Genomic DNA, 94,952 nt, shown 5'->3' with positions numbered 1-94,952 from the left:
GAGAATCTAGTAAACCTAGATCTAAAAATGTGCTATAATGAAAGGAGAAAGAATATGACATTACGTCATCCGGGCATTAGCCCAACTAATGACTTGGTTGCTAAGAAAATTTTCAGCAATCCAGAAATCACTTGTCAATTTATTCGCGATATGCTGGATTTACCAGCAAAAAATGTGACGATTTTGGAGGGAAGTAATATTCATGTCTTGCCTTCTCTACCCTACTCGGCGCAGGATTTCTACACTAGCATAGATGTCTTGGCGGAGTTGGACAACGGCACTCAGGTTATTATCGAAATCCAAGTTCATCATCAGAATTTTTTCATCAATCGCCTGTGGGCTTATCTGTGTAGTCAGGTCAATCAAAATCTTGAAAAAATTCGCCAACGAGAAGGAGATACTCACCAGAGTTACAAACACATTGCACCAGTATACGCAATAGCTATTGTGGATAGTAATTATTTCCAAGATGACTTAGCTTTTCATAGCTTTAGCATGCGCGAGGACACGACAGGTGAGATCTTAACCATCACAAATAACGGTCAGGAAAATCATCTGGTCAAGATGGCATTCTTGGAATTAAAGAAATACAGAGAAACCAGCAAAGACGAGGTTCGCAAGCCGTGGTTGGAGTTTTTCGGGAACAAGCCCTTTACCCAACACCCCGAGCGAGCCATCAGCCAAGCAGACCAACTGCTGGACTACAAGAGCTGGTCCGAGGAGGACAGGAAGATGTTTAGTCAACTACGTATGCGCGAAGAACAAGCCTTGTTAGCACAGGACTATGCCTTGGAAACAGCTAGGGCTGAGGGGGTTGAACAAGGACTTGAACGCGGTCGTGCAGAGGGTATTGAACAAGGTTTAGAGCGTGGGCGAGCAGAAGGCATTGAAGAGGGATTAAAAGTAGGTTTAGTAAATCTAGTACGTCAAGGTATTCTGACTTCCGAGGTTGCCAGCCAGCAATTGGGAATGACTGTGGCTGAGTTTGAAGTGCTGTTGAAATAACATAAGTGAGAAATCTGTAAGCGTTATGCAATCTTAAAACAACCTAAAAAAGATAGCTAAATTTCTTGATGTAAAGAGTTTGGCTATCTTTTTTGTTAGGAAAGTTTGAACTTTTCACTTTCTTTTCCGAATAAATAGATAGAAGCATCGAATCTAGTAAATTAGATTAAAAAATGTGCTATAATGAAAGGAGAAGAAATATGACTGTACGTCATCCGGGCATCAGCCCAACCAATGACTTGGTTGCTAAGAAAATCTTTAGTAATCCAGAAATCACTTGTCAATTTATTCGCGATATGCTGGATTTACCAGCCAAAAGTGTGACCATTTTGGAGGGAAGCAATATTCATGTCTTGCCTTCTTTGCCCTATTCAGCACAAGATTTCTATACCAGTATAGACGTTTTAGCTGAACTAGACAATGGCACTCAAGTTATCATTGAGATTCAAGTACATCATCAGAATTTTTTCATCAATCGCCTGTGGGCGTATCTGTGTAGTCAGGTCAATCAAAATCTAGAAAAAATTCGTCAACGTGAAGGTGATACCCACCAGAGTTACAAACACATCGCCCCAGTTTATGCTATCGCTATCGTGGACAGTAATTATTTTCAAGATGACTTAGCTTTTCATAGCTTTAGCATGCGAGAGGATACGACAGGTGAGGTTTTAACCATCACCAATAATGGACAGGAACATCATCTAGTCAAGATGGCGTTCTTGGAATTAAGAAAATACAGAGAAACCAGCAAAGACGAGGTTCGTAAGCCATGGTTGGAGTTTTTCGGGAATAAACCCTTTACCCAGCACCCCGAGCGAGCCATCAGCCAAGCAGACCAACTGCTGGACTACAAGAGCTGGTCCGAGGAGGACAGGAAAATGTTTAGTCAACTACGTATGCGCGAAGAACAAGCCTTGTTAGCACAGGACTATGCCTTGGAACAAGCTGAGGAAAAGGGCTTGGAGCGGGGACTAGAGCGTGGGCGAGCTGAAGGCGGTTTCGCAATGTTAGCAAATCTAGTTCGCCAACATGTATTAAGCACTGAATTTGCCAGCCAACAGCTGGGCATGACCGTGTCTGAGTTTGAGGCACTGTTGAAAGAACATAAGTGAGAAATCTGTAAATATTACACGATACAAAAACAACTAAAAAGGATAGCTAAATTTCTTGATGTAAAGAGTTTGGCTATCTTTTTTTACTTAATGTATTGCTATTTTCAGGAAAGTTTGAACTTTTCCCTTTCTTTTCCGAATAAATAGATAGAAGCATAGAATCTAGCAAATTAGATTAAAAAATGTGCTATAATGAAAGGAGAGCAAACATGACTGTACGTCATCCGGGCATCAGCCCAACCAATGATTTGGTTGCTAAAAAAATCTTTAGCAATCCAGAAATCACTTGTCAATTTATTCGCGATATGCTGGACTTGCCAGCCAAAAATGTAACTATTTTGGAGGGGAGCAATATTCACGTCTTGCCTTCCCTACCTTATTCGGCGCAAGATTTCTATACCAGTATAGACGTTTTAGCTGAACTAGATAATGGCACTCAAGTAATCATTGAGATTCAGGTTCATCATCAGAATTTTTTCATCAATCGCCTGTGGGCTTATCTATGTAGTCAGGTCAATCAAAATCTTGAAAAAATCCGGCAACGTGAAGGAGATACTCACCAGAGTTATAAACACATCGCACCTGTTTACGCAATCGCTATTGTGGATAGTAATTATTTCCAAGATGACTTGGCTTTCCACAGTTTTAGCATGCGCGAGGACACGACAGGTGAGGTTTTAACCATTATCAACAATGGTCAGGAAAATCATCTGGTCAAGATGGCATTCTTGGAATTAAAAAAATATAGGGAAACCAGCAAAGATAGTATTCGCAAACCATGGTTAGAGTTTTTCGGGAACAAACCCTTTACCCAGCAACCTGAGCGAGCCATCAGCCAAGCAGACCAACTGCTAGACTACAAGAGCTGGTCCGAGGAGGACAGGAAAATGTTTAGTGAACAACGCAGGCGTGAAGAACAAGCCTTGTTAGCACAGGACTATGCCTTGGAACAAGCTGAGGAAAAAGGATTAGAACGTGGTCGTGCAGAGGGGATTGAAAAAGGGCGAGAAGAAGGTCTTGAACAGGGACTGGAGCGAGGGAAAGTTGAAGGAAGTTTGTCCATGCTACTAAATTTAGTCCGCCAAGGTCTACTGACTTCTGAGATTGCCAGCCAACAGCTGGGTATGACCGTGTCTGAGTTTGAAGCCTTGCTGAAAGATTATCACCAATAACGGTCAAGAAAACCATCTGTTCAAGATGGCATTCTTAGAACTAAACGTCTAGTCACAGATTACTCAAAACACTGTTTTGAGGTTGTGTATAAAGAGGCTGGGTAACAGTCTTCTCATAATAAAACGTTTGGTATCAATGTTTTATTATGAGAAGACTTACTTTTTTTACTGAAATTCAATTTTTTCTAGCCTCAACATCGTATAAACCCCAAATTCAATCTGACCTGGTTTGAAGAGATTTTCGAAGCAGATAAGGTTTTACTAAAACTAAAAAAAATGATATAATCAAACTGATTAAATGTTTTAAAAATAAAGGAGAATTTGAATGTCTTACCAAGAAAATTACCAGAAATGGGTTGATTTTGCAGAGCTTCCTGACTACCTTCGTCAAGATTTGGAAAATATGGATGAAAAAACAAAGGAAGATGCCTTCTATACAAATCTTGAATTTGGTACTGCAGGGATGCGTGGCTTGATTGGCGCTGGTACAAACCGCATCAACATCTATGTTGTTCGTCAAGCTACTGAGGGATTGGCTCGTTTGATTGAGTCAAAAGGCGGAAACGAGAAAGAACGCGGTGTAGCAATCGCCTACGATAGCCGTCACTTCTCACCTGAGTTTGCCTTTGAATCTGCGGCAGTTCTTGCTAAACACGGCATCAAATCTTACGTATTTGAAAGCCTTCGTCCAACTCCAGAACTATCATTTGCGGTTCGTCACCTCAACTGTTTCGCAGGTATCATGGTCACAGCCAGCCATAACCCTGCTCCATTTAACGGTTACAAGGTTTACGGTGAAGATGGTGGACAAATGCCTCCACACGACGCAGACGCTTTGACTACTTATATCCGCGCAATCGAAAACCCATTTGCGGTAGAAGTTGCTGATGTGGAAGCTGAAAAAGCCTCTGGCTTGATTGAAGTTATCGGCGAGGCTGTTGATGTTGAATACCTCAAAGAAGTTAAGGACGTTAACATCAACCCAGCCTTGATTGAAGAATTTGGTAAAGACATGAAGATTGTCTACACACCACTTCATGGTACTGGTGAGATGTTGGCTCGTCGTGCTCTTGCCCAAGCAGGATTTGACTCAGTTCAAGTCGTTGAAGCGCAAGCAACTGCTGATCCTGACTTCTCAACTGTAAAATCTCCAAACCCAGAAAGCCAAGCAGCCTTTGCCCTTGCTGAAGAACTTGGTCGTCAAGTTGGTGCAGATGTTCTTGTGGCAACTGACCCAGACGCTGACCGTGTTGGTGTTGAAGTTCTTCAAAAAGATGGTAGCTACCTTAACCTATCAGGTAACCAAATCGGCGCTATCATGGCTAAATACATCTTGGAAGCCCACAAAAACGCTGGAACTCTTCCTGAAAATGCAGCGCTCTGCAAATCTATCGTATCAACTGACTTGGTAACGAAGATTGCTGAAAGCTACGGCGCAAGCATGTTCAACGTTTTGACAGGTTTCAAATTTATCGCTGAAAAAATTCAAGAATTCGAAGAAAAACACAATCACACTTACATGATGGGATTTGAAGAAAGCTTCGGTTACTTGATTAAACCATTCGTACGTGATAAAGATGCTATCCAAGCTGTTCTTGTCGTTGCTGAACTTGCTGCCTACTACCGTTCACGTGGTTTGACCCTTGCTGACGGTATCGAAGAAATCTACAAAGAATACGGCTACTACGCAGAAAAAACAATCTCTGTTACCCTTTCGGGTGTCGATGGTGCTGAACAAATCAAAGCGATTATGGCTAAATTCCGTAATAATGCTCCAAAAGAATGGAACGCAACAGCTATCACTGTCGTAGAAGACTTCAAGGCACAAACTGCTACTGCTGCTGACGGAACTGTTACAAACTTGACAACTCCTCCAAGTGATGTGTTGAAATACACACTTGCTGACGGTTCATGGATTGCCGTTCGCCCTTCAGGGACAGAACCAAAAATCAAGTTCTACATTGCAGTTGTAGGGGAAACCAACGAAGAATCACAAGCTAAGATTGCTAATATCGAAGCAGAAATCAATGCTTTTGTAAAATAAAGACCTAAAAAGATGAGACCAACCAATCTCATCTTTTTTTCGTATCAAATCTAAGCAATTTTAGAAACTTTATGGCATACTAGACTTATAAATGAAAGCGAGGTAATCTCATGGAACAATTTTTAGATAACATCAAAGACCTTGAAGTCACTACAGTTGCGCGTGCGCAAGAAGCTCTTGATAAAAAAGAAACTGCAACTTTCTTTATCGGTCGCAAAACTTGCCCTTACTGCCGTAAATTTGCAGGTACATTGGCTGGTGTCGTAGCTGAAACCAAAGCTCACATTTACTTCATCAATAGTGAAGAACCAAGCCAACTCAATGAATTGCAAGCATTCCGCTCACGCTACGGAATCCCAACTGTACCAGGATTTGTTCACGTTGCAGATGGACAAATCAATGTCCGTTGCGACTCTTCAATGTCAGCACAAGAAATCAAAGATTTCGCAGGATTGTAAAAAATCAGCTAACAAGTCTTAAAATCACAAAAACGCATAATGTAAGGTGCAAAAACCTTGATATTATGCGTTTTATTGTTCCTAAAACAGTTGCATCAGCATTTCATTACAGAACATTTTAATTTTATAAGTCAAATCAATTTTTAACAATGGTTTAGAAATCACAGTGGGCTATTCCATATTCAATTATCCAGATTCAATCGCTATTATCGTTTTCCTAGATTACAAAAAAACTACGTTTTGCTAATCAAAACGCAGTCTCAGCCACTATTTTATCTTACTGTCCTTCTTTTACTTCTTTGGTTGCTACATCTTCTCCAAACCATTTTTGGCTGATTTCTTGGAATTTACCGTCCTTGTAAAGACTAGAAAAAGCTTCATTTATCTTCTTAACCAGAGTTGTATCTTCCTTACGGGCTCCAACCGCAAAAGCTTCTGTTTCTAGTCCAACTGTAAAGACATTATAATCGTTTAAAACACCTTCTGCTTCTAAATAATAGTTTGCATAGACACGGTCAATCAATAGACCGTCAATTCGATCATTTTTCAAATCAATCAAGGCTTCATTAAAGGTTTGGTATTGATTCGCTTCCTTATTAGCGACAATATCCTTTAAAATCGCTGGATTTGCTTCAAAGTCCGCATAACCAGATGAACCAGCTTGAGTTCCTAATGTCTTTCCAGCCATATCCTTTGCAGTCGTGATACCAGATGATTTCTTGGTAACCAATACCTGCTCATTCTTCATATATGAGTTACTGAATGCTACCTTTTCACGACGTTCATCTGTAGCGGAATAACCATTCCAAATCAGATCAATCGTTCCTTTTGTCAATTCAGCTTCTTTCAAATCCCAATCAATCGGTTGCCAGTTTACCGTAATTCCGTATTTTTCAAAAACAGCTGTAGCTAAATCAATATCAAATCCTGCATAAGAACCATCTTTCTGAGCAAATCCCATTGGAACAAAAGTACTATCAAATCCAATAGTAATAGACTTGTTAGACTGGTACTTTGACCAATTATCTCCACTAGTTTCGCTAGTATTTTTCCCACAAGCTACTAAGAACAAAGCAGTCATCAGACTGACTAATACAAGCATCCATTTTTTCATCCATTTTTCCTCCTATTTAGGTTCTACTTTCAATAATACATCTGCGATATTTTCAGCAAACTGCAAATCGTGGGTTACCACAATCTGGGTCATCCCAAGTTCCCTATTTTGCAAGATTAGTTTTTCCACTTCCAAGCGTAATTCTGGATCCAGGGCAGAAGTTGGTTCATCGTATCCTATGATTTCTGGGTCAATCATCATAGCACGCGCCAAAGCCACCCGCTGCTTTTGCCCACCAGATAATGAAAATGGATAGGCATCTGCGTGTCCTCCTAGTCCTAATTGTTCCAAGAGACCACGCGCCTTCTTCTCAGCCTCCTCCTGCTTCATTCCCATGGTCTTCACAGGCGATAAGGTCAAATTGTTCAGAACTGATAAATGAGGGAACAGTTGAAAATCTTGGAATACAAATCCCAGTAGGTTTCGCTTCTGCAATTCATCCAGCTCTAAGGACTCTCCATTATAAAAGATTTGCCCTGAATCAATAGTTTCAAGACCCGCAAGCATACGTAAAAGAGTTGTCTTACCTCCACCAGAAGGTCCAACGATAGCCAGGATTTGCTTTTCAGGAATATTTAGACTGAAATCAGACAGGATTTGTTTGTCTCCAAATTTCTTATTGATATTTCGTAATTCTAACATGGCAGCCTCCTATCTATAATAACTGTACTTCTTCTCAACTTTTTTGGAAATAATTGTCACAATCCCAATTAAAATCAAGTAAATGGCACCTGCCAAGAACATAGGAACTAGACTGGCGTCACGGTTGGCAGCTGTTCGACTAGCCAAGATGAGGTCTGAAATTCCGAGAGCATAGACCAGAGAAGTATCCTTGACCAAACTCATAACTTCATTAAAGACACTAGGAAGAACGATTTTGGTCACTTGGGGCAAGATAATATATCGCACTGTGTCAAAAGGGCTAAACTTCAAGACCTTGGCAGCCTCATACTGGCCTCTTGGAATAGTATCAATTCCCCCACGGAAAATTTCTGCAAAGTAAGCCGCATAGTTGAGAACAAAGGCAATAATAGCTGCAGGAAGGCGATCCAAACGAATCCCAATACTTGGGAGCACATAATAAATAAAAATCAGTTGCAAGAGTAAGGGGGTTCCCCGCATAACCCAGATGTAAATGTTAATCAGATGATGGAGGGGCTTCCAATGGACTTGCAAGGCAAAGGCAATCAAAACGCCCAAGGGAATAGAAAAAATCAAGACCAGCACAAAGACTTGTAAAGTCATGCTTGTACCGCTCAATAAACTCGGTAATATCTCAAATAAATAAGACATACTGCACCTCCTAAAAGTAATTGTTCCTATTATAGCATGAATAAACAAAATAACCAACCATTTTTGCAAAAAAATTCTATCATATACAAATAAAAACCGTAGCTATCAAAAGAGATAAACTACAGTTCTATATGTTTAAACATTCTTACAATCTCTCAAACAGTTCTTGCATTTGCACATCATCTGGAACCAGTTTTAAGTAAGCGTGAGCATGGACTTTGGCTTCTTCAAAATGTCCCAATTCACGCAAGAGATAGATATAGTGTTCCAGAAACTCTGGATTATCCTTCAAATCTCCTGCCAACTCTTGGTAATGCTCATAGGCAGTATCCAAATCGTCCATTTCTTGATAGGAACGAGCAATCATCCACTTGGTCAAGAGATTTTCTGGCTCCTCACTCTGCAAGTCTATAATATCCTCATAACGTTCCTGTTCTAGATAAATAGTAGCTAGACGGAGTAAGATTTCTTCCGTATCCTCAGCATCTTCTTTAGCAGTAAGGAGATAATTTTCTGCACCACTAGCATCATGCAATTCATAAGAAAATTGTGAAGCAGCCAGTAAGAGACGAGTTTCAAAGGGATTTTTCTCCAAGCCTTGCTTAGCGATACGCAGGGCTTCTTGAACTTGATGTTCCTTATGCAAGGCCTGACTATAACCATACTCATAGCCTTCAAAGTCAGGAGAAATGGTATCAAGTTGCTTAAAGTAGAGGACAGCTTTTTGGTATTCTTCTTGATCAAAGTAAAGGCTGGCTAACTCAAAAGCTGTTAGGTCATCGTATTCTAACTCCAGAGCTTTTTCTAAAAACTCTGTGGCCGTTTCAAATTTCCCTAACTGGGCATAGGCAAAGCCAATTCGTTGATAGGTGGAAATGCCCGTTTGCTCATAAATCGAGCGATTATCTAACTGGGCATAGCCTTGAATGGCCTCTTGGTAATTTTCCAACTCACTATCCAACTCTGCCAAGCCCAATATCAAGAGAGGATCTTCTGAGTAAGTCAAGGCCTCCAATAATTTCTCACGCGCCACATCTGTCAAACCTTCCATCTGGTAAAGATCTGCCTTAAGAAGCAAAGACGAGACATACCAGTCACTGTCAGCTTGGATTTCCTCTAGGTAAGCAAAAGCTTCTTCTATTTGACCATCCTCGCTAGCGATTGCTGCTAGATTAAGATGAAGCTCTGGGAAATCCTCTACGATTTTCAGGTAAATTTCCTTGGCCTGAGGATAGAAACCAATTCCTTCAAGATAAGTAGCTAACTCATACAAAAGCTCACTTGTATCATTTTCTAAAGCTTTGGCGAAATAGTGCTCTGCCTTGGTTAAATCTTGCTCCTCCAAAGCCTGTAACATCTGTTGACTATTGTTCACTTTTGACTTCCTCGCCCTCTAATTCATATAGACCACTGACTACCTTATACCATTCGAAAATGGCTGAAATGACAACCTTAGCAGAGGCATAAACCGGAATACCAAGTAAAACTCCCCAGATACCAAACATAGATCCTGAAGTTAACAAGACAAAGAGAACATTAATGGGATGGATGTTTAATTGACTTCCCAAAATCAATGGAGAGACAAAACGGCCTTCAATAGTTTGTTCTACGATAAAGACGATCACTACTTTCAAAAGCATGACTGGACCAGCAATCAAGCCCAATACTAGGGCAGGAAGCATGGCTAGAAAGCTACCAAGATAAGGAACCAGATTTAAAATACCAGCAGTAACACCCAGCGTAACCGCATAGCGTAGACCAATAATCTTGAAGAAGATGATAAACATTACTGCTACAATAATAGCCACTGTCACTTGCCCTCGAACATAGTTGGACAACTGTTGATTCACATCTGACAAAACTTGTCCAACAGGTTCTTTCAATTTTCTTGGCATGAATTGGGTCAAATAGTTACGCAAGCCTTTCCCATCACGTAAGAGATAAAAGAGCATGAAAGGAACGATAATCAAGGCAACAATCACTTGAGATGCCCCGCTAATAAAGGCACTCACCCAGTTGACTGCCTGAGATGAAACCTTACTTGCCCAAACTGTAGCCTGGCTAGAGAAGTTTGTCAAAACCTGCTCTAACTGAGGTCTGAAATCATCTGGCAGGTGCTGGGCTACCAATCCATTAACAATCCTATCTATATCTTCTAAGTAAACAGGAACGTTTCTTGCAAAGGTCAAAACCTGACGTTGCAGATTTGGAATGGCAACTGCCAAGCCCCAAATGATAAAGAGAGCGATGATGACAAAGACAATCGTGATAGCTATAACACGATTAACCTTATGCTTCTCCATCCAATCAACAATAGGATTCAACAAATAATATAACAAACCAGACAGAATGACTGGCAACATCACAACCGCTAAAAAGTCCAAAACAGGTGAAAATAGAAAACTAATCTTACTTAAAATAAAAAGATTCAGTCCCAATAATAAGGTTACTAAAAATACCGTAATGGCCTTGTTATCTAAAAACCACTTAAAAAACCAAGATAGGCTAAAATGTTTCTCTTTTTGCTCCATAAATACTTCCTTTCTATCGTTCTCTCATTATACCATTTTTGAAGTAAAATAACTCTTTTTTTAAGTGCTTATACTCTTCGAAAATCAAATTCAAACCACGTCAGCTTCGCCTTGCCGTACTCAAGTACAGCCTGCGGCTAGCTTCCTAGTTTGCTCTTTGATTTTCATTGAGTATTACATGGAGACAGCGACATAAAAAATCTCCTCAAAAGAGGAGATTCAATTATTCTTGAATATGACGGTCTAAGTTCTTCTGATAATCAGCATTTGATTTGGCTTTTTCATCAGCAAATTTCTTACGGAACTCATCCATTTCTTTAGACGTTACAATCTTGTCTTGTAATTTTTGGTACTTGTAGCTGTGTTCACTTGTCTTATCACCTACCCAACCATCTGCACCGCTACCTGGAACTTTCTTCGTTATTAGCATTTGGGCACCATCTGAGTATACAGGAATAACCAAGGCACTATCTGTTAACCAAGCTTGAGCTTTAGCATATTTAGAATAACGTTTTTGCAGATCTATTTTCTCACCACTAGCATCCGTAATTAACTCTTTAAACTTATCTAAACCAACAGATTTGATTGCCGGATTATCTGTACCTGGTGCTACACCAAGTGCTCCTAGAAGAGTTGGGCCAGATGTTGGATCAAATACATCTAAATAGGTTGATGGGTCTGCATAATCCGGACTCCAACCACTATTTACATTGATATCCCAATCAGTATTGTTAGTCGATGTTGCAAATACTGTCATATTTCCCAATTCATCATCAGAAACTTGTTGAATGTCAATCACTATATTTTCAGAGCCTAAGGCTTCCTCAATGGATTGTTTATAAGATTGGGCTTGACGAATAAAATCTGTCTGAGTAGAGGAAACTGGAAGGTCTAAATGAACGGGGAACTGTACTCCATCGGCTTGAAGTGTTTTCTTAGCAACTTCAAATTTAGCTTTAGCCTTGTCTACATTATGAAGTGAATCCTGGGCATCATCAAGACTGACATCTTTCCAAGCGCTATCCAACTTATCCAGTTCTTCCTTAGCTACTTGCCCAAACGACTGCTCTCCAACTTGGACAAATGTTGGAGGGGTAAAACTTGTACGTAATTTACGAGGTGCCACTTCGTCCCCAAATACTTGAGATACTGCAGCGGTACGATCTGCAGCGAAAGCCAAGGATTGACGGAAATCTTTATTCAACAAAGCCTTTTTAGTGGATGATTTTTCCGCATCACTTGTTTTAGCAGTATGGTTATAAGCTACACGATCGATATTAGTTGAGATATAGAAAGTTCCGCCTCTTTGTGGCCCATACACAATATTATCCTTGTACTTTTCTTTTAGACGCTCATAGTTGGCAGAATTTTTAAAGAGAGGCGCCGCTGGATAATGTCCTTCATCAAAGCCACGTCCAAGAGAATCGGCATCCTGACCATCAAAGAAAGACAATTTAATATCATCAATAAAGACATTTTGCTTATCCCAATAGTTTTGATTTTTGGTCATCTCAATGGAAGATTTAGATGTCAATCCCTTGAGGAGGTAAGCACCATTATAAAGAATGCTTGTTACATCAGTCGCCTTCCCAAAGTCTTCTCCTTTAGAAGCCAAAAAGTCCTCGCTAATTGGGGCAAGAACGCCCATTGTTGTCTTGGAATTCCAGAAAGATTCTGGATGGTTCAAAGTGTAAACAACCGTATAATCATCTGTTGCTTTTACACCAACAGTAGAGAAATCTGTTGTTTTCCCATTGACATAATCGTCCAAACCTTGAACTGAGTCTTGAACCAGATAAAGAGCCTGTGATTTCTTATCAGCTGCGTGCTTCAGACCAGTTACAAAGTCCTGAGCTTTGACTTCACCATATTCTTCGCCTTCATTGGTATACCATTTGACACCCTGACGGATTTTATAGGTATAGGTCAAACCATCCTTTGAAACAGTCCAATCTTCTGCAACTGATGGAATCAGATTCCCATATTGGTCATTTTCAAGTAGACCATCAATAACATTACCTGTAATTTGTTTGGTGCTAGCAGTTCCAGAAACTGTATAATCCAGAGTCGTAGGGTCTGTAGAGAAGACATAGGTATAGGTAACAGGTTTAGTAGCATCTTTACCACCTGTTGAACACGCTGCTAGCATAGCCGCCGAGAGTATAGCTACACCAGCTGCTAGAAAAACTCGTTTTTTCATAGTAAGGACTCCTTTAAACATTTTATGAGTTCATTATAGCACTTTTAAGAAGAAAAGTAAGGAAAACAATCTCAATATTATTATATTTTTCAAAAAACCAATCAATTATTTTTTTAAAGTGCTTACATCTAATTGGATGTCTTTAATTGGCTTGTTTTTGTGATATAATAGTCTTATCTTTATATAGAGGTAACGTTATGAAAGAAACTGTTTATTTTGGAACTTATACACGTCGGACTTCCCAAGGGATTTACAAGGCTGACTTTGATACAGAAACTGGTCTGCTTTCAAACCTAGAACTTTTTGCAGCTGAGCCAAGTCCAACCTACCTTGCCTTTGACCAGCACCAACACCTATACACCGTTGGTAGTCAAGATGACAAGGGGGGCATTGCAGCCTATCAAACTGACGGGACTTTATTAAATCACGTCGTTGAGGAGGGAGCCCCCCACTGTTATGTTGCCGTTGATGAAAAGCGTAATTTGGTCTATGCAGCCAACTACCACAAAGGACAAGTTCTTGTTTATAAACGTCAGGAGGATGGGAGTCTTTTACTTAGTGATGTAGATCAACACAGTGGCCAAGGTCCACATGAGAATCAAGCATCTCCCCACGTTCACTTTACAGACTTAACACCTGACCACTATCTAGTGACCTGCGACTTAGGAACTGACCAAGTTATCACCTATGGCCTTGATCAAGAAGGGAAATTATCTAAACTCTATACCTACAATAGTATTCCTGGAGCTGGTTCTCGTCATATCGTTTTCCATAACCACTATAAAATCGCTTATCTCATTTGTGAACTCAATAGCACTATTGAAGTTCTAATCTACGATGGCGTTGGTGAATTTGAACGCATGCAAGTGATTTCAACTTTACCAGAAGCTTACAAAGGCTTTAATGGAACCGCTGCTATTCGTCTCTCTAAAGACGGTAAATACCTCTACGCTTCTAACCGTGGTCATGATTCTATCGCAGTATATACCATCCTTGCGGACGGTAGCTTAGAATTGCTAGAAATCGTTCCAACACATGGTCAGACCCCACGTGATTTTGATTTGACACCAGACCAAAAATTTCTCATTGCTGTCCACCAAGACTCTGACAATGCAACTGTCTTTAAACGTAATTGTGACAATGGTCGTCTAGCAGAACTCTCCAACGACTTCCATGTTCCCGAAGCAGTCTGCATCCGTTTTGCTCCTTAAGAAAACATATAAAAAATGAACTTGGAATTTTCAAGTTCATTTTTTCTTATAGTTAATGAAAATCAAAGAGCAAACTAGGAAACTAGCCGCAGGCTGTACTTGAGTACGGCAAGGCGACGTTGACGTGGTTTGAATTTGATTTTCGAAGAGTATTATAGTCTATTTCCGACATTAATACGGTTAATGGCACGTTGCAGTGCAATCTTCGCACGACGTTCTTGGTCAATCAAGTGTTTGTCTTGTGCTTCTTCAATTGCACGTTCTGCACGAAGTTTGGCACGTTCTGCACGACTGATATCGATATCACGAGCACGTTCTGCAGAGTCAGCGACGATTGTAATCATATCATTGGCAATTTCAATAACACCGCCGTTTACTGCAATCCAGTTCACGTGATCTTCGTCATCAATACGTTTCACCTTTACTTCATCAACTGCTAAAACCGCAATCATATTTTCATGTCGTGGCAAGATCCCCATCTCACCATCCAGAGTTCGAACCGATACATAGCTGGCATGGTGATCATAGACGAGACCATCTGGTGTCACGATCTGGACAGTTAACTGAGCCATAGATCACCTCTTAAAATCCCATTTTTTCAGCTTTTGCAATCACATCTTCGATAGAACCTACACCACGGAAGGCATCTTCTGGCAAGTGGTCATATTTACCATCAAGGATTTCCTTAAAGCCACGTACAGTTTCAGCAACTGGAACATATGAACCTGGCTGGCCAGTAAATTGTTCCGCAACGTTGAAGTTTTGTGACAAGAAGAACTGGATACGACGGGCACGTGCAACCAAGGTCTTTTCTTCATCAGAAAGCTCATCCATACCTAGAATAGCAATGATATCTTGCAATTCATGGTAACGTTGAAGGACACGTTTTACTTCAGCAGCAACTGCATAGTGCTCTTCTCCAACGATTTCAGGTGCCAAGGCACGTGAACTTGAAGCAAGTGGGTCAACGGCTGGGTAGATACCCAATTGTACCAACTTACGTTCCAAGTTTGTTGTTGAATCCAAGTGAGCGAAGGCTGTTGCTGGCGCTGGGTCAGTATAGTCATCCGCTGGCACATAGATAGCCTGGATAGAGGTTACAGACCCCTTCTTAGTTGATGTGATACGTTCTTGCAATTGACCCATTTCTGTAGCAAGTGTTGGTTGGTAACCAACGGCTGATGGCATACGACCCAAAAGGGCAGATACTTCTGAACCAGCCTGAGTGAAACGGAAGATATTATCGATAAAAAGAAGCACATCTTGGCCTTCCACATCACGGAAGTATTCAGCGATTGTCAAACCAGTAAGGGCAACACGCATACGTGCTCCTGGTGGCTCATTCATCTGACCAAATACCATAGCTGTTTTCTCGATAACGCCTGATTCTTTCATTTCCCAGTAAAGGTCGTTCCCCTCACGAGTACGTTCCCCAACACCGGTAAATACTGAAATACCACCGTGTTCTTGGGCAATGTTGTGAATCAATTCTTGGATTAAGACGGTTTTACCAACTCCGGCACCACCGAAGAGTCCAACTTTACCACCTTTAAGGTAAGGGGCAAGAAGGTCGATAACCTTGATCCCTGTTTCAAGGATTTCAGAAGAGGTAGACAACTCATCAAAAGTTGGAGCTTTTTTATGAATTGGCTGGCGCTCTGCATCTTCTGTAAAAGGAGCTTCCAAGTCAATGGTATCTCCCAAAACGTTGAAGACACGTCCCAAAGTTTCTTTACCTACTGGTACAGAGATTGGACGACCTGTGTCCAATACTTCCATTCCACGAGTCAAACCATCTGTTGATTCCATGGCGATAGTACGGACCATACCATCTCCCAACTCTAAGGCTACTTCAAGGACGATTTTTGTTTTTCTTTCGTCATTTTTGTAGACGACAAGTGCATTGTTAATCTCAGGAAGTTTTTCCCCTGCTGCAAACAAGACGTCTACAACGGGACCGATAACCTGAGCAATTTTACCTGAACTCATCTCCTTCTCCTATTCTATATAAGATACTGTCGGTTCCTAGCTCAACTAGGTCCTAAGTTCATTTTCATACGAGCTGGACTAAAGCCTATTCTAAGGCACTAGCTCCTGCTACGATTTCTGTAATTTCTTGTGTAATCGCCGCCTGTCTGGCACGGTTATACTGAATTGTCAAATCATTGATGACTTTCTTAGCATTATCTGTCGCTGTTTGCATGGCTGTCATACCAGCAGCATTTTCAGCTGTCTTGGCATCGATAATAGCCCCGTAAATCATACTTTCTGCAAACTGAGGCAACAACTGCTCCAAAATTTCTTCTCGGCTGGTTTCCAATTCAAAAGTCAAGCTATACTCTTCATCCGCTTCATTTGGATCCAAGTCAACAATCGGAAGCATTTGTTCCACACGCATTTGACTGGTTAGCGTATTGACATGGTGGTTGTAGCAAACATAAAGCTCATCAAAGAGTTCATTTTGGTACATTTCAACAGTTTTTGAAATAATCTTACGAACTTGATCAAAGCTAGGTTGGTCTGCCAAGCCACGTAGTTCATAAAGTGGTTGAATACCACGAGCCTTAAAGAAATCAGCTCCCATTCCACCAATACAGATCATTTCAAAACCTTTACCGTCTGGATGGTATTCTTCCTTCAACTCCATAACGGCTTTTAGAATAGAGGAATTATACCCTCCAACCAAACCGCGATCTGAAGTGATGACGATATAGGCTGTCTTCTTCACAGGACGGCTAATCAACATGGGATTAGTTGAACCACCAGCTCCATTCCCATGAAGAATATCTGTCAAAAGTTTGCGAACCTTCTGAGCGTAAACTTGAAAGTTGCGAGCAGCTTCTTCAGAGCGACCTAGCTTAGCAGCTGATACCATTTGCATGGCATTAGTGATTTGACTCGTATTTTTTGTTGAGGCGATTTTTGTTTTAATATCATTTAGAGATACTGCCATCTGACACCTCTATTCTTATTGGAAGCTAGATTGATTGAGAAACTCTGTAATCGCAGCATCCAAGACTGCTTCTTCTGGCAAGTCTTTTGTATCACGAATGGTTTCCAAAATCTCTGGATGTTGAGCGTCAAAGAAGGCATGGAACTCTTCCTCGAAACGAACAATATCATCTACTGGAACAGTATCCAAGAAACCATGTGTCAAAGCATAAAGAATGGTTACTTGTTTCTCAACAGGCAATGGTTTGTGAACAGGTTGTTTCAAGACTTCAACTGTACGACGTCCACGGTTCAACTTAGCCTGTGTTGCTGCGTCCAAGTCAGAACCAAACTTAGTGAAGGCTTCCAACTCACGGTATGAAGCAAGGTCGATACGAAGTGTACCAGCAACCTTCTTCATGGCTTTGATTTGCGCAGAACCACCTACACGAGATACAGATGAACCCGCATCAATGGCTGGACGAATACCCGCATTGAAAAGACCATCACCAAGGAAGATTTGTCCATCAGTGATTGAAATCACGTTGGTTGCGATATAGGCAGAGATATCTCCCGCTTGTGTCTCGATAAATGGTAGGGCTGTAATTGATCCACCACCAAGTTCATCAGAAACTTTAGCTGAGCGCTCAAGCAAACGGCTGTGAAGGTAGAAAACATCCCCTGGGAAGGCTTCACGACCTGGAGGACGACGAAGCAAGAGTGACAGTTCACGATAAGCTACCGCTTGTTTTGATAAATCATCATAAACAATCAAAACATGCTTGCCTTGGTACATAAATTCTTCCGCCATGGCAACCCCAGCATAAGGAGCTAGGAAGAGCAATGGAGATGGTTGTGAAGCAGAGGCTGTCACAACGATTGTGTAGTCCAAGGCACCGTACTGACGAAGTGTTTCTACTTGCGTACGAACTGTTGATTCTTTTTGTCCAATCGCTACGTAGATACAGATCATATCTTGACCTTTTTGGTTCAAGATTGTATCAATCGCAATGGTTGTTTTCCCTGTCTGACGGTCACCGATAATCAACTCACGTTGACCACGACCAATCGGTACAAGGGCGTCAATAGCTTTCAAACCAGTTTGCAATGGTTCTGATACAGACTTACGTTGCATAACACCAGGAGCTGGTGCTTCTACTGGACGAGTTTTATCAGTGTGGATTTCTCCAAGACCGTCAACTGGACGACCAAGTGGATCCACAACACGACCAATCAGACTTTCACCTACTGGAACTTCCATGATTTTCCCTGTACGGCGGATTGTATCGCCTTCACGGATATCTGTAAAGTCACCTAGGATGATAATACCAACGTCTGTTGACTCCAAGTTTTGAGCCATACCATAAGAGCCGTTTTCAAAGATCAACAACTCTCCACTCATGGCATTTTCAAGGCCGTGAGCACGCGCGATACCGTCCCCGATATAGGTTACAACACCTGTTTCAGTCACATCAAAATTGGGTTTGAAATTTTCAATTTGTTGCTTAATTAAAGCGCTGATTTCTTGTGCGTTAATTGCCAAAAGAACACCACTTTCTATTTCAAATTTTCTTTAACAACTTTAAGTTGTTGTTTAATACTCACATCAATTGTCTTGTGATTGGCAAAAATGACAAAACCACCAATGAGACTTTCATCGATTTGTTCGTTTACACTCCTTACTTTCAGAGACATTTTCTTCTCAATCAAAGGGAGCAAACGACTCTTTTGTTCATCAGTTAGAGGATGAGCAGCAGTAATCGTCACTTCAAATCGATTTGTTTCTTTTTCAAGTCGGTCCAAGCAATCTACAAGCACATCATAAAAAAGATTTACTCTGTGATTGTAGGCCAGAACCTGGATAAAGTTTTGTAATAAAGGTGACACAGAGTCTTGGAAAAAAGCAATTATTTTTTCCTTATCCGACTCGTCTACTGCCACTTGTTTTAAAAAAGAAGGCAGACCTGTTTCTTCAGCAACTTGCTTGATTTGAGTCAAGTCTGAAAAGATACGGTCTTCTTCTCCTTTTTCAAGTACCAATTGGACAAAAGGCATGCTGTATTTTTCAATTACCTTTACTGTTTTCTTGTCCATTAAGCTTCTCCTAGCTGATCGATATACTGATCAATGAGTTCTTTATGGGCATGACCGTCAAGGTTTTGTGAGATGATTTTACCAGCTAGGCTGATGGTCAAATCTGCTACCTCACCCTTAACGCTTTGTAAAGCTTCAGCTTTGTTTTGAGCAATTTCTTGGTTTGCTTTTTCTTTTAAGCGTCCTGCTTCTAGTTTAGCATCTACTAAAATACTAGCCTTACTTTTCTCAGCTGTTGCTTTCGCATTCTCAATGATTGCCTTGGCTTCTTTACGGCTACCAGCCAATTCATCTTCGCGTTTTTGAGCCAATACTTCTGCTTTTTGACGGGCTTCTTCAGCACTGTCAATATCAGTAGCAATTTTTTCAGCTCTTTCTTCGAAAATGCCTGTAATATTAGACCATGCAAATTTTTTAATCAAGACTAGCAAAAGAATAAAAGAGCCAGTGATTAAAATAAAATTACCAATCAATTCACCTACTGTTACGTGCATCAGTTACTCCTTTCTATTCCTCTTCAATATTAATCTTATTCCCTAAATACACAGATGTCAAAAGAGTAAAGACATAAGCTTGGATGCAGGAAATAAAGACAGAAAATGCAGTCCAAGCCAAATTAGCTCCAAAGGCTACTGGATACCAATAAATAGCTTGGTGGGAAAGAAGAAGTAACAAACTCGTCATGACCTCTCCTGCAAAGATATTCCCAAAAATCCGCAAAGCCAAAGATAAGAAGTTTGTAAATTCTTCCAAGATATTCATCGGTATGACAAAAACAGGACTCATAAAAGATTTTATACTTTTTTTAAATCCACGACGACGAACGCTTTCTATATGTGTCAACAAAATGACAAGAAAAGATAAGGTTAAGTCATACTGTAAATTAGCGGTTGGCGAACTCCACCAGTTAGTCCCATCGATCGTTTGAAGCTTTGTCATTAAGCCAAGGTTATTGGCAATCACCATGAAAAGAAATAAACAAAGGAAAAAGAGTGAGTAATCTTTCATGTAGCGCGAACCAATGTTAGGTTCTGTAAATCCAATAACAAAGTCATAGACATACTCAAGTACATTTTGCTTTCCTTTGGGTTTCAAGGTCATATTGCGGCTTGCCCAATAAATAAAGACAAAAATAACTCCCACAATCAACAAGGTCATGGCTAACATAGTCAGATTGAAGATAACAGGACCAATAGAGATGATTGGATTAATACTTTCTTCCATCTAAAATCCTCCCTTTTCTTCTCGTTCCATGTATTTATTTGATAATAAATGAGAAGACAAGAGTTACAAAGAAAGTTCCTTCAATAAAGGCAACACCTAAAAACATCAAACTACGAAACTCAGAAAGCATATCTGGTTGGCGTGCTACTGATTTAAACAGTCCATTCATCAATAAACCTTCACCGACAGATACGCCCATACAGGCAATACATAAGCCTAAAAATGTTAAATTCATAACGAATTCTCCTTTAAAATAAAATTTACTTACTTAGTGTAGTCCTAAAATTTAAATTTGTCAACTTTTTTTGCACATTGGAAGCGTTTAATGAAAATTACTTCTATTTTCTTTCGGATTTCACTCTATTCTGAAAAACTTGTGTATATTTACTGAAGCTAGCAAGTCTTACCTGTAAATTTAATGAAAGCAACACAAAATCCGAGAGGGGAATCTCGGATTAAGGTCAATTTAAAAAGATAGAGAGTGTTAAGTTTAAATATAGGATTTCAAAATATCGACGGCATCGCTTCTTTTCTTAACCTGATAGGACTTGATTCCCAATTTCTCAGCTGCGATTGTATTGTCCTCAATATCACCTAGAAAGACACAATGTGTAGGATTTAACTGGTATTTATCGAGAATCCCCTTCATACTTATGTCAAGAACCCCTCTTTGCCTTATCCTTTCATATTCTCCTTACAAATCTTTTTGATAATAAAATCTTTTTCCTGTGTAGGGATAGTCTTGCAAAGCAAAGACTTCCTTGTAGCCATGTTTCTGATAAAAATCTGGCGCCTGAAACTGGTAAGTATTAACAAAAGCAAAACGACAGTTTCGATTCTTAGCTTCAGTTTCTGCCTGCTGCAATAGTTTTGAACCGATTCCTTGCCCTCGCAGTTCCTCTTTTACAAATAAATACTCGATTTCTAGCCAATTTCCAAAAGTCTCTGCTATCAAACCTGCCAGGAGATTGCCCTTTTCATCTTCAACATAAAGATTAAGTAGCTCACTTTCAGCTTCTTCTCTTTTTGAACGATTATAAGTACGAATCAAATTCCCAATTTCTTGTGCTTTCTGAGACTCCTTGTTTTCCAATCTAAAGTACATCTAAACCTCCTCAAACACTGTTACAGCTTGATTATAGCCTTATTTCAATAGACTGTCAAACTAGAAAAACTCACCAACCTGAGTTGATGAGTTTCAAATCTATTTTCTAAATTTCCACTGGCTGTAAATCCCGAAACCGATAATCCAGATAGCTGAACCGATTGCTCCTACAAATGTAGATTCTTGTAAAAAGAGTGTTACAAAAACAAAGGCAAAGAAGAGCATGGTTAAAGGATTTAGGAAACGATAATGTGGCATGAGGTAGCCATCCGCCATAAAGTCCTGTGACTTGCGGTATTTAAGGTGGGCCACCATAATCAAGATATAGATAGCGATATAGACACCTGACGACGATGCCGTAATCAAGGCAAAGGCATCGGAAACACCTGGCAAGACATTGATAAAGGCTGCTAGGGCAATCAAAACCGCTGAAGCGATGATGGCATTTTGTGGCACATTGTGGCGAGAGAGAGTATCTGCCTTAATTGCTTTTAGGAAACGATTTGGTGAATCATGGGCAATCTGATACAAATGACGACCTGTTGAATAAAGGGTTGAGTTAAGAGCAGATGCTGCTGAGGTCAAAACGACGAAGTTAATCAAGGCTGCCGCCCACTTGATACCGGCCAATTCAAATACTGTTACAAAAGGAGAATCCGCAGAAGCAAGCTCACGCCACGGAATGATAGCCATGATGGCTAAGAGGGCACCACCGTAGAAAAAGGCGATACGCAAAGGAATTTCCTTAACGGCTTTTGGCAAGACCTGACGTGGATTTTTTGTTTCTGAAGTCGTTACCCCGATAAACTCAATCATGAGGTAGGCAAAGAAAACCATCTGGAAGGCCATGACAAAGTTCACTCCACCATTTGGGAAGAGGGAGAAATTGTCAGCAATATTGGCCAAACTTGCTACTCCATGGGGTGTCTTAAAGCCTGTCAAGACCATAAAGACTCCTGTTGCAATCATGGCTAAAATAGCCACAATCTTAACCATAGCAAACCAAAACTCAACTTCTCCAAAGAACTTCACCGCGATTAGGTTGACCAAGGCTAGAATGGTCAAAAATCCAATCTCAATCATCCAACTCGGCCAAGTTGGGAACCAAAATTGCACATAATGTGCGATAGCAGTGATTTCCGCCATACCGATAAAGACAACAGATAGCCAGTAAGACCAAACCGAGAAATAGCCCCAGCCCTTACCCAAATGGCGTGTGATAAAGTTGATAAAGGTATGTTGCTCAGGGTCTTGGTAAAGCATTTCACCAACAGCACGCATCATGAGGAACATGAAAGCCCCAGTAATCATATAAATCAGTACAATGGAAGGACCTGTTAGGCTGATAGAGCGACCCGCTCCCAGAAAGAGTCCTGTTCCGATTGTTCCCGCAATGGCCATAACCTGCACGTGACGATTGGTTAGACCACGCTCCATCTTATTTTTTTTCTTCTTTGAACTCATATCGTCTCCAATTCAATTTAAAATGGAAAAAGGAGTGAGTGAAGCGCACAGCCTCCCCACTCCTTTTTTCTGTTTTTAGGCTGTTTTTTCAACCTTCAAGATTTTTACATCATAGCTACCAACAGGTGTTTCAATGGTTGCTGTATCACCTGTTTTCTTGCCAATCAAGGCTTGTCCAATTGGGCTTTCATTTGAAACCTTACCTGCAAAGGCATCCGCACCAGCTGAACCTACGATAATATAAACTTCTTCTTCATCCTCACCAATTTCTTGTATGGTGACTGTTTTACCAATCGCTACTTCGTCTTGGGCAACTGCGTCGCTATTGACGATTTCAGCATAGCGGATTTTTGTTTCCAAGCTAGAGATTTGTCCTTCAACAAAGGCTTGTTCATCCTTAGCTGCTTCGTACTCACTGTTTTCTGAAAGGTCACCGTATGAACGGGCAATCTTAATGCGTTCTACCACTTCTGGACGGCGGACCAATTTCAATTCTTCTAATTCTTTTTCAAGTTTTTCCTTTTCCTCAAGGGTCATAGGATATGTTTTTTCTGCCATTTTTCTCAACTTTCTTCTGATGATATTTTCGAAAGAAAATTATGTGAAGTATCACATAATTTTAGTTTGTTTGGTTTAATTTGCTGTTGACATGTTCAGCGACATTGCGGTCGTGGTCTTCTTGGTTATTAGCATAGTAGACCTTACCTTCTGTGACATCCGCTACAAAGTAGAGGTTATCGCTCTTAGTTTGATTGATGCTTGACTCAATCGCATCCAGACTTGGACTGTCGACTGGACCAGGCATGAGACCTACATTTTTATAAACATTATAAGGTGAATCAATGTTGGTATCAATCGCAACATCCTCAGCTAGACTGATATTTTGCCCCAGTTTTCCTTGGGCATACAAGATTGCAATATTACTTTGAAGTGGCATATCACGATTCAAACGATTGTAGAATACACCGGCAATGAGCTTACGATCTTCTGTCTTGGCACCTTCTTTTTCGACCAAGGAAGCAATGGTCAACAACTCATTGACAGTCAAGTTTTTAGATTTGATAGTACTATAGTAAGGAGATAGGTTCTTGTCCATAGCTGCTAACATCTCATCAATCAAGCTCTCAACAGTTGTGCTTTCCTTGATAGAATAAGTAGCTGGGAAAAGGTATCCTTCCAAACGATAACGCGCACCGCTGTCTTTTGTAGGCAAGCTTTCAAGTAGACTCGGATATTTGGCAACTTCTTGACTGATAAACGTCTCATCTTGAACTTTTGCCAAGAAAGCCTCCGCTGTCAAAGGCTCTTTGAAGTCACCTTGCAATTGACCCACAGCTTGAGCAATTTGATCAATCGTATAACCTTCTGGAATTGTCAAAGTCGCAAGGACAGGTTCCTGTGGTTCAGCTGTTCCACCTTTTTGCAACTCTTTGAGTAAGTCTTCTGTACTCATACTCTTTTGCAAATTGTAGTAACCTGCTTTCAAATCGGTATAATGTTTATACTTGGCATAAAAGCTAAAAATCAGACCATGCTTTACCAAACCAGCTTTTTCAAGCGTCGTACCGATTTCTTGAACGTTTGAACCTTCTGGAATTCCAACCGTCACATATTGTTTCGATGAAGCATCCACAGGCTGTAAAGATGACTGAACATACTGGTAACCAAAGTAACCACCTGCTGAGAGCAAGGCAAGGAATACAAGGAATGAAATCACAAAGGCTTTCACATGTGACTTCTTCTCTTTCTTAGGCTTAACGGGTTTTGCTCCTTCTCTACGGCTACGACGTGGTGTATCGCTGATGATATCCACTGTTTCTGTAGCAGGCATAGGTGTTTCTGGACCTGCTTGTTCTGCTTTTTTCTCTGCCGTCTTATAGGAAACAGCTACCCTTGTTGGGGTTTCATTGTATTCTCTTTCAAGTTTCTTAGGTCTAACAGGACCTGGTCCTGGTCTTGAACCACTTTCTTCCGCTGGAGAAGAAGGTGCATCTTGACTTGGAACACCAGGAGTTTCTCTTTGAATCTCAGCTGCTGGAGAAGCTGGTACATCTTGACTTGGGTGAGTCGGCACGGTAGGAGCTTTTCTCATAATCTCCTCTACCGTTGACAAGGAATCAGCCATGAGTTCTTCAGCTGAAGGTTCATTTGCAGGAGTGCGAACTACTGCCTCATCTTCTTTCAGAACTTCATCATAGCCTTTTACTTTTTCTAAATCTCTCAGAATCTGCTCTTTAAAGCTTAATTTCTCTTCTTCTCTTGACTTTTCACTCAAAAGTTTTTCCTCCTTGTTGACAATCCATAATATTATATCTTAAAAGTCCAAGAAAAGCAACCTATGATACTTTTCCTGGCTTATTTTTTCGTTTCCCAGACCATATCATACCAGGTTTCCCCTGCAAAGGTTGACTGGGACAGACCTTCATTGACAAATCCATGCTTTTCATAGTAGGCGATGAGATAGTCATGACAGGTTAGGTTAATGCCTTCTCTCTCATCTTCAAGAGCCAGGTCTTTCAAGGCTGTTAGCAATTGCTGACCCAGTCCTATCCCCTGGGCCTCTTTGGCAATAGAAAGACAGGTCACAGAGATATAACCACCAGGCTCATGACTATAATCTTCTATCTCTTCTGTAAAAGACTGGTCTTGCAGATAGCGGTGAGGGGCAACTGGCCCTTCGATATAACCCATGATTCTACCTTCTTTTTCCGCAACCAGAAACGAGGTCTGAATTTCTCGCAAATGTGCTTCAAAAACAGAGCGAGGAATGGCTTCTTCAATCGAGAAATTTTCTAGTTCAATATCAACAATCCGATCCAAATCTTCTAATCTTGCTTGTCTGATTTTCATTGTGCCTCCAGATAAAAGGGATTAAACCAAATCATACTAAAACCCTGGCTAGTTGCATAAAGGGAAGTTTCTTCATCAATAAAACCGTTCATTTCAAAGTATGAAAGCAACTCATCAGGACTCTTCAAACGAATCCCTTTGTAATCCAGCTCAACTGCTACCTCTTTCAAGGCTGCAAGAAGAAGTGTTCCCAAGCCCTGTCTCCGATGGTCAGCCTCGATAATTAAAGAATGTATTTTTAGACATTGCGGATTGTCTGACTGGGGACTTGATAAAATATAGCCTAAAAGTTGATTTTCATCCCTAGCTAGAAGAAAGGTATCCGCACACTTACGGATACTTTCTTCTAAGATATGGGAAGGTTGCTGCTTTTCAGCTGGAAAAGATGTGGCCTGAAGTGCCACTACCTCAGCTAAATCAGACTGACTTGCCTGAATGATCTTAATTGGAATTTCCATAAGAATATCCTACTGAACATTGCTTGTCAAGTTAGACAAGAGACGCTCGAACGAATACTCATAGGTTTGGATATCTCCTGCTCCCATAAAGACATAGACAGCATTATCGTGGTCTAGGAGGGGAGAAACATTTTCAACAGTAATCACTTGGTGTTTCTTGTTGATTTTATTAGCTAGGTCTTCTACCTTAACATCACCATGGTCTACTTCACGAGCAGATCCATAGATTTGCGCTAAATAAACAGCATCCGCTTGGTTTAAAGCATGAGCAAAGTCATCTAACAAGGCAATAGTTCTGGTAAAGGTATGCGGTTGGAAGACTGCTACAATTTCCTTGCTTGGGTATTTCTGACGAGCCGCATCCAAGGTCGCAATAATTTCTGTTGGATGGTGGGCAAAGTCATCGATAATCACTGTGTCATTGACAATTTTCTCAGTGAAACGACGCTTAACACCGGCAAATGTTTTCAAGTGCTCACGCACCAAGTTCAAATCAAATCCTGCTGTGTAAAGAAGACCAATAACGGCTGTCGCATTCATGATATTGTGACGACCAAAGGTTGGAATGTGGAATTGCCCCAAGTCTTGTCCACGGAAATGAACGGTGAAGATTGAACCAGTTGTTGAACGAAGAAGCTCACTAGCTACAAAGTCATTACCTTCTGCTTCAAAACCATAGTAATAAATTGGTGCATCAGACGTAATCTTACGCAATTCTGCATCTTCACCATAGACAAAAAGCCCCTTGGTAATTTGTTTGGCATAGTCGTTAAAGGCATTGAAAACATCCTCGAGGCTTGTGAAATAGTCTGGATGGTCAAAGTCAATGTTGGTGATAATAGAGTATTCTGGGTGGTAAGGCATGAAGTGACGCTCATATTCGTCAGACTCAAAGACAAAATATTTGGCATTGGCCGAACCACGACCTGTTCCATCTCCAATCAAAAAGCTGGTGTCTGTGATGTGAGACAAGACGTGAGACAACATACCTGTCGTTGAAGTTTTTCCATGCGCTCCAGCTACTCCCATGCTGACAAAGTCACGCATAAAGCTACCTAGAAATTCATGATAACGTTTGTAGCTGATACCATTTTGGTCTGCATAGGCAATTTCGACGTTGTTATCTGGACGAAAGGCATTTCCAGCGATAATTTCCATATCACCGTCTAGGTTCTTTTCATCAAAAGGAAGAATGGTAATGCCTGCCTGCTCAAGACCACGTTGAGTAAAGTAGTACTTTTCAACATCTGATCCCTGTACCTTATGCCCCATTTGGTGCAACATCAAGGCTAAGGCACTCATCCCTGATCCCTTAATTCCGATAAAATGATATGTCTTTGGCATGTTTTCTCCCCTATTCTGTAATTCTGGTCAGATTCAACTCTTGGGCAACCCGACGTTCTTGTTCTGTTTGTTTACTTTTTTTATTGTAGATTTGGCTCTTCTTTAGAAAATCATAGTTGTTTTTCTTTGGAGCAGGTGCTGACACTTCTTCATTCTTGGTAGGGATAGAATGAACTTCTTCCGCCAAGATGTACTGAGACTGGGTCAATTTTTGGCTATATTTGACAAATTCACCAGGATTTTCCTTTTGGAAAGGCGCGGTCGGTTGATTGCCCTGTCTAAGAAGGCCTGATTTAGAATGACGTCTCGCACGGCTGAAATCCTGAGTTAGATAGTTAGCAGAGCGTTTCTTTTTCAAGTCTGCACGCGCTTCTTCACGCGCCACCTCAGCATAACTCTTTCCTTCTTTTTTAACCCCTAAAGGAGCCTTTTTAGGTTTCTCGACTTGCTTTTCAATCGGTTTAACTGGCGCCTCTTCAGTAATAGGAGCCCATTCTAAATAATTTTTATCTCGATACTCACCCTTGATATTACTGATCAGATCAGACTCATCGTACAAGTTCATGACTGGCATTTCAGTCAACATGACCTCGTCATCTGACACCAATGGAAATCGTTCTTGTTTCATTTTCTATTTCCTTTCAACACTTCATTATAGCGTATTGTCTTGATTTTTCAAGTGCTGGCTTCAGAAATTCCCAAAATTTCTCTAATTTCTGCTAGGGTCAGACTGCCACGTGACTCTGTGCCATCCAATACTTGTGACACCAGATGTTTCTTCTGTTCTTGGAGTTCCTGAATTTTTTCTTCAATAGTTCCCTTGGTCACCAAGCGATAAACCTCAACCGTTTCTTCCTGACCCATCCGATGGGCACGGCCAATGGCTTGCGCCTCCACCGCAGGATTCCACCAAAGGTCAACCAAGATAACCGTATCAGCACCTGTCAGGTTCAGTCCGACACCACCAGCCTTGAGGGAAATCAGAAAGGCATCTCTTTCCCCTTGGTTAAAGGCCTTGGTCATGTCTTGTCTTTCCTTGGCTGGGGTTGAACCCGTAATTTTAAAGGAAGTCATGCCCAAGTCTGGCAGTTCTTGTTCAATTTTTTCCAACATTCCCTTGAACTGCGAGAAAATCAAGACACGGTGTCCGCCGTCTGCCACCTGTAGCAGCAGGTCTCGGAGACTATCCAGTTTGCCGCTGGCTCCCTGATAATCTTCCATAAAGAGGGCAGGGGTATCACAGATTTGGCGCAAGCGCATCAGACCAGACAAGATTTCCACACGACTTCGCTGAAATTCCTGATCTGATACTTGAGCCAGACGGTCCCGCATCTGTTGCAACTGGGCTAGGTAAATAGCCTTTTGCTGGTCTTCCAGTTCATTCTTATAAACCACTTCGATTAAGTCTGGTAATTCAGTCAGAACTTCTTCTTTCTTGCGCCTCATCACGAAAGGCTTGATAAACTGAGCAACGCGCTCAGCTGGTAATTTCATAAATTCTTTCTTGCTTGGCAAAAGTCCTGGCATGACGATTTGGAAAATAGACCACAACTCACCCAGATGGTTTTCAATCGGAGTTCCTGACAAGGCAAAGACAGACGGCACCACAAATTGTCTCAAGGTCTGGGCAATCTTGGTCTGGGCATTTTTCATAACCTGAGCTTCATCTAAGAAAAGAAAGTCAAAGGCCACCCCCTGATAAAGCTCACTGTCCTGACGGAAAGTGGCATAGCTGGTCACATAGATTTGATGGCTCTCAGCAAGAATCTCTTCACGACTAGCTTTCAAGCCATGAACAACAGCTACATCCAACTGGGGGGCAAACTTCTGAAATTCATCTGCCCAGTTGTAAATCAAACCTGACGGAGCTAAAATCAAGACCCGACTTTCTTTTGTCACTTGACTGGTCAAAAAAGCAATGGTCTGAAGGGTTTTCCCCAATCCCATATCATCAGCCAAAATCCCACCAAAACCATAATGATGGAGCATTTGCAGCCAGCCGATTCCCTTTTCCTGATAATCTCGCAAATCAGCCTGAACCTGAGTTGCTTGTCGAGGGAAGTCCTCTGGATGCGTCAAATCATGAGCCAGATTCTGGAATTCTTGTGAAAAAGAAACACGGTCACGCCCTTCAAAGAGATGGGCTAAACTGTAGGCCAAGGATTTTCGAGCCTGTAAGGAGCCATCTTTTAACTCAAATTGCCCCAATTCCTGTAAATTTTGGCGAATTTTCTTGGTTTCTTCATCAAAAAAGTAGACTTGATTGGACGAATCGATATAAAAATCTTGATTGGCAACCAAGGCCTGCATGGCTTGGTCAATTTCCTCTTGGGCAATATCTTGAAAATCAAATTGGATTTCCAAGAGACCTCCCTTGGAAGCAATCTGCACTTGAGGACTCGCTAAGCTATAAAGCTCTTCTAGCTTGTCTGATAGGTCAACATGACCGAGTTTTTCAAAGACTGGAATGATTTCGTGGAAGAAATGATAGACAGACTCTGCTTTTAGGGCCTGACGCCAAGATTGAAAGTCTGCTTCAAAACCTGCAACCAAACAGAATTGGAAAATTCTTTCTTCTAAGTCAGCATCACTTGAAAACGGCAACTCTTCTAGCTCTTGTCGGCTTGATACCTGCCTATCCCCATAATCAAACTGAATTTCTAAACGAATCCGATTATCTTCTTCTCTGTCAAAGTAAAAAGAGGGCGCAAAAGTTTTGATTTGTAGCCGTTCTGGAGCTGAAACAGTCCCCATCTGGCCAAAGAGCGTTAGACAAGAAGCCAACTTATCGCGGTCACTGCTATCAAATTGCAGGTATCTCTTTCCTTGTTGATCCACAGGTAGCGCTTTAATTTCCTTGAGAAGACGCATCTGCTGGTCTGTTTGAAAATAAACCTGACCTTTATGGAAAAGCACAGCTCCCTGATAAAAAACATTGACCCTAGGACTCTCACTGATTTCCATTTCAAAATAGTCCGAGTATACTGTTACTGTAAAGGCAAAGAGATTGGCATCAGCATGCATATCCTGAAAAAGCAGAGTCTGATAGCTATCCACTTGATGGTCAAATTGAAAATGGGGCAAGGTCATCAGTAAATTCACACCCTGCTCAAAAAAAGTCAGAGGGAAAAAGAGGTGCCGACCTTGGTTTTGGAAAAAGAGGTCTGGAGCCTGTCCTTCCTCCATCAGTCCTCGCAAGAAAGTCAGAAGTTCTTGACTGGCCTCATCAAAGGCTTCCCAAGAAAGAGACTCCTCATAAATCTTGCCAATCATATAAGACTTTCTCTGCTCGACAATCCTTAAAAAGAGTAGAATATCTCGAATGACATAGTATTTTTGGCTATTGATTTGCCCAATTCTCAGCGTCCACAAGATATGATTGGTTCCTGCTTCCACCTGACCGACAGCCGATAATTCATAGGCACGTTCTGATTTTGGAGATAAGATTCGGTCCAAAAATTTGCCACCCAAGGTCACCTTAGTTTCAACGGCCTCTTTTTCTTCATGACCTTCTTCCAGACTCTGCAAGATTTCCTGACCACGCTCATCATTTTTCAGAAAATGCTCCAGCGCTGCCAAATGCACACAGTAGCCCCTCTTTTGGAAAAAATCGCAGGCACAAAAAACCAAATCATCCTCTAAACTATAGCGCAGTTCTTCTTCTGCAACACGAGCGTAGAGCCGATTATTCTTTTCCTTGATGATGTCAACCTTACCAGTTTCATAAAGGGCAACGCCTTCGATACGGACTTTCCCCGGAATCAATTTAGCCATATTTTTACCTTTACCTTATCTTTTTATTATACCATATTTTCCCCTATGAAAATAGCCTTCTAGGGATACTTTTCTCCTAGAAGGCTGGATTTTTAAAGTTTGGCAAAAGTCGTCACAACCCGCTGACAGACTTCTTGCAGCAGAGATTTAGGCATAGCTACATTGAGGCGGGCATGGAGACTTCCTTCCTCCCCAAAATCCAAACCAGGGTTGAGGATAACCTTAGCTTCATTTCTCAACAGCTCTTGCAATCTTTCATCAGTCAGGTCATAGGCTGAAAAATCAAGCCAAATCAAGTAGGTTCCTTGCGGTTTCATGACCTTGATTTTAGTCTCTTTTCCAAATAAATCTACCACGTAATTGATGTGGTCTTCAAAGACTTGCTTGAGTTCCTCTAACCAATCCTTCCCATAGCGATAGGCAGCTTCTGTCGCCAAATAACCCAAGCCTGAAATTTCATGCTGATTATTGGTCAACTGGCGTTTCTGGAAAGCCAGTCTCAACTTAGGATTTTCAATGACTGCATAGGAATTTTTTGTTCCAGCAATATTAAAGGTTTTAGTGGCACTGGTCAAGACGATAGCAAATTCTTTAAAGTCAGGGTTGACAGTATTGAAAGACTGGTGTTTGTGACCAAAGAGGGCCAAATCTTGGTGAATCTCATCCGAAACCAAGAAAACACCGTGTTTTTGGCAGAGTTGGCCAATCTTCTCCAACACTTCTTTTTCCCAAACACGTCCACCAGGATTGTGAGGGTTGCAAAGAATATAGAGTTTGACGTCCTCTTCCACCAAATCCTTCTCCAGTTGATCAAAGTCAATCTCAAACAGACCATCCTTTTCCACCAAAGAATTGGTAATCAATCTACGGTTGTTCAACTTGACACTGCGTGCAAAGGGGGGATAGACAGGTGTGTTAATCAAAACCGCTTCGCCTTCTTTTGTAAAGGATTGAATAGCTGTTGAGATGGCTGGTACCACACCCTCGATAAAGACAAGAGCCTCTTTGTCAAAGTGGTAACCGTGTTGTGTGGCTTCCCACTTTTGAACTTCCTTAATTAACTCTTCACTGGCATAGGTATAGCCATAAACCAGTTGATCAGCGTAAGTTTGCACAGCTTGGCGGATTTCAGGCAAGACTACAAAGTCCATATCCGCTATCCAAGCTGGTAGAACTTCACTATCCGTTTCTGCTTCTTTCCATTTATAGGTATGGTGCCCTAAACGATTGGGCAGGCTTGTAAAATCATATTTTCCCATCTTTGTCTTATCCTTCCAAGGCTTGGCGCAAATCTGCAATCAAATCTCTAGCATCCTCAATCCCAATTGACAAGCGCAAGAGGTCATCTGTCAAACCATAAGAATGGCGCACTTCTGCTGGAATATCAGCGTGAGTTTGCGTCGTTGGATAAGTAATGAGACTTTCTACCCCACCCAAACTTTCGGCAAAAGAGAAGACCTTAAGACTGTTCAAAATGTGAGGAATGCGTGTTTCATCGGCTACTTTAAAGGAAATCATGCCCCCACGACCCGTATAGAGAACTTCCTTAACTGCTGGAGAATCTTTCAAAAAGGCAACCACTTCTTGAGCATTAGCCGTTGAGCGCTCCATACGAAGAGACAAGGTCTTGAGACCACGAATCAATTGATAACTGTCAAATGGTGACAAAACTGCTCCTGTCGTATTGAGATTGTAGAAAAGCTTTTCGTATAATTCTACACTATTGGTCACAACAACTCCAGCCAAGACATCATTGTGGCCTGCTAGATACTTGGTTGCTGAATGAAGAACCATATCTGCTCCATCTTCAATCGGACGTTGGTAGATAGGGCTGTAGAAGGTATTGTCCACCACCACTTTGGCACCCTTAGCATGAGCCAATTTTGCCAGTTTTTCGATGTCAAATTCCAACATCAAGGGATTGGTTGGTGTTTCGATATAGAGAACATCCACGTCCTTTTCTAACTCGGCAATCAACTCTTCTTCTGTATTGGCATAGGTAAAATGGAAACGACCTTCCTGCTCCACTTGATTGAACCAGCGGAAAGAACCACCGTAAAGGTCACGCACTGCCAAGACCTTACTTCCTACTGGAAAAACGCTAAAGGCCAGTACAATAGCTGACATCCCTGAGCTAGTAGCTAGGGCATAGTCTGCAGACTCAATGGCCGCCAAGACTTCTTCCGCCTTACTACGAGTTGGGTTTTTGGTGCGCGTATAGTCAAAGCCAGTAGATCGACCAAACTCTGGATGCTGATAGGTCGTTGAAAAATGAAGCGGTGTCACCAAAGCTCCTGTCGCTTCATCTGACTTGATACCCGCCTGGGCCAAAATTGTGTTAATGTGTAATTCCTTGCTCATACAATTCCTCCAAATCTATAGTAACTATTGTACCACTTATTTTCATCAACTCATTTTCTTCTTTTCAAGAGCTAGTTATAGTTTAAAACTATAGATTCATCGAGTAAAGCTAAAAAGAATCCAGAAAAGCTTCCAGATTCTTTTGTGAAAATGATTGCTAGGGCTTACTTAGACTGAAAGAAATCCTGTTGGGATAAATAATCATAATGCTCTTTGTTAAATTGATATTGGCCCACATGCTGACTAATCCGACCGACATCCACGGAAAAAATATAGGCTTCATTTTGATAGTTCCAGTTCAGCCTAACTGTATTCAAGACTGTCTTATAAGTAAAATCTTTAACTTGATTCCAAGGCATCTCTACGACTTGATTAAAGCGATTTTCAGTTATATCACTGATGTCCATCAAGTAAATTCCCTTAGGTGTGAATGCCAGAATCTTAGGCTTCACACTCGACTGAACATAGTAACTTCCTCCTATAACGAAAAAATCAATAAAGGATTTCAACCATGTCTTTTTCTTGAAAGCCATCAGAAAATTCTTTTGCCCTTCAATGCGACAAGTTGAAAGAAATGATTCAATTTGTTTTTCTGTCGCAAACTCCAAAATAGCGCCCATGATGATACCTCCATAACGATTAGTAAATAGCCAGTTAAGAATTCTTCACATAAAAGAAGAACTTATCATTTGTTGCGTTTTATCTTACTTTTTCAGTAGACGGCATCCCTCCTATAACATTACCCTAGCATGTGCATACTTCAATCAACATTGGGTAGATTTTCGAAAATAGCGTCTCACATTTATGTTATATTCATTATAACATAAATTCAAAAAACAAATTAAAAAATGTATGCACTTTTCTTCCAATTTTACTATCATTCTATTAAAAAACGACAGCTTCTTTCGAAACCATCGTTTTTCTTGAAAAATCCTTATTTGACATGTTTTGCCAATTCTTCTTGAGCTTTTTTATTAGATTCTTCTTTTTCTTTCAACCATTTTTCTTTGGCTTTTTCATATTCGTCTTTTGTGACTGTCTTATCTTGTACTTTAAGGTATTTATAGGATTCGACCCCTTTATTACCAGCCAATGAATATGGCGCTGAGAATGGAACTGTTTTTCTCAATGTTGGTGTTCCACCCCGTGAAACATTTGGAATTGCTAGAGAGCTATCTACCAACCAAGCTTGGGCATCAGCATACTTTTCATAGCGTTTTGCAAGATCTTGTTCCTTATTGGCTTCTTCCAACATTTGGGTATAGACATCCAGCCCAACAGCCTTGGCCTTGTCATTGGCTTCACCTGGCTCTAAACCTAGATTTTGCATCAAACCACCAGAATTAACGTTAAATACATCAAGATAAGTTGAAGGATCTTGATAGTCTGGACTCCAACCACCATTGTATAGATCGTAATCTTTCTGAGCTGCAGTCTGAGCCAAATAGCTGGTATTATCAAAGTCTTCAGTAGAAAGTTGTTGAATATCAATTACAACATTTTCTGCACCTAAGGCTGCTTCAATAGATTGCTTCATAGAATTTGCCTCTTGAACACCCTTTTTAACAGCTTGATCAACTGTCATGTCCAAGTGGATAGGGAAGGTTACTCCCTTGGCTTCTAGCTCTTGCTTTGCTTCCGCAAATTTAGCTTTAGCTTTTTCTGGATTGTAATATGGATCTTGGGCATCCGCAAAGTTGATTCCTTGCCATTCCTTACCATAATTCACCATCTTAGAGGCTACTACTTCACCAAAGTCTTTTCCCTTGATACTTACGAAGTTTGGAGGAACAACCAAGTTACGCAAAATCTTAGTTGCACCATCTTCTCCTTGAGATTGGGCTCCATAGGCCGTACGGTCATAGGCAAAGTTAATGGCTTGACGGAAGTTTTTATTTAGAACTGCTTCCTGAGTCGATTTCTTTTCAGCATCACTTGTCTTGGAAGTAAATTTATAAGATTTTCTATCCAGGTTAAAGTTTAAGAAATAAGAAGTGGTATCTTGCATACTATAGATAATATTGTCCTTATTCTTTTCTTTAATTCCTTCAAAACTTGAACTGTTTGGATAGAGACGGGCATAGCTATAGGCTCCCTCTACATAGTTACGAGCCAGTGCATCTTGGTCACTACCATCATAATAGGCCAATTTCACATCATCTACAAAAACATTCTTAGCATCCCAGTAGTTAGGGTTTTTCTTGTATTCGATGACAGATTTTGAAACAAAGGATTTCATCAAGAAAGGTCCATTATACAAAATGCTAGATGGGTCTACCTTGCCAAAATCATCCCCTTTTGATTTCAAGAAATCTGCATTGACTGGGAAGAGAATGGTTGAAGTTGTTTTTGAGTTCCAGTAAGATTCTGGTCGTGTCAAAGTATATTGAACGGTTTGGTCATCTAGAGCCTTAACTCCGACAGTTGAAAAGTCTGTTGTTTTACCAGTGATATAGTCATCTAAACCTGCAACGGATTCTTGCACTAAGTACAAGGCTTCTGATTTTTTATCAGCCGCATATTTCAAACCAGTTACAAAATCTTGGGCAGTTACAGGAGCATATTCCTCTCCATCTGCAGTATACCATTTAGCATCTTTCCGCAGTTTATAGGTATAGGTCAAACCGTCCTTAGAAACACTCCAATCCTCTGCCAAGGATGGCACATAGTTCCCGTATTGGTCATTTTCCATGAGACCATCTACCAGATTGGTCACAATATCATTGGTTGTTGCACGGTTTTCTGCTAGATAGTTCAAACTAGATGGATCACTTGAATAAACATAGTTATAGGTTTTTGATCCTGTGCTAGAATTTCCACACGCGCTCAATAAAATTCCTGTACCCAGGACAAGACCTGCCAAGGTTAGATATTTGCTCTTAGACTTTTTCATTTCCAGAACCTCCTGCTTTAAATATTTGTTTTATTATACAACGTTTAGTTTGTTTAGTCAATTATTTTTCCCAAAAAAATCGAAAAAGACCTCATCTTCTACTTTCAAAAGATAATTTTAGCTATTTTGACGCTAAAAAAGGAATAAGTTTCAAGTTCTCCTAAAAGATTGTTCAACTTATTCCTTTTATTTATAAATGCTATCTTACGAAAGCTTAAATTTTACTCGCAGGCGATCTGCTTGAGATTTTCCAATCACCTTATCCAATAAACGAGTACGGAGACTCATGACTCCGTATACTCCTCCACCCATGGTACCGACAAGGGCTACATAAAGGAAACTCCACAAACGTCCACTCGGTTGGAAGAAAAATCCTAACAGCCACTGGATGGTTCCTATTAACAGAAACATGACTAGGGTCAGCAAACTGATTAAAATGGTTCGCTTCAAAATCACCTTGCGCTTGACACCCGTTACCTTACAAATATCCCGATACATCAAGACATTAGGAATGATGAGAGCAATGGTTGTGGAAATCAAAGGTCCGTAACTGTGGAAGAGAGCGATGGTAGGTAGTTGCAAGACTAGCTTGGCAATAGAACCATAGATAAAATAGAGAACGGCCTTGCGGTTGCGGAACATGGCCTGAAGCATTGGAGACAAGACCATGTACAAGCCTAAAATAATAGACTGCAAAACTGCAAAGACAAATAAGCCCAGAGCCAAACTATCTGGCTTACCATAGAAGACCGTATAAAGAGGGCCCCCTACCATGACCACTCCAACCGTTGCTGGTAGCAGGAACATAAAGAGTAAGGTGAGACTATCCTGAACGAGACGAGAAGCTGCTTTCAAGTCCCCCTTGACATAGTTTTCAGTCAAAAGTGGCAAACCGACACCCCCAATTGAAACTCCAACAGAAATCAAAATCATCGTGATTTTATTAGGATTGGCTGAGAAATAAGAAAACATGACAACCAAGTCCTCGTTGCTGTAGTTGGTAAACCAGCTCATACTATTGATAAAGGTCAGCTGATCCAAAATCTGGAAGAGCTGGATGGCAGACCCTGTTAAGATAAAAGGAATGGCTTCCTTAATAGTATCGACCAAAAGACGCTTGCTGTTAATCTTATCTCCTGTTTCAAGGACTCTTTTGAGTAATCCCTCTTTGGCAAGGAAATAAATCAAGACTGCAAAACTGGCGACCATGCCGACAAAGGCAGCAAAGGTGGATTGGGTAACCGCTGCTAGGTAATCTCCCGAACCGAGCTTCATAATGATAAAGGTTGCTAGAAGCATCCAGATAACACGAATGACCTGCTCAGCAATTTGACTCATGGCATAAGGTTTGAGATTATTCATTCCTTGGAAAAATCCTCGGATAACACTCATAGACGGGAAAATCAAGACTCCCCAAGCCAAGCTTTGCATGATCGGTATCAAGTCTTTGCCCACGCCCGACAAGTCTGCTAGCCAAGGAGCAAAGGCATACAAGACTAAAGCAAAAACGAGGCCTAGTCCTGTCATAAAGCCTAAAAAGCTCCGAATCAGGGCAAAGCTATGTTCTTCTTCTCGCATAGTATTGTACTTGGCAACTTGCTTGGCCACTGCAACCGGAATACCTGCTGTTGAAACCAGCAAGAACCAGGCATAGATATTGTAGCCCATGGTAAAGAGACCATTGGCCGTAGCTGCATAAGACCCCATCCAGATGTACCAAGGGATAATGTAAATAGCCCCGAGTAGGCGACTGATAAAGTTACTAGCCGTTAACCAAGCAGTCCCCCGTAACATCTGGGCCTGCTGGTGATTGTTTTCGTGCGACATAGATTCCTCATTCAATTTTGATAACTAGGAAAAACTCCTTATCTTCCATTATAAACTTTTCCTTGTTACTTGTAAATTTACGACTTTCGGTTTACAATAGAAAGTATGATAAAGATTGAAACCGTATTAGATATTTTAAAGAAAGATGGTCTCTTCCGCGAGATTATCGACCAAGGACATTATCACTACAACTACAGCCATGTCGTATTTGACACCATCTGCTATGACAGTCGCAAAGCTAAAGAAAAGAGCCTCTTTTTCGTCAAGGGGGCTGCCTTTAAGAAGGAATTTCTGCTTTCAGCAATCTCTCAAGGACTCGGTTGGTATGTGGCTGAAAAGGACTATGAGGTTGGCATCCCTGTCATCATTGTGAACGATATAAAGAAAGCCATGAGTTTGATTGCCATGGAGTTCTATGGTAATCCACAGAAAAAACTCAAAATTCTCGCCTTTACTGGAACCAAGGGTAAGACAACAGCAGCCTATTTCGCTTATAACATCTTATCTCAAGGGCATCGACCTGCTATGTTGTCGACCATGAATACAACTCTTGATGGCAAGACTTTCTTTAAGTCTGCATTGACAACTCCTGAGAGTATTGACCTCTTTGACATGATGCATCAAGCTGTGCAAAATGACCGTACCCACCTCATCATGGAAGTCTCCAGTCAAGCCTATCTGGTCAAACGTGTCTATGGTCTAACCTTTGATGTGGGAGTTTTCCTCAATATCAGCCCAGACCATGTCGGCCCGATTGAACACCCTAGCTTTGAAGACTACTTCTACCACAAGCGTCTCTTGATGGAAAATAGCCGAGCAGTCATCATTAACAGTGACATGGACCACTTTTCTGTCTTGAAAGAACAAGTGGCAGATCAAGACTATGATTTCTATGGTAGCCAGTCTGATAACCAAATCGAGAATTCCAAAGCCTTTAGCTTTTCAGCTACAGGTAAACTTGCTGGAGACTATGATATCCAACTGATTGGTCACTTCAACCAAGAAAATGCCGTTGCTGCTGGACTTGCTTGTCTCCGTCTCGGAGCTAGTCTTGAGGACATCAAAAAAGGAATTGCTGCAACCCGCGTTCCTGGTCGTATGGAAGTCCTCACTCAGAAAAATGGAGCCAAGGTCTTCATCGACTATGCCCACAATGGGGATAGTCTAAAAAAACTAATCAAGGTTGTAGAGACTCATCAAACAGGAAAGATTGCTCTGGTTCTGGGTTCGACAGGAAATAAGGGAGAAAGTCGTCGCAAAGACTTTGGCCTCCTCCTCAATCAGCACCCTGAAATTCAAGTCTTTCTGACTGCTGATGACCCCAACTATGAGGACCCAATGGCCATTGCAGATGAAATCAGTAGCTACATTAGTCATTCTGTTGAAAAGATTGCGGATCGCCAAGAAGCCATCAAGGCAGCTATGGCTATCACAAATCACGAATTAGATGCTGTCATTATTGCTGGTAAGGGAGCCGATTGCTACCAAATCGTCCAAGGCAAAAAAGAATCCTACTCAGGAGATGCAGCCGTCGCAGAAAATTATTTATAAGAATAGAAAAAATCAAGGGAAAATGAAACCCTTGATTTTTTACTATTATTTAGTAAAAACGTTTTTCAAACCTTCAACGGCACCTTCTACAGCACCTTTAGCGTCTTCTACAACGTCTTTTGCCTTAGCAACTGTTTTTTCAACAGCTCCTTCAAGTTCTGTCTTGCTGTCTCCAGTAACTTTACCAAAACCTTCTTTGACAGCACCTGTTGCTTGTTCCAATTTGTTTTCAAGTGACATATGATTGTCTCCTTTAGTTCTATTCCGATATGTGTTATCGGTTACATTAGTATAAACTTATCGATAGATAAAGTCAAACAATGTGCTCAGAAAAAGCAATCACACTAAATAGAAAGTTAATCTCTCCTTGTCAAAATCAACGGCCAACTCATACTTTCCATCTTCATTTTGGACAATATAACCTAGGACAACTAAACTATCCACAAAGATGTCTCGGCGTTTCTGCATAAGCTGGTCTTTTTTGAGAAATTTCAACAAAAAAGTCGTCATATACTTGAGGGCATACTCAGGATTAACATCTCCCAAAATGTCATAAAGTTCCTGCTGTTTTTCTGTCAAAGGATACTGATGCTTGACCTTGTAGAAATAATTAGACAGGGTCATTTTAGTCCGCGCAAAATCTGTTTTTTCAACTAAAATAGCTGCATTGGTTTGATTGCGCAATTCTGTCTCAAAACTCTGCTCCAACAAAGCTTGATAGGCCGGGCTATCTTCGCTGACAAAAATCTCTTGATCCAGTTCGAGACTATCGAGTGATTCAAGCATAGGAAGATTGAGGTAATAACGCTTATTTTCCCGACGAACCAAGCCCACTTTTATATACTCTTCCATGAGTTTGTCAACTGCTACATCTGGAAATTGAGTCTTAATTTCCCGTAGAATCACATCCTCATGCTGGTCCAGATAGCGGATCAATTCTCCAAAAAATGGCTGTCTCGTCAAACGAGATGGATTAAAAATCTGAATCATGAAGATTCCTTTCTTTACATTCTAACAGAGGTGATGTTGCCAACTGACTAGGATTGGTCCCAGCTTGGTTCAGAGGAACAGGCAGACCTAGTTCTCTATAATACTCTCTCCAAAAATCACTAATGTCCTGCTCCCCATCACCAAATTTCATGGGAATAGTTTCAAAAATGGGGAGGATTTCTACCATATACTGAGAACAGTAAAAACCTTCTCCATCTGGATAGAAAGAAGCATTGTAGGGTGCCCCTAGATGTTTACAAGCTCTTTCCTTCACCGACTGGATATCCATTTCTGGGTAGACATAGAGGTCGTACAAGTGATTAGACTCAAAGAAGTCTGCTGATTCCTGACAAACAACACCCGCCTGTCCACTAGCATGATAAATCATCCCATCCAAATAAATGGCAACATGGTTATAGTTGCCTGTGGAAGTCTGGATGGCTTGCCCCATGTCCGACTCATCTCTCACAAAAATCAAATCACCAGTTTCTAACATGCTTCACTCCTAGAAAAAAAGGAGCCGAAACTCCTTTCGATATAAGGCAAACTAGCCTTTCCTAATTTGAATTAACACTCAAAATCTTAAGCATTAAAGCTTTCAGTCAATTGAGGTACCACTTGTTTCTTACGTGAAACGGCACCAGCAAGGAAGGCATGATTGTTTTCAAGTTTGAAGTTGAAAGCCGCTTCGACCTTGTCCATATTGGCACCAAGAGCCAAGATTTCTGAGTTTGAGTTGACGATATCTGTAATCATCAAGACAAAGTCAGAGTAGCCGTTTGCTGCGTTAGCAGCTTGCATTGCAGCTTCGATTTCTGCTTGGCGTTCCAAAACTTCAGCGATGTCAACTGTGTTTACTTGAGCAACACGGACATTATTTCCTTTCAATTCAAAAGTCTTAGCATCAATGTCAATCAATTCGTCAGCAGATTTGCTAGCCAAGTTGGTACCAGCTTTCAACATTGCCAAACCATATTCTTCCAAGTTTACACCAGCCAATTCAGCCAATTCAGGAGCAATGACTTTATCTGTTGGGTGTGTTGTTGGTGATTTCAAAAGAAGAGTATCTGAAATCAAACCTGAAAGCATCAAACCAGCAATCTCTTTAGGTACAGCTACACCATGTTCTTTGAACATACGGTAAACGATTGAAGACGCAGATCCAACTGGCTCCAAACGCATGTAAAGTGGGCTTGCGGTTTCAAAGTTAGCCACACGGTGGTGGTCTACAACACCATAAACTTCTACTTCAGCAATATCTGATACAGATTGTTGGAATTCATTGTGGTCAGTCAGGATAACTTGCTCTGCACCTTCTGCTTTAGCAGAAGTGATAACACGCGGTGCTTCCACACCAAAATAGTTCAAGACAAAGGCTGTTTCTTCATTTGGAGTTCCAAGGGCAACAGCTTCCGTATCCAAACCGTAAGCTTCTTTTGCAAGGTAAGCAAAAGCTACAGATGACCCGATGGCATCTGAGTCTGGATTTTGGTGACCAAATACTAGAATCTTAGACATGATAATACCTCATTTTGTTTATTCTCTTTATTGTAGCATTTTTTTCACTTTTTGACAAAAGTAAGAGGAGTCAAAGGGCTCCTCACGATTCTTCAAAATAACTGATACTCTTCGAAAATCTCTTCAAACCACGTCAGCTTCGCCTTGCCGTAGGTATGGGTACTGACTTCGTCAGTCTTATCTACAACCTCAAAGCAGTGCTTTGAGCAACCTACGGCTAGCTTCCTAGTTTGCTCTTTGATTTTCATTGAGTATGAGCAAATTTCTATCTTGATTTTCAGATAAAAATCTTTCCTTTTGTGGCCTCGTCTTACGCTTGAGAAGAGCTTCAGCTGACATGGCTTCTTCCTTACTGGCAAAACCTTGAGCATAGATAAGTTTGACTGGTAAGCGAGCCCTAGTATACTTGGCTCCCTTACCACTATTGTGCACAGCTACTCGTTTCTTGATATCTGTTGTATATCCTGTATAGTAAGAACCATCTCTACATTCTACTACATACATGAAAGCCTTATGATCCATAATAAATTTCTTCGAGTTCCGGCGTATAAGAGCCATCATCATTGTGGACAATGAGAGGTGGCAATACCTTAAAGCCACTTGTCGAGCCATCCTTGATAGCCTCAATCAAAAGCATATTGGCTTCCTTTTCTCTTTTTGGATAAACAAACTGCAGGCGCTTAGGGGCTAGATTATGCCGTTGTAACGTATCCAAAATATCCAGAAGTCGATCAGGACGATGAACCATGGCCAAACGCCCATTAGACTTGAGAATACTCTGGGCACTGCGACAGATTTCCTGCAAATTGGTCGTGATTTCATGGCGCGCCAAGAGATAATGTTCACTCTCGTTCAGGTTTGAATGAGGATCCACCTTGAAATAGGGTGGATTACACAAAATCATATCCACCTTACTTCCCTGAATGTAAGCAGGCATATTTTTCAAATCATCACAGATGACCTGCATCTGCTCTTCCAAACCATTCAAACGGACAGAGCGTTCAGCCATATCCGCCAAACGCTCCTGAATCTCAACAGCCAAAATCTGTGCCTGAGTACGAGTGCTAGCAAATAGCCCCACTGCTCCATTTCCAGCGCAGAAATCCACAATCAAGCCCTTTTTAGGAAAACGTGGAAAACGTGACAAGAGAACACTATCCACCGAATAGCTAAAAACCTCTCTATTTTGAATGATTTTGATATCTGTTGAGAAGAGCTGGTTAATTCGCTCCCCTGATTTTAATAATTGTTCTTCTTCCATGGTTCTATTATAGCAGATTTATATTAACATTACAAAAAATATAAAATTCTAAACTACTTCTTCTTTTTTAAATAGTGCAGGGCTTCTCTAGTCCAAATTGGCATCATTCGTTTAAGAGGCGCAAAGCCGTAGTTAAAGCGGTCGCTTGAAAAGCGTCTCCGTCTCGGAAACTGGTGCTTTTCTTCCTCCAAAGTGCGGATAGAAAGACTGGCTTTCCCTGTAAATTCATCTAAATCCACTACCTGAACTTGAACCTCTTCATCGACTTTCAAGGCTTCATGAATATTTTCAATAAAGCCTGTCCGAATCTCTGAAATGTGAATCAGCCCTGTATCACCTGTCTCTAGCTCAACAAAGGCACCGTAGGGCTGAATCCCTGTAATACGCCCCTTTAGCTTATCACCGATTTTCATCTTAGTCCTCGATTTCAATTGTTTCAATCACAACATCTTCAACTGGCTTGTCCATCGCCCCCGTCTCAACAGCAGCAATGGTATCCAAGACAGCATAAGAAGCTTCATCAGCTAGCTGACCAAAAACAGTGTGTCGACGGTCTAGGTGAGGTGTCCCACCTTGATTGGCATAGATTTCTGCGATCGGTTCTGGCCAACCACCACGAGCAATTTCTTTCTTAGAATAAGGCAAATGTTGATTTTGCACGATAAAGAACTGGCTGCCGTTGGTATTTGGACCAGCATTGGCCATGGAAAGAGCACCACGGATATTGTAAAGTTCTTCTGAGAATTCATCCTCAAATGATTCGCCGTAGATTGACTCGCCACCCATACCAGTTCCAGTTGGGTCTCCACCTTGAATCATAAAGTCCTTGATAATACGGTGGAAAATGACTCCATCATAGTAGCCATCTTTTGAAAGTGCAACAAAGTTAGCCACTGTTTTAGGAGCATGTTCAGGGAAAAGTTTAATACGCAAGTCTCCGTGATTGGTCTTAATAGTCGCGATAGGACCTTCTACTGTTTCAATGTCTACTTGTGGGAAATGCAATTCTTTTTCTACCATACCAAATCCTTCTAAGGCATCAAAAATGCCATCTTCTTCTAGTGCTTTTGTAATATAATCTGCTTTTTCTTTGATCTTATCATGAGAAATTCCCATTGCAACGCTGATTCCAGCATAATCAAAGAGTTCCAAGTCGTTGAGGCCATCTCCAAAAACCATGACGTTCTCTGGTTTCAAGCCAAGATGTTCCACAACCTTTTCCACCCCCGTCGCTTTGGAGCCTGAAATCGGCACAATATCAGACGAATGTTGGTGCCAACGAACCATGCGAAGTTTGTCTGAGAGACTATCAGGCAAGTGCAAGTCATCTCCTTTATCTTCAAAAGTCCACATCTGATAAATATCTACTTTTTCATGGAAATCAGGATCCACATCCAAGTCGGGATAAATCGGATCAATAGCCTCACTGATCATCTCAGTTCGAGCGGAGAGTTTGGCAGCATGACTTCCAACTAAACCATACTCAATTCCCTCTTGCTTAGCCCAAGAGATATACTCCTCAACATCTGATTTCTCAATCTGATGCTGATAAATGACCTGACCTTTTTTATCTTCAATATAGGCACCATTTAAGGTTACAAAAAAGTCAGGCTTGAGCTCACGAATCTCTGGAACGACACCAAAAATCCCCCGTCCAGAAGCAATACCTGTCAAAATTCCTTTCTCACGTAATTGCTTAAAAACAGCTGGGATTGAAGCTGGAATAAAACCTGTCTTTGAATTTCGCAATGTATCATCAATATCAAAAAAGACAATCTTGATCTTCTTTGCCTTGTATCTTAATTTGGCATCCATCTCACTACCTCTTTCAATCTAACTCTTTCCATTATACCATAAAGTAGCTAAATCCCCTATTTTCAAAAAATTTCCAGTTTTATTGTAAATCCTTGGATAAGTATAAAACTAAATCATCATCGTTTTGACAACTTGCACCCATTTCTAGCGGTTTATTTCTATACCAGACACCTGTCCCATCTGGAATGTAGCTCCGTCTGATATACAATCTCTGGGCAGGGCCATAGCCTAAGTGCAAACCTACACCAAGAGTGACCTTACTCGAAACAAACTTGACTCGTTTTTCTGCTTCTTCTAGCAGTTGATTCCCAATCCCTTGATTTCGAAAAGGCTCAAACACATTAAAATCTGATAATTCTGGATAGACTTCTGCAAAAGGACCATGTTTAGCAGAGGGCAAAATGGTAACGTAGCCCGCTACAGCACCATCAAACTCTGCAACTAAGACTTCTCTATCCCCACTTTCCTGTTCCAGAAAATATCTAGCCAAAATTTCCTCTCTACCAGGCCAACCTTGATTCATAAATCCATGAGATAAGTATTCAATATCAGACTTAATCATATTTCTAATCGTACAATTCATCTTTGACTTACCCACCTTTACTCTTTCTATTACCATTATAGCACGCCAAGGTCAGAAAAAAACTATCTCGTGAAAAAAGACCCAACCGGGTCTGAAAAAGAGGTCCACCCGGACCTCAACTCGCCCTTTCATTTCAATGCTCGTGAAAAAAAGACCCACCCGGGTCTTTTCTTTAATCTTCGTTTACGAAAGGCATCAAAGCCATTACGCGAGCGCGTTTGATAGCTGTTGTTACTTTACGTTGGTTTTTAGCTGAAGTTCCTGTTACACGACGAGGAAGGATTTTCCCACGTTCTGAAACGAAACGGCTAAGAAGCTCAGTATCTTTGTAATCAACATATTCAATTTTGTTTGCTGCGATGTAATCAACTTTTTTACGGCGTTTGAATCCGCCACGACGTTGTTGAGCCATGTTTTTTCTCCTTTATAATTTTAGTTGTCCATTAGAATGGTAAATCATCATCTGAAATATCCAATGGATTTGTTGCTCCAAATGGATTTTCATCACGTGAAAAGTCTGGTACTGAATTTGTAGGTGCTGAATAGTTTGCAGTTGGGGCAGAGTAAGCTCCACCTGTATGACCTTCACGCACACTACGGCTTTCCAACATTTGGAAATTCTCAGCCACGACCTCTGTCACGTAGACACGTTGTCCTTGCTGGTTATCGTAACTACGAGTCTGGATACGACCTGTCACCCCGATAAGTGAGCCTTTTTTAGCCCAGTTAGCAAGATTTTCTGCCTGTTGGCGCCACATAACGACATTGATAAAATCAGCCTCACGTTCGCCATTTTGACTCTTAAATGTACGGTTTACTGCAAGAGTAAAAGTCGCAACTGCTACATTGGATGGGGTATAACGCAACTCAGCGTCACGTGTCATACGCCCTACAAGTACAACATTGTTAATCATAGTTTACCTTCTTACGCGTCAATTTTGACGATCATGTGACGAAGAATGTCAGCGTTGATTTTTGAAAGACGGTCAAACTCTTTAAGAGCTGCATCGTCGTTTGCTTCAACGTTAACGATGTGGTAAAGTCCTTCACGGAAATCTTGGATTTCGTATGCAAGACGACGTTTTTCCCAAGTTTTTGATTCAACAACAGTTGCACCGTTGTCAGTCAAAATAGAGTCAAAACGTGCTACCAAAGCGTTTTTAGCTTCTTCTTCAATGTTTGGACGAATGATATAAAGAATTTCGTATTTAGCCATTGATATGTTCCTCCTTTTGGTCTAATGACCCCAAGACTTTGCAAGGGGTAAGTGAGGTTCGCTCACAATAAACTATTATACTAGAAAAAATTTTTTTACGCAAGTAAAAACACTAAAATAAAAAAAGAAGATGACGAATCATCTTCTCAAAAACTATGAGTTTTTAGTCTTCTTTTTTCTTGCGAGCAAGAAGTCCAAATCCACCTAGGGCTCCAAGAAGTCCAAGCGCTGCGAGGCTAGCGTTAGCTTCTGTACCTGTGTTAGGCAATTCTTTTTGACCATCAACGTATTTAGGTGTTGCTGGTTGGGTAGCTGAATCAGTTGCTACTGATGGTTCAGCTGGTGTTGGAACAGCAGGTTGGCTTGGAGTTGTTGGTTGTTCCGGTTGCACTGGAGCTACTGGTTGTTCTTGATCGATTGGATTTGTCACTTTCTTATAGTGATGTAAGGTATTTCCTTTAGCATCCGTTGTCGAATGACTATATTCATATCCTTCCAACTCTATCGGATTGTGTTTTCCTTCTTTATCTGAAGTAATTCGGTTACCATTTTCATCTAGGTATTCCGTTACAATTTGAACTGTTGAATCACCATTTTGAGCAATGACTCCTCCACCATTTTGTGATTTAGGTGTTACTGTTACTGGTACGTCGACTGTAATAATACGACCATCCGGTAATTTTACTTTCACTTTAACCACTGGTTTTACTCCAGGTGTTTCAGTTGTTGGAATTTCTCCTACTTCTACAATTTCCCAACCTTCTGGTAGATCTACTTTCTTCTTAACATCTTCTTCAGTAATTGGTGTTCCCACTTCTACTACAATAGGTGTTACTTTCGGTGTTACGATTACTGGTACATCTACTTCAATTATCTCACCAGTTGGAACTTTGATTTTCACTTTAACGCTTGGTTTTACTCCAGCTGGAATTGTTGTTGGGATTTCTCCTACTTCTACAATTTCCCATCCTGGCTCTTTTGGTAAATCAATATGACCTTTTACATCATCTGGTGTGATTGGAGTTCCTTGTGGTACAACAATTTGTCTTACAGTTGGTGTTACGATTACCGGTACGTCGACTGTAATCTTACGTCCATCTGGTAATTCAATTTCCACTGAAACAACTGGTTTTGTTCCTGGTGTTGTAGTCGTTGGAATTTCGCCCACTTTTGTTACAGTCCATCCTTTTGGCAATTCGATATGTTTCTTAACATCTTCTGACGTTACAGGCGTTCCTACTGAAACTACTACAGGTGTTACTTTCGGCGTTACGATTACTGGGATATTCATCGTTACTCGAATTCCATTTGGCAATTCAACTACAACTGGAATACTTGGTCTTTCACCTGGAACATCTGTTGTAGGTTTATCTCCAATTGAGATAACTTTTACTCCTTTTGGAATGTGTTTTTCAACATCCTCAGCAGTAATTGGATCACCTTGTTTTTTAACAATATCTTCAATAGGTGTCACATTCACTGGTACTTCTACAGTAACTATTTTGTCATTTGGTAATGTAATCGTTACTTTTACTGGATCTTTCTTACCTGGTGTTGTTAAGTCTGGAAGATCTCCTACCTTAACTGTTGCTCCGTCTGGTACTTTAATTTGTTTTAATACATCCTCTGGAGTCAATTTATCTTTTGTAACTGGTGTTTCAATTGGTGTAATTGGTGTTACATTTACTGGAACTTCTACTGTTATTACTTTTCCATTCGGTAATTCCACAGTTACTTTCACTGGATCTTTCTTACCTGGTGTTGTTAAGTCTGGAATGTTTTCTACCTTCGTTACCTTGCCACCTTCTGGAATCGTGATTCTCTTAGTGTAATCCTCTGGTGTTAATGGAGTCTTCGTAACCGGAGTTTCAATTTCCTTCACTGGTGTTACGTTCACTGGGACTTCCACTGTAATTACTTTCCCATTTGGTAATTCTACCGTTACTTTAACTGGATCTTTCTTACCTGGCGTTGTTAAGTCTGGAATGTTCTCAACATTCGTTACCTTGCCTTCTGCAGGAACTTTAACATATTTAGAAATATCATCTTTTGTTAAAGGTGTATTCGTCACTGGGGTTTCGATTGGTTTTGGTTTATCTTCCACTACTTTAATGGTTGCTGGAACTTCTACTAATACATTACCATTTTTATCTTTTACTACAACTGTAACTGGTTTATCCCCTGGAGTTGTTCCATCATATGGAGTTGTTTGTCCTTCTGGAACTTTGTATTCAAACGTTGACCCTTCTGGATAGTCACTTGGTGTGATACTATCTTCAGCTTTAGGTTTATCTTTATCTTCAGCATTTACTGGAATTAATTGTTCTTTACCTTGAACGACTTTAATCTTCGCAGGTACTTCTACAATTGTATCTCCATCTGAATCTTTCACGACTACAGTAACATCTTTTTCACCTGGTGTTGTTCCATCATATGGAGTTGTTTGTCCCTCTGGAGTCTTGTATTCAAATGTTGATTCTTCTGGATAATCATCCGGTGTAATGCTATCTTGTGGTTTTGGTTTCTTATCATTTTCAGCATTTATAGGGACATATTGTGTCTTAGATTCTACTACTACAATTGTCGCTGGAATTTCTGTAATTGGTTGTCCATTCAACTTAGCTACTACCGTTACAGGTTTCTCACCTGGTGTTGTTGTATCTACCGGAGTGTTATCTTTATATTCAAATGTTGTTCCAGTTGGGAAATCATTTGGATTAATGTTTTCTTTTGGATCTGGCTGTTTCTTAGCTGGATCTACTGGTACATATTTAGGATAACTTTCTACTACTCGTACTGTAGATGGTACTTCAACTAATACCTTATCCCCTTGTTTCACAACAACAGTAACTTTCTTATCACCTGGTGTAGTTGTATCTACTTCTTCTTTGTACTCAAATGTTGCATCTTTTGGATAATCATCCGTATCAATACTATCTTCAGGTGATGGTTGTTTTTTACCTTCATTAACTGGAACGATTTGTGGGTAATCTTGTACAACTTTCACTTTTGTTGGAACTTCAACAAGTGTATCATCTCCATCTTTCGCAACAACAACCACATCTTTTTCGCCCGGCGTTGTTGTGTCTACAGGTGTCTTGTACTCAAATGTTATTCCATCTGGGTATTGTTCTGGATCAATACTCTTAGAAGCATCTGGTTGCGGTTTACTTGGATCTGCTACTACGTATTGTGTCTTAGGTTCAACGACCATCACTTTTGCTGGGACTTTTGCAATAACTTCATCGCCAATCTTCGCTACAACTACCACATCTTTTTCGCCTGGCCTTGTTGTATCTACAGGAGTTTCATAAGTAAACTCTGTATCTTTAGGGAAGGCTTTAGGATCAATACTTCCTTCAACAGCTGGTTGTTTTTTATCCTTGTCTACTGGCACAAATTGTGGATAGCTTTCTACAACACGTACAGTTGCTGGGACTTCTGCAATAGGATTACCCTCTTTATCTTTTACAATGACATTGACTGTATAATCACCAGGCATTGTGGTATTCACTGGAGTTTTTGGATCATATTCAAATGTTGAATCATCTGGATATTCTGTTTTATCAATACTGTTTTCTGGATTTGGTTGTTTATTGTTTTCATCCACTGGAACGATTTGAGGAACTCCCTCTACAACAGTTACTGGAACTTTAACAACGGTTGTTTTTTCTTCCCTATCAACAGTGTACTTCACAGTAACAGTTACATCAGTATCATCTGACAAATCTGGATTTTCTACATTTTCATCAATACTTACATTTGTAACATTTGCTGGAAGTTTTCCTTTAAATGTACCATCTGCAATAGCTTCTTTCGCTTTGGTAAGAGCTTTTTCTTTTGCTTTTTCCTTGTCGCTATCTTTGGCAACGATAATACCTTGTGGTGTTGGTTTTGGAAGAACTGTTACTTTAACTTTTACTGGTTCTGTTAAAGTTGCTCCATTTTGATCTGTGTAAGTAACCGGAACTGTGACTTCTTTCACACCTGGGTTTGCAGTAATATCTTTTGCTAAATCTGTAGGCTCACCCTTCGTTCCTTTTTCCCCTGGAGTAACAGCATCTGTAATATCCTTAGCTGTAATTTCATCTCCTTCAAATACAACTTTAGATGTCGGAGTTGAACCAACTACATTTACAGGAACGTCGACGTCAACTGAAATATCATCAATAACTTTTCCAGTAGCCTTATCTCTATATTTAACAGTTACTGACACTGGAGTTTGTTGCCCATTTTGATCAGTTTTTGGAGTTACAATAGCGTCATCTGTTATGAATGGAGTTACACCATCAGGAACATTTGTTAGTCCAGTAATTGCTTTATTAACGTTTGCTCGAATCGCATCGATTAAGTTCTCGTTAGATGTACCGTTTAAGACTGTAATGCCTTTTGGTTCTGGTTTTGGTAATACTGTTACAGGGACATTTACAGTTTCATCTCCAGTTGAATATTTAACTGTAGTTGGTACTACTACGTCTGTTGCTCCAACTTTTCCTGTTGTATCTGGTAAATTCGCATCCGTTGGATCTTGTACTGTTCCACCTTTACCTGGTGTAACTGCTTCTTTTACTTTAGCTGGATCTGGTTTTTGACCTTCTACAACGTAGACAGATTTAGTTTCAGAACCTTTAACGTTTACAGTAATTTCAGCATCTTTTGTATATTCAACTCCATCTACTGTGTAAGTTACTGGAACTTTTACTGTCCCTCTTTTTGTTCCTTTTTCTGCAGTCATTGTTGCTAAAACTTTTTCTGTAATCTCACCAACCACTACATCTTTAAAACCTTCTGGTAATTTAGCTTTGAAATCAGCTGATGTTGCTACTTCTGTCGCTTTTGTTTTAGCAACTTCTTTTACTTTATCTACTGAGGCTCCTTTGTGTACTTCTACTTCACCAGTTGCTTTTGGTAAGACAGTTACTGGAACTTCAACAGTTTCATTAATGTTTGTTCCATTTATTTCATGTGTGATAGTTGTAGGAATCTTAAGTCCTGCTTCCCCAGCTTTTCCTGTTGTATTAATCACATCTGCTTCATTAGGATTATTCACCACTCCAGTTTTAGTATTAATTGTTGCTGATGTAACAGAAGATTTCACTTGGTCATCAGTAATCTTGTCTCCTTCGAATACTACTAACTTATTGGTAGTTGATTTCACTACATTTACTTCTATATCTACAGTATTTTTATAATTTTTTCCATCTCGACTATGAACTACTGGCACTTTTATAACACCGGCATTCTCTTTCGCTACGTCAGTAGCAACAACTCCCGTAGACATTCCTTGATCATCTAGAGTAGCCGTAGCATTAGTTTCATCCAGTTTTCTCTTGTATTCTTCTGATTCAATCGTTTCTTTCGCTTTTGATTTAGATAGCTCCTTGATCTTATCTAAACTAGTTCCGACTGGAACAGTGATTTTATCAACATCAGTAAATGAATCGATATACAAGGTCTTTTTATATTTGTAGTTCGGTTCATTTGAATATTTAAGACTTGGAGCATTGACATTTTCTGAAACATCATAAAAATTGGAATCATTATTTCCATATCTATGGAGAACATTTCCCAAACTATCATCTCCTGGAAATCCATTTTGACCTGAAACTTCAAAGGTAGAACTACCCACATAATCTGCTGTTGTTTCAAATGGAATTTTAACAATAAAGTCTGATTTACGATTATCTCCAGCTATAATCCCTCTTTTTGAAGAATCAACAAGAAAACTTAGCTCTGACTTAATTTTATCAAATCTAAAATCACTTGTCCATGTATTATTTAGTTCCCAAGCAGACTGTCCGTTAGCAGTATTCAAATCTAGCCTACCACTTGGCGTACCTAGTGAGCCAAGTACAACACCTTTCGGTACTTTAATCGTTACTTTATATTTTGTTTGGAATCCAGTGATAGACGCTCCACCTAAGTTTCGTATGTTTAAATCAATTGTTCCTGTTTGTTTTTTACCATATATAGCATCATCGGTAAACCCATATTTCCCAGATTTCTTTTCACTAGTGATATTAGTTGAAATATTAACGGCTGGACCTGTAGCAATCCCGATACCTCCAATGATATAACCATCTTCGATAGGGTTATTGCCAAGTGTTTTGTTGGTTTGTCCTGGACTTCCTGCTTCAACAATCACACGAACTTTTGTAGTTCCCTCTGGGATATGGACAGCACGAAGTAAATTTCGCCAACCATTTCCGACACTGCCAGGATTTTGCTCAAACTCATTTGTTGATTTTCCATTTTTACGCTTCAATTCCGTTAGTTTTTGACCAGTATAAGCATCTACTATTGTTAATTTAACATTTTCTCCTTCTGATGGTAAAGCAAGTGGTCCATAAGCTCCATTATGTAAAACATTCACAAAGAGCAGAGAGTTAGGGTTAACATCCACATCTCGATAAATTCCATTACCTTTCTTCCCTAACTCTAAGTAATAGTCTCTATCAACCCTTCCTAATCCCACTTTTTTCATGTCCTCTGCAGAAATTAACCCAGATAACATACCACCACCTGCATTAGGTCTATTTTGTCCACCAGTGGCTGTTACTTTATCATTATTGCTATATAGCTTAGCAGATTTCGGAGTGTAGGTTTGGTTAGGTTTAGGGGTGATATTGGTAGGGGATTCTCCTTTTACTAGAGTCACCTTTTCTGTATTATTTGTTAATTTCCAACCATTTAGCTTGGTGCCATCTGCTGCCTGTTCTCTGGTAAGTTCTAGTTCCTTCCAATGATATGTAGCTGAACCAACATTCGGACTATTAGTATCCGGACCTAATTGTTGATCCCCACTATCTTTTTGTTTACTAATAGCACTAGAGAAGTTCTGTTCACCAAAACCTTCCTTTAAATTTGCAAAAACACCTGTTTCATTATTATTCCCAAATCTAACAGCATTATTATTGATTGGTGCACCCCAATCAACTTTACCTGATTGATAATAACGAAGAGTATCTTTTTGAGCTTTTAGCTTTTGGAGAGCAGCATGCTTTTCTTTTTCAGTTGTTAGACTAGCTATTTCTACGTTATAAATAGTTTCTGACTTAGTCTTAATCGTGTTCAAAAGTTCAACAAATTCTTTATCTATCTCACCCTCTCCCTTTGCTTCCTCAGTAGAGATTTTAGCCGTAAGTTTTGTAATTTCACCTTGTAATTCTTGTTTAGCTTTTGTCAGTTCATCATCTGATACTCTTGCTACATCTGCAAGCGGAGTTTCTTGAGCACCTGTAGCCTCTCTAAACCCGCTTTCCCCTTTTCCTGGAATCGCTTGTCCATTACGCGAGTCTTGATTATTGTTTGCTTCCTTCTTTTCTGCTTTTGGCATACTTTCAATAACGAAAGCTTTGTTTTTTAATTCTCGCGTAGCTTTATCTACTTCTTCTTGTGTTGCTTTTTCATTTGATAGGAAGGTTTGAGCCTTAGCTAGTTCTTCCTTAGCATTTTCGATGGTTGCGGCAGTCTTTTCAGATACGCCTGCTTTTTCAAGAGCTGATTGCATACGAGCAATAGCAACTCCCAATTTGCTTGTATCAACCTTTGTAACTTCTGACGCTTCAATTGCTGTTTCTGGTTGTGGTTCCACAGTTGCTGGCACCTCTGGAACTGATGCCGCCGGTTCCATTTCTGAGTCTGTCGAACTTTCACTTGCTAGTGTATTGTCATTCACTTTTGAAAGTGAGAGCGATTCACTATCTCCCTGTACTCCTCCTTCAGCACCTACTTCTGGTCTAGCTGGAACTACTGGAGAATTTGCTTGAACGCTGCCCCCACCTAAGAAAAACAATCCTGTAGCTACAGCTACACTAGCTACCCCAAAACTAACCTTACGAATGCTATAACGTGTAAATTTTTCCACTTGTGAACGAGCATGTACGCCTTTATTCTTAAACATTGCTACACTCCTTTTGTAATGATTATCTGTTAATATGTTTTGAGAAGGCAAATAAAAAGCCCCCCCTAAAATATAGTAGCATATTTTAAATGGGCTTAATTTATTATACTCTTTTTTTATCTACAAATCAAACATTATGACGTAACTAAAAATCTAAAATTTTCGTCTTATACTCAATGAAAGTCAAAGAGCAAACTAGGAAGCTAGCCGCAAGCTGTACTTGAGTACGGCAAGGCGACGCTGACGTGGTTTGAAGAGATTTTCGAAGAGTATTATTTGTTAAAACATTCAGAAGATTAGCTATGACTCGAACTCTAAGAGCACTAAAGGCTGGGCAAAAACCCGCTTTTGTCTTATTTCAATCCACTATACCTAATAATATTTCCTTTCGTTTCCAGAGCTTTCTATAGAAAAAAACGCCACAATGGGCGTTTCCTATTCTTACGGTTTGATACGATGCAACATACGTGGGAATGGGATAGCTTCACGGATGTGTTTTGTTCCTGCTGCAAATGTTACCATACGTTCGATACCGATACCAAATCCACCGTGTGGAACTGTACCGTATTTACGAAGGTCAAGGTAGAATTCATATTCTGTACGATCCATGCCAAGTTCATCCATCTTAGCAACTAATGCATCGTAGTCTTCCTCACGCATAGACCCACCGATAATTTCTCCATAGCCTTCTGGGGCAAGCAAGTCTGCACAAAGCACGCGCTCTGGATTTCCAGGAACTGGTTTCATGTAGAAGGCTTTGATGGCTGCTGGATAGTTCATGACAAATGTTGGCACACCAAAGTGGTTTGAAATCCAAGTTTCGTGTGGTGAACCAAAGTCATCGCCATGCTCAAGATGCTCGTAGTCAGCATCTTCATCATTTTCATGCTCTTGCAAGAGGTCAATAGCTTGATCGTAAGTGATGCGTTTGAAGGGCTCTGCAATGTAGCGTTTCAAGAGTTCTGTATCACGTTCCAAGGTTTCCAAGGCTTGAGGCGCGCGGTCAAGAACACCTTGTAGAAGAGCTTTCACATAAGCTTCTTGCAAGTCAAGTGACTCATCGTGAGTCAAGTATGAGTACTCTGCGTCCATCATCCAGAACTCAGTCAAGTGACGGCGTGTTTTTGATTTTTCAGCACGGAATACCGGACCAAAGTCAAAGACACGACCAAGAGCCATAGCCCCTGCTTCTAGGTAAAGTTGACCTGACTGGCTCAAGTAGGCTGGCGTTCCGAAGTAGTCCGTTTCAAAGAGTTCAGTTGAATCTTCTGCCGCGTTTCCTGAAAGGATTGGGCTGTCAAATTTCATGAAACCGTTCTTGTCGAAGAACTCATAAGTTGCATAGATAATAGCGTTACGGATTTGCATCACGGCCACTTGCTTACGAGAACGAAGCCACAAGTGACGGTTGTCCATCAAGAAGTCTGTTCCGTGTTCTTTTGGTGTAATTGGGTAGTCTTGAGATTCACCAATCACTTCGATGTCTGTAATGTCCAACTCATAACCAAATTTAGAACGTTCGTCTTCTTTAACAATTCCTGTCACATAAACAGAAGTTTCTTGGCTCAAGCGTTTGATGACATCAAACTTCTCAAGTCCTACTTCTTCACCAAATTTTTCTACAAAGTTTGGTTTAAAGGCTACACCTTGGAAGAAAGCTGTTCCATCACGCAATTGCAAAAAAGCGATTTTTCCTTTTCCTGATTTGTTGGCAACCCAAGCACCAATCGTCACTTCCTGACCAACATAGTCTTTTACATCAATAATCGTTACACGTTTTGTCATTGTTTTTCCTTTTTCTTTTTTATTCTTTATGGCAAACCACTTCTATATTGTTCCCATCTGGATCAATCACAAAAGTAGCGTAGTAAATCGGTTGCTCACTGCGATAACCAGGAGCTCCATTGTCTCGCCCACCTGCCTCTAAACCAGCCTCATAACAAGCTTGAACCTCTTCCTTATTTTCTGCTAAAAAAGCAAAGTGAATAGGATTTTGCTTCCCCTGAGCCAGCCAAAAATCACCACCAGGATGAGGGCTGTTTGGGGCAAGAAAACTGATTAGAGAAGTGGTCTTAAAAGCCAATTTATAGCCCAAAGGAGCGAGAAAACTCCTATAAAATCCTTCTGAAATTTGTAAATCCTTTACCTTAATTTCAAAATGATCAATCATTCTCACTACCCATAAATGCTTTCAAGCGTTTAACTGCTTCTTTAAGCGTGTCTAGGTCTGTCGCATAACTGAGGCGCACATTTTCTGGTGCTCCGAATCCTGCTCCTGTAATCAAGGCTAGACCAACTTCTTCAAGAATAGCCGTTGTAAATGCTGTTACATCGCTATAACCTTTCATCTCCATAGCTTTTTTGACATTTGGAAAGAGATAGAAGGCTCCTTGTGGCTTAACGACTTCAAAACCAGGAACCTCACATAATAGCGGATAAATGGTATTGAGACGTTCCTCAAAAGCCTGGCGCATAACTTCCACAGAATCTTGCGGTCCAATTAGGGCTTCGATGGTTGCATATTGTGAAACAGCAGTTAGGTTAGAAGTTGTTTGTCCCGTCAATTTACTCATAGCTGCAATGATTTCAGGATCACCTACCGCATAACCAACTCGCCAACCCGTCATGGCATAGGCCTTAGATACACCGTTGATAACAATGGTTTGCTTACGAATTGCTTCTGATAGACTTGAGATTGGAACAAAGTCATTTCCATTATAAACAAGGCGACCGTATATATCATCAGCTAAAATCAGAATGTCATGCTCAACTGCCCAATTTCCGATAGCTAGTAATTCTTCACGAGTATAAATCATACCAGTCGGATTAGATGGTGAATTAAGAACCAAAACCTTTGTCTTATCTGTCCTAACTAGTTCTAGTTGATCCACCGTAACTTTAAAATCATTGTCTTCTTTAGCTTGAACAAAAACTGGAATCCCTTCTGCCATCTTGACCTGATCTCCATAGCTGACCCAATATGGAGTTGGGATGATGACTTCATCACCTGGATTGACCACAGCCATAAAGAAAGTATAGAGTGAGAACTTAGCACCGGTAGCAAAGGTAACCTCATTACTTGCGACAGAATAGCCATAGTAGCGCTCGAAGTAGGTGTTCACCGCAGCTTTTAATTCTGGTAGACCTGAAGCTACTGTATAGAAGGAAGCCTGTCCTTCTCGAATAGCTTTAACTGCTGCATCCTGAATATTTTCAGGAGTGTGAAAATCTGGTTGTCCCAAGGTCAAGAAAAGGACATCCTTACCTTGAGCTTTTAATTTTTTTGCTCTCGCATCACTAGCTAGAGTGACACTTTCTTCCATTTCTAAAACACGGTTGGATAGTTTCATAGGCCCTCCTTATTGACCAATGCTCCTGTTTCAAAATCTACTAGATAAAAATCAGAGCCTGACTTAACTTCCCAGATTGGCTTATCTTGATAACGGCCAAAGGTAATCTTGTCAATCTCGCCGGCTCCTTTTTCCTTAGAAACCGCTTCTGCTTTTTCTTGTGAAACACCTTGATTTAGCTGATAAACGTAGATCTTATGGTCATCTTTCCCAATCAGGACAGCAAGTGCTTCTTGTTTTTTATTACGACCAAGAACGCTGTAATAAGATTCCAAGCCATTGTATAAGTCAACCTGATCAGCCTGCTCTAATCCTGCATACTGCTGAGCTAATTTTTCTCCTTCACTTTTAGCTGTTTGATAAGGTTTCATACTCAGAAACACTAGATACAGAAAGGAAGCACTGATAACCACAAACAAAATCGTCATCCCTAGACCATACTGCCACAGTAGATTATTTTTTGCTTTATTTTGTCTTTTTTTCACTCGTCTATTTTACCATCTATCTTGCTTTATTACAAGTGAATATAAGAATACTCTTCGAAAATCAAATTCAAACCACGTCAGCTTCGCCTTGCCGTACCCAAGTACTGTCTGCGGCTAGCTTCCTAGTTTGCTCTTTAATTTTCATTGAGTATAAGAAACCAATTCTATTTCTCCCTTCAAAGCAAACAGATTTTTCTTAGTTAAAACCGAGCAAGAAAAGTAAAGACAGCTCCAAAATCAACCTATTAAAAAACCTGAGCTTGGCACTCAAGTTTTCGTAAGTTCTTTTAATCTATGGAATTATTTTATCATCTATTCTTTTAGCCATTTTTCCTAAAAATACAGGCAATAGAAGGCTAATCATGACTAAAAAGAATCCTAGATAAAGAAATGTTACTACAAAGCCTAAATGGTCAATCAACCAGCCTGTCAGTGGGAAGAAGACAATCATACTCAGGCTAAACATCATAGAGTAGACACTCAACATGGTTGCCCTTACTTCACTTGGAAGGCGCTCTTGCAAATCGTTGTCAAAAATGGGCTGAAAAAGAGCATATAGAGCATTACTAATCAAATAAATCAAAATATAGATTAGAGGTGTTCCAAAGTAGGATAACATATAGGTGACGCCAGTCAGCAGCACGAGGATAGGGAAAAGCTTCAAGGCAGCATAGTTCTTTCCAATCTTACTCGCTAGATAGACTGCGACGATATTTAAGAGACTACCAAGTAGCATAACTGCTGAAATTTGCCAACCACTTAAATCTGGTAACTGATTTTGATAGTAAAAATAAAACATGCACATGAGTGTTCCGACAATCTGAGACAAAATCATCCAGTTGAACAGCATGGGATTTCGCTTCAACTCATCCTTAACAGTCCAAATAATCTGTTTCATCGTCACACTATCAGCTTTTTCTAGCTTGACACTAGGTTCTTTCAGCATCCAAATCAGGAAAAGAACTATGATAGAAGTCGCAATCATGATATAGTAGGTCAGGTGCAATTGGCCATGGACAAAAAATCCTGCCAACACTGTTCCCAAAGACCGAGTTCCTTCTGACACTCCTGATAGGAAGCTTGAAATGGATAGATAACGCTCCTTTAGTCCAGCCTCTACAGCTGAATCATAAACCATTGCTGCGCTTGTTCCTGAATCAAAATTATAAGACAAGGCACTCACAGCCATAGCTAGTGCATAAATCCAAAAATTTCCCTGCCCAGCCAACATAAGAATAGAAGATACAATCCCTGCTATACGACTTAAATAAAGGTTGGTCTTATAGGAATAGCGGTCAGCTAACATACCAGATGGAATTTCACAGAGAAGACTGGTCGTATGAAAAATACTTTCCAGAAGTCCAATCTGCCAAAGAGACATTCCGTTTTGACTGAGAAAGAGAATCCAAAAACTGGTAATCCCTAAAAATGCAAAAAACTCAACTCCGGCCATCAGGCCAATATTTTTCCGATAATTTCTTATTAACATATTTTCTCCTTAACAAGTGTATTATTATTTCTTTTATTCGTCACTTGTTAATCTTTGCCTTACATGATCTCCACCCCTTTTTAGAAGCATTCTTCAATGCCATTATTATTCCTTTAATGATTTATGAAATGATACCGGAAAATAGCTGTTCTGCGGTTTCTATTGCGAGTTTTCCTGTTTATTTTAGCACTTATGTCATCATATTACAAGAGAATATTGGAATACTCTTCGAAAATCAAATGCATTCCAGTAGCAAGTGACTAGAGTTTCGCCAATTTTATAGTTTTACTTATCTTTGAGCAAATTTCTTGCAAGGTGTTTTCTTTTGTTGTAATATATTTTATAACAACGAGAGAGTTCTCGGAAATTTAAGAAAAAGGAGACACATCATGTCTAAAAAAGTATTATTTATCGTCGGATCCCTACGTCAAGGTTCTTTTAACCACCAAATGGCTCTCGAAGCTGAGAAAGCACTTGCTGGTAAAGCGGAAGTTAGCTACCTTGATTATTCATCTGTTCCTCTCTTCAGCCAAGATTTGGAAGTTCCAACTCACCCAGCTGTAGCTGCTGTTCGTGAAGCGGTTCTCGCTGCTGATGCCATCTGGATTTTCTCTCCAGTCTACAACTTCTCTATCCCTGGAACAGTGAAGAACTTGCTTGACTGGCTATCTCGTGCCCTTGACTTGTTTGATACACGCGGCGCTTCTGCCCTTCAAGACAAGTTTGTCACAGTATCATCTGTAGCCAATGCAGGTCACGATCAACTCTTCGCTATCTACAAAGACCTCTTGCCATTTATCCGTACACAAGTCGTTGGTGATTTCACTGCTGTACGTGTTAATGACTCTGCCTGGGCAGACGGAAAATTGGTTCTTGAAGAAACAGTCCTAAACTCACTTGAAAAACAAGCGGAAGACTTGGTTAATGCTATCAAGTAACTAATATAATAAAAGCGAACAAGACTACTTTTCTGACACTCAGAAGACTAGCTTGTTCGCTTTTTTCTCATTTATAAACTAAAATAGCTGATGATACATATTGTCAAATACAAAATATCTTTTCATACTTCCTTTACAAAAACCAATTCCTGTGGCTGTGACAAATCTTCTCGGTAGTTAAATCCCGCAAAACTTAAGCGACGAGCTTCATCGACCGTCTGTACTTGATTTTCTATCAGGGCTGTCAGGAAAGCACCACGCGCTTTCTTGGAAATAGTTGAATGAATTTTCAGCTGACCACCTCTATCCTCCATGAATTTGAAGGTCACCATCTTTTCTCTAATTTCCTTAGAAAATACCGTCTCAAACTCGGACGACAAGAGAGAGAAAATCACTTCTTCCTGCGTCACAGCTTCATCATAGACTGCCTTCCAATGGTTCTTCAAAGTCTTACCAGCGACTTTTAATTTCATCAAAAAATCCAAACGGTGAGGTGCCATAGGTGACAAGGCTGGAACAACACCGTACAAAGCCGAAGTAATAAAGACATGATTTTCAAGATAGGCTTGTTCCGCCTCGGTCAATTTGTCTCGCTTGATATGGCGATACATGAGCCCATCAAAAAGTTTCAAGGCTGGGTAGTGTTGAGCAGTTTGCCTTTTCAAAGCTTGGATATGTTGAAATTCTTCCGCAGCCTTCTCAGCTGATACCTTGTAAAAACTCTCCAATTGACTAGTAGAATAGAGGGCCAAGGCATCCAGCACAGCCTGACTTTCTGGTTTTAAAGGAGCGGCTTCAATACTTGGCAAATCTGTGTTCATTTCTTTTGCTGTTGGGATTAAAATTTTCATATTGATAGTGTAGCATATTTTTTTGTCACTACCAAGAAATTCATCTGAAAAACCTCGATTTGACCGAGGTTTCTCTATTTATTTGGGCCATCCTAACCAGACAGCCACGAGAACAAGGGCTAGCCCAGCTAAACTTGTTAAGATAGATAAGAATTTATCTTTTTTCTCCTTGAACTGAGAAAAACCTATCTTCAAAGCGAGCAGTCCGAGTAGCATTGAAGCAAGCATCAAATAAAAACCCATTTCTTTGTCCTCCATTAGTCTTAATTTACTCTATTATAACATATATTTCTTAAATAAACCTTTTTTTACTGGACTTTAAAGGTCTTGAGATAGTTGTCTTTTCCTACTTGACCTTCGAAAGCTTTACCATTTTCAAGGTAAGGGAGGTCATCTGATACTGAGGCCTTAACCTTGTAAATCTTGCCATCAACTTTAAAGAAGTAGACGGTGTCGCCCTTGATAACAGCTGATTTGAGGTCTGCTACCACACCCTTGATGCTTTCTGTCGTTGCATTGTCAATTTCAAGATCGTTTTTATTAGCATACTTGCTGAGCATCTCTTCCACTGTAGTAGCTACGATGACATTCTGGTACTCGACTGCGTCCACCAAAGCATACTCTTTGACCAAGCCTGCATTGTCCTTCAAGCCCATGATGTAGAGAGGCTTGTCATTGAGGTTGATGAGGATTGGGAAGGTCGCCTTGTAGGATTTCTCCTGAACAGCACCTTCGGCTGATTCACGGGCTGATTCTTCGGTCGCAGAAGCCAAACTGTACTTAGTGATTTCTCCTGTCCGCATATTTTCAAGGATAAAACCAAGATTACTTTCATCTGCATTGGCCGATGTCACACCTGTATAGAGGTAAATATCATTACCGATAGACAAATAATTATATCCCTTGGTAGTCTGGGTCACGTTTTTCTTGGAAATCATAGCATTCCAGAAACCATCCTTGTACTTGCCGTTGTAGTTGATTTGCTCAATAGTTTCCTCAGCTGGATAAACCCTGTCCACCCATTCTGGAACATCTGACAAGCTGTATTCCTTGGTTTCTCCATTTGTGGCATCCAAGATAATGACTGAAACGGGACGAGGAACTGCAAGTCCAAATTGCTTTTGGTAAACCGTTGCTACATAGAAAGGGTTGCCCTCATCGTCTACCTCGAAAGATGGAGTCTTGAAGATTTTAGTTGGGTACTTCAAGCGCAGGTGGCGTTTGACATCGCGGTTAAAATACTCCGAGTCCGAATACTTGATTGGTGTCTTCAAGTCCACCAAGTCCGCATTACCAGTTACCATGTCCACCTTAATATATTCGCCGATTCCCTTGGCCTGATTGTTAAACCACTTGATAGGATCTGCATATTCTAGTGGTGTGACTCGATAAGGCTTCCCATCAATCGTCAATTGGGTATAGGTGTCTGCCGCTACGTACTGCGACACCTTATCCGTTAGGGAACCCAAGTAGCGGTCGCCAATTTTTTCAGCAGTACTTCTATCTAAGATAGGAACCTTACTGGTGTCAGTCTTAGGAAATTCAGTAAAGTCTTTTTCCGTAACCGTGACTACATTGGCATAATTTTTAGCCTGAAAAATGCTGGAAGTCACCAAGGAAACCAAGGCTGCTAAGAGAAGAATTCCTCCAATCGAAGCTAAAAGAACTTTCCCTAACCGATTGATTTTGAAACCCTCAAGATTTAAGGCAGCTTCCGCCTTGCCGTGGCGCACATGAACCGTTTTGACCAGATTGATCCCCTTGCCAAAGCCAAATAAGATTGCTACAAGCAGCAAATGCCCACAGAGGAAAAAGAGAAATTCCCAGCTGGTCAGGTTAAGGGGCGGTAAAAAGATATACCAGGTCGTTGCGATAAAAATAAGTTCAAAGATTATTCGTTTCATTTGCTTTCCTCCTAAATGATTCGTCCTTCCAAGTGATCCAGTTCATGCTGGCAAATCTGGGCTGGGAAGCCTGTCAAGGTAATGGTCTGTTCCTGCCACTTGCTGTCACGATAAGCAACCCTTATGGTTTCATAGCGGGTCGTCGGTCGAACCCCAGCCAAAGACAAACAGCCTTCCTCTGTCTCATAAGGTACTTCAAAGGACAGGAGCACTGGGTTAAACATAACCACAGGAACCAATCCAAGATTAAAGATAATCACGCGCTTCTGCACCCCAATCATATTGGCTGCTAGACCAACACAAGTTTCTCGATTTGCTAAGAGTGTATCCTGTAAGTCTCTAGCAAGATGCAGGTCTTCCTGATTTGCCGGCTGAGACACCTGAGATAAAAATAAAATATCCTTCACAATTTTCTTTTCCACTTCCTCACACTCCTCTTGCTTTTTACTATATTATAGCAATTATAGCACAAAAGCTGATAACTGCAAGCCCTTTCCCTCAACTATAGTAAAAAGTCATCCGAAGATGACTTTTTTTAAATCGCATTCTTGTCAAAGCCGAGTTTACGTTGAACAAACTTAACAATTTCGACAATAATAATCATTGAGAAACTTCCGCCCATGACGATTCCCCATTGAGACAAGTCTAGTTTGGTTACGTGGAAGATTCCTTCAAGCGGTTCTACGACAATTGTTGCCATAAGAAGGATGAAGGATACCAAGATAGACCAGTTGAAGGTCTTAGACTTGAATGGGCCAACTGTCAAGATGGATTGGTAAACAGATTTCACATTGTAGGCATGGAAGAGCTGAATCAAACCAAGGGTTGCAAAGGCCATAGTAAGGGCATCAGCATGAATGGCATGATTGTCCCCCACATGTACTGGATAAGCAATCGCAAGGGCATAAACACTCATAACAATAGCTGCTTGGAGTACACCTTGATAGATGATAGAACTCAAAACACCACCTGAGAAGAAGCTTGCCTTGCGTCCACGTGGTTTATGGTTCATGACACCAGGCTCAGCAGGTTCAACACCTAGTGCAATTGCTGGGAAGGTATCCGTTACCAAGTTAATCCACAAAAGATGAACTGGTTGCAAGACGTCCCAACCAAACAAGGTTGATAGGAAGATGGTCAATACTTCAGCAGTATTGGCAGAAAGAAGATATTGAATAGTCTTTTGAATGTTTGAGAATACCTTACGTCCTTCTTCAACTGCGACGATGATAGTCGCAAAGTTGTCGTCAGCAAGAATCATGTCAGAAGCCCCCTTAGAAACCTCTGTACCAGTGATTCCCATACCGATACCGATACCGGCTGTTTTCAGAGCTGGCGCATCATTGACACCGTCACCTGTCATGGCAACGACCTTACCTTGTTTTTGCCAAGCCTTGACGATACGAACCTTGTGCTCTGGAGACACACGGGCATAAACAGAGTATTGAACAACTACTTTTTCAAAGTCTTCATCTGACAGTTCATTGAGTTCAGCACCAGTTAAAACGTGGCCTTCTGTATCATTTGCGTCAATGATTCCCAAACGTTTAGCAATAGCTTCTGCTGTGTCTTGGTGGTCACCTGTAATCATGATTGGACGGATTCCCGCTTCCTTGGCTACACGAACAGCCTCAGCTGCCTCGGGACGTTCAGGGTCAATCATCCCAATCAAACCAGTAAAGATTAAATCATTTTCAAGCTCTTCAGAAGTGAGATTTTCTGGAATACTATCGATAATCTTATAAGCACCTGCAAGGACACGCAAGGCTTGATGAGCCATTTCAGAATTGTTTGTATGAATGAGATTTGTAACCTTCTCATCAATCGGAGCAATATCCCCAGCTTTGTCACGAAGAACACAACGTTTCAAAAGTTGGTCTGGCGCACCCTTGACTGCTACAAGGAAACGACCATCTGGCAATGGGTGAACTGTTGACATGAGCTTACGGTCAGAGTCAAATGGCAATTCAGCTACACGAGGATATTTGTCTAAAAATCCTTTAACATCGTAGCCCTTGTCCAAGGCATATTGGATAAAGGCTGTTTCGGTTGGGTCACCAATCAGATTTCCTTCCACATCGATTTTCGTATCATTTGCCAAGACAACTGAACGAAGTAGTGGCATTTCAAGACCTAGTTCAATGTCATCAGCTGAATCATGTAGAACCGCATCGTAGAAGACTTTTTCGACTGTCATCTTGTTCATAGTCAGCGTACCAGTCTTATCAGAAGCGATGATTTCAGTTGAACCAAGTGTTTCTACTGCTGGCAACTTACGAACGATAGAGTTTCGTTTGGCCAAAACTTGAGTACCAAGGGAAAGAACGATGGTCACGATAGCAGGAAGTCCTTCTGGAATGGCTGCAACGGCAAGGGCAACAGAAGTCAACAACTCACCAAGTGGATTTTTTCCTTGAATGAAGACACCCACTACAAAAGTAACAAGGGCAATGACCAAGATTGCATAGGTCAAGACCTTAGAAAGGTTGTTCAAGTTTTGTTTGAGGGGTGTATCCGTCTCATCCGCATCTTGGATCATACCAGCAATATGACCAACTTCAGTGTACATACCTGTATTGACAACAACACCAAGACCACGACCATAGGTCACGTTAGAGTTTTGGAAGGCCATATTGACACGGTCACCAATACCAGCATCTGCAGCAAGTTCAACTGTCAAGTCTTTTTCAACTGGAACAGACTCACCTGTAAGAGCTGCTTCTTCGATTTTAAGAGAGTTAGCTTCAAGCAAACGTAGGTCTGCAGGTACTACATCACCAGCTTCAAGGGCAACAATATCACCTGGTACTAATTCTTTAGAGTCAATCTCAGCCATGTGCCCATCACGAAGAACACGGGCAGCTGGACTAGACATGGATTTGAGGGCTTCGATAGCTTCTTCTGCTTTTCCTTCTTGGTAAACACCAAAGGCAGCATTGATGATAACCACGGCTAAGATGATAATGGCATCTGCGATATCTTCCCCACCAGAAGTCACGACTGACAAAATAGCTGCCGCAACTAGGATGATAATCATCAAATCCTTAAACTGCTCGATGAATTTGACCAGGATTGATCGTTTCTCGCCTTCTTCGAGTTCATTGTGGCCAAATTCAGCAAGGCGCTTTTCCGCCTCACTTGATGACAAACCTTGCTCGGTCGCATCCACAGCCTGCAAGACCTCTTCAGGACTCTGAGTGTAAAACGCTTGGCGTTTTTGTTCTTTTGACATGTGTCTCCTCCTTGACATTGTGTGCAAAACAGACTCTCTTTTCCCTCATCGTATCTTTTTACGACAAACAAAAAGAGACCTGTTAATCATAACAAGTCTCGCTGTTTAAGATAGTGCCGGAAAGCATACTTTTCAGTATAAAATTCGGAATGACGACACTATCACAGGTTTCTGCCAGCTACTCCCTTGAGTAATTCTATTATACCAAATTTTGAAAAGTTTTCAAAGAGTAAAAACTGACTCATTTGAATTTTCTCTTGAAAACCAGTATAATGGTAGAATGCTATGTGACTAGAAAGGAAGTTGAATGAAGCAATCTATTTCAAATCTCAAGTTGGCTGAGCGTGGGGCCATTATCAGCATTTCAACCTATTTGATCTTGTCTGCAGCAAAATTAGCAACAGGCCACCTCCTTCATTCATCCAGTTTGGTGGCCGATGGTTTTAACAACATATCGGACATCATTGGAAATGTGGCCCTCTTGATTGGCATTCGGATGGCGCGCCAACCTGCTGACCGAGACCACCGTTTTGGTCACTGGAAGATTGAAGATTTGGCTAGCTTAATCACTTCCATCATCATGTTTTATGTTGGCTTTGATGTGCTGAGGGATACCATTCAAAAGATTCTCAGTCGGGAAGAAACGGTCATTGATCCTCTGGGTGCAACTCTAGGAATTATGTCTGCAGCGATTATGTTTGTGGTGTATCTCTACAACACTCGCCTCAGTAAGAAATCCAACTCCAAGGCACTAAAGGCTGCCGCCAAGGACAATCTTTCTGATACTGTTACCTCACTTGGTACGACTATTGCCATCCTAGCTAGCAGTTTCAATTATCCGATTGTAGATAAACTGGTTGCTATCATCATCACTTTCTTTATCTTGAAGACCGCCTATGATATCTTTATCGAGTCTTCCTTTAGTCTTTCAGATGGCTTTGACGATCGTCTGCTTGAGGACTATCAAAAGGCCATTATGGAAATTCCCAAGATCAGCAAGGTTAAGTCGCAAAGAGGTCGCACCTACGGTAGCAACATTTACCTTGATATTACGCTAGAAATGAATCCTGACTTATCTGTTTTTGAGAGTCATGAAATCGCGGATCAGGTCGAGTCTATGCTGGAGGAGCGTTTTGGCGTCTTTGACACCGATGTCCATATCGAGCCAGCACCTATCCCTGAGGATGAAATTTTAGACAATGTCTATAAAAAATTGCTTATGCGTGAACAATTGATTGATCAAGGAAATCAACTGGAAGAACTCTTGGCTGACGATTTTGTCTATATTCGTCAGGATGGAGAGCAGATGGATAAAGAGGCTTATAAAGCCGAAAAAGACTTGAATGCTGCTATCAAGGACATCCAAATCACTTCCATCAGTCAGAAAACAAAACTCATCTGCTATGAGTTAGATGGTATCGTCCATACCAGTATCTGGCGCCGCCACGAAACCTGGCAAAATATCTTTCATCAAGAAACCAAAAAAGAATAGAGAAATCCTGTCCATGAGACGGGATTTTTCCATTCTTCTAGCTATCAAACTCACTTAAATACTCATAGCGTTCGTATTTTTCAAGGAGTGCTTCGTTTTTCTCATCCAGTTCTTTTTGGAGAGTAGCCAGCTTACCAAAGTCAGAGCCGTTGGCCTGCATTTCCTCTTCAATCGCAGCGATACGGTTTTCCAAGGCTTCAATATCACCTTCAATGCTTGCCCACTCCTGCTTTTCTTGGTAGGTCATGCGTTTCTTCTCTTCTCGAACCTTGACCACTTTTTCCTTTTCGGCCTTTTGCACTTGATTGGCCATCTCTGTTTCAAAGGCTTTTTCATCAAGATAGTCGGTATAATGACCAAAGAAAGGACGAATCTTGCCATCCTCAAAAGCGAGAATCTTAGTCGCTACCTTATCTAAGAAATAACGGTCGTGACTAACAGTCAAAACTGGACCAGCAAAGCCTTGCAAGAAATTCTCCAAAACTGTCAAGGTTGCAATATCTAAGTCATTTGTCGGCTCGTCCAAGAGAAGAACATTTGGTTTCTCCAAGAGCAGTTTGAGGAGATAAAGACGTTTTTTCTCTCCCCCAGACAATTTCTCAATCAAGGTCCCATGCGTCGAACGTGGGAAAAGGAACTGCTCCAGCAGCTCTGCAATCGAAGTCGTAGAACCACCGCTGGTCTTGACCTCTTCTGCCACTTCCTGCAAGTAATTGATCACTCGCTTGCTTTCATCCAAGCCCTCAATTTGCTGAGAGAAATAGGCAATGCGAACTGTTTCCCCAATCACAACTTGACCTGCTGTCGGCTCAAGACTGCCTGCAATCAGGTTGAGCAGGGTTGATTTTCCAACACCGTTATCCCCAACGATTCCGATGCGGTCTTTGGCCTGCACCAAGAGATTAAAATCTTGCAAAATAGGCTTGTTTTCATAGGCAAAGGAAACATCCTGAAACTCGATGACCTTTTTCCCAATCCGACTGGTTTCAAAGTTCATGGTCAAGTCTGTCTCAGTAACGCCACCTGAAACTTCTTTCTTCAAATCGTGGAAACGATTGATACGAGCCTGCTGCTTGGTCGCACGCGCCTGCGGTTGTCTGCGCATCCAGGCCAATTCTTGTTTGTAGAGTTGTTCTTTTTTATGAAGAAGAGCCGCGTCGCGCTCATCCTGTTCCGCCTTTAGGCGAACATAGTCCTGGTAATTTCCCTGATATTCGGTCAAGCCTGCGCGATCCAATTCGAAAATGCGAGTTGACAAAGCGTCTAGGAAATAACGGTCATGGGTAATAAAAAGGACGGTCTTCTTAGAATTTTTCAAAAAGAGGGTCAGCCACTCAATAGTCGCAATGTCCAGATGGTTGGTCGGCTCATCCAGAAGCAAGAGGTCGTGGTTGCCAAGTAAGACTTGCGCCAACTGGACCCGTCTTCTTAGACCACCTGACAATTCCCCAACAGGAGTAGATAAGTCCTGAATCCCCAGCTTGCTAAGAACCGTCTTGACCTGACTCTCGATTTCCCAAGCTTGGAGAGAGTCCATTTCAGCCATGACCCGTTCCAAACGAGCCTGCTTGTCCTCACTGTAGTTGAGCATGAGAAGTTCATACTCACGAATAAGCTGGATTTCCTTGAGGTCGCTAGATAGAACCGTATCCAAGACCGTCTTGCTATCATCAAAATCAGGATCTTGGGTCAAGTAACCAATCTGGTAATCATTCTTAGCTGAAAAGGGACTAACATCCCCATCAAATCCAGAAACACCAGAAAGAACATCTAAAAGGGTGGTCTTACCAGTCCCATTGACACCGATTAAACCAATTCTATCCAAGTCATGGATGATAAAGGAAATATCCTTAAAAACGGTCTTATCACCGACGGATTTACTTAGTTTTTCAACGATAAAATCACTCATTTTTTCTCCCTTAGATAAGCATGGATGGCTTGACGGTCATTTTCCAATTCTCCATCGACAATAGCAAACTCAATCTCTGTTAAAATCTCTCCCAAGTCTGGTCCCGGCTGATAGCCATATTCCTTGATCAAAATACCACCATTAATCTGAATTTCTTTCTTGTCATGAATGGTCAGACTCTGGTAGGTTTCTGTGATGGCTTGTGGGTTGACTGGTTTTCCCTGAGCCTGACGAAGACTTTCAGCCTGTAAAAGCAAATCCAAGTCAAAGCGATAACAATCTCGCTTGCTCAATTCTCCCTTTTCACGCAATGCCAAAATAGTCAGCAAATCCTGTACCTGCTTGGCAAACTGGCGTGAGGTCTTCCAAGCTTTCAAAAATGGCTGCGCATTTTCAATCTCCAAAGCCCACAGTAAAGCTGCCCAGGCTTGCTCTGAAGATTCAAAGGTGAAATCAGTCTCCAAATCAAACAGTCTATTGAGCTTGTCCTGGCTAGCTGCCATATCAGGGAGATAGTCATAAGCTTGACTCTCAATCATGGAAGCCAAACCCCTTCTCCAAAATGGAGCCAGCAAGAGTTTATCAAACTCAACGAAGGTACGCTCCACAGAAATTTTCTCCAAAAGTGGCGTCAAGGTCTTCATAGCTTTAAAGGTTTCTGGCTCAAGTTCAAAGCCAAGACTGGCCTGAAAACGGAAACCACGCATAATCCGCAAAGCATCTTCGTTGAAGCGCTCACTAGGAACTCCAACCGCCCTCAAGACCTGCTTTTCCAAATCGTCTAAGCCATGGAACAAGTCTATGATTTCTCCTGTCTCATCCAAGGCAAAGGCGTTGACTGTGAAATCACGGCGTTTGAGGTCTTCTTCTAGCGAACGAACAAAAGAAACCGCACTGGGTCTGCGATAGTCCACATAGACATCTTCAGTTCGAAAGGTGGTTACCTCATACTCCTCATCCCCATCTAAAACCAAGACGGTTCCATGCTCGATTCCGATATCGGCTGTTCGCGGAAAAATCTGCTTGGTCTCTTCTGGATAAGAAGACGTCGCAATATCCACATCATGGATAGGACGATTGAGGAGGGCGTCTCGAACAGAGCCCCCAACAAAATAGGCCTCAAAACCTGCTTCTTTAATTTTTTCTAATACTGGTAAAGCCTTCTGAAATTCAGAAGGCATTTGCGTTAATCTCATAATAAGTGTTCTAATCCATAGACAAGCTCATGACGCTTGACAACTTCTTTAATTCCCAAATTAACCCCTGTCATGAAGGAGCTGCGATCATAGGAGTCATGACGGAGGGTCAATCCTTCTCCCTGATTGCCAAAGATGACTTCCTGATGGGCTACCAAACCTGGCAAACGAACTGAGTGAATCCGCATACCATCAAAGTCAGCACCACGGGCACCTGCAATCAATTCTTCTTCATCAGGCGCACCTTGCTGGATAGACTCTCGAACTTCCGCCATCAGCTCAGCTGTTTTAATAGCTGTTCCACTCGGGGCATCCTTTTTCTTGTCATGATGGAGCTCGATAATCTCCACATTTGGGAAATATTTAGCAGCCTGCGTCGCAAATTGCATGAGTAAGACAGCACCCAAGGCAAAGTTAGGAGCGATCAAACCACCCAAATTTTGTTCACGAGAAAATGCTTTTAACTCTGCAATTTCTTCACTTGTGAAACCAGTCGTTCCAACTACTGGAGCAAATCCATTTTCAAGAGCAAAACGTGTATTTTCATAGGCAACAGTTGGAGTAGTAAAATCTACCCAGACATCCGCTTCAAAACCTGCTAAATCAACCTTATCCTTGAAAACAGGAATACCCTGCCATTCTGACTCAGACTCAAAAGGATCCAAAACTGCTACCAAGTCCAAGTCTGGATCAGCCAAGACCATCTGACAAGCAGCCTGGCCCATCTTTCCCTTAAAACCAGCAATAATTACTCGAATACTCATCTCTACTCCTGTCTAAGATACTAAGGACGTTAGCTGCCCATGAAAAATAGGGAATGGCGCTGACTTCCCACGAAAGGCAAGACAGGCATCTTTTTTCAAGAGGTAGCTAGTCCGTGTTCAATGGCTATGATACAAGATTTCTTAACTAGCCTAGAAGCGCCAACTAAATCACTGGAATATAACCCAGAGCAATACTTCCTGCTCCTAGGTGGGTTCCAATGACACTACCAAATGTAGCAAGTGAAACATCTGAACTCAATCCAGATTCAATCAAGTGCTGACGCAATTCCTCAGCCTTTTCAGGAGCATTCCCATGAATGACAATGACACGATATTGCCCTGAAGCTGTTGCTTCCTTGATAATCTCAATTAAGCGCTTAGTTGCTTTCTTTTCCGTACGAACTTTTTCGTAAACTTCAATCACACCTTGGTCATTGAAATAGAGGATTGGCTTAATGCTAAGCAAATTGCCCAAAATAGCAGCACCATTTGAAAGGCGTCCACCTTTCACCAAATGATCCAAATCATCTACCATGATAAAGGCTGACGTACGACTGATTTGAATGGCTAGCTTATCCTGAATGCTGGCAAAATCATCGCCCTGGTCACGCCAATTAAAGACGCTTTCAACCATGATACCCAGAGGAGCACTTGTAATCAAAGTGTCTGGAAAAGCAATGGTTAAGCCCTCATATTCATCTATCATATACTGTATATTTTGGTAAAAACCTGAAATTCCAGAAGATAGGAAAAGCCCCAAAGCATGGGTATAGCCTTGTTCTTTGAGCGAAGTTAAGATTTCATCTAACTTGGCAATACTTGGTTGACTAGTCTTAGGCAGTTCAGAAGCCTGAGCCATTTTTTGGTAAAATTCCTCAGCAGTCAGATTGATGCCTTCGACATACTCCTCACCATCAATATTGACAGGAATATCCAAGACAAATAAATCTTCTCTTTGCAAGGTCTCTGCACTGAGATAGGCAGAGGAATCTGTGATAACAGCTAATTTCATATTAGAACTCCAAATTGATTCCTGGTAAGTCTAATGCAATTTCAGTTACTTCGTAAGTCAAACGGTTGAGCATATTCAAACATGGACGAGCCAAAGTTTCCACTTCTTCTTGGCTCAATTCACTTGGTTCATTGACAATACGGCCATCGATGTGGTTTACCTGTGAAATGGTTCCACTGATGACAAACTTATCAAATACAATCATAAAGGTCAAGATGACAATCAAGGAAGTCACTTGATTTTCTTGATCATGTTGGAGCAATTGGAAGTTCACATCCACCTTAGTTTCAGGAGCTCCATTTTCATTTTCCCATTCAAAATTACGCGCATCAAAATGATACTGACTAACAAATTCTTGTTCACGTTTAAGATTCATGTCTTTCTCCCTCGGCTACAATATTATAAGCTATTGTACCATAATTTTTTATTTTCATCTAGTTTTCTAGGATTTAGTCAATCCCGATTTCAGCTCGAACTACGTCTGCGATGGTATCAACATAGTAGTCTACTTCTTCTGTTGTAGGCGCTTCTGCCATAACACGCAAAAGGGGCTCTGTTCCACTTGGGCGTACTAGGATACGACCATTCCCTGCCATTTCAGCTTCCATCTTCTCGATGATGACCTTGATAGCTGGCACTTCCATTGCCTTTTCCTTCATGGCATTTTCCACTCGGATATTGACTAATTTTTGTGGATAGATGGTTACTTCTGCTCCCAACTCTGACAAGCTCTTACCAGTTTCCTTCATGATTTTGGTCAATTGGACAGCGGATAATTGGCCATCACCTGTTGTATTGTAATCCATCAAGATGACGTGACCAGACTGTTCACCACCGAGGTTGTAGCCTGATTTTCTCATTTCTTCAACAACGTAGCGGTCGCCAACTGCAGTGACTACCTTGTTAATACCTTCACGGTCCAAGGCCGTGTGGAAGCCAAGGTTGGACATCACAGTTGTCACAATTGTATTTTGAGCCAATTGTCCTTTTTCAGAAAGGTATTTCCCGATAATGTACATGATCTTGTCACCATCAACGATGTCACCATTCTCATCAACAGCAATCAAACGGTCACTGTCTCCGTCAAAGGCCAAACCAATAGCTGAGCCGCTTTCTTTGACCACTTCTTGAAGGGTTTCTGGGTGGGTTGAACCAACATTAAGGTTGATGTTAAGACCATCTGGTGTTTCCCCTATAACAGTCAACTGAGCACCAAGGTCTGCAAAGATTTGACGGGCACTTGTAGAAGCTGCACCATTAGCTGTATCCAAGGCAACCTTCATTCCTTCAAGAGGAGTTCCAGTTGAAACAAGGTATCCTTCATACTTACGCAAGCCTTCTGGATAATCTACCAAGGTTCCCAAGCCTTCTGCACTTGGACGAGGAAGAGTATCTTCTGCAGCATCTAGCAAGGCTTCAATTTCTGCTTCTTTTTCATCATCTAGTTTGAAGCCATCACCGCCAAAGAACTTAATTCCATTATCAAGGGCTGGGTTGTGGCTAGCAGAAATCATGACACCGGCGCTTGCTCCCTCTGTTTTAACCAAGTAAGCTACTGCTGGTGTCGCCAGAACACCTAGTTTGTAGACGTGAATCCCTACAGAGAGGAGACCTGCCACCAAGGCAGATGCTAACATTTCCCCAGAAATACGTGTATCACGTCCTACAAAAACTTTCGGTGCTTCCGTTTCATGTTGGCTAAGAACATAGCCTCCAAAACGTCCTAGTTTAAAGGCCAATTCTGGCGTTAATTCTACGTTAGCTTCTCCACGGACTCCATCAGTCCCAAAATATTTACCCATTTTTACAAAATCCTTTTTCTATTTTTAATTCGTTTTTGAACTAGTTGCTTTCGTTGACGACGATGTCTCCGACGAACTGCTTGCGCTTGAATTTGATGTGCTTGAACTTGGTGCTACTGGTTTTGTAGTCACCTTCATTATTGTATCAAAGGGAGTGATAACTGCCGGTAAGACAACACCATTGCGGTCGATTGCCTGCAAAGGTACTGAACCACTGTAATTACCTGTTATGCGTTCGCTGGTTGGCAAGACAGCGATAATCTTATCAATTCTATCCAATGTCTCTTGGTCACTCGTAATCGACACTTCTTCATCTGACAGCGTGACATTTTCAATCTGTACCCGACTATCAATTTGACTAGGGTCAATCTCTGGTACAACCTTTACCTTATTCTTCTGAGCCTTCTTACCAATCTTGACTGTAATTTTTTGCGGAGTCGCCACAGCGGTCAGCCCATTGGGTAAATCTTCAATGCTCAAAGGAACTTCAATCGTTCCAACACTGGCATCTGTTAGGTCAGCAGTAACCTTGAATTTACGTGTGCTTTCTTGCATTTCACTAGCTAGCGATAGGCGATTTGCACCAGTCAAGACCACTGATACTTCTGAAGCAAAACCACTAATAAAATACTCATCACTATTATAGCGTATGTCAATAGGGACATTTGTTACTGTATTCGTATAGGTTTCCGTTTTTACCTGCCTAGCACTGGTACTGTTTTGAAAATTCGTCGCCGTAGCATAGACAAATAAGACACAAGCAAAAAAGAGTGAGGATATAATATATAAACTATTTTTTCTCATGTTTCCATCCTCCCAGCAATCGTTCTTTAAAACTAAGACCTGCTTCCTCTTTTGGAAGTAAGATTTCACGTAATTCTGTTTCAAATTCATCAAGTGTTAGGTTGTGCTTAAAGCTTCCATTATAGGTTATCGAAATTCCTCCCGTTTCCTCTGATACGACAAAAGTCAAGGCATCTGAGACTTCTGATAAACCGATAGCCGCCCGGTGTCTGGTCCCAAATTCCTTGGAAATTCCTGTACTTTCTGTCAAGGGCAGATAGGCAGACGTCACAGCGATACGTTCTTCTCTGATAATCACCGCACCATCATGTAGGGGAGTGTTGGGAATAAAAATGTTAATGAGAAGTTCTGCAGAAATCTTAGCATCTAAGGGAATTCCTGTCGAAATATACTCCTGCAAGGTACGTACACGCTGAATAGCAACCAAGGCCCCGATTTTACGAGGACTCATGTATTCAACAGACTTAACAAAGGCACGAATCATCTGTTCCTCAGCACTAATAGGGGCATTGGAAAAGAAATCTGTCGCTCTTCCCAAACGTTCCAAACCAGTCCGAATCTCTGGAGAGAAGATAACAACCGCCGCAATAACCCCATAAGTGATAATTTGATTGATTAACCAAGAAATCGTAGTCAAGCCAATCATATTTGCAAGGATTTGAGCTAAAATAAACACCAAAACTCCACGTACCAAAATCATAATCTTGGTTCCTGCAATAGCTTTTGTAAAATGGTATAAAATATAAGCAACAATCAAAATATCAATCAGATTGATAGCTATCGTCCATGGACTTGCAAACAAACTGGTCCAATATTGCAGATTGGATAATTGTTGAAAATTCATCCCTGATATCCTCCCTATCAAAACACTTTCGTCCTATTATACCATTTTCTGGCATTTTTTTCCCTATCCTAGTCCATTTTACATTGAGCAAAAATATGATACAATAAACTGACTAGAAAAAACAAAGGAGAAACCATGTCTCAACTCTATGATATTACCATTGTAGGTGGTGGTCCTGTCGGTCTTTTTGCGGCCTTTTACGCCCACCTACGCCAAGCCAAGGTTCAAATCATCGACTCTCTTCCCCAGCTAGGTGGACAACCTGCTATTCTCTACCCTGAAAAGGAAATCCTAGACATCCCAGGCTTTCCAAACCTGACTGGAGAAGAATTGACTAACCGCTTGATTGAACAGCTAAACAGCTTTGATACCCCTATTCATCTCAATGAAACAGTTCTTGAAATTGAAAAACAAGAAGAAGGCTTTGCCATTACCACTTCTAAAGGAAGTCACCTATCTAAAACTGTTATCATTGCTATGGGTGGCGGTGCCTTCAAGCCACGTCCTTTGGAACTAGAAGGCGTTGAGGGCTATGAAAATATCCACTACCACGTTTCTAACATCCAGCAATACGCTGGTAAGAAAGTGACGATTCTTGGTGGAGGAGACTCGGCTGTGGATTGGGCTTTGGCTTTTGAAAAAATTGCGCCAACTACCCTTGTCCACCGCAGAGATAATTTCCGCGCCTTGGAACACAGTGTCCAAGCCTTGCAAGAATCATCTGTAACCATCAAGACACCATTCGTCCCTAGCCAACTCCTTGGAGATGGAAAAACGCTTGATAAACTTGAAATCACAAAAGTTAAATCTGATGAAACCGAAACGATTGACCTAGACCACCTTTTTATCAACTATGGTTTCAAATCTTCTGTCGGTAACCTCAAAAGCTGGGGGCTCGACCTCAACCGCCACAAGATTATCGTCAACAGCAAACAAGAATCTAGCCAAGCAGGTATCTATGCTATCGGTGACTGCTGCTACTATGACGGAAAAATTGACTTGATTGCGACAGGTCTCGGAGAAGCTCCAACTGCTGTCAATAATGCTATCAACTACATCGACCCTGAGCAAAAAGTACAACCAAAACACTCTACTAGTTTATAAAAAAGAACCACGAGTCACATAGGATTCGTGGTTTTAAAATGAACTACACCTCAAAAGTTAGACAGAAATACATCTAACTTCTGATATGCAGCCCACCTTCTCTTTGCTCTTGTTTGAATAAGAAATTTTTTGAAGAATCATTAGATTATACAAAGTATTCATATCAGCCTTTTAAAGCTATATAAAAACTCTCCAACTATTCTATTATACCATATAAAAAAATAAATAAATAAATAGACTTGTTTTTTTCTTTTTTTGACGTATACTAATAATAGAAAGCGCTTTAAATAAAATAAAAGGAGGTTTTATGAGGAAAGTAAATAAGGACATTTTATTCTTAACTGGAATCATAGTTTTATGTTTTGGTTTTTTATTATTTCACATCAACCCCTATTATGCCGAACCCTATGCGACACTGAAAGAAAGAATAAATTTATTCTTTTGGCAACTATATTGGAGACCTGTAGGAACTCTCAGTATTATTTCGGGTTGCATTATAACTTTCAAAGGATTGAAAAAATAATCTTTTACTCATGAAGAAAGGAAATTTGTTATGATTAAACTGAAACTATTGTTTTTCTCTCTACTATCAAGTCTATTATTCTTAGTCACAACATCTACGGTTTTTGCTGATGTCTATCCTGGTACAAATTATGAAATTGTATCTAATCGTATTGTAAAAGATATCAACACAGGAGAGTTATTGTCATTTTATACGACTGAACTTAGAGACGCCTATTTAGAGTCTAAATCTACGTATCAGACTCGTTCTAATGCAACTGGTGTTGCAGACTATAGAACTAAATACTCTCACTCTTACAAGAAAAGCACCACATCAGGTCCTGTAAGTTCAACTGCCTATGGTGGAAAAGCTGGAGCTACTCTGACTGTAGGTGCAGGTGTTAGCTTTTCTGCTCCGGAGTCTGGAGCTGGACTTAGTTTAAATCACTCAGTCTCCCATAACGTACCACCCTACACTTATGGTTATATTAGACTAAAAGCATCTTACACAGTAAACGTTCGTAAACTAGAAGTTAGATACTTAGGCACCAACAAATGGGTTCCAGCTGGTGAAACCTCTACTATATCGAATGTTAGCGTTTGGAGCGAACTGGTCACTTGGAAATAACTCATTAGAGACTGGGTAAAAACTCAATTTCAGGAGAAAATGAAATAAATTTTCTCACAATAAAACGCATAGTATTACGGTTCAAGTCAACACCGGATATTATGCGTTTTTGATTTTAAAGAGCCAAATTTCTTAACTTAATGACATTGCTTTTTGCCCAACCTCTTTTTATTTCAAAAAAGAACCTCGCAAAACAAGAGCCTGGTTTTATAGTTCATCAGCTAATTTATTTATCTTTCTGAGTCTGTGATTGACACCACTTTTTGTAAGGGGATTGCTGAGGCTATCTGCTAACTGCTGGATAGAGTAGTCTGGGTGCTGAATCCGCAACTGCGCTACTTCCTGCAAATCCACTGGCAGATTTTCTAAGCCCATAATATCTTTGATTTTGCTGATATTGTTGATAGTCTTCATGCTGGCAGAAACTGTCCGAGCGATATTAGCTGTTTCAGCATTATTAGCCCGATTGAGGTCATTACGGGTTTCTCGCAAAATCTTTACTCTCTCAAAATCATCACGCGCCTTCATAGCTCCGATGACTATCAAGAAGTCCATAATATCTTCGGCACGCTGGAGATAGGTCACAACTCCCTTCTTGCGCTCAAGCACCTTGGCATCCAGTAAAAACTGCTGGAGAAGGGAGGCAAGCCCTTGCGCGTGGTCCAGATAAACAGAACTGATTTCCAACTGGTACTTACCTGATTCAGGGTCACGAATGCTTCCATTTGCCAAGAAAGCGCCACAGAGATAGGAACGACCTGCTTCCTCATCCGATAAAATCGCCTCATCAATACCTGTTTCCAGACCAAAGAAGGAGTCTGCCAAGTGCAAATCACTTAACAAATCCTGCACCTTTTCATCTGTAAAAACGGTATAGACCCGATTCTTGCGGAGATTGCTTCTTTGGTGGTGACGGATTTCCGATTTGATTTCATAGAAATGGAGAAAGGACTCATAGAGGTGACGAGCCAGTTTGGCATTTTCTGTCACGACGGACAAGGTCAAGCCCGAAGTCGAGAGACCGATACTACCAGACATCTTGATAATGGCAGATAATTCATGCCGGCTCAGATGGTGTTGACCCAGAATTTCTTCTTTTACTGCTACTGTGAAACTCATTTTCTCACCTGTATAATCCGCATCAATTCGTCCACAATCAAATCTCCATCGTGGAAGGCACCCCCATTTTCCAGACGAAGGAAGTTGGATGAAATCACACGCGGAACTTGCTGACAAAGACCAGCAAAATCATGTTCCACCTGCACCAAGTATTCATCAAAACGGTTGGAATTCATGTATTCCTGAGGCACTTTTTCGATATTCACCAAGACAGTATCGATAAAAGGTCGACCAAGGTGACGATGCAGGACCTCCACGTGGTCACTATCTGTAAAATGTTCTGTCTCCCCACGTTGGGTCATGATATTGCAGACATAGGCGATTTCTGCCTTAGTTTCCAAAAGCGCCTGCCCGATTTCCTTAATCACGATATTGGGCAAAATAGAGGTAAAGAGAGAACCAGGGCCGAGAACAATCATGTCACTTTCAAGAATGGTCTGCACTACTCGACGGCTAGCCAGAGGCGTATCATCGTTGAGGGTATTGGTCACATAGACATGGTCAATCATGCCTGGATGGTCTGCAATATGACTCTCTCCAGCCACTTCTGTCCCATCCTGAAAGACTGCATGCAGGGTCAAAGGATGGTCACTGGAAGGATAAATCTTCCCAGTCGTATGGAAAAATTTACTCAGCAACTGCATGGCATTATAGGTCGAACCCTGCATTTCTGACAGGCCAGCGATAATGAGATTTCCCAATGGATGGCCAGCAAAGGCTCCAGCATCCTCAGAAAAGCGGTATTGAAAGACCTTTTCATAAAACTTAGGCATATCCGACATGGCCACAAGGACATTGCGAAGATCACCTGGCGGTGTCAACTGCTGCATATTTTTTCGGAGTTCACCTGATGAACCACCATCATCCGCCACCGTTACGATAGCAGCGATTTCCACATCTTTTTCACGCAGACTTTTAAGAATGACAGGGATCCCAGTCCCTCCACCAATCACCGTTATCTTTGGTTTTCTCATGAACGGTTTACCGTTTCCTTTCTTCGGTCTTTGTCGCGATGCCCTTCATTAACAGGCCAATTCTTGGATAAGTCCTGCGCCAAGCGTTTAGCAAAGGCCACACTACGGTGTTGTCCGCCCGTACAGCCCATGGCAATGGTCAAAACGGACTTCCCTTCCTTTTGGTAACTTGGCAAAATCGGCTCAATCAAGGCCAATAAATGCTGATAAAAATCTTCTGACTCAGGATGATTCATGACATAGTCATAAACAGGTTCATCCACACCCGTTTGGTTTCTCAGTTCTGGTAGGTAGTAGGGATTGGGCAAGAATCGGACATCAAAGACCAAATCTGCATCAATCGGGATTCCATATTTAAAGCCGAAAGACATGACTTCGATACGGAAAGACTGGGCTTGTTCTTGATCTGAAAACTGCTCTGCAATGGTTTTACGTAGCTCACGAGGAGTGAGTTCAGTTGTATCCACCACATTTTGGCTCATATTTTTCAAAGGTGCCAAGAGTTCACGTTCCAGCTTGATTCCATCCAAAATCCGTCCATCTGCAGCTAATGGGTGACTCCTTCTGGTTTCCTTGTAACGAGCAACCAATTCCTTATCAGCTGCATCCAAAAAGAGAATTTTAAAGTCCAGTTCTTCCTTGTTTTCCAACTCATCCAAAACAGCTTGAATCTCCGAGAAGAAAGAACGGCTACGCATATCCACTACCAAGGCCAACTTAGGATCGTCTTCCTTAGTTTCCACCAACTGCAAAAACTTAGGCAAGAGGGCTGGCGGCATATTATCAATAGTAAAATAACCTAAATCCTCGAAAGACTGAATGGCTACAGTTTTGCCCGCACCACTCATCCCTGTCACAATCACCAAGTGAAGTTGTTTCTTTGTCATCTTTTTCTCCTTATATCAAAAGAAGCTTGGCAGCACCAAACTTCAACTAGCTTATCCAATCTCTGCGATGACTTCAATTTCGACTTTTACATCACGAGGAAGACGAGCTACCTCCACAGCTGAACGAGCTGGAAATTCCTCTTTAAAGGCCGTTTGGTAAACCTCGTTAAAAGGAACGAAGTCGTTCATATCGCTCAAGAAGCAAGTTGTTTTGACAACATGGTCAAAGTCTGTTCCTGCTTCTGCCAAAATAGCACCGATGTTTTTTAAGACTTGCTCTGTCTGTTCTTGAATCGTTTCTCCAACGATTTCCCCAGTTTCAGGAGAGAGAGGAACTTGACCACTAGCAAACAAAAGGTTCCCAACGATTTTTCCTTGAACATAGGGTCCGATAGCCTTTGGAGCTTTATCTGTATGAATTGTTTTTGCCATTTTCTTTTCCTCACAATTTTTCTAAGATTGCATCCCAAGCCTCATCCATCCCTGCCTTGCTGACAGATGAAAAGAGGATGAAATCGTCACTTGGGTCAAAGTTTAATTTCTTTTTGATTGCTGATTCGTGCTTGTTCCATTTACCACGAGGAATCTTGTCCGCCTTGGTCGCAACGATGATAACCGGAATCTCGTAATACTTGAGAAATTCGTACATCTGCACATCATCTGCTGACGGGTCATGACGAAGGTCAACTAAACTGACTACCGCACGGAGATTTTCCCGAGTCGTTAGATACTCTTCAATCATGCGCCCCCACTTTTCACGTTCCTTTTTGGAAACACGGGCATAACCATAGCCAGGAACATCCACAAAGCGCATCTTGTCGTCAATGTTAAAGAAGTTGAGCAGCTGGGTTTTCCCAGGTTTCCCTGACGTACGAGCCAGATTCTTACGATTCAACATAGTGTTGATAAAGCTAGACTTACCAACATTGGAACGCCCTGCTAGGGCAATCTCTGGCAGTTCATCCTGTGGGTAGTGGGATTTATTCGCCGCACTGAGCAAGATTTCAGCATTATGTCTATTCAGTTCCATAGTCACCTCTAGGCTGTTTCTAGGATTGGTTTATCCGTTCCATCGACAGCTTCTTTTGTGATGCGAACCAATTTCACATTTTCCTGACTCGGTACTTCAAACATAACGTCCAACATGGTTTCTTCAATAATCGAACGAAGACCACGCGCCCCAGTCTTCCGTTCGATGGCCTTGTTGGCAATCTCTTGAAGGGCCTCATCGTCAAATTCCAACTCGACATCATCATAAGAAAGCAAGGTTTGATATTGTTTGACCAAGGCATTTCTTGGCTCTTTCAAGATGCGAACCAAGTCATCCACTGTCAATTGCTCAAGAGCCGCAAAAACAGGCAAGCGCCCAATCAATTCTGGAATAATCCCGAATTTTTGAATATCTTCTGCGATGATTTCTTGCATGTAAGAGCTATTTTCATCAATCGCTTTATTATTTTGACCAAATCCGATGACTTTTTCTCCAAGACGTTGTTTAACAATTTCTTCAATACCATCAAAGGCACCACCAACAATGAAGAGGATATTCTTGGTATCTACTTGAATCATTTCTTGTTGCGGATGTTTGCGTCCACCTTGAGGTGGTACGCTAGCAACTGTTCCTTCGATAATCTTGAGAAGGGCTTGTTGCACCCCTTCACCAGAAACATCCCGTGTGATAGACACGTTCTCGCTCTTCTTGGCAATCTTGTCAATTTCATCCACATAGATAATCCCACGCTCTGCGCGCTCAATGTTAAAGTCAGCAGCCTGCAAGAGTTTAAGGAGGATATTTTCCACGTCCTCACCCACATAACCAGCCTCCGTCAGAGCTGTCGCATCCGCAATAGCAAAAGGCACATTCAAGCTCTTAGCCAAGGTCTGGGCAAGGAAAGTTTTCCCTGAACCAGTTGGACCAATCATCAAGATGTTTGATTTCTGCAAATCTACGTCTTCTGACTCTTCTCGCGTATCGTGGAAATTGATGCGTTTGTAGTGGTTGTAAACTGCCACTGCCAAGGCACGCTTGGCACGATCTTGACCAATTACATAGTGGTTCAAGATATGGAGGAGTTCAATTGGTTTTGGCACCTCAGACAAGTCTGCCAAGACTTCCTCAACCAATTCTTCTCGAATGATTTCCTGAGCTAGCTCCACGCATTCATTACAAATAAAAGCATTGTTCCCAGCGATTATTTTTTGTACTTCTTCTTGGTTTTTGCCACAAAATGAGCAATAAACCATCATATCATTTTTTCTATTTGTAGACATGATTTCCTTCCATTCTATACTGTCATTCTATCTAAAATAAGGTCATGTAAAAAGCATGAATACTATTGACCAGATTGGTAAAGGCATTTAACCAAAGGAGGATAGAAAGCCCGTAACGCTTTTTACGAAAAGCCTGTGCTCCTGCCAGAAGGCAGATGAAACACAGAAAAGCCGTGAATAAACCAAATAAACTCCGTTCCATTAGACTTCCTTTCTCTTGCGGTATTGGATGGTAAAATCATAAGAATTTTTCTCATCTTTGGTATAGGATTTGCTTGAAACTGTCTCAAAAAGGGACAGGTCAAACTCCTCAGGAAAATAGGTATCCCCCTCCACCCGAGCATGAATTTGAGTGACAATCACTTCATCAAGGTAGGGTTCAAAAGCCTGAAAAATCTGCTTCCCACCGATAATATAGAGATTCTTGTCTTGAGCCTGATACCAGTCCAAGACAGACTGGACATCATGAAAGACAGTAACACCATCTATCGTTTCTTCCGGGTTACGTGTCAAAATCAAGGTCTCCCGTTTTGGAAGCAAGCGACGCCCCATTCCATCAAAGGTCACCCGTCCCATCAAGATAGCATGATTCAGAGTTGTTTCTTTGAAGTGTTGCAGTTCTGCTGGCAAATGCCAAGGCAGACGATTGTCCTTACCAATCACACCCTCTTCATCCTGGGCCCAAATAGCTACGATTTTCTTAGTCATGCTTCCATCCTTTTCACTGATAGTACTATTTTATCAAAAAACTCAAAAAAAGACTGGTTTGGAATAGCTTACAAAATAGAAAAAATCTGTAAGAAATTTCCTACAGATTTATCTATGTTTCCTTGTTTCTTACAAACCAGGTGCTTGTCCAAGTTCTGCGGCAAGCATCCAAACTGTTTTCTCAAGTTCAGCCTTAGCACCAACAAAAATATCGTTTGTAACATCATCGCCTTCTTCGTCAGTCACATCCAACGCTTTTTGGAAAAGAGTGATGAGGTAGCGATAAATATCTAGAACACGTTCCAAGCTTTCTTCAACATTACGGTATTCACCAGCTTCTTCTTCGATTTCACTGTTTTGAAGGAACTCTGTCAAAGTAGAGAATGGGCTTCCACCAAGTGTGATCAAGCGTTCGCTGATTTCATCTAAATGACCATCAAGAGCATCCATGTACTCATCCATTTTTGGATGCCATACCATAAAACCGCGTCCACGCATGTACCAGTGCACTTGATGAAGAGCAATATGCGCTACATACAAATCTGCAACAGCTTGATTCAAAACTTCCTTTGTTTTTGCCAATGCTACTGGCGCTGCTTTTGTTAATGTTGCGACATCTTTTGCTGCTTCTTTTTTCAATTCTACCATTTTATTTTACCTCGTTCATTATTTTTTGTAACCACTTCTTAATGATTACTACCTTAGTATACTACTAAGGAAAGACAATAGCAAGCCAAATGACCCACATGAGAAAAGTTGCAATAGACTGATAATTTAAGAATTCTTTAGAAGACGAAAAAGAGGTCTGGATGCTTATAGTCAATGGAAATCCATCAGCAAACTAGGAAACTAAACCCAGCTTAACCAAAGTACAAGTTTTGAGGTCGCAGGTAGAACTGACCACGCTGACGTGGTTTGAAGAAATTCCCCAAGACTATAATAGATTGAAATAAGAGGGAGCCAAGTCGATTAGGAAAGACAAATGAATTTCTAAAAATGTTTTAGCAACCGCAATGTCCTGGTCTATATTCAATCTACCATATAAGATTTATTTCCTAGCGAGATCTTGAATTTACTCGAGGATGAACTGCCATAAAACAAAGAAAAAGAGGGTGCTACTATCACATCCCTCTTTCTAATCAGAGCTTAATACCAAACACTGACATCCACGCGCCCTTGGATTCCTTTCATGTATTCAGAAGAGGTATATTGCCAACCTTTTTCTCCTGAATAATGAGGGTTTTCCCATTCTAAAGCATTGGTATAGGCCGCTACCCAGTTTACATGTTTTAAAATATCTGGGTGTTTTAAACGTGTCTGTAATAAACTACGATAGCTATAGACATACACATTTTGATAACCCGCCTGCTTCATCGTCTCCATGTACTTGTTGATGATCTTAACCCAAGTACTTGTATCACTCGGAGCACGCTTACTTTTATTCACATACTCCCAGTTCTCAACATCATAGTAGATAGGGTAAGACAAGTTCATATTGTATTTCTTCAGAAGTTCAATGGTCTGTTCAGCGTCATTCTCAGCATCGGTCTCATTTTCAGCATAGGTATAGAGATAGACGCCATAAGGAATTCCCAGACGGTTTAACTCCTTAATGTTATGCGCCAATTCCTTGTCTTCTTTACCGCTATAACCTAGACGAACAATGACACCATCTACTTCATTTTCATCAATAACCTTTTTCCAATCATTGATACGACCATTGTGCTCACTAATATCAATAACTTTCTTAGCATGTTCGGTTCCTACTTGTTCTTCTCTATTATTAAAGAAATAGCGTTTACCATCTCTGTGAACCCAGCCAACATTCAAATCTTTCTTTTCTTTGAGCTCACCAGAGGCCGCAAAGATATAGCGAGCACCATCCATAATCACTTCGTCAGTCGCCATGGCACCACTTCCAGTCAAATAGTAGTTGCCTTGCCACTCATTCCGAGCCATATAGCCCCACTTCTTGAAATAGTACCATTTGCCGCCCACTTTTTGCCACTCTTGGTTAGCATAAGTTCCATCTGATTTGAGATAAAAATAAGCAGAATAGGCTGGATCATAGAGCCATTCATTTTGCATCATAGCTCCTTGACCATTCAAGAAATAACTTCCTTGCCATTGGCTTTTAGCCATGTAACCCCACTTCTTGAAGTAGTACCACTTATTTCCAATCAATTGCCATTCTTGATGAGCATAAGCCCCATCTGACTTGAGATAAAACCAACTCTTGTAATTATTATCATAAAGCCACTCGTTTTGGGCCATATATCCACCTGATTTCAGGTAGTAATTTCCATGCCATTCATTCTGCGCGTAACGACCATCTGAATTAATATAAAACCAAGCCTTATAGTAGTTGTCAAAAATCCATTCACTTTGAGCTTTAGAACCATCAGCCTTTACATAATAATCCCCATCCCAGTGGGCAGAGACACTGTTTCTCTGTTCATTGCTACTAGTTGATGAAGTTCCTGTTGATAGACTAGATTTTTCTGAAACTGTGCTTCCACTTGTTTCATCTGCCGCAATTCCTGAAACTCTTGCGCCAAGTAAGCAAAGACTTGCTAGCCCTATACATACAAATTTTGTTTTCAATCTTTCCTCTCCTATAAAAAATGGAACAGGCACCTGAATGCTGTTCCACCTAGCTTTTGCTACTTACTGATTATTTTACAAAGTCAAGCAAAGCCAAGAAGCTTTCAGCTTCAAGTGACGCACCACCTACAAGGGCACCGTCAACGTCTGGACAAGCCATGTATGAAGCAACGTTCTCAGGTTTAACAGAACCACCGTATTGAACACGAACTTTGTCCGCAACTTCTTGACCGAAGTCAGCAGCTACAACGTCACGAACAACTTTACACATTTTTTGTGCATCGTCTTGTGAAGCTGATTTACCAGTACCGATAGCCCAGATTGGCTCATAAGCGATAACTGATGCAGCAACTTGTTCAGCAGTCAATCCAGCCAATGCAGCAGATACTTGAGCACCTACGAATTCAGCAGCTTTACCAGCTTCGTAAGTTTCAAGTGACTCACCACAACAGATGATTGGAAGCATACCGTTTGCAAAGATTGCTTTTGCTTTTTTGTTGATATCTTCGTCAGTTTCATGGAAGTAGTCACGGCGTTCTGAGTGACCGATAACAACGTAGTCAGTACCGATTTCTTTCAAAACTTGTGGGCTAGTTTCACCAGTGAAGGCACCTGCATTTTCAAAGTAGCAGTTTTGAGCAGCAACTTTAAGGTTTGAACCTTTTGCAGCAGCAAGAACAGTTGTCAAATCAACTGCAGGAGCTGCGATACCTGCTTCAACAAGATCTGATGAAGGAAGTTTTGATGCAACAGCTTCAACGAATGCTTTAGCTTCTTCTGGATTTTTGTTCATTTTCCAGTTACCAGCGATAAATGGTTTACGTGACATTTCACATACCTCTTTTTTCAATTTATTTTCTACTTATTTTATCACAATTAGACACAGCTTGCAAATCTTACTCGGATTTCAAGCCTGCTTCCAACGATTAATCCTTCCAGAGATCCATGGCATTTCTAAAATCCACAGATACCTGTGTCAACTGAGGATTGCTGGCTTCTCTTTCTGCCCGCTTAGCCTCAATTTGAGCCACACTTTTGATACCTTCATGGCGCCAGTTTCTCAAAATCGCCTGAATGTACTTCCAGTTTGCTTTTCCATTTAAAACAGCTTCACGAAGAGCCTCCTTAATCAAGTCAGCACTGGTTCCATCTTCCTTTAGTGTCTTGGTCAAATCTTCAATCTCAAAAGGTGTCAACAAGCGTCCCAATTCCTGCTGGAAGGTTTCCACCAAATCCTTGAGCTGATTCTGAGGTGTCAACTGGTCTGAACTTGAATCAGCGACTCCAAGCAAGTCGTCCAAGCGTTCCAAAGCCAAACTAGCATCAAAAAGCAATTCGATTTCACCATTTAATTCGATAGTACGATACTGGAGAAGTCCCCTCTCCGTCAGATTAGAAATGGACTGGTTGACATCCGAAATTTCCTTGCCAATCCTGTCAGCAATCTGGCTTGGCGACATTTCTTCCAAGCCTGTCGTATTTTGCAAATAGAAAAATTGCCAGACCAGAAAATCGTCGCTAGAAGGAAAGAGTTCCTTAAAATGCAAGAGCAGGGCACTCGGTAAAACCAAGTTCCCTGATTTAAAAGCGTCTAAATATGTCATAATTCCTCTTATAAATACCCAAATGCGGATGCATCATCTTCTATCTTTCTCCAGTCAAAAGGCGTCTCCTGATAGACCGCATAATTCACCCAGTTACTGAAAAAGAGGGCTGCTGATGAAGACCAACAAAGACAAGGTGTCTGGTTGACATCATCATCCTTAAAGTAATTTTCTGGAATATGAGGATCCAAACCTGCATCACGATCTCGGAAATATTCATTTGCCAAGGTATCACGATCATATTCCAAATGCCCAAAACTATAAATTTCTCGTAAATCACGACTAGCCAAAATCGAAACCCCAACCTGTGGCCCTTCTGATAAAATCTCGAGATTGGTTTTGTTTAAGACTTCTTCCTTAGAAATCTCCGTGTGCCGTGAATGAGGGGATACATAGCTATCGTCAAAGCCTCTAAAAAGAAGGTGCCCTTCTTTTAAAGCATCCTGAGGATAAATACCTGATAACTTACTGTCCATCTGGTATTTTTCTACCCCATAGCGTAGGTAGAGCCCAGCCTGAGCCCCCCAACAGATATGAAGCGTCGAATAGACATGAGTCTTGGACCACTCAAGCACCTGGCTAAATTCCTCCCAATAGTCCACTTCCTCAAATGGTAAATGTTCAACTGGAGCACCCGTGATAATCATCCCATCAAAATACTCATCCTTGACTTCAGGAAAAGTTTTATAAAAGGTCTCCATGTGCTCTGAACGAGTTGTCTTAGAACGGTGGCTCTCCATATAGAGAAAATCAATATCCAGTTGTAGGGGGGTATTAGCCAAGTGGCGTAACAACTGGGTTTCTGTGACCATTTTCTGTGGCATGAGATTTAAAATTAAAATCTTCAAAGGACGAATATCTTGGTGAGCAGCACGTTGATCATCCATGACAAAGATGTTCTCTGTCCGTAAAATCTCAACAGCTGGCAATTTTTTATCAATTCGAATCGGCATAACCCTCTCCTAACTGTATTCTTTCAGGAATCATTGCATATGTTTGAAGCCAAATCTCAAACACTTAGTCCTTTTATTATACTGCAAGAAGATATAGTTTTCAATTATAGTTTTTCTCTAACTAGCTATAGTCTATTTTTATATCCTAATGTAGAGAAAACAGCCCTAGGGACTGTTTTTCATTAATAATGCATCAAAACTTTGTAATCGTAGTCACCGATTTTTTCACGGCCGTTCAATTCATCCAATTCAACAAGGAAGGCACAACCTGCTACAACACCACCAAGTTTTTCAATCATCTCGATGGTTGCCTTAACAGTTCCACCTGTTGCCAAGAGGTCATCTACAATAAGAACACGTTGACCTGGCTTGATGGCATCCGCATGCATAGTCAAGGTATCAACACCGTACTCTTTTTCATAGTCAGCAGAAATGACTTCACGTGGTAATTTACCTGGCTTACGAACAGGGGCAAAACCAATTCCCAACTCAAAGGCAACTGGACAGCCCACGATAAATCCACGAGCCTCAGGCCCTACAATCATGTCTATTTTCTTGTCAGTAGCATACTGAACAATTTCACGAACAGCGTAGCTATATGCATTTCCATCAGCCATCAAAGGACTGATATCACGGAAGGTAATCCCTTCCTTTGGATAATTTTCAATTGTTGCAATGTAATCTTTTAAATTCATCTTTTTCTTTCTTTCAAAGTTTTTTACTCTCTATTATACCATACTTTCTAGTAAAGAAGAAAGAGAAAACAATATTTCATCTGCTAGTCACCCTATAAGGCAAATAAGATGACCATTTTTATTCAAAGGGTATCACAAGATAGATGCATAATATGACTTCCCTAGCAAAAAGGAGAGAAGCATTTTGTTTCTCTCCTTAGATTAACTGATATCTCTCCACTACAATTGATAAAGAGATATCTTTTCTTGTAGTGCTTTGAATTTTATTTATTTTAGTAGACTGTTTTTTCAGTTTCTACATCAAAGAAGTGTGCTTTGTTCAAGTCAAATCCAAGTTCAACTGTTGCACCTGTTTGCAAGTAGTCACGAGCATCAACTTTTGCAACAAATTCATCTTTACCAACTTGGCAGTAAAGGTGAGATTCTGAACCAAGCAGTTCTGATACAGAGATAGTCGCTTTTACAACACAGTCTGGGAATGTTTCAAGGAAAGCAGGTTCTGCATTCACGTCTTCTGGACGAATACCGAAGATCAATTCTTTACCTTCGTAGCCTTTTTCACGAAGAACTTTCAAAGCACCTTCTGGAACTTTCAAACGGAAACCATCAGAAATAATTTCACTTCCAACCAATTTCACATTGATGAAGTTCATAGCTGGGCTTCCGATGAATCCTGCTACGAATTTATTAACTGGGTTTTTGTAAACTTCTTGAGGAGTACCGATTTGTTCAACACGTCCGATAGTACCTGTACCAGCAGGGTTCTTAGTTGCTGACATGATAACGATACGGTCTGCAAGTGTCATCGCTTCTGTTTGGTCGTGAGTTACGTAGATAGTAGTAGCTCCGATACGACGGTGGATTTTCGCAATCTCAGCACGCATTGATACACGAAGTTTAGCATCCAAGTTTGACAAAGGTTCGTCCATCAAGAATACTTTTGCATCACGGACGATGGCACGACCCATGGCAACACGTTGACGTTGACCACCTGAAAGGTCAGCTGGTTTACGTTCCAAAAATTCTTTCAATCCAAGAATTTCAGCTGCTTCTTGCACACGTTTGTCGATGTCTTCTTTGCTGTATTTACGCAATTTCAAACCGAAAGCCATGTTGTCATAAACAGTCATGTGTGGGTAAAGAGCGTAGTTTTGGAATACCATGGCGATGTCACGGTCTTTTGGAGCTACGTCGTTGACAACCACGCCATCGATAGATGCAGTACCTTCTGTGATGTCTTCAAGACCAGCAATCATACGGAGTGTAGTTGATTTACCACATCCTGAAGGACCTACGAAAACGATAAATTCTTTATCTTTGATGTTCAAGTTGAAATCTTCAACTGAATAGTGTTCGCTGTTTGGATATTTTTTGTAAATATTTTTAAGATTTAATTCTACCATGAGGTGAACTCCTTTTGTCTTTTGATAATTATATTATAGATGAAAACGCTTTACATTTCTATGGCAAGGTGACCAAAAAAACAAAAAAGTTCTGTGCAACTTGCACAAAACTTTAGAGAATATCGGAGAATTTGAAGAAGATAATCTTTATTATTCTTCTATACAAAAGCAGAAACAAGAATCAGCTTTCCCATATTTTCGCTGATTCTCCACTACATTTGACTGGATTCTAATTTTTTAGAGAAATACAAAAGAGCTAGCCTAAGCTAACTCTTATCCTATGCGGAGAGAGGGACTTGAACCCTCACGACCTAAAGCGGTCACAGGATCCTTAGTCCTGCGCGTCTGCCAATTCCGCCATCCCCGCGTCGATTACTTTACTAGTATATCAACTTTTGGGATACTTGTCAACACTTTTTTTCAAAATTTTTCATTTCATCAACCAAATTACTCAGAAAGTTCATTTAGATTTTCATCTACCAACTTAGCTCCAAGTGTATTTTTGAAATGACCTAGGGCAAATTGATGATTTTCAGGCCAGATGGAAGCAACAGCTGTTTTAACAATCTCGATGTCATATCCTAGATTATAGGCATCTATAGCTGTATGCAGGACACAAATATCCGTCAAGACACCTGTTAAGATAACGGTAGACACTCTACGCTCTCTCAAACGAATGTCTAGGTCAGTCCCTGAAAAAGCTGAGTAATGACGTTTATCCATCCAAAAGACACGACTGTCTGAATCATGCTCTTGATAAAAGGTTCCCAAATCTCCGTATAAATTCCGTCCACTAGTCCCAATCAAATTATGAGGAGGAAACAGCTTGCTTTCTGGATGGAAACAATCGTTTTCTTCATGAGCATCGATGGTAAAGAAGATGTAATCCCCTCGTTCAAAAGCTAATCGAGTCACCTTGCTAATGGCATTCGAAATAGCCTGGGCTGGAGCACCTGCTGTCAATTTTCCACTATCAGCAACAAAATCTTCTGTATAATCAATCGAAATCAAAGCCTTAGTCATTAGTAATCTCTTTTCTTCACTTCTTCAAAAATATCTGAAATCAAGACCTTAAGATAGGTTCCCTTCATTCCAAGCGAGCGACTTTCAATAATTCCCGCAGACTCAAGTTTACGAAGGGCATTGACAATCACAGAGCGGGTTATTCCAATACGGTCTGCAATCACAGACGCAGTCAACTGCCCTTCATTTCCATTTAATTCCCCTAAAATTGCTGAAACAGCACGGAGTTCGGAGTAAGAAAGGGTATTAACCGCCATGGTAACAGCAGTACGGCGGCGAATATTTTTCTCATCTTCTTCACGCTGGAAGTTAAGGAGTTGAATCCCAACCACGGTACTGGCAATCTCAACAAGGATCAAATCCTCGTCTTCGAATTTTTTATCATTGCGCCAAATAATCAAAGAACCAAGGCGAATCCCTGATACATGAATCGGTGCAATAGTTGTCAAACCATCTGGAAAATCATCTCTACTCTCAACAGGGAAAATACTCATATCATGCTCAACAGGCAAGTTTTCTTCTGTTTCATAAATCATATTAGCCCCTTGAACGTAGTCATCTGGGAAAATCTTAGTTTGGAAGAATTGCTCTACGCGATCTGTATTGGTTTTATAACGCATAAAATAGCCAAGCAGACGTCCCTTACTATTGATAATGCAGGCATTGCAATGAATAATATCCGCTAACTGACGCGTAATAGCGTTGTAAGGAAGTTCATCCTGCAACTGCTCCTCTGAGCGCTTCAAAATTGATGTAATCTTTCTTGTTTTTTCTAATAAATGTGCCATTTTTCACCTCGAATTTAATCGCTATCATTATAACATAAAAACGTCTCTTTTTCAATAATTATCTGAAAATTCCTTATTGACTTGCAATTTTTAAAAACCAGAATATTTTTAACTAAATTGCTTCTTTTCTATTGACAAGTTGCCTATTTTTGTGTATTATAACATTATAAAAAGATAATACAACAATTTTATTTATACTCAATGAAAATCAAAGAGCAAACTAGGAAACTAGCCGCAGGCTGCTCAAAGCACTGCTTTGAGGTTGCAGATAAAACTGACGAAGTCAGCTCAAAACACTGCTTTGAGGTTGCAGATA

89 protein-coding genes and 1 tRNA gene are annotated in these 94,952 nt (G+C 40.9%); 11 read left to right on the top strand and 79 right to left on the bottom strand.

Annotation, left to right across the window (positions count from 1 at the left end; all coding sequences use genetic code 11):
- The first annotated feature begins 54 nt into the window (after positions 1 to 54).
- From HT679_RS06260 to HT679_RS06240, 5 genes are all read left to right on the top strand, one after another.
- On the top strand, positions 55 to 1,005 hold the full coding sequence (locus HT679_RS06260) for an Rpn family recombination-promoting nuclease/putative transposase (RefSeq protein WP_173213570.1): 951 nt from the start codon (positions 55 to 57) through the stop codon (positions 1,003 to 1,005).
- Positions 1,006 to 1,205: 200 nt separating this feature from the next.
- On the top strand, positions 1,206 to 2,117 hold the full coding sequence (locus HT679_RS06255; RefSeq protein WP_173213568.1) for an Rpn family recombination-promoting nuclease/putative transposase: 912 nt from the start codon (positions 1,206 to 1,208) through the stop codon (positions 2,115 to 2,117).
- Positions 2,118 to 2,326: 209 nt separating this feature from the next.
- Positions 2,327 to 3,289, top strand: coding sequence for an Rpn family recombination-promoting nuclease/putative transposase (locus tag HT679_RS06250; protein ID WP_173213566.1), 963 nt, complete (start codon positions 2,327 to 2,329; stop codon positions 3,287 to 3,289).
- Between the two features lie 325 nt (positions 3,290 to 3,614).
- Positions 3,615 to 5,333: a phospho-sugar mutase gene (locus tag HT679_RS06245; protein WP_173213564.1), complete on the top strand. Its 1,719-nt coding sequence runs from the start codon at positions 3,615 to 3,617 to the stop codon at positions 5,331 to 5,333.
- A 110-nt stretch (positions 5,334 to 5,443) separates the two neighbouring features.
- Positions 5,444 to 5,791 (top strand): thioredoxin, encoded by a 348-nt coding sequence (locus HT679_RS06240; protein WP_138702464.1) that lies wholly within the window; start codon positions 5,444 to 5,446, stop codon positions 5,789 to 5,791.
- 277 nt (positions 5,792 to 6,068) lie between these two features.
- Here the strand turns inward: HT679_RS06240 and HT679_RS06235 are convergent, their stop codons facing one another.
- From HT679_RS06235 to HT679_RS06210, 6 genes are all read right to left on the bottom strand, one after another.
- Positions 6,069 to 6,905 carry an amino acid ABC transporter substrate-binding protein gene (locus HT679_RS06235; protein ID WP_173213561.1) on the bottom strand — a complete coding sequence of 279 codons (837 nt, stop codon included), beginning with the start codon at positions 6,903 to 6,905 and terminating at the stop codon, positions 6,069 to 6,071.
- Between the two features lie 12 nt (positions 6,906 to 6,917).
- On the bottom strand, positions 6,918 to 7,547 hold the full coding sequence (locus tag HT679_RS06230; protein WP_173213559.1) for an amino acid ABC transporter ATP-binding protein: 630 nt from the start codon (positions 7,545 to 7,547) through the stop codon (positions 6,918 to 6,920).
- 9 nt (positions 7,548 to 7,556) lie between these two features.
- Positions 7,557 to 8,198 carry an amino acid ABC transporter permease gene (locus HT679_RS06225; protein WP_173213557.1) on the bottom strand — a complete coding sequence of 214 codons (642 nt, stop codon included), beginning with the start codon at positions 8,196 to 8,198 and terminating at the stop codon, positions 7,557 to 7,559.
- Positions 8,199 to 8,343: 145 nt separating this feature from the next.
- Positions 8,344 to 9,573 (bottom strand): tetratricopeptide repeat protein, encoded by a 1,230-nt coding sequence (locus HT679_RS06220; RefSeq protein WP_173213555.1) that lies wholly within the window; start codon positions 9,571 to 9,573, stop codon positions 8,344 to 8,346.
- On the bottom strand, positions 9,563 to 10,729 hold the full coding sequence (locus HT679_RS06215; protein WP_138703945.1) for an AI-2E family transporter: 1,167 nt from the start codon (positions 10,727 to 10,729) through the stop codon (positions 9,563 to 9,565). Before HT679_RS06215 ends, HT679_RS06220 begins: the two co-directional genes overlap by 11 nt.
- A 223-nt stretch (positions 10,730 to 10,952) precedes the next feature.
- Positions 10,953 to 12,929, bottom strand: coding sequence for a peptide ABC transporter substrate-binding protein (locus HT679_RS06210; RefSeq protein ID WP_173213553.1), 1,977 nt, complete (start codon positions 12,927 to 12,929; stop codon positions 10,953 to 10,955).
- Between the two features lie 197 nt (positions 12,930 to 13,126).
- On the opposite strand from HT679_RS06210, the gene HT679_RS06205 reads away from it, so the two are divergent.
- Positions 13,127 to 14,140: a lactonase family protein gene (locus HT679_RS06205; RefSeq protein ID WP_173213551.1), complete on the top strand. Its 1,014-nt coding sequence runs from the start codon at positions 13,127 to 13,129 to the stop codon at positions 14,138 to 14,140.
- 152 nt (positions 14,141 to 14,292) lie between these two features.
- Here HT679_RS06205 and HT679_RS06200 read toward each other — a convergent pair whose 3' ends face one another.
- The 23 genes from HT679_RS06200 to HT679_RS06090 all read right to left on the bottom strand — a co-directional run bounded on the left by HT679_RS06200 (position 14,293) and on the right by HT679_RS06090 (position 38,465).
- A complete protein-coding gene (locus HT679_RS06200; RefSeq protein WP_000068041.1) occupies positions 14,293 to 14,712 on the bottom strand; it encodes a F0F1 ATP synthase subunit epsilon in 420 nt (139 codons plus the stop codon).
- A 10-nt stretch (positions 14,713 to 14,722) separates the two neighbouring features.
- Positions 14,723 to 16,129 carry a F0F1 ATP synthase subunit beta gene (gene atpD / locus HT679_RS06195; protein WP_000094360.1) on the bottom strand — a complete coding sequence of 469 codons (1,407 nt, stop codon included), beginning with the start codon at positions 16,127 to 16,129 and terminating at the stop codon, positions 14,723 to 14,725.
- Between the two features lie 85 nt (positions 16,130 to 16,214).
- Positions 16,215 to 17,093: a F0F1 ATP synthase subunit gamma gene (locus tag HT679_RS06190; protein WP_173213549.1), complete on the bottom strand. Its 879-nt coding sequence runs from the start codon at positions 17,091 to 17,093 to the stop codon at positions 16,215 to 16,217.
- Positions 17,094 to 17,108: 15 nt separating this feature from the next.
- Positions 17,109 to 18,614: a F0F1 ATP synthase subunit alpha gene (atpA, locus tag HT679_RS06185; RefSeq protein WP_023942963.1), complete on the bottom strand. Its 1,506-nt coding sequence runs from the start codon at positions 18,612 to 18,614 to the stop codon at positions 17,109 to 17,111.
- Positions 18,615 to 18,628: 14 nt separating this feature from the next.
- Positions 18,629 to 19,165: a F0F1 ATP synthase subunit delta gene (locus HT679_RS06180; RefSeq protein ID WP_173213547.1), complete on the bottom strand. Its 537-nt coding sequence runs from the start codon at positions 19,163 to 19,165 to the stop codon at positions 18,629 to 18,631.
- Entirely contained in the window at positions 19,165 to 19,659 is a 495-nt protein-coding gene (atpF, locus tag HT679_RS06175; protein ID WP_112444247.1) for a F0F1 ATP synthase subunit B, read from the bottom strand. The genes HT679_RS06180 and atpF overlap by 1 nt, the downstream gene beginning before the upstream one ends.
- A 13-nt stretch (positions 19,660 to 19,672) precedes the next feature.
- A complete protein-coding gene (atpB, locus tag HT679_RS06170; RefSeq protein ID WP_000392851.1) occupies positions 19,673 to 20,389 on the bottom strand; it encodes a F0F1 ATP synthase subunit A in 717 nt (238 codons plus the stop codon).
- Positions 20,390 to 20,423: 34 nt separating this feature from the next.
- Positions 20,424 to 20,624 carry a F0F1 ATP synthase subunit C gene (locus HT679_RS06165; protein WP_001054562.1) on the bottom strand — a complete coding sequence of 67 codons (201 nt, stop codon included), beginning with the start codon at positions 20,622 to 20,624 and terminating at the stop codon, positions 20,424 to 20,426.
- A gap of 255 nt (positions 20,625 to 20,879) precedes the next feature.
- Positions 20,880 to 21,038 carry a hypothetical protein gene (locus HT679_RS06160; protein ID WP_173213545.1) on the bottom strand — a complete coding sequence of 53 codons (159 nt, stop codon included), beginning with the start codon at positions 21,036 to 21,038 and terminating at the stop codon, positions 20,880 to 20,882.
- A 45-nt stretch (positions 21,039 to 21,083) separates the two neighbouring features.
- On the bottom strand, positions 21,084 to 21,494 hold the full coding sequence (locus HT679_RS06155) for a GNAT family N-acetyltransferase (RefSeq protein WP_173213543.1): 411 nt from the start codon (positions 21,492 to 21,494) through the stop codon (positions 21,084 to 21,086).
- A gap of 99 nt (positions 21,495 to 21,593) precedes the next feature.
- Positions 21,594 to 22,958, bottom strand: coding sequence for an amino acid permease (locus HT679_RS06150; RefSeq protein ID WP_173213541.1), 1,365 nt, complete (start codon positions 22,956 to 22,958; stop codon positions 21,594 to 21,596).
- Positions 22,959 to 23,033: 75 nt separating this feature from the next.
- Positions 23,034 to 23,516 carry a transcription elongation factor GreA gene (gene greA, locus HT679_RS06145; RefSeq protein WP_000818760.1) on the bottom strand — a complete coding sequence of 161 codons (483 nt, stop codon included), beginning with the start codon at positions 23,514 to 23,516 and terminating at the stop codon, positions 23,034 to 23,036.
- 61 nt (positions 23,517 to 23,577) lie between these two features.
- Positions 23,578 to 25,233, bottom strand: coding sequence for an endolytic transglycosylase MltG (gene mltG, locus HT679_RS06140; protein WP_173213539.1), 1,656 nt, complete (start codon positions 25,231 to 25,233; stop codon positions 23,578 to 23,580).
- An 80-nt stretch (positions 25,234 to 25,313) separates the two neighbouring features.
- Entirely contained in the window at positions 25,314 to 25,808 is a 495-nt protein-coding gene (locus tag HT679_RS06135; RefSeq protein ID WP_173213537.1) for a GNAT family N-acetyltransferase, read from the bottom strand.
- Positions 25,805 to 26,266, bottom strand: a complete 462-nt coding sequence (locus tag HT679_RS06130; RefSeq protein WP_173213535.1) for a GNAT family N-acetyltransferase — start codon at positions 26,264 to 26,266, stop codon at positions 25,805 to 25,807. Before HT679_RS06130 ends, HT679_RS06135 begins: the two co-directional genes overlap by 4 nt.
- Before the next feature lie 9 nt (positions 26,267 to 26,275).
- Positions 26,276 to 27,610: a UDP-N-acetylmuramate--L-alanine ligase gene (murC, locus tag HT679_RS06125; RefSeq protein ID WP_061714413.1), complete on the bottom strand. Its 1,335-nt coding sequence runs from the start codon at positions 27,608 to 27,610 to the stop codon at positions 26,276 to 26,278.
- A gap of 10 nt (positions 27,611 to 27,620) precedes the next feature.
- The gene (locus tag HT679_RS06120; protein WP_054378751.1) at positions 27,621 to 28,238 is read right to left on the bottom strand and encodes a hypothetical protein; all 618 of its coding nucleotides are present in this window, start codon (positions 28,236 to 28,238) and stop codon (positions 27,621 to 27,623) included.
- A 47-nt stretch (positions 28,239 to 28,285) separates the two neighbouring features.
- Entirely contained in the window at positions 28,286 to 31,384 is a 3,099-nt protein-coding gene (locus HT679_RS06115) for a DEAD/DEAH box helicase (RefSeq protein WP_173213533.1), read from the bottom strand.
- Positions 31,385 to 31,476: 92 nt separating this feature from the next.
- The gene (locus HT679_RS06110) at positions 31,477 to 32,643 is read right to left on the bottom strand and encodes a MalY/PatB family protein (RefSeq protein WP_173213531.1); all 1,167 of its coding nucleotides are present in this window, start codon (positions 32,641 to 32,643) and stop codon (positions 31,477 to 31,479) included.
- Between the two features lie 7 nt (positions 32,644 to 32,650).
- On the bottom strand, positions 32,651 to 33,745 hold the full coding sequence (locus HT679_RS06105; protein WP_173213528.1) for a cystathionine gamma-synthase: 1,095 nt from the start codon (positions 33,743 to 33,745) through the stop codon (positions 32,651 to 32,653).
- 164 nt (positions 33,746 to 33,909) lie between these two features.
- Positions 33,910 to 34,365 (bottom strand): hypothetical protein, encoded by a 456-nt coding sequence (locus HT679_RS06100; RefSeq protein ID WP_173213527.1) that lies wholly within the window; start codon positions 34,363 to 34,365, stop codon positions 33,910 to 33,912.
- A gap of 314 nt (positions 34,366 to 34,679) precedes the next feature.
- Positions 34,680 to 36,638: a peptide ABC transporter substrate-binding protein gene (locus HT679_RS06095; protein ID WP_173213526.1), complete on the bottom strand. Its 1,959-nt coding sequence runs from the start codon at positions 36,636 to 36,638 to the stop codon at positions 34,680 to 34,682.
- 204 nt (positions 36,639 to 36,842) lie between these two features.
- On the bottom strand, positions 36,843 to 38,465 hold the full coding sequence (locus HT679_RS06090; protein WP_173213525.1) for a polysaccharide biosynthesis protein: 1,623 nt from the start codon (positions 38,463 to 38,465) through the stop codon (positions 36,843 to 36,845).
- Positions 38,466 to 38,570: 105 nt separating this feature from the next.
- Here HT679_RS06090 and HT679_RS06085 point away from each other — a divergent pair, with 105 nt between their 5' ends.
- Positions 38,571 to 40,016: a UDP-N-acetylmuramoyl-L-alanyl-D-glutamate--L-lysine ligase gene (locus HT679_RS06085; RefSeq protein WP_173213524.1), complete on the top strand. Its 1,446-nt coding sequence runs from the start codon at positions 38,571 to 38,573 to the stop codon at positions 40,014 to 40,016.
- A 45-nt stretch (positions 40,017 to 40,061) separates the two neighbouring features.
- On the opposite strand, the gene HT679_RS06080 is transcribed toward HT679_RS06085, so the two are convergent.
- From HT679_RS06080 to HT679_RS05990, 19 genes are all read right to left on the bottom strand, one after another.
- Positions 40,062 to 40,256 (bottom strand): CsbD family protein, encoded by a 195-nt coding sequence (locus HT679_RS06080; protein WP_000051195.1) that lies wholly within the window; start codon positions 40,254 to 40,256, stop codon positions 40,062 to 40,064.
- Positions 40,257 to 40,355: 99 nt separating this feature from the next.
- Positions 40,356 to 41,006, bottom strand: coding sequence for a DUF1803 domain-containing protein (locus tag HT679_RS06075; protein ID WP_173213523.1), 651 nt, complete (start codon positions 41,004 to 41,006; stop codon positions 40,356 to 40,358).
- The gene (locus tag HT679_RS06070) at positions 40,990 to 41,502 is read right to left on the bottom strand and encodes a YiiX/YebB-like N1pC/P60 family cysteine hydrolase (protein ID WP_173213522.1); all 513 of its coding nucleotides are present in this window, start codon (positions 41,500 to 41,502) and stop codon (positions 40,990 to 40,992) included. Before HT679_RS06070 ends, HT679_RS06075 begins: the two co-directional genes overlap by 17 nt.
- 86 nt (positions 41,503 to 41,588) lie before the next feature.
- Positions 41,589 to 42,524: a manganese-dependent inorganic pyrophosphatase gene (locus tag HT679_RS06065; RefSeq protein ID WP_173213521.1), complete on the bottom strand. Its 936-nt coding sequence runs from the start codon at positions 42,522 to 42,524 to the stop codon at positions 41,589 to 41,591.
- A gap of 92 nt (positions 42,525 to 42,616) precedes the next feature.
- A complete protein-coding gene (locus tag HT679_RS11330) occupies positions 42,617 to 42,772 on the bottom strand; it encodes a hypothetical protein (RefSeq protein WP_240149577.1) in 156 nt (51 codons plus the stop codon).
- Positions 42,750 to 43,046 (bottom strand): GIY-YIG nuclease family protein, encoded by a 297-nt coding sequence (locus tag HT679_RS06055; RefSeq protein ID WP_173213519.1) that lies wholly within the window; start codon positions 43,044 to 43,046, stop codon positions 42,750 to 42,752. The genes HT679_RS11330 and HT679_RS06055 overlap by 23 nt, the downstream gene beginning before the upstream one ends.
- Positions 43,036 to 43,785, bottom strand: coding sequence for a tRNA1(Val) (adenine(37)-N6)-methyltransferase (locus HT679_RS06050; RefSeq protein WP_000390778.1), 750 nt, complete (start codon positions 43,783 to 43,785; stop codon positions 43,036 to 43,038). The genes HT679_RS06055 and HT679_RS06050 overlap by 11 nt, the downstream gene beginning before the upstream one ends.
- Positions 43,786 to 43,838: 53 nt before the next feature.
- On the bottom strand, positions 43,839 to 44,198 hold the full coding sequence (locus HT679_RS06045) for a S1 RNA-binding domain-containing protein (RefSeq protein WP_000689593.1): 360 nt from the start codon (positions 44,196 to 44,198) through the stop codon (positions 43,839 to 43,841).
- Between the two features lies 1 nt (position 44,199).
- Positions 44,200 to 45,600: a bifunctional Cof-type HAD-IIB family hydrolase/peptidylprolyl isomerase gene (locus HT679_RS06040; protein WP_173213518.1), complete on the bottom strand. Its 1,401-nt coding sequence runs from the start codon at positions 45,598 to 45,600 to the stop codon at positions 44,200 to 44,202.
- A 79-nt stretch (positions 45,601 to 45,679) separates the two neighbouring features.
- Positions 45,680 to 46,183, bottom strand: coding sequence for a GNAT family N-acetyltransferase (locus tag HT679_RS06035; protein WP_173213517.1), 504 nt, complete (start codon positions 46,181 to 46,183; stop codon positions 45,680 to 45,682).
- 172 nt (positions 46,184 to 46,355) lie between these two features.
- On the bottom strand, positions 46,356 to 46,595 hold the full coding sequence (gene rpsR / locus HT679_RS06030) for a 30S ribosomal protein S18 (RefSeq protein WP_000068664.1): 240 nt from the start codon (positions 46,593 to 46,595) through the stop codon (positions 46,356 to 46,358).
- A gap of 31 nt (positions 46,596 to 46,626) precedes the next feature.
- Entirely contained in the window at positions 46,627 to 47,097 is a 471-nt protein-coding gene (gene ssbA, locus HT679_RS06025; RefSeq protein ID WP_000609606.1) for a single-stranded DNA-binding protein SsbA, read from the bottom strand.
- Positions 47,098 to 47,108: 11 nt separating this feature from the next.
- Complete coding sequence (rpsF, locus tag HT679_RS06020) at positions 47,109 to 47,399, bottom strand: 30S ribosomal protein S6 (RefSeq protein ID WP_001151785.1); 291 nt, start codon at positions 47,397 to 47,399, stop codon at positions 47,109 to 47,111.
- 163 nt (positions 47,400 to 47,562) lie between these two features.
- Positions 47,563 to 55,302, bottom strand: coding sequence for a Rib/alpha-like domain-containing protein (locus tag HT679_RS06015; RefSeq protein WP_173213516.1), 7,740 nt, complete (start codon positions 55,300 to 55,302; stop codon positions 47,563 to 47,565).
- A gap of 441 nt (positions 55,303 to 55,743) precedes the next feature.
- Positions 55,744 to 57,087 (bottom strand): asparagine--tRNA ligase, encoded by a 1,344-nt coding sequence (asnS, locus tag HT679_RS06010; RefSeq protein WP_000167160.1) that lies wholly within the window; start codon positions 57,085 to 57,087, stop codon positions 55,744 to 55,746.
- Positions 57,088 to 57,106: 19 nt separating this feature from the next.
- Entirely contained in the window at positions 57,107 to 57,472 is a 366-nt protein-coding gene (locus tag HT679_RS06005; RefSeq protein WP_042901328.1) for a VOC family protein, read from the bottom strand.
- A complete protein-coding gene (locus tag HT679_RS06000; protein ID WP_173213510.1) occupies positions 57,465 to 58,652 on the bottom strand; it encodes a pyridoxal phosphate-dependent aminotransferase in 1,188 nt (395 codons plus the stop codon). Before HT679_RS06000 ends, HT679_RS06005 begins: the two co-directional genes overlap by 8 nt.
- Complete coding sequence (locus tag HT679_RS05995) at positions 58,649 to 59,137, bottom strand: DUF5590 domain-containing protein (RefSeq protein WP_049512551.1); 489 nt, start codon at positions 59,135 to 59,137, stop codon at positions 58,649 to 58,651. Before HT679_RS05995 ends, HT679_RS06000 begins: the two co-directional genes overlap by 4 nt.
- 292 nt (positions 59,138 to 59,429) lie before the next feature.
- Entirely contained in the window at positions 59,430 to 60,626 is a 1,197-nt protein-coding gene (locus HT679_RS05990) for an MFS transporter (protein WP_049511969.1), read from the bottom strand.
- A gap of 389 nt (positions 60,627 to 61,015) precedes the next feature.
- Here HT679_RS05990 and HT679_RS05985 point away from each other — a divergent pair, with 389 nt between their 5' ends.
- Complete coding sequence (locus HT679_RS05985; RefSeq protein WP_049511968.1) at positions 61,016 to 61,564, top strand: NADPH-dependent FMN reductase; 549 nt, start codon at positions 61,016 to 61,018, stop codon at positions 61,562 to 61,564.
- Positions 61,565 to 61,686: 122 nt separating this feature from the next.
- Here the strand turns inward: HT679_RS05985 and yaaA are convergent, their stop codons facing one another.
- The 5 genes from yaaA to HT679_RS05960 form a co-directional block, all read right to left on the bottom strand.
- A complete protein-coding gene (gene yaaA / locus HT679_RS05980) occupies positions 61,687 to 62,415 on the bottom strand; it encodes a peroxide stress protein YaaA (RefSeq protein ID WP_000697765.1) in 729 nt (242 codons plus the stop codon).
- Positions 62,416 to 62,493: 78 nt separating this feature from the next.
- A complete protein-coding gene (locus HT679_RS05975; RefSeq protein WP_049511965.1) occupies positions 62,494 to 62,658 on the bottom strand; it encodes a YczI family protein in 165 nt (54 codons plus the stop codon).
- Between the two features lie 65 nt (positions 62,659 to 62,723).
- Positions 62,724 to 64,319: a hypothetical protein gene (locus HT679_RS05970; protein WP_173213508.1), complete on the bottom strand. Its 1,596-nt coding sequence runs from the start codon at positions 64,317 to 64,319 to the stop codon at positions 62,724 to 62,726.
- Positions 64,320 to 64,330: 11 nt separating this feature from the next.
- Entirely contained in the window at positions 64,331 to 64,741 is a 411-nt protein-coding gene (locus HT679_RS05965) for a peptide deformylase (protein ID WP_173213506.1), read from the bottom strand.
- Positions 64,742 to 64,854: 113 nt separating this feature from the next.
- Positions 64,855 to 67,551: a cation-translocating P-type ATPase gene (locus tag HT679_RS05960; RefSeq protein WP_173213504.1), complete on the bottom strand. Its 2,697-nt coding sequence runs from the start codon at positions 67,549 to 67,551 to the stop codon at positions 64,855 to 64,857.
- A 307-nt stretch (positions 67,552 to 67,858) separates the two neighbouring features.
- Between HT679_RS05960 and mntE the strand changes: the two genes are divergently transcribed.
- Complete coding sequence (mntE, locus tag HT679_RS05955) at positions 67,859 to 69,043, top strand: CDF family manganese efflux transporter MntE (RefSeq protein WP_173213502.1); 1,185 nt, start codon at positions 67,859 to 67,861, stop codon at positions 69,041 to 69,043.
- Positions 69,044 to 69,080: 37 nt separating this feature from the next.
- On the opposite strand, the gene HT679_RS05950 is transcribed toward mntE, so the two are convergent.
- The 8 genes from HT679_RS05950 to cdaA all read right to left on the bottom strand — a co-directional run bounded on the left by HT679_RS05950 (position 69,081) and on the right by cdaA (position 77,374).
- A complete protein-coding gene (locus HT679_RS05950) occupies positions 69,081 to 70,952 on the bottom strand; it encodes an ABC-F family ATP-binding cassette domain-containing protein (protein ID WP_173213500.1) in 1,872 nt (623 codons plus the stop codon).
- Positions 70,949 to 72,148, bottom strand: coding sequence for a CCA tRNA nucleotidyltransferase (locus HT679_RS05945; RefSeq protein ID WP_345890091.1), 1,200 nt, complete (start codon positions 72,146 to 72,148; stop codon positions 70,949 to 70,951). The genes HT679_RS05950 and HT679_RS05945 overlap by 4 nt, the downstream gene beginning before the upstream one ends.
- Positions 72,145 to 72,912 (bottom strand): 4-hydroxy-tetrahydrodipicolinate reductase, encoded by a 768-nt coding sequence (gene dapB, locus HT679_RS05940; protein ID WP_173213498.1) that lies wholly within the window; start codon positions 72,910 to 72,912, stop codon positions 72,145 to 72,147. The genes HT679_RS05945 and dapB overlap by 4 nt, the downstream gene beginning before the upstream one ends.
- A gap of 163 nt (positions 72,913 to 73,075) precedes the next feature.
- Positions 73,076 to 73,924, bottom strand: coding sequence for a DegV family protein (locus HT679_RS05935; protein WP_023943697.1), 849 nt, complete (start codon positions 73,922 to 73,924; stop codon positions 73,076 to 73,078).
- A gap of 1 nt (position 73,925) precedes the next feature.
- Positions 73,926 to 74,300: a DUF1149 family protein gene (locus HT679_RS05930; RefSeq protein WP_001050087.1), complete on the bottom strand. Its 375-nt coding sequence runs from the start codon at positions 74,298 to 74,300 to the stop codon at positions 73,926 to 73,928.
- A gap of 73 nt (positions 74,301 to 74,373) precedes the next feature.
- Positions 74,374 to 75,726 carry a phosphoglucosamine mutase gene (gene glmM / locus HT679_RS05925; protein WP_173213496.1) on the bottom strand — a complete coding sequence of 451 codons (1,353 nt, stop codon included), beginning with the start codon at positions 75,724 to 75,726 and terminating at the stop codon, positions 74,374 to 74,376.
- A 24-nt stretch (positions 75,727 to 75,750) separates the two neighbouring features.
- On the bottom strand, positions 75,751 to 76,530 hold the full coding sequence (locus HT679_RS05920; RefSeq protein WP_173213494.1) for a CdaR family protein: 780 nt from the start codon (positions 76,528 to 76,530) through the stop codon (positions 75,751 to 75,753).
- Positions 76,517 to 77,374, bottom strand: a complete 858-nt coding sequence (gene cdaA, locus HT679_RS05915; RefSeq protein WP_050089436.1) for a diadenylate cyclase CdaA — start codon at positions 77,372 to 77,374, stop codon at positions 76,517 to 76,519. Before cdaA ends, HT679_RS05920 begins: the two co-directional genes overlap by 14 nt.
- A 135-nt stretch (positions 77,375 to 77,509) precedes the next feature.
- On the opposite strand from cdaA, the gene HT679_RS05910 reads away from it, so the two are divergent.
- On the top strand, positions 77,510 to 78,478 hold the full coding sequence (locus HT679_RS05910; protein WP_173213492.1) for an NAD(P)/FAD-dependent oxidoreductase: 969 nt from the start codon (positions 77,510 to 77,512) through the stop codon (positions 78,476 to 78,478).
- A 553-nt stretch (positions 78,479 to 79,031) separates the two neighbouring features.
- Positions 79,032 to 79,607: a hypothetical protein gene (locus HT679_RS05905; RefSeq protein ID WP_000593540.1), complete on the top strand. Its 576-nt coding sequence runs from the start codon at positions 79,032 to 79,034 to the stop codon at positions 79,605 to 79,607.
- A 207-nt stretch (positions 79,608 to 79,814) separates the two neighbouring features.
- Here the strand turns inward: HT679_RS05905 and whiA are convergent, their stop codons facing one another.
- From whiA to codY, 18 genes are all read right to left on the bottom strand, one after another.
- Positions 79,815 to 80,726, bottom strand: coding sequence for a DNA-binding protein WhiA (gene whiA, locus HT679_RS05900; RefSeq protein ID WP_173213490.1), 912 nt, complete (start codon positions 80,724 to 80,726; stop codon positions 79,815 to 79,817).
- Complete coding sequence (locus tag HT679_RS05895) at positions 80,723 to 81,700, bottom strand: YvcK family protein (protein WP_050280515.1); 978 nt, start codon at positions 81,698 to 81,700, stop codon at positions 80,723 to 80,725. Before HT679_RS05895 ends, whiA begins: the two co-directional genes overlap by 4 nt.
- A complete protein-coding gene (rapZ, locus tag HT679_RS05890; RefSeq protein ID WP_000163062.1) occupies positions 81,697 to 82,587 on the bottom strand; it encodes an RNase adapter RapZ in 891 nt (296 codons plus the stop codon). The genes HT679_RS05895 and rapZ overlap by 4 nt, the downstream gene beginning before the upstream one ends.
- A 51-nt stretch (positions 82,588 to 82,638) precedes the next feature.
- Positions 82,639 to 83,019: a RidA family protein gene (locus tag HT679_RS05885; RefSeq protein ID WP_001140420.1), complete on the bottom strand. Its 381-nt coding sequence runs from the start codon at positions 83,017 to 83,019 to the stop codon at positions 82,639 to 82,641.
- Positions 83,020 to 83,029: 10 nt separating this feature from the next.
- The gene (gene yihA, locus HT679_RS05880; RefSeq protein ID WP_000422580.1) at positions 83,030 to 83,617 is read right to left on the bottom strand and encodes a ribosome biogenesis GTP-binding protein YihA/YsxC; all 588 of its coding nucleotides are present in this window, start codon (positions 83,615 to 83,617) and stop codon (positions 83,030 to 83,032) included.
- 8 nt (positions 83,618 to 83,625) lie between these two features.
- Positions 83,626 to 84,858, bottom strand: a complete 1,233-nt coding sequence (gene clpX / locus HT679_RS05875) for an ATP-dependent Clp protease ATP-binding subunit ClpX (protein ID WP_000106341.1) — start codon at positions 84,856 to 84,858, stop codon at positions 83,626 to 83,628.
- A 31-nt stretch (positions 84,859 to 84,889) separates the two neighbouring features.
- Positions 84,890 to 85,060, bottom strand: coding sequence for a hypothetical protein (locus tag HT679_RS05870; protein ID WP_000442276.1), 171 nt, complete (start codon positions 85,058 to 85,060; stop codon positions 84,890 to 84,892).
- On the bottom strand, positions 85,060 to 85,566 hold the full coding sequence (locus tag HT679_RS05865; RefSeq protein WP_173213487.1) for a dihydrofolate reductase: 507 nt from the start codon (positions 85,564 to 85,566) through the stop codon (positions 85,060 to 85,062). The genes HT679_RS05870 and HT679_RS05865 overlap by 1 nt, the downstream gene beginning before the upstream one ends.
- 129 nt (positions 85,567 to 85,695) lie before the next feature.
- Positions 85,696 to 86,214 (bottom strand): Dps family protein, encoded by a 519-nt coding sequence (locus tag HT679_RS05860; protein ID WP_050107673.1) that lies wholly within the window; start codon positions 86,212 to 86,214, stop codon positions 85,696 to 85,698.
- Between the two features lie 498 nt (positions 86,215 to 86,712).
- On the bottom strand, positions 86,713 to 88,203 hold the full coding sequence (lytC, locus tag HT679_RS05855) for a choline binding-anchored murein hydrolase LytC (RefSeq protein WP_173213485.1): 1,491 nt from the start codon (positions 88,201 to 88,203) through the stop codon (positions 86,713 to 86,715).
- Positions 88,204 to 88,240: 37 nt separating this feature from the next.
- Complete coding sequence (gene tpiA, locus HT679_RS05850; protein WP_005589685.1) at positions 88,241 to 88,999, bottom strand: triose-phosphate isomerase; 759 nt, start codon at positions 88,997 to 88,999, stop codon at positions 88,241 to 88,243.
- A gap of 97 nt (positions 89,000 to 89,096) precedes the next feature.
- Positions 89,097 to 89,774 (bottom strand): DnaD domain-containing protein, encoded by a 678-nt coding sequence (locus HT679_RS05845; protein WP_173213483.1) that lies wholly within the window; start codon positions 89,772 to 89,774, stop codon positions 89,097 to 89,099.
- Positions 89,775 to 89,782: 8 nt separating this feature from the next.
- Positions 89,783 to 90,727: a homoserine O-succinyltransferase gene (gene metA / locus HT679_RS05840; RefSeq protein ID WP_173213481.1), complete on the bottom strand. Its 945-nt coding sequence runs from the start codon at positions 90,725 to 90,727 to the stop codon at positions 89,783 to 89,785.
- 182 nt (positions 90,728 to 90,909) lie between these two features.
- Positions 90,910 to 91,422 (bottom strand): adenine phosphoribosyltransferase, encoded by a 513-nt coding sequence (locus HT679_RS05835; RefSeq protein WP_001049318.1) that lies wholly within the window; start codon positions 91,420 to 91,422, stop codon positions 90,910 to 90,912.
- Positions 91,423 to 91,694: 272 nt separating this feature from the next.
- The gene (gene ugpC / locus HT679_RS05830) at positions 91,695 to 92,825 is read right to left on the bottom strand and encodes a sn-glycerol-3-phosphate ABC transporter ATP-binding protein UgpC (protein ID WP_000229957.1); all 1,131 of its coding nucleotides are present in this window, start codon (positions 92,823 to 92,825) and stop codon (positions 91,695 to 91,697) included.
- A 281-nt stretch (positions 92,826 to 93,106) separates the two neighbouring features.
- A tRNA-Leu gene (locus HT679_RS05825) sits at positions 93,107 to 93,192 on the bottom strand.
- Positions 93,193 to 93,272: 80 nt separating this feature from the next.
- On the bottom strand, positions 93,273 to 93,848 hold the full coding sequence (locus HT679_RS05820; protein ID WP_173213479.1) for a cysteine hydrolase family protein: 576 nt from the start codon (positions 93,846 to 93,848) through the stop codon (positions 93,273 to 93,275).
- Positions 93,848 to 94,636: a GTP-sensing pleiotropic transcriptional regulator CodY gene (codY, locus tag HT679_RS05815; RefSeq protein ID WP_173213478.1), complete on the bottom strand. Its 789-nt coding sequence runs from the start codon at positions 94,634 to 94,636 to the stop codon at positions 93,848 to 93,850. The genes HT679_RS05820 and codY overlap by 1 nt, the downstream gene beginning before the upstream one ends.
- Between the last annotated feature and the right edge of the window lie 316 nt (positions 94,637 to 94,952).

The organism is Streptococcus sp. 4886, from assembly GCF_013276485.1.
Lineage (GTDB): Bacteria > Bacillota > Bacilli > Lactobacillales > Streptococcaceae > Streptococcus.
This window is presented reverse-complemented; position numbering and strand designations above follow the sequence as displayed.

Coding starts and splice junctions, on each gene's coding strand:
- HT679_RS06260 (WP_173213570.1), top strand. CDS start 55: ATGACATTACGTCATCCGGGCATTAGCCCAACTAATGACTTGGTTGCT.
- HT679_RS06255 (WP_173213568.1), top strand. CDS start 1,206: ATGACTGTACGTCATCCGGGCATCAGCCCAACCAATGACTTGGTTGCT.
- HT679_RS06250 (WP_173213566.1), top strand. CDS start 2,327: ATGACTGTACGTCATCCGGGCATCAGCCCAACCAATGATTTGGTTGCT.
- HT679_RS06245 (WP_173213564.1), top strand. CDS start 3,615: ATGTCTTACCAAGAAAATTACCAGAAATGGGTTGATTTTGCAGAGCTT.
- HT679_RS06240 (WP_138702464.1), top strand. CDS start 5,444: ATGGAACAATTTTTAGATAACATCAAAGACCTTGAAGTCACTACAGTT.
- HT679_RS06235 (WP_173213561.1), bottom strand. CDS start 6,905: ATGAAAAAATGGATGCTTGTATTAGTCAGTCTGATGACTGCTTTGTTC.
- HT679_RS06230 (WP_173213559.1), bottom strand. CDS start 7,547: ATGTTAGAATTACGAAATATCAATAAGAAATTTGGAGACAAACAAATC.
- HT679_RS06225 (WP_173213557.1), bottom strand. CDS start 8,198: ATGTCTTATTTATTTGAGATATTACCGAGTTTATTGAGCGGTACAAGC.
- HT679_RS06215 (WP_138703945.1), bottom strand. CDS start 10,729: ATGGAGCAAAAAGAGAAACATTTTAGCCTATCTTGGTTTTTTAAGTGG.
- HT679_RS06210 (WP_173213553.1), bottom strand. CDS start 12,929: ATGAAAAAACGAGTTTTTCTAGCAGCTGGTGTAGCTATACTCTCGGCG.
- HT679_RS06205 (WP_173213551.1), top strand. CDS start 13,127: ATGAAAGAAACTGTTTATTTTGGAACTTATACACGTCGGACTTCCCAA.
- HT679_RS06200 (WP_000068041.1), bottom strand. CDS start 14,712: ATGGCTCAGTTAACTGTCCAGATCGTGACACCAGATGGTCTCGTCTAT.
- atpD (WP_000094360.1), bottom strand. CDS start 16,129: ATGAGTTCAGGTAAAATTGCTCAGGTTATCGGTCCCGTTGTAGACGTC.
- HT679_RS06190 (WP_173213549.1), bottom strand. CDS start 17,093: ATGGCAGTATCTCTAAATGATATTAAAACAAAAATCGCCTCAACAAAA.
- HT679_RS06180 (WP_173213547.1), bottom strand. CDS start 19,165: ATGGACAAGAAAACAGTAAAGGTAATTGAAAAATACAGCATGCCTTTT.
- atpF (WP_112444247.1), bottom strand. CDS start 19,659: ATGCACGTAACAGTAGGTGAATTGATTGGTAATTTTATTTTAATCACT.
- atpB (WP_000392851.1), bottom strand. CDS start 20,389: ATGGAAGAAAGTATTAATCCAATCATCTCTATTGGTCCTGTTATCTTC.
- HT679_RS06165 (WP_001054562.1), bottom strand. CDS start 20,624: ATGAATTTAACATTTTTAGGCTTATGTATTGCCTGTATGGGCGTATCT.
- HT679_RS06160 (WP_173213545.1), bottom strand. CDS start 21,038: ATGAAGGGGATTCTCGATAAATACCAGTTAAATCCTACACATTGTGTC.
- HT679_RS06155 (WP_173213543.1), bottom strand. CDS start 21,494: ATGTACTTTAGATTGGAAAACAAGGAGTCTCAGAAAGCACAAGAAATT.
- HT679_RS06150 (WP_173213541.1), bottom strand. CDS start 22,958: ATGAGTTCAAAGAAGAAAAAAAATAAGATGGAGCGTGGTCTAACCAAT.
- greA (WP_000818760.1), bottom strand. CDS start 23,516: ATGGCAGAAAAAACATATCCTATGACCCTTGAGGAAAAGGAAAAACTT.
- HT679_RS06135 (WP_173213537.1), bottom strand. CDS start 25,808: ATGAAAATCAGACAAGCAAGATTAGAAGATTTGGATCGGATTGTTGAT.
- HT679_RS06130 (WP_173213535.1), bottom strand. CDS start 26,266: ATGGAAATTCCAATTAAGATCATTCAGGCAAGTCAGTCTGATTTAGCT.
- murC (WP_061714413.1), bottom strand. CDS start 27,610: ATGCCAAAGACATATCATTTTATCGGAATTAAGGGATCAGGGATGAGT.
- HT679_RS06120 (WP_054378751.1), bottom strand. CDS start 28,238: ATGAAACAAGAACGATTTCCATTGGTGTCAGATGACGAGGTCATGTTG.
- HT679_RS06115 (WP_173213533.1), bottom strand. CDS start 31,384: ATGGCTAAATTGATTCCGGGGAAAGTCCGTATCGAAGGCGTTGCCCTT.
- HT679_RS06110 (WP_173213531.1), bottom strand. CDS start 32,643: ATGGGAAAATATGATTTTACAAGCCTGCCCAATCGTTTAGGGCACCAT.
- HT679_RS06105 (WP_173213528.1), bottom strand. CDS start 33,745: ATGAGCAAGGAATTACACATTAACACAATTTTGGCCCAGGCGGGTATC.
- HT679_RS06100 (WP_173213527.1), bottom strand. CDS start 34,365: ATGGGCGCTATTTTGGAGTTTGCGACAGAAAAACAAATTGAATCATTT.
- HT679_RS06095 (WP_173213526.1), bottom strand. CDS start 36,638: ATGAAAAAGTCTAAGAGCAAATATCTAACCTTGGCAGGTCTTGTCCTG.
- HT679_RS06090 (WP_173213525.1), bottom strand. CDS start 38,465: ATGTCGCACGAAAACAATCACCAGCAGGCCCAGATGTTACGGGGGACT.
- HT679_RS06085 (WP_173213524.1), top strand. CDS start 38,571: ATGATAAAGATTGAAACCGTATTAGATATTTTAAAGAAAGATGGTCTC.
- HT679_RS06080 (WP_000051195.1), bottom strand. CDS start 40,256: ATGTCACTTGAAAACAAATTGGAACAAGCAACAGGTGCTGTCAAAGAA.
- HT679_RS06075 (WP_173213523.1), bottom strand. CDS start 41,006: ATGATTCAGATTTTTAATCCATCTCGTTTGACGAGACAGCCATTTTTT.
- HT679_RS06070 (WP_173213522.1), bottom strand. CDS start 41,502: ATGTTAGAAACTGGTGATTTGATTTTTGTGAGAGATGAGTCGGACATG.
- HT679_RS06065 (WP_173213521.1), bottom strand. CDS start 42,524: ATGTCTAAGATTCTAGTATTTGGTCACCAAAATCCAGACTCAGATGCC.
- HT679_RS11330 (WP_240149577.1), bottom strand. CDS start 42,772: ATGAAAATCAAAGAGCAAACTAGGAAGCTAGCCGTAGGTTGCTCAAAG.
- HT679_RS06055 (WP_173213519.1), bottom strand. CDS start 43,046: ATGGATCATAAGGCTTTCATGTATGTAGTAGAATGTAGAGATGGTTCT.
- HT679_RS06050 (WP_000390778.1), bottom strand. CDS start 43,785: ATGGAAGAAGAACAATTATTAAAATCAGGGGAGCGAATTAACCAGCTC.
- HT679_RS06045 (WP_000689593.1), bottom strand. CDS start 44,198: ATGAAAATCGGTGATAAGCTAAAGGGGCGTATTACAGGGATTCAGCCC.
- HT679_RS06040 (WP_173213518.1), bottom strand. CDS start 45,600: ATGGATGCCAAATTAAGATACAAGGCAAAGAAGATCAAGATTGTCTTT.
- HT679_RS06035 (WP_173213517.1), bottom strand. CDS start 46,183: ATGAATTGTACGATTAGAAATATGATTAAGTCTGATATTGAATACTTA.
- rpsR (WP_000068664.1), bottom strand. CDS start 46,595: ATGGCTCAACAACGTCGTGGCGGATTCAAACGCCGTAAAAAAGTTGAT.
- ssbA (WP_000609606.1), bottom strand. CDS start 47,097: ATGATTAACAATGTTGTACTTGTAGGGCGTATGACACGTGACGCTGAG.
- rpsF (WP_001151785.1), bottom strand. CDS start 47,399: ATGGCTAAATACGAAATTCTTTATATCATTCGTCCAAACATTGAAGAA.
- HT679_RS06015 (WP_173213516.1), bottom strand. CDS start 55,302: ATGTTTAAGAATAAAGGCGTACATGCTCGTTCACAAGTGGAAAAATTT.
- asnS (WP_000167160.1), bottom strand. CDS start 57,087: ATGACAAAACGTGTAACGATTATTGATGTAAAAGACTATGTTGGTCAG.
- HT679_RS06005 (WP_042901328.1), bottom strand. CDS start 57,472: ATGATTGATCATTTTGAAATTAAGGTAAAGGATTTACAAATTTCAGAA.
- HT679_RS06000 (WP_173213510.1), bottom strand. CDS start 58,652: ATGAAACTATCCAACCGTGTTTTAGAAATGGAAGAAAGTGTCACTCTA.
- HT679_RS05990 (WP_049511969.1), bottom strand. CDS start 60,626: ATGTTAATAAGAAATTATCGGAAAAATATTGGCCTGATGGCCGGAGTT.
- HT679_RS05985 (WP_049511968.1), top strand. CDS start 61,016: ATGTCTAAAAAAGTATTATTTATCGTCGGATCCCTACGTCAAGGTTCT.
- yaaA (WP_000697765.1), bottom strand. CDS start 62,415: ATGAAAATTTTAATCCCAACAGCAAAAGAAATGAACACAGATTTGCCA.
- HT679_RS05975 (WP_049511965.1), bottom strand. CDS start 62,658: ATGGGTTTTTATTTGATGCTTGCTTCAATGCTACTCGGACTGCTCGCT.
- HT679_RS05970 (WP_173213508.1), bottom strand. CDS start 64,319: ATGAAACGAATAATCTTTGAACTTATTTTTATCGCAACGACCTGGTAT.
- HT679_RS05960 (WP_173213504.1), bottom strand. CDS start 67,551: ATGTCAAAAGAACAAAAACGCCAAGCGTTTTACACTCAGAGTCCTGAA.
- mntE (WP_173213502.1), top strand. CDS start 67,859: ATGAAGCAATCTATTTCAAATCTCAAGTTGGCTGAGCGTGGGGCCATT.
- HT679_RS05950 (WP_173213500.1), bottom strand. CDS start 70,952: ATGAGTGATTTTATCGTTGAAAAACTAAGTAAATCCGTCGGTGATAAG.
- HT679_RS05945 (WP_345890091.1), bottom strand. CDS start 72,148: ATGAGATTAACGCAAATGCCTTCTGAATTTCAGAAGGCTTTACCAGTA.
- dapB (WP_173213498.1), bottom strand. CDS start 72,912: ATGAGTATTCGAGTAATTATTGCTGGTTTTAAGGGAAAGATGGGCCAG.
- HT679_RS05935 (WP_023943697.1), bottom strand. CDS start 73,924: ATGAAATTAGCTGTTATCACAGATTCCTCTGCCTATCTCAGTGCAGAG.
- HT679_RS05930 (WP_001050087.1), bottom strand. CDS start 74,300: ATGAATCTTAAACGTGAACAAGAATTTGTTAGTCAGTATCATTTTGAT.
- glmM (WP_173213496.1), bottom strand. CDS start 75,726: ATGGGTAAATATTTTGGGACTGATGGAGTCCGTGGAGAAGCTAACGTA.
- HT679_RS05920 (WP_173213494.1), bottom strand. CDS start 76,530: ATGAGAAAAAATAGTTTATATATTATATCCTCACTCTTTTTTGCTTGT.
- cdaA (WP_050089436.1), bottom strand. CDS start 77,374: ATGAATTTTCAACAATTATCCAATCTGCAATATTGGACCAGTTTGTTT.
- HT679_RS05910 (WP_173213492.1), top strand. CDS start 77,510: ATGTCTCAACTCTATGATATTACCATTGTAGGTGGTGGTCCTGTCGGT.
- HT679_RS05905 (WP_000593540.1), top strand. CDS start 79,032: ATGATTAAACTGAAACTATTGTTTTTCTCTCTACTATCAAGTCTATTA.
- whiA (WP_173213490.1), bottom strand. CDS start 80,726: ATGAGTTTCACAGTAGCAGTAAAAGAAGAAATTCTGGGTCAACACCAT.
- HT679_RS05895 (WP_050280515.1), bottom strand. CDS start 81,700: ATGAGAAAACCAAAGATAACGGTGATTGGTGGAGGGACTGGGATCCCT.
- rapZ (WP_000163062.1), bottom strand. CDS start 82,587: ATGACAAAGAAACAACTTCACTTGGTGATTGTGACAGGGATGAGTGGT.
- HT679_RS05885 (WP_001140420.1), bottom strand. CDS start 83,019: ATGGCAAAAACAATTCATACAGATAAAGCTCCAAAGGCTATCGGACCC.
- yihA (WP_000422580.1), bottom strand. CDS start 83,617: ATGGAACTGAATAGACATAATGCTGAAATCTTGCTCAGTGCGGCGAAT.
- clpX (WP_000106341.1), bottom strand. CDS start 84,858: ATGTCTACAAATAGAAAAAATGATATGATGGTTTATTGCTCATTTTGT.
- HT679_RS05870 (WP_000442276.1), bottom strand. CDS start 85,060: ATGGAACGGAGTTTATTTGGTTTATTCACGGCTTTTCTGTGTTTCATC.
- HT679_RS05865 (WP_173213487.1), bottom strand. CDS start 85,566: ATGACTAAGAAAATCGTAGCTATTTGGGCCCAGGATGAAGAGGGTGTG.
- HT679_RS05860 (WP_050107673.1), bottom strand. CDS start 86,214: ATGGTAGAATTGAAAAAAGAAGCAGCAAAAGATGTCGCAACATTAACA.
- tpiA (WP_005589685.1), bottom strand. CDS start 88,999: ATGTCACGTAAACCATTTATCGCTGGTAACTGGAAAATGAACAAAAAT.
- HT679_RS05845 (WP_173213483.1), bottom strand. CDS start 89,774: ATGACATATTTAGACGCTTTTAAATCAGGGAACTTGGTTTTACCGAGT.
- metA (WP_173213481.1), bottom strand. CDS start 90,727: ATGCCGATTCGAATTGATAAAAAATTGCCAGCTGTTGAGATTTTACGG.
- HT679_RS05835 (WP_001049318.1), bottom strand. CDS start 91,422: ATGAATTTAAAAGATTACATTGCAACAATTGAAAATTATCCAAAGGAA.
- ugpC (WP_000229957.1), bottom strand. CDS start 92,825: ATGGTAGAATTAAATCTTAAAAATATTTACAAAAAATATCCAAACAGC.
- HT679_RS05820 (WP_173213479.1), bottom strand. CDS start 93,848: ATGACTAAGGCTTTGATTTCGATTGATTATACAGAAGATTTTGTTGCT.
- codY (WP_173213478.1), bottom strand. CDS start 94,636: ATGGCACATTTATTAGAAAAAACAAGAAAGATTACATCAATTTTGAAG.